Source organism: Vibrio sp. SS-MA-C1-2 (assembly GCF_021513135.1).
In the GTDB taxonomy this organism is placed as follows: domain Bacteria; phylum Pseudomonadota; class Gammaproteobacteria; order Enterobacterales; family Vibrionaceae.
The window spans coordinates 576,715-692,057 of the sequence record NZ_CP090980.1 but is presented as its reverse complement, the minus strand read 5'-3'; the positions used below and the strand labels follow the sequence as shown (position 1 = coordinate 692,057).

At 39.3% G+C, this 115,343-nt stretch carries 83 protein-coding genes, 1 tRNA gene, 3 rRNA genes and 8 pseudogenes (2 of these 95 only partly in view); 47 read left to right on the top strand and 48 right to left on the bottom strand.

The features are described 5' to 3' along the window. Positions 1-950, top strand: the 3' portion of a protein-coding gene (locus L0B53_RS03045; RefSeq protein WP_235058999.1) for a hypothetical protein. Its footprint begins 154 nt before the window's first position; 950 of the gene's 1,104 nt are visible here — the last part of the coding sequence; its start codon lies off the left edge, out of view; its stop codon occupies positions 948-950. 310 nt (positions 951-1,260) lie between these two features. Here the strand turns inward: L0B53_RS03045 and L0B53_RS03040 are convergent, their stop codons facing one another. The 5 genes from L0B53_RS03040 to cmoM all read right to left on the bottom strand — a co-directional run bounded on the left by L0B53_RS03040 (position 1,261) and on the right by cmoM (position 11,047). Further along, complete coding sequence (locus tag L0B53_RS03040; protein WP_235058998.1) at positions 1,261-3,237, bottom strand: bifunctional UDP-sugar hydrolase/5'-nucleotidase; 1,977 nt, start codon at positions 3,235-3,237, stop codon at positions 1,261-1,263. Positions 3,238-3,604: 367 nt separating this feature from the next. Beyond that, a complete protein-coding gene (gene mukB, locus L0B53_RS03035) occupies positions 3,605-8,083 on the bottom strand; it encodes a chromosome partition protein MukB (RefSeq protein ID WP_235058997.1) in 4,479 nt (1,492 codons plus the stop codon). Further along, entirely contained in the window at positions 8,080-8,814 is a 735-nt protein-coding gene (gene mukE, locus L0B53_RS03030; RefSeq protein ID WP_235058996.1) for a chromosome partition protein MukE, read from the bottom strand. The genes mukB and mukE overlap by 4 nt, the downstream gene beginning before the upstream one ends. After that, the gene (mukF, locus tag L0B53_RS03025; RefSeq protein WP_235058995.1) at positions 8,795-10,117 is read right to left on the bottom strand and encodes a chromosome partition protein MukF; all 1,323 of its coding nucleotides are present in this window, start codon (positions 10,115-10,117) and stop codon (positions 8,795-8,797) included. The genes mukE and mukF overlap by 20 nt, the downstream gene beginning before the upstream one ends. 156 nt (positions 10,118-10,273) lie before the next feature. After that, positions 10,274-11,047, bottom strand: coding sequence for a tRNA uridine 5-oxyacetic acid(34) methyltransferase CmoM (gene cmoM, locus L0B53_RS03020; protein ID WP_235058994.1), 774 nt, complete (start codon positions 11,045-11,047; stop codon positions 10,274-10,276). Positions 11,048-11,164: 117 nt separating this feature from the next. Between cmoM and elyC the strand changes: the two genes are divergently transcribed. Continuing rightward, complete coding sequence (gene elyC / locus L0B53_RS03015) at positions 11,165-12,052, top strand: envelope biogenesis factor ElyC (RefSeq protein WP_235058993.1); 888 nt, start codon at positions 11,165-11,167, stop codon at positions 12,050-12,052. Between the two features lie 201 nt (positions 12,053-12,253). Here the strand turns inward: elyC and gcvT are convergent. Beyond that, a pseudogene (gene gcvT / locus L0B53_RS03010) lies at positions 12,254-13,370 on the bottom strand (glycine cleavage system aminomethyltransferase GcvT). 28 nt (positions 13,371-13,398) lie between these two features. Further along, positions 13,399-14,774, bottom strand: a pseudogene (locus L0B53_RS03005) (alanine/glycine:cation symporter family protein). 392 nt (positions 14,775-15,166) lie between these two features. Between L0B53_RS03005 and gcvH the strand changes: the two are divergent. Beyond that, positions 15,167-15,544, top strand: coding sequence for a glycine cleavage system protein GcvH (gene gcvH, locus L0B53_RS03000; RefSeq protein WP_235058992.1), 378 nt, complete (start codon positions 15,167-15,169; stop codon positions 15,542-15,544). A 127-nt stretch (positions 15,545-15,671) separates the two neighbouring features. Beyond that, the gene (gene gcvP / locus L0B53_RS02995) at positions 15,672-18,539 is read left to right on the top strand and encodes an aminomethyl-transferring glycine dehydrogenase (RefSeq protein WP_235058991.1); all 2,868 of its coding nucleotides are present in this window, start codon (positions 15,672-15,674) and stop codon (positions 18,537-18,539) included. Between the two features lie 969 nt (positions 18,540-19,508). Here gcvP and L0B53_RS02990 read toward each other — a convergent pair. The 3 genes from L0B53_RS02990 to L0B53_RS02980 form a co-directional block, all read right to left on the bottom strand. Next, positions 19,509-20,660 carry a M20 family metallopeptidase gene (locus L0B53_RS02990; RefSeq protein ID WP_235058990.1) on the bottom strand — a complete coding sequence of 384 codons (1,152 nt, stop codon included), beginning with the start codon at positions 20,658-20,660 and terminating at the stop codon, positions 19,509-19,511. Between the two features lie 151 nt (positions 20,661-20,811). Next, on the bottom strand, positions 20,812-21,279 hold the full coding sequence (locus tag L0B53_RS02985; RefSeq protein ID WP_235058989.1) for a YjiG family protein: 468 nt from the start codon (positions 21,277-21,279) through the stop codon (positions 20,812-20,814). Beyond that, on the bottom strand, positions 21,279-22,010 hold the full coding sequence (locus tag L0B53_RS02980) for a nucleoside recognition domain-containing protein (RefSeq protein WP_235058988.1): 732 nt from the start codon (positions 22,008-22,010) through the stop codon (positions 21,279-21,281). The genes L0B53_RS02985 and L0B53_RS02980 overlap by 1 nt, the downstream gene beginning before the upstream one ends. Positions 22,011-22,557: 547 nt before the next feature. On the opposite strand from L0B53_RS02980, the gene napF (L0B53_RS02975) reads away from it, so the two are divergent. The 13 genes from napF (L0B53_RS02975) to L0B53_RS02915 all read left to right on the top strand — a co-directional run bounded on the left by napF (L0B53_RS02975) (position 22,558) and on the right by L0B53_RS02915 (position 33,964). Continuing rightward, positions 22,558-23,058, top strand: coding sequence for a ferredoxin-type protein NapF (gene napF / locus L0B53_RS02975; RefSeq protein ID WP_235058987.1), 501 nt, complete (start codon positions 22,558-22,560; stop codon positions 23,056-23,058). A gap of 125 nt (positions 23,059-23,183) precedes the next feature. Continuing rightward, positions 23,184-23,483, top strand: coding sequence for a chaperone NapD (locus tag L0B53_RS02970; protein ID WP_235058986.1), 300 nt, complete (start codon positions 23,184-23,186; stop codon positions 23,481-23,483). Then, entirely contained in the window at positions 23,480-25,975 is a 2,496-nt protein-coding gene (gene napA / locus L0B53_RS02965; RefSeq protein WP_235058985.1) for a periplasmic nitrate reductase subunit alpha, read from the top strand. Before L0B53_RS02970 ends, napA begins: the two co-directional genes overlap by 4 nt. A gap of 95 nt (positions 25,976-26,070) precedes the next feature. After that, positions 26,071-26,538: a nitrate reductase cytochrome c-type subunit gene (locus L0B53_RS02960; protein ID WP_235058984.1), complete on the top strand. Its 468-nt coding sequence runs from the start codon at positions 26,071-26,073 to the stop codon at positions 26,536-26,538. A gap of 22 nt (positions 26,539-26,560) precedes the next feature. Then, entirely contained in the window at positions 26,561-27,133 is a 573-nt protein-coding gene (locus L0B53_RS02955) for a NapC/NirT family cytochrome c (protein ID WP_235058983.1), read from the top strand. A gap of 13 nt (positions 27,134-27,146) precedes the next feature. Next, on the top strand, positions 27,147-27,284 hold the full coding sequence (locus L0B53_RS02950) for a TIGR02808 family protein (RefSeq protein WP_235058982.1): 138 nt from the start codon (positions 27,147-27,149) through the stop codon (positions 27,282-27,284). A 419-nt stretch (positions 27,285-27,703) separates the two neighbouring features. Further along, positions 27,704-28,684 (top strand): Gfo/Idh/MocA family protein, encoded by a 981-nt coding sequence (locus tag L0B53_RS02945; protein ID WP_235058981.1) that lies wholly within the window; start codon positions 27,704-27,706, stop codon positions 28,682-28,684. 207 nt (positions 28,685-28,891) lie between these two features. Next, the gene (locus L0B53_RS02940) at positions 28,892-29,506 is read left to right on the top strand and encodes a LysE family translocator (protein ID WP_235058980.1); all 615 of its coding nucleotides are present in this window, start codon (positions 28,892-28,894) and stop codon (positions 29,504-29,506) included. Between the two features lie 166 nt (positions 29,507-29,672). After that, positions 29,673-30,182 carry a GNAT family N-acetyltransferase gene (locus L0B53_RS02935; protein ID WP_235058979.1) on the top strand — a complete coding sequence of 170 codons (510 nt, stop codon included), beginning with the start codon at positions 29,673-29,675 and terminating at the stop codon, positions 30,180-30,182. Positions 30,183-30,311: 129 nt separating this feature from the next. Beyond that, positions 30,312-31,214, top strand: coding sequence for a cation diffusion facilitator family transporter (locus tag L0B53_RS02930; protein ID WP_235058978.1), 903 nt, complete (start codon positions 30,312-30,314; stop codon positions 31,212-31,214). Continuing rightward, a complete protein-coding gene (locus L0B53_RS02925) occupies positions 31,198-32,466 on the top strand; it encodes an Nramp family divalent metal transporter (RefSeq protein WP_235058977.1) in 1,269 nt (422 codons plus the stop codon). The genes L0B53_RS02930 and L0B53_RS02925 overlap by 17 nt, the downstream gene beginning before the upstream one ends. Before the next feature lie 129 nt (positions 32,467-32,595). After that, positions 32,596-33,522: a cation diffusion facilitator family transporter gene (locus L0B53_RS02920; RefSeq protein ID WP_235058976.1), complete on the top strand. Its 927-nt coding sequence runs from the start codon at positions 32,596-32,598 to the stop codon at positions 33,520-33,522. 76 nt (positions 33,523-33,598) lie between these two features. Further along, positions 33,599-33,964 carry an aldehyde-activating protein gene (locus L0B53_RS02915; protein WP_235058975.1) on the top strand — a complete coding sequence of 122 codons (366 nt, stop codon included), beginning with the start codon at positions 33,599-33,601 and terminating at the stop codon, positions 33,962-33,964. 775 nt (positions 33,965-34,739) lie between these two features. Here the strand turns inward: L0B53_RS02915 and L0B53_RS02910 are convergent. Next, positions 34,740-35,216 carry a DUF2947 domain-containing protein gene (locus L0B53_RS02910; RefSeq protein ID WP_235058974.1) on the bottom strand — a complete coding sequence of 159 codons (477 nt, stop codon included), beginning with the start codon at positions 35,214-35,216 and terminating at the stop codon, positions 34,740-34,742. A 296-nt stretch (positions 35,217-35,512) separates the two neighbouring features. Between L0B53_RS02910 and L0B53_RS02905 the strand changes: the two genes are divergently transcribed. Beyond that, complete coding sequence (locus L0B53_RS02905; protein ID WP_235058973.1) at positions 35,513-36,040, top strand: MarC family protein; 528 nt, start codon at positions 35,513-35,515, stop codon at positions 36,038-36,040. 149 nt (positions 36,041-36,189) lie between these two features. On the opposite strand, the gene L0B53_RS02900 is transcribed toward L0B53_RS02905, so the two are convergent. From L0B53_RS02900 to L0B53_RS02885, 4 genes and pseudogenes are all read right to left on the bottom strand, one after another. Beyond that, complete coding sequence (locus L0B53_RS02900) at positions 36,190-37,692, bottom strand: peptidoglycan-binding protein (protein ID WP_235058972.1); 1,503 nt, start codon at positions 37,690-37,692, stop codon at positions 36,190-36,192. A gap of 1,300 nt (positions 37,693-38,992) precedes the next feature. Further along, a pseudogene (locus L0B53_RS02895) lies at positions 38,993-39,837 on the bottom strand (dimethyl sulfoxide reductase anchor subunit family protein). A 1-nt stretch (position 39,838) separates the two neighbouring features. Beyond that, complete coding sequence (locus L0B53_RS02890; RefSeq protein ID WP_235058971.1) at positions 39,839-40,459, bottom strand: DMSO/selenate family reductase complex B subunit; 621 nt, start codon at positions 40,457-40,459, stop codon at positions 39,839-39,841. Positions 40,460-40,470: 11 nt separating this feature from the next. Then, on the bottom strand, positions 40,471-42,915 hold the full coding sequence (locus L0B53_RS02885) for a DmsA/YnfE/YnfF family dimethyl sulfoxide reductase (RefSeq protein WP_235058970.1): 2,445 nt from the start codon (positions 42,913-42,915) through the stop codon (positions 40,471-40,473). 218 nt (positions 42,916-43,133) lie between these two features. On the opposite strand from L0B53_RS02885, the gene L0B53_RS02880 reads away from it, so the two are divergent. From L0B53_RS02880 to L0B53_RS02855, 6 genes are all read left to right on the top strand, one after another. Further along, the gene (locus tag L0B53_RS02880) at positions 43,134-43,703 is read left to right on the top strand and encodes a molecular chaperone TorD family protein (protein ID WP_235058969.1); all 570 of its coding nucleotides are present in this window, start codon (positions 43,134-43,136) and stop codon (positions 43,701-43,703) included. Positions 43,704-43,710: 7 nt separating this feature from the next. Beyond that, positions 43,711-44,232, top strand: a complete 522-nt coding sequence (gene napF, locus L0B53_RS02875; RefSeq protein WP_235058968.1) for a ferredoxin-type protein NapF — start codon at positions 43,711-43,713, stop codon at positions 44,230-44,232. A 143-nt stretch (positions 44,233-44,375) separates the two neighbouring features. After that, positions 44,376-44,684: a hypothetical protein gene (locus tag L0B53_RS02870; protein ID WP_235058967.1), complete on the top strand. Its 309-nt coding sequence runs from the start codon at positions 44,376-44,378 to the stop codon at positions 44,682-44,684. 33 nt (positions 44,685-44,717) lie between these two features. Continuing rightward, positions 44,718-45,176 carry a pyridoxamine 5'-phosphate oxidase family protein gene (locus tag L0B53_RS02865; RefSeq protein WP_235058966.1) on the top strand — a complete coding sequence of 153 codons (459 nt, stop codon included), beginning with the start codon at positions 44,718-44,720 and terminating at the stop codon, positions 45,174-45,176. Between the two features lie 108 nt (positions 45,177-45,284). Further along, the gene (locus tag L0B53_RS02860) at positions 45,285-45,833 is read left to right on the top strand and encodes a hypothetical protein (protein ID WP_235058965.1); all 549 of its coding nucleotides are present in this window, start codon (positions 45,285-45,287) and stop codon (positions 45,831-45,833) included. Positions 45,834-46,028: 195 nt separating this feature from the next. Then, a complete protein-coding gene (locus L0B53_RS02855; RefSeq protein ID WP_235058964.1) occupies positions 46,029-47,099 on the top strand; it encodes an alkene reductase in 1,071 nt (356 codons plus the stop codon). 73 nt (positions 47,100-47,172) lie between these two features. Here the strand turns inward: L0B53_RS02855 and L0B53_RS02850 are convergent, their stop codons facing one another. Next, positions 47,173-48,384: a multidrug effflux MFS transporter gene (locus L0B53_RS02850; protein WP_235058963.1), complete on the bottom strand. Its 1,212-nt coding sequence runs from the start codon at positions 48,382-48,384 to the stop codon at positions 47,173-47,175. Between the two features lie 205 nt (positions 48,385-48,589). On the opposite strand from L0B53_RS02850, the gene L0B53_RS02845 reads away from it, so the two are divergent. Together L0B53_RS02845 and L0B53_RS02840 are read left to right on the top strand one after the other, a co-directional pair. After that, positions 48,590-49,078 (top strand): MarR family winged helix-turn-helix transcriptional regulator, encoded by a 489-nt coding sequence (locus L0B53_RS02845; protein ID WP_235058962.1) that lies wholly within the window; start codon positions 48,590-48,592, stop codon positions 49,076-49,078. Positions 49,079-49,132: 54 nt separating this feature from the next. Beyond that, positions 49,133-49,978 carry an AraC family transcriptional regulator gene (locus L0B53_RS02840; RefSeq protein ID WP_235059708.1) on the top strand — a complete coding sequence of 282 codons (846 nt, stop codon included), beginning with the start codon at positions 49,133-49,135 and terminating at the stop codon, positions 49,976-49,978. A gap of 31 nt (positions 49,979-50,009) precedes the next feature. Here the strand turns inward: L0B53_RS02840 and L0B53_RS02835 are convergent, their stop codons facing one another. Further along, entirely contained in the window at positions 50,010-50,804 is a 795-nt protein-coding gene (locus tag L0B53_RS02835; protein ID WP_235058961.1) for a nucleotidyltransferase domain-containing protein, read from the bottom strand. Between the two features lie 498 nt (positions 50,805-51,302). Between L0B53_RS02835 and L0B53_RS02830 the strand changes: the two genes are divergently transcribed. Both L0B53_RS02830 and L0B53_RS02825 read left to right on the top strand, forming a co-directional pair. Then, complete coding sequence (locus tag L0B53_RS02830) at positions 51,303-51,569, top strand: hypothetical protein (protein WP_235058960.1); 267 nt, start codon at positions 51,303-51,305, stop codon at positions 51,567-51,569. A gap of 29 nt (positions 51,570-51,598) precedes the next feature. Further along, positions 51,599-52,027 carry a spondin domain-containing protein gene (locus L0B53_RS02825; RefSeq protein ID WP_260115534.1) on the top strand — a complete coding sequence of 143 codons (429 nt, stop codon included), beginning with the start codon at positions 51,599-51,601 and terminating at the stop codon, positions 52,025-52,027. A gap of 168 nt (positions 52,028-52,195) precedes the next feature. Here L0B53_RS02825 and L0B53_RS02820 read toward each other — a convergent pair whose 3' ends face one another. From L0B53_RS02820 to L0B53_RS02805, 4 genes and pseudogenes are all read right to left on the bottom strand, one after another. Continuing rightward, positions 52,196-53,002, bottom strand: coding sequence for a DUF3379 family protein (locus L0B53_RS02820; RefSeq protein ID WP_235058959.1), 807 nt, complete (start codon positions 53,000-53,002; stop codon positions 52,196-52,198). Next, a pseudogene (locus L0B53_RS02815) lies at positions 52,995-53,550 on the bottom strand (sigma-70 family RNA polymerase sigma factor). The gene L0B53_RS02820 and the pseudogene L0B53_RS02815 overlap by 8 nt, the downstream one beginning before the upstream one ends. Before the next feature lie 401 nt (positions 53,551-53,951). After that, positions 53,952-55,154 (bottom strand): inorganic phosphate transporter, encoded by a 1,203-nt coding sequence (locus L0B53_RS02810; RefSeq protein ID WP_409202792.1) that lies wholly within the window; start codon positions 55,152-55,154, stop codon positions 53,952-53,954. Between the two features lie 88 nt (positions 55,155-55,242). Beyond that, a complete protein-coding gene (locus L0B53_RS02805; protein WP_235058956.1) occupies positions 55,243-55,923 on the bottom strand; it encodes a TIGR00153 family protein in 681 nt (226 codons plus the stop codon). A 594-nt stretch (positions 55,924-56,517) separates the two neighbouring features. Between L0B53_RS02805 and L0B53_RS02800 the strand changes: the two genes are divergently transcribed. The 3 genes from L0B53_RS02800 (at position 56,518) to L0B53_RS02790 (ending at position 60,642) form a co-directional block, all read left to right on the top strand. Further along, on the top strand, positions 56,518-58,203 hold the full coding sequence (locus L0B53_RS02800) for a sensor histidine kinase (protein ID WP_235058955.1): 1,686 nt from the start codon (positions 56,518-56,520) through the stop codon (positions 58,201-58,203). 64 nt (positions 58,204-58,267) lie between these two features. Continuing rightward, a complete protein-coding gene (btsR, locus tag L0B53_RS02795; RefSeq protein WP_235058954.1) occupies positions 58,268-58,987 on the top strand; it encodes a two-component system response regulator BtsR in 720 nt (239 codons plus the stop codon). 164 nt (positions 58,988-59,151) lie between these two features. After that, positions 59,152-60,642: a carbon starvation protein A gene (locus tag L0B53_RS02790; RefSeq protein WP_235058953.1), complete on the top strand. Its 1,491-nt coding sequence runs from the start codon at positions 59,152-59,154 to the stop codon at positions 60,640-60,642. Positions 60,643-60,801: 159 nt separating this feature from the next. Here the strand turns inward: L0B53_RS02790 and L0B53_RS02785 are convergent, their stop codons facing one another. The 3 genes from L0B53_RS02785 to L0B53_RS02775 all read right to left on the bottom strand — a co-directional run bounded on the left by L0B53_RS02785 (position 60,802) and on the right by L0B53_RS02775 (position 62,735). Next, on the bottom strand, positions 60,802-61,179 hold the full coding sequence (locus L0B53_RS02785; protein ID WP_235058952.1) for a nitrous oxide-stimulated promoter family protein: 378 nt from the start codon (positions 61,177-61,179) through the stop codon (positions 60,802-60,804). 187 nt (positions 61,180-61,366) lie between these two features. Continuing rightward, positions 61,367-61,702: a hypothetical protein gene (locus L0B53_RS02780; RefSeq protein WP_235058951.1), complete on the bottom strand. Its 336-nt coding sequence runs from the start codon at positions 61,700-61,702 to the stop codon at positions 61,367-61,369. A gap of 127 nt (positions 61,703-61,829) precedes the next feature. Further along, on the bottom strand, positions 61,830-62,735 hold the full coding sequence (locus L0B53_RS02775) for a DUF808 domain-containing protein (RefSeq protein ID WP_235058950.1): 906 nt from the start codon (positions 62,733-62,735) through the stop codon (positions 61,830-61,832). Between the two features lie 323 nt (positions 62,736-63,058). On the opposite strand from L0B53_RS02775, the gene L0B53_RS02770 reads away from it, so the two are divergent. Both L0B53_RS02770 and L0B53_RS02765 read left to right on the top strand, forming a co-directional pair. Further along, entirely contained in the window at positions 63,059-64,951 is a 1,893-nt protein-coding gene (locus L0B53_RS02770; protein WP_235058949.1) for a putative nucleotidyltransferase substrate binding domain-containing protein, read from the top strand. A 32-nt stretch (positions 64,952-64,983) separates the two neighbouring features. Beyond that, the gene (locus L0B53_RS02765) at positions 64,984-65,709 is read left to right on the top strand and encodes a 3'-5' exonuclease (RefSeq protein ID WP_235058948.1); all 726 of its coding nucleotides are present in this window, start codon (positions 64,984-64,986) and stop codon (positions 65,707-65,709) included. Between the two features lie 127 nt (positions 65,710-65,836). Here L0B53_RS02765 and L0B53_RS02760 read toward each other — a convergent pair whose 3' ends face one another. Then, the gene (locus L0B53_RS02760) at positions 65,837-67,417 is read right to left on the bottom strand and encodes a BCCT family transporter (protein WP_235058947.1); all 1,581 of its coding nucleotides are present in this window, start codon (positions 67,415-67,417) and stop codon (positions 65,837-65,839) included. Positions 67,418-67,873: 456 nt separating this feature from the next. Between L0B53_RS02760 and L0B53_RS02755 the strand changes: the two genes are divergently transcribed. Then, the gene (locus L0B53_RS02755) at positions 67,874-68,101 is read left to right on the top strand and encodes a glutaredoxin family protein (RefSeq protein ID WP_235058946.1); all 228 of its coding nucleotides are present in this window, start codon (positions 67,874-67,876) and stop codon (positions 68,099-68,101) included. 124 nt (positions 68,102-68,225) lie between these two features. On the opposite strand, the gene L0B53_RS02750 is transcribed toward L0B53_RS02755, so the two are convergent. From L0B53_RS02750 to L0B53_RS02735, 4 genes and pseudogenes are all read right to left on the bottom strand, one after another. Continuing rightward, on the bottom strand, positions 68,226-69,263 hold the full coding sequence (locus L0B53_RS02750; RefSeq protein ID WP_235058945.1) for a linear amide C-N hydrolase: 1,038 nt from the start codon (positions 69,261-69,263) through the stop codon (positions 68,226-68,228). Between the two features lie 312 nt (positions 69,264-69,575). Further along, complete coding sequence (locus L0B53_RS02745) at positions 69,576-70,460, bottom strand: LysR family transcriptional regulator (RefSeq protein ID WP_235058944.1); 885 nt, start codon at positions 70,458-70,460, stop codon at positions 69,576-69,578. Positions 70,461-70,762: 302 nt separating this feature from the next. Next, positions 70,763-71,216, bottom strand: a pseudogene (locus tag L0B53_RS02740) (DUF1097 domain-containing protein). 137 nt (positions 71,217-71,353) lie between these two features. Then, positions 71,354-71,710: a YibL family ribosome-associated protein gene (locus L0B53_RS02735; protein ID WP_235058943.1), complete on the bottom strand. Its 357-nt coding sequence runs from the start codon at positions 71,708-71,710 to the stop codon at positions 71,354-71,356. Positions 71,711-71,942: 232 nt separating this feature from the next. Here L0B53_RS02735 and arfB point away from each other — a divergent pair, with 232 nt between their 5' ends. From arfB to L0B53_RS02720, 3 genes are all read left to right on the top strand, one after another. Continuing rightward, on the top strand, positions 71,943-72,356 hold the full coding sequence (gene arfB / locus L0B53_RS02730; protein WP_235058942.1) for an alternative ribosome rescue aminoacyl-tRNA hydrolase ArfB: 414 nt from the start codon (positions 71,943-71,945) through the stop codon (positions 72,354-72,356). Between the two features lie 129 nt (positions 72,357-72,485). Further along, positions 72,486-73,208, top strand: a complete 723-nt coding sequence (locus L0B53_RS02725) for a YebC/PmpR family DNA-binding transcriptional regulator (RefSeq protein ID WP_235058941.1) — start codon at positions 72,486-72,488, stop codon at positions 73,206-73,208. A 262-nt stretch (positions 73,209-73,470) separates the two neighbouring features. Further along, entirely contained in the window at positions 73,471-74,730 is a 1,260-nt protein-coding gene (locus L0B53_RS02720) for a hydroxymethylglutaryl-CoA reductase (RefSeq protein WP_235058940.1), read from the top strand. Between the two features lie 390 nt (positions 74,731-75,120). Here L0B53_RS02720 and L0B53_RS02715 read toward each other — a convergent pair whose 3' ends face one another. From L0B53_RS02715 to L0B53_RS02685, 7 genes and pseudogenes are all read right to left on the bottom strand, one after another. Beyond that, on the bottom strand, positions 75,121-76,872 hold the full coding sequence (locus L0B53_RS02715; protein WP_409202776.1) for an ABC transporter permease subunit: 1,752 nt from the start codon (positions 76,870-76,872) through the stop codon (positions 75,121-75,123). 4 nt (positions 76,873-76,876) lie between these two features. Then, positions 76,877-78,391 (bottom strand): ABC transporter substrate-binding protein, encoded by a 1,515-nt coding sequence (locus L0B53_RS02710; RefSeq protein ID WP_235058938.1) that lies wholly within the window; start codon positions 78,389-78,391, stop codon positions 76,877-76,879. Then, positions 78,381-79,229: an ABC transporter ATP-binding protein gene (locus L0B53_RS02705; protein WP_235058937.1), complete on the bottom strand. Its 849-nt coding sequence runs from the start codon at positions 79,227-79,229 to the stop codon at positions 78,381-78,383. Before L0B53_RS02705 ends, L0B53_RS02710 begins: the two co-directional genes overlap by 11 nt. Before the next feature lie 20 nt (positions 79,230-79,249). Further along, positions 79,250-80,011 carry an ATP-binding cassette domain-containing protein gene (locus L0B53_RS02700; protein ID WP_235058936.1) on the bottom strand — a complete coding sequence of 254 codons (762 nt, stop codon included), beginning with the start codon at positions 80,009-80,011 and terminating at the stop codon, positions 79,250-79,252. A 162-nt stretch (positions 80,012-80,173) separates the two neighbouring features. Continuing rightward, positions 80,174-80,572: pseudogene (locus L0B53_RS02695) on the bottom strand (MATE family efflux transporter); the annotation flags it as partial. A gap of 567 nt (positions 80,573-81,139) precedes the next feature. After that, the gene (locus L0B53_RS02690; RefSeq protein ID WP_235058935.1) at positions 81,140-82,138 is read right to left on the bottom strand and encodes a GGGtGRT protein; all 999 of its coding nucleotides are present in this window, start codon (positions 82,136-82,138) and stop codon (positions 81,140-81,142) included. 40 nt (positions 82,139-82,178) lie between these two features. Continuing rightward, positions 82,179-82,871 (bottom strand): iron-sulfur cluster assembly scaffold protein, encoded by a 693-nt coding sequence (locus tag L0B53_RS02685; protein ID WP_235058934.1) that lies wholly within the window; start codon positions 82,869-82,871, stop codon positions 82,179-82,181. A 431-nt stretch (positions 82,872-83,302) separates the two neighbouring features. Here L0B53_RS02685 and L0B53_RS02680 point away from each other — a divergent pair, with 431 nt between their 5' ends. Then, positions 83,303-83,728, top strand: a complete 426-nt coding sequence (locus L0B53_RS02680) for a universal stress protein (protein WP_235058933.1) — start codon at positions 83,303-83,305, stop codon at positions 83,726-83,728. Between the two features lie 292 nt (positions 83,729-84,020). On the opposite strand, the pseudogene L0B53_RS19525 reads toward L0B53_RS02680, so the two are convergent. The 5 genes and pseudogenes from L0B53_RS19525 to L0B53_RS02660 all read right to left on the bottom strand — a co-directional run. After that, positions 84,021-84,170, bottom strand: a pseudogene (locus tag L0B53_RS19525) (ISAs1 family transposase); the annotation flags it as partial. Between the two features lie 843 nt (positions 84,171-85,013). Next, positions 85,014-85,090, bottom strand: a tRNA-Trp gene (locus tag L0B53_RS02675). Between the two features lie 71 nt (positions 85,091-85,161). After that, positions 85,162-85,277, bottom strand: a 5S ribosomal RNA gene (gene rrf / locus L0B53_RS02670). A 163-nt stretch (positions 85,278-85,440) separates the two neighbouring features. Further along, a 23S ribosomal RNA gene (locus L0B53_RS02665) occupies positions 85,441-88,474 on the bottom strand. A 314-nt stretch (positions 88,475-88,788) separates the two neighbouring features. After that, a 16S ribosomal RNA gene (locus L0B53_RS02660) occupies positions 88,789-90,334 on the bottom strand. Together the 16S, 23S and 5S rRNA genes with 1 tRNA gene alongside form the textbook arrangement of a ribosomal RNA operon. Positions 90,335-90,917: 583 nt before the next feature. Here L0B53_RS02660 and L0B53_RS02655 point away from each other — a divergent pair. Next, positions 90,918-92,162: an ISL3 family transposase gene (locus tag L0B53_RS02655; RefSeq protein WP_235058932.1), complete on the top strand. Its 1,245-nt coding sequence runs from the start codon at positions 90,918-90,920 to the stop codon at positions 92,160-92,162. A 23-nt stretch (positions 92,163-92,185) separates the two neighbouring features. On the opposite strand, the gene L0B53_RS02650 is transcribed toward L0B53_RS02655, so the two are convergent. Further along, positions 92,186-94,444, bottom strand: coding sequence for a patatin-like phospholipase family protein (locus tag L0B53_RS02650; RefSeq protein ID WP_235058931.1), 2,259 nt, complete (start codon positions 94,442-94,444; stop codon positions 92,186-92,188). Positions 94,445-94,640: 196 nt separating this feature from the next. Then, on the bottom strand, positions 94,641-96,617 hold the full coding sequence (locus L0B53_RS02645; protein ID WP_235058930.1) for a replication initiator protein RctB domain-containing protein: 1,977 nt from the start codon (positions 96,615-96,617) through the stop codon (positions 94,641-94,643). Between the two features lie 1,421 nt (positions 96,618-98,038). On the opposite strand from L0B53_RS02645, the gene L0B53_RS02640 reads away from it, so the two are divergent. The 5 genes from L0B53_RS02640 (at position 98,039) to L0B53_RS02620 (ending at position 104,384) form a co-directional block, all read left to right on the top strand. Then, positions 98,039-99,259, top strand: coding sequence for a ParA family protein (locus L0B53_RS02640; protein ID WP_235058929.1), 1,221 nt, complete (start codon positions 98,039-98,041; stop codon positions 99,257-99,259). Further along, positions 99,260-100,234, top strand: a complete 975-nt coding sequence (locus L0B53_RS02635; RefSeq protein ID WP_235058928.1) for a ParB/RepB/Spo0J family partition protein — start codon at positions 99,260-99,262, stop codon at positions 100,232-100,234. It abuts the gene before it with no gap. A gap of 231 nt (positions 100,235-100,465) precedes the next feature. Beyond that, positions 100,466-102,589, top strand: coding sequence for a tRNA(Met) cytidine acetyltransferase TmcA (locus L0B53_RS02630; RefSeq protein ID WP_235058927.1), 2,124 nt, complete (start codon positions 100,466-100,468; stop codon positions 102,587-102,589). A gap of 425 nt (positions 102,590-103,014) precedes the next feature. After that, positions 103,015-103,815 (top strand): alpha/beta fold hydrolase, encoded by an 801-nt coding sequence (locus tag L0B53_RS02625; protein WP_235058926.1) that lies wholly within the window; start codon positions 103,015-103,017, stop codon positions 103,813-103,815. A gap of 308 nt (positions 103,816-104,123) precedes the next feature. Next, positions 104,124-104,384, top strand: coding sequence for a DUF5062 family protein (locus tag L0B53_RS02620; protein WP_235058925.1), 261 nt, complete (start codon positions 104,124-104,126; stop codon positions 104,382-104,384). A 187-nt stretch (positions 104,385-104,571) separates the two neighbouring features. Here L0B53_RS02620 and L0B53_RS02615 read toward each other — a convergent pair whose 3' ends face one another. Beyond that, positions 104,572-104,739 carry an addiction module component gene (locus L0B53_RS02615; protein WP_235058924.1) on the bottom strand — a complete coding sequence of 56 codons (168 nt, stop codon included), beginning with the start codon at positions 104,737-104,739 and terminating at the stop codon, positions 104,572-104,574. Positions 104,740-105,233: 494 nt separating this feature from the next. Continuing rightward, a pseudogene (locus L0B53_RS02610) lies at positions 105,234-106,186 on the bottom strand (AEC family transporter). Positions 106,187-106,679: 493 nt separating this feature from the next. Here L0B53_RS02610 and putA point away from each other — a divergent pair. From putA to putP, 3 genes are all read left to right on the top strand, one after another. Then, positions 106,680-109,793, top strand: coding sequence for a bifunctional proline dehydrogenase/L-glutamate gamma-semialdehyde dehydrogenase PutA (gene putA / locus L0B53_RS02605; protein WP_235058923.1), 3,114 nt, complete (start codon positions 106,680-106,682; stop codon positions 109,791-109,793). 11 nt (positions 109,794-109,804) lie between these two features. Then, entirely contained in the window at positions 109,805-110,563 is a 759-nt protein-coding gene (locus L0B53_RS02600; RefSeq protein ID WP_235058922.1) for an aldehyde dehydrogenase family protein, read from the top strand. 186 nt (positions 110,564-110,749) lie between these two features. Next, positions 110,750-112,246, top strand: a complete 1,497-nt coding sequence (gene putP / locus L0B53_RS02595; protein WP_235058921.1) for a sodium/proline symporter PutP — start codon at positions 110,750-110,752, stop codon at positions 112,244-112,246. Positions 112,247-112,373: 127 nt separating this feature from the next. Here the strand turns inward: putP and nhaD are convergent, their stop codons facing one another. The 3 genes from nhaD to parM form a co-directional block, all read right to left on the bottom strand. Next, positions 112,374-113,798, bottom strand: coding sequence for a sodium:proton antiporter NhaD (nhaD, locus tag L0B53_RS02590; RefSeq protein WP_235058920.1), 1,425 nt, complete (start codon positions 113,796-113,798; stop codon positions 112,374-112,376). Between the two features lie 134 nt (positions 113,799-113,932). After that, a complete protein-coding gene (locus L0B53_RS02585) occupies positions 113,933-114,745 on the bottom strand; it encodes a hypothetical protein (protein WP_235058919.1) in 813 nt (270 codons plus the stop codon). Between the two features lie 295 nt (positions 114,746-115,040). After that, on the bottom strand, positions 115,041-115,343 hold the final stretch of the coding sequence (parM, locus tag L0B53_RS02580) for a plasmid segregation protein ParM domain-containing protein (RefSeq protein ID WP_235058918.1). 699 nt of this gene lie beyond the right edge of the window; 303 of the gene's 1,002 nt are visible here — the last part of the coding sequence; its start codon lies off the right edge, out of view — the gene reads right to left on this strand; it ends in the stop codon at positions 115,041-115,043.

Genomic DNA, 115,343 nt, shown 5'->3' with positions numbered 1-115,343 from the left:
CTGTCGAACAACCATCAACGTCACCGGCTTTAGAAACAACAATGGATTGGATTGATGACAAACAGCAGTTAATCAGTCAAGGGGTAACGAGTTCAGCCTCTAGCTTAGATCGATTTATTGCCTCTTCTGAATTAGAAGATGATATTGAGAACTTAAGTTATTTCCAAATCAAGGTCGCCCAGCGCTTTGAGCACCATGAATCACCTAGTTATATCAGTAGTTTTAAACTTAGACTGAGTCTCCCTAATACCAAAAAGCGCTTTAAATTAGTATTAGACTCTGACCCTGATGACTTTAAGTCCCCGGAAAGCCAGCAACGTGATTATGATCTAGGTTCATCGAATATTGATGATAAACAAGATAACGCCACTGCTGCATTGCGCTTTTATGGTCGTGAAAGTCTACGGTGGAAAAGCAGTTTCGATGTCGGTGTTAAATTTAAATTGCCCGTTAACCCTTTTGCTCGAGTGCGAGTGTCACGCTTCCATGAGTTAAATGACAATTTAGTGAGCCAAGTAAAGCAGCGATTTTTCTATTATGATCAAGATGGCTTTGGCTCAAAAACGGAATTTAATCTATTTTTTAAAAATCAAACAGAATCATTTTGGACAGCGACAGCTCAAGCACAATTTTTAGATGACGAGAACATTTGGGAGTTATATGAAGGGATCTCTTATTACCAACGACCTAGTGATCGTTATTTGATTCAATATAACTTAGGATTTTCTCAACAAAGTCGCCCCTCCTTCTCGCCGACGGATTATTGGGTCTCTGCAGAGTTTTATTATCGAGTCTATAAAAAATGGCTCTACTTAAAAGTGATACCTGAAATTACCTTCCCTGAAAAAAATAATTACGATATTACACCCGCGATTACTTTCCAATTTGATCTCTTCTTTACTAAACAGACCAGAGGCGACCGACTACACCGGGCTGCACCAAAAAAATAATCCATCATGAATTTATACCTAAAATAATTGGCGTTGATAGTCGGCGGCAAGTGAGGCTACATGAGTATAGGTCTACTATATGATTGGGGCAAATGAGCGACGCCAACAACCTAACAACTTCAAGTATGAAGGGGATATGTCACTCTTATCAGTTAGGACTAATAACATAAAATAAAAAATGAACAGGTAAAAAATAACCCCACCATTCTAGCGAGTCTCGCCAGAAAAGCAGGGTTAATTAACAAGGCTAAATTATTGATTATGCGTATTTTTAGCCTGTTTTATCAATCAAATAGATATTGACTGACTACTATTTACGATTCAACGTCACAACATCGTAGCTTAATTCCGTTAATACTGGACGGCTATGCTCAACGTATTCAATCATCGCTAATGCATCGGTATTACACTCAGTATTATCTGCTTTACAGTTTGGTTTCGCACCTAAGTAGTTCACTTTGTACTTACCGTCTACTGAATTGATATTCTTCACTTTAAAGCCAGTTAGCTTGCCATCAACATAAGCAAGATCAACACGGTTACTCTTCACTTTCTGTGCTTGGTACAGTGCACTCCAACCATCATTACCTGTTGCATTATAGTTATTTAATGCGATGTTGTAATTTTGATCATCTTTCAATGACGTCCAAACAGGATTAGCCTCTGTGCCCGTCATCACTTCAACATAATCCAACTTACCCGCTTTATGGGCTGTTGTTTCTGTAAAGCTATAACGGATATGACCACCGTAGACAAATTTACCCGCATGCGCACCTTCAGGAAGGGTTGCTGTTACTGTTTCATTCAGTAGCTGCTTAATGGTTGAACCTTTAACCGTTAATACCGACATAAAGTTAGAGAACGGTTGTAATTCAAGAGAGACATTACCTTCACGGTACTCACCTGCATCGATGTTGGTACGAACACCACCAGCACCAACAAGAGAGAAATCAACCGCCATACCCGTTACAGCTTCAACGGCTTTAGTATTCGCCCAGTAGTATTGACCTGCAGCAACTAATGGAGCAACATCTGAACCATGAATGTCAGAACCTTTATCACCCGGACGACGAGCATGAAGGATCTGATCAGGCACTTGCGCAATCACTTTACCGTATGCTTCATCAACCGCTGGCTTATATTTAGTGTCGATAGTTTCACGCATCGCACCATTTTCAGCCGTGATCTCAATATCATCATGCTCAGAGATAAACGTCTCTACATTGTGGTGATGATCATGAGTTAAACGAACTTCTTCAGTACGAGAAGCGTCCGCATAGAACTCATCATTACTTAGTAATAAGTTAGCACCTTCACACGCTTTCACTTTACCATTTTTATCAAATGTTACGCCAACTTGACCAATTGCTTCTGCATATTGACCCGCTTGAACGATACAGGTTGATGATTTACCATCTGGGTTAGCCACCATCTCAGCATATTGGCCATTATTCTCTAGACCGATATCAGTGAAATCACCTAATAGAGTATGTGAGTGTCCGCCCACGATGGCATCGATACCGTTAACATTTTTCGCAATCATCACATCTTTCGCATTACCGATATGCGTTAGTGCAATGATGTTATGTACGCCTTTTGCTTGCAGAGCATCAACCGTTGCTTGTGCGCTCTCAACCATGTTTGAGAATTTTACGTCACCAGTGTTTGGTGCGATATCCGCCATGTCATCAAGAACTAGACCAAATACCGCCACAAGATCTTTATCTTTTGGTAAGTTATCTAAATCTTTAACTTCTGTTTTATTATTACCATCAAAAGCATAAACAACATATGGACGTAAGTTTGTTTGACCAGCCAGATCAGCGTCTGCACTTGTATCAACATTTGCCGCTAATACAGGGAAATTAATGCTGCCAATAAATTGATTTAACTTATCATTTGATAGATCAAATTCATGGTTACCCAATGCCATTGCATCAAGTCCCATTTGGCTCAATAGATCGGCGTTCGCCATCCCTTCATTTAATTTGAAATAAGCACTTCCCTGCCATGCATCACCGCCATGTAGGAAAAGGAAGCTTTGGTTTTGCTCTTGAGCGGCTTCTTTGTACTGATCTGCTTTAGTTAACAGGCGAGGGTAACCACCAAACTCGTTATAAACTACTGCGTCATTAGCAACAAAGCTAGACTTTACACCATCAAAAGAAGAGTGAGTATCGTTAACGTGTGCAATGACAAGAGTAAAATCATCTGTATTCGATTGTGAAGCACAGCCACCTAAAATGGCTGCAACAGCAATAGCAGCAACTTTTTTTGCTAATTTCATGGTTATTCCTTTTATTCTCTAAATAAGAATATATTTATAATTTATTAAAATCCGGCGCTTATTATAAAGTAACACTTTGTAATAACAATCACTGCTACCACGAAAAAATAGAGAAAATATTGCTTTTGTGATTCGTTTCGCCTATTACGATTAAATCAAAGAAACAAGACAATAAAAAAGCCACAACACAGTCACTTCATCAGCTCTGCATTGTGGCTCTATTTTAATATCTCAGATCGATACCCAAAGTCATTGGCGTTGCTAGTAGGCGGCAAGTGAATGAGGCCCCATGAGTATAGGTTTTCTATATAATTGGGGCGAATGAATATCGCCAACAACCTAGCAACTTCAAGTAAGAAGGGGATAATTAAGAGATATCTTCTAGCGGCAATTGTTGATTAGCCGCCTCTCCATTATTGCTCACAAACCCTTTCAAACCGACAACATGAACATGCTCTCGATCCTTCATGATCTTACGGATCAATTTATAGGTCGTCCCTTTTTCTGGGCTGATATTCTCGGGCGCAGCAATTAATAGCTGCATATCAAGTCGCTCACACAGCTCAAACAAGGTAGCAATCGACTTCGCATCCAGTCGTGCGGCTTCATCTAAGAACAACAAGCGACAAGGGATAATATCTTTACTACGAAGTCGACGTGACTCCTCTTCCCAACTCTGCATAACCATTAATAGAATAGCTTGACCCGTACCGATCGCCTCGCCGGTTGATAGCGCACCACTTTCTGCCCGTAACCAACCTTCAGTTCCTCGATTCACTTCAATACCCAGTTCAAGATAGTTACGATAATCGAGTAACTCTTCACCAAGGGTTTGAGCAGTACGTTGCCCGGTATCAATATGAGCATTAATACGTTGGAACAGTTTCGCCATTGCTTCCGAGAACGTCAGTGCATCATTATTAAACAGGTCTTGATGTAACTCTTGCTGTTCAGAGAGGCCAACCAATAACTGAGTATGGGTTTCTCGGATATTGACGTTAAGACGAACCCCTTTAACCTGACCAAAGACGATATTCTGTAGCCCTTGGTTAAGCAGTCGAATACGATTCTGCTCACGTTGGATGGTTTTACGAATAATATTCGCGACGCTTTCAGAGCTGATCGCAAGACGTTTTTCTCGTTGGGTCAACTCATGAGTTAAACGCGCTAACTCCACTTCCATCTCTTCAATCGCTTCTACTGGATCATCGGTTTGAATAATATCCTGACGAATACGCTCTCTTAAGTGCTGATAAACCTCAACGTAGAAGAGGATTTTACGTTCTGGTCGTGCTGCATCTTCAGAAGCTCGGAGTGCATCACGAAGACGTTCATTATTCGCCACCGCAATACGAAGCGCACCCAAGGATTTATCAGACATCGAACGTAATTCATCCGCTGATTTGTAGGCTAGATCACGACGATTTAAACGACGCTCTACATCACTATCACGCGCTAAACGCAATACAGCACACCAACCCGCTTTTGCCTTCACCACCTGTTGACGCAACTCTTGGTAGGCCGTAATCAATTTTTTGATCTGCTTAATCGATGAACGGATATTTAGTTCAGTGGCAGTCAGCTGTTTCTCATTGTCACTGCGTTTAGTTCTTAGCGTAGAGAGTTGCTGGTAAAGCTCTTCTTTACGCTGTTCAGCTCGGTTTGCACTGTCAATATCAGCACGAACCCCTAAATCATCTAGCTCACGTTGAAATTCTACCAACGTCTCTTGTTTTGCTTGATGTGCGCTCTTCAATGATGCCAATAGTTGATTATATTGGTTTAACTGGCTTTGCTGCTGCTTTCTTTGCGCTCGACTTTGAGTACGCTGTCCTTCCGCCGCGAGCAGCTTCACTTTAAGTTGCTCATTCAGTTCACTGCTTTTGTTTACCAATTCAATCGAGTCTTGATAATCAAAGTGATGACGACGTTCATAAAGATCAGCCAAGATAAACTGCTGCTTTTTCAGCGACTGTAACTGTTGATCAATTTGCTGATAATCAGATTTTACTTGTTCAAACTGCTGAGGATCTGAAGCTAAAACATGCTGACAAGTCTCTAATGCTTTAACTTGCTTACCATGTTTTTGGACAAAAATAACCGCTTTATCGAGTAGCGCAACTTTATTACCACTCTCTTCTAATTGAGTCGCTAAGTTAGACTCTTGCAAGGTATTCACCAACGGTGACAGTCGATTCAGTAACGAAATAGCCACTTTATCTTGCTCTAACTGAGACTTAAGTTGAATACCTTGCTCAGTAAGCTCATTAAGTTTTGCTGTGCCGTTATTAAGCTCTGTTCTTGCTTGTTTTAATCCAACTTCAGGATCATCATCAAACACCACAGACAAATGAGTCGCGACAAACTGATTATAACTCTGATATAAACGTTGTAATTTTTGAGACTCAAACGCAGTGGATGCATGGTCTTCAATCAATGCTTCACGCTGCTCTCGCAAATCATTTAATCGCATTTCACGCGCAGCAGTGCCAAATAGCGGTACTTTCGGGAAACGAGAGTAACGCATTTGGCGATCATTTAAATGAACACAAACCGCATCCCCTAAATCATCGGCATCAAATACATTATCATCGAAAGCATCTAAATCCCCTTCAATAATATAGAGATCATCCGGGCAATCATCTAGATTGACCAGCTTCTCTTTCACCCCTTTAAGATCAGAAACCACAATCGCATGACGTGCAGGACCATAAAGTGAGCTGAAATAAGGCGCATCTTCAAGTGTTACATCATCATAGATTTCAGAAAGAAGAACCCCACCTAGGGTATCGGCTAAAGCGTGTAATCTTGGATCACTGTTACCACCAGGTTGAGCTAAACGTTCGATTTCAGACTCTAATTGACCTTTCTTCTCAGCCAATTGGTCACGACGTTGAGAAACTTGACGTTCAGCATCTAAAACCTGCTGCATCGCATTCGTCACGCTCAATGTTGAATCAAAATCAGCCTCGATATTGACTGCCGTCGTCTGCTGTTCAAGCAGATCAAGTGCCGAATTGGCGGCAAACCAAGGTGCCGTTGCTTTTTCTAGCGCAGTAATTTTAGTGGTTAAGTTCTGTTTATGATTACTTAACGCTAAACGTTGATCAGCTTGATCTTCTAACTGGAACTGTCGCTCTTCCATCTGCTCTTGATGCAGAGCAGCACGCTCTTCTAAAAACAGTTCATCATCAACAACAAAGTGGGTCAATTTATGATAATCACCACTTAACTCTTTCGCTTGCTGCTGTTGACGTAGTCGACGTTGAAGCTCATTAAATTGCTGTTGAGTCTGCTCTTTATTGGCAACAATCTCTTGGAAGTGCTGACCTTGCTGGATTAACTGACGCGCCGTATCTGCAGCAGCTTGACGGTCAACGTTTTCACCACTTATCTGACAGACTAACTTGAGTGCATCTTCAAATTGCTCTGTGGCAGCAGAAGCAATATCTAACTGATGCTGCAACGAGAGTAACGAAGAGGTTAAAGCCGTTTGTTGTTCTTTTAAATGTTTATTCTGTTGCTCTGCTTGCTTAACCGTCAAGTCAGGATTTTGGCAACTCGCTTTGGCACGATTTAACACGTCTACCGCTTGCTGATATTGCAAAGCGCGAGTTTGTTGAACATCCAAAGCTTGTTGATAATCGGCCAGTTGCGACTTTAAGCTATCAACTTCATCTTCAAAGTACTGACCTTGCTGTTCAGACTCCTCTAAACGCTCACTTGCCTCTTCGACAATCATCACCTGCTCTTCAAGCTTTTCTGCCAGATCTTCTAGCTCTTCTTGGTAACGGGTAATTTTTTGATGCTGGCGAACGGCAGATTGCACCAATTGGAAATGATCTGATGCGCCTTGGTGGTCAATCTCTAGTTGTTGTTCAAGCTCTTTCTGTTCATCGAGCTTTTCACGTAACATGACAGACTGCTTATTCTGCTGTTCAACTTGTTGTTGAGTAGAGAACAATTCTCGGCGTTGCTGTAGTGTTAGCTCAAGATTTTTACGACGCTCATTGGCGTTGCGCATATAATCTGCAGCAACATAATGGGTTGCTTCAGTAATTAAATGTTTAAAAAGATCACGATCTGATTGAGTGACTTTGATCGCTTCAAGGGTCATTCTATTCTCACGTAATGCCCCTTCCATATCTTGGAATGCTTTTTTCACACCACCGTTTTGAGGTAGAAGGTAGTCCCTTAACGATCGGGTAATCGCACTTGAGATCCCACCAAATAAAGAGGCTTCAATCAAACGATAATATTTACCACGGTCACTTTGATTACGCAGTTTCTTCGGTAACACGCCGTATTCAAACATTTCACCATGGTAGTCGGTAACGGAATTACACGCGGTAAACTGAACACCTTCAATCGCTAGCGCAAACTCTTTCAACTCATTGATCGGACGCACTCGTGCTTGGCCATTACCTTGAGTTTCAATTAATAATTCAGAAACAGAGATCGCCGTCGGCAACCCTTTAATAATGATCGGTTTGATTTCAACTTTCTTATCTCGTCCTGCAATCTGTTGTAACTTAACGGCAAAAACAAGGCGTTGATTCTTCGAGTTTACAATCTCTAAAGCAGAATAACAGGTGCCCGGCTTTAACTTACCGTGTAATCCCTTATCACGGGAGGCATTTGAACTTCCTGCTTCGGTGGTATTTCGAAAATGAAGTAGTGTCTGATCTGGGATCAGCGCCGTAATAAATGAAGCCATCGCCGTCGATTTACCGGCACCATTTCCCCCTGAGAGGGTTGTCACCATTTCATCAAGATCAAAGGTTCGAGCAAAAAAGCCGTTCCAGTTAATCATGGTCATTGAGTGAAACTTACCACGTTCCATCATAATGATTGCTCCTGTGTTACTTGCTCATATCTCATTTCATCTTCGTTTTTTTCTGAATCAGGATCTAACAACGACCCCTGATTTGGCTGCTCATCATGAACGACCGCTTCACCATCACGAATCATTCTTAGCTGTGCTTCACGAGGATCATCTCCCGCACGAACATCGGCACCAAAACGGAACACTGATTCACTAATTCTGAATTTACCGCTATCACCAACCGATAATAACATCCCGAGACGACGAAGACGGCGGAGTGAGGTTTTCACTTTGTCGTTCAATTTTTCTTTATCGAGATCGGAACCTGTTGCACGATGGGTGACTAACTTCATTAATTTCGCTTCATCGGCTAGGGTTAAAAGTTCGTCATAAACATCGTGATGAGTAAAGATCCCCTCTTGTGCAAGACGTTCAGGACTTAGGTAAAGAAAGCAGAGTACCTTACCCACCAGCATGTCCAACTCAGAAAGGACACTGCGACTAATATACGAGCTAGAACGTGGGCGTAGATAAAAGAAATTTTCAGGCGCACGAACTAATTCAACATGATAACGTTGATAGAAATGGGCTAACTCATGTTCAAATTCCAATAAAAAAGCATGATTATCAAGATCTTCATTACCAATATGGCGACCAGAACGAAGAAGACTATCAAGCTCAGGAAATAACGGGCTGGCAATTGCTTTTGCTAACTGCTCTGGAATAAGTTGTTCAATATTTATCGATGACATTGGCCTGTACCTTGGCTCCAAATTTATTTATATCCTGCCACAGTGGTTGCACTGCGTTGAGTTCATCCTGCGAATAACCCAGTCGTACCGCTTGATCCACCACTAAGCGGGCAACATCAAAATGTCGACTTTGAGGATGATCCTCTAAGTAATTACTCAATAACTCGGCTAAATGGATCGGTTTTTGTTGATGCTTATGTTGATGCAACATGTCAGCAATATGCTCACTAAGGTAGCTTCGTACACTTTCAAGCTGTTCAAATTCCATTTCTGGCGGTAATTCACCTAAGACTTCTTCATTGCGAAGCACTAACGCATCATCTCTCATATCAAAAAGACGATCAGCATTGGCAAACGTTAAATACCATGGTGCATCAAAATAATCAGTTACCGATTGACGAAGACGCTGACTAAAGGCTCGGTTCTGATCCATATCGATAGCGGTTCGGATGAATTTATGAACATGACGGTCATAACCAATCCATAAATCGATCGCTTGCTGTCCCCAGTTAATAATGCGATCGAGTTTACTTTGTAAGTTAAAAACAATATTTTCTACAAAAACCAGATCACTGTTGCCATGAGTTAACTCTTGGATTTTAAGCAATTGACTTTGCAGCTGATCCCCTGCCGCTTGTAATGTATCTTGTAACTCTTGTAACGTATTAGAGGTTTCATTGAGTAGCAGTTCACAACTGGTAATCGCGGCTTGCCAATCTTTATTCAACAGTTCAGCAATGTCATTTTTAACTTCTTGCTGCTGCTCATCCATTGTTCGCTGATTGAGGTCAATACGTTCAAATAACTCAGCAACAGAATACTTTAAGACTGCGAATACATGTTGATGCCAATAACTCACCTCTCCACCTTGCTGAGCCGCTTTAACGGCTTTAGCAATCTCATCAGCCACCATAGTTAATTGAATAGAAAGCTTTAAGGCTGAGTACTCTTTATGGCGCGAGTAGTAATCACAAATTCCAACAGATAAAGGTGTTAAACGATAGATACTCGCACCTTCACTGAACTCGCTGCTAAAACGGTTGATCAATCGCTGTTTGACCATATCGTTGATGGTGTTATTGGCTCGAAATGCAATGGTATCTCTTGATTGTTCAAATTGATCACTGACAATACGAAAAGCATCGATTAACTCACCTTCACTTAACTCTTCTTCAAAACGATCTTGGCTTAATGCTGAAACAGCAAGTAAAAATCCTAAGCGCTCTGGGGGTAAAGAGATTGAGAAGTCGTTCTGTTTGACCCATCCCACAAGCTCGGGAACAGTCTGGATCATTTCACTCATTCGCTATCCTTGAATCAAATTAAAATATGCTCAATTACAGTTTAGTAAATAAGTCATAAAAAACATATAACTACACCAAAAATTATTGATATAACTAGGGGAGAAATAAATAATGCTACTCCCCTAACAATTTCAAGTAACAAGGGTATATAAAAATTAAATAGGCTTACGTGCCCACACATGAATATATCGTCCCAGAGAGAGATAAGGCTCTTGTTGGCATAATTTCATCTCCATCTCTAAAAGCTGATCAAAGGTATATTCTCCAACGTCTTGTTGACGAATATAGTCGTGGATACATCGTACCCCACTTTTGCCTGAAACCTCTAATCCCGCATCAGTTAACCACTGATAAACTTCATCAGGATCGAAAGCTTGTGTCGGTTGTAATTTGAATCGCTTTCGATGAGGCATTCCGTCAATGACATGAGGAATATTACCACAAATTAAATTTTTAAAAGTTAAACCTGTATTGTTATAAAACATTAATGAAAAGTAGCCACCGGGCTTTAAGTTTTTAATTAAACTTTCAACGGCTTTTTGTGGCTCAGCCAACCACTCAACAACGGCATGGAATAGAATTACATCAACCTTTTCAGATAAATAGTGATCAATATCTTGTGCTGCACAGTGAATTAATTGATACTGAGGCATAAGTTGTGCTTTTTCAATTTCAGCAGCGGCAAGTTGTAACATTTTTGCTGAAATATCACACAGAGTAACATGATGTCCTTGAGTGGCCATTTTTTGAGACATTTGTCCAATACCGCCACCAGCATCAAGAATAGATAAAGATTGTTGAGGAAATTGATCCATAATTTGTTGTAGATCACGCCATACAACCGCTTCACGAATTAACCCTTTTTGTGAGCCATAGATATTTTTAGCAAACTTATCTGCAATATCATCGAAATTTCTATCTTGAGCCATTTACTCTGTTCTATCTATTTTATGTCATACAGAGGCATATTTTCGCATAACAATAGTAAGAATAAAGCTATTCTTACCTTATAAACTCTCAACTGACGATTATTCGGGCGAATTTGGATGTTTGAACTAAAAAAAATCTTATCATCAATGCTTATGCCACTTCCAATGGTGTTAACTATTGCTTTATTTGGCCTGCTGCTGCTGTGGTTTACCCGTTGGAGCAAAACAGGTAAAAGCCTAGTAACTTTTGCTTGGGTTGGATTATTTTTAGTCTCATTTCAGCCGGTATCAACGCGTCTTTTAGTTCCTCTCGAACATCAATATCCTGCTTTTATTCCAACCAGTCAGAGTGTTGATTATGTCATGGTGCTAGGTAATAGCCATGTGGTCGATAAAAATATGCCATCAACCTCTGAAATTAGTCGTGCTGCTCTGATGAGATTAGCTGAAGGGATCCGTATTTATCGTATGTATCCTGGGGCAAAACTCATTTTATCGGGTTATGCAGGAGGGACATCGATATCCCATGCTCGAATGCTCGCTCAAGTTGCCCTTGATCTCGGGGTAACCAAAAGTGATATTCTGTTATTAGAGACCGCAAAAGATACTTGGGAAGAGGCATTTCAAGCTAAAGCGGTGGTCAAGCAGAGCCATTTAGTTTTAGTTACCTCAGCAAATCATATGCCGCGTGCCATGGCTGAATTTAAAAGTACAGGACTTGATCCGATAGCAGCTCCAACTAACTTTCTTGCCCATCAAGATATCTCTCAATTTTGGATTAAATATACCCCTCGGGCACTCTATTTAGAACAAACTGAAAAAGCATGGAATGAAATTTTAGGTCAGTGGTGGCGTTATGTACGAGACTGGGCAGACACGACTCAGAACCCAGCGATTGAGTCAAAATCGTTAACAGAAGAAATAGAAGAAGATAATCATCAAGCCGTTAATGAAGCAATTAACCCAAATACAACGAAACAACTCACTCAGCCTTCGGCACCATAAATAGACCTATACCCAAAGTAATTGGAGTGGCTAGTCGGCGGAAAATGAATAACCTCAAGTATATACCGAATGATTCTTTCTATTAATAAATAGCAAAGTTATGGACAAAAATGCCAACTTGATATTCACGATAACATGAAAATCAAACTGGCATTTTTAGTTTATTGATTGCTCATCATTTAATTGTAACGAATCAAATAATTAGCCGCGATAATAATTTTGCGGCACAAATGGCATTTTCACCACTTCCATCGCGAGTTTTTTACCACGAACCTCAGCAAATAGCTCAGTACCAATTGCTGCAAACTCAGTAGAGACATAAGCCATGGTTACCGGTTTGCCAGCAGTTGGACCAAATGTTCCACTGGTCACAATACCCACACGATTATCGGCACCATCAAACAGCTCAACCCCTTCACGAATTGGTGCACGAGACAGTCCAACTAAACCGATACGTTTACGAGCCACATCTTTGGTGACAATTTGAGAAAGGATTTTATCAGCCCCAGGGAAGCCCCCTTCGCGTTCACCACCCGTACGACGATTTTTGCTCACCGCCCACAATAGACTCGCTTCAACTGGCGTCGTTGTGGTATCGAGATCATGTCCATAAAGACAAAGTCCACACTCTAAACGCAAAGAATCACGCGCGCCTAAGCCGATCAACTCCACTTCATCAAATGCCACTAAAGCTTCCGCAAATGCAACCGCTTTATCTTCAGCGATTGAGATCTCAAAGCCATCTTCACCCGTATAACCAGAGCGACTGACAATGCAGTTTTCACCCAGTAACTCGATGGTTTTTACATCCATAAAGACCATTTCATTAACGGCTGGGTTCAGTTGTGCAAGTACACTCGCGGCTTTCGGACCTTGTAGAGCTAATAATGCGCGGTTATCGATCACTTCCAACTCAACACCAGTTGGGAGGTTATGCTGTAAGTGAGCAATATCTTGTGCTTTACACGCCGCATTCACCACCACAAAAAAGATGATCACCCATATTCGCCACCATCAAATCGTCAAGAATGCCACCTTCTGGATTGGTAAAGAAAGCATAACGCTGTTTACCTGTAGGGAGATCAATAATATCAACGGGCGTTAATGACTCAAGCAATTGCGCCGCACCATCACCATAAATTCGGATTTGCCCCATATGAGAAACATCAAATAGTCCCGCATTCTCACGAGTATGAATATGCTCTTTTTTTACACCTAAAGGGTATTGAACTGGCATTTCATATCCCGCAAACGGTACCATTTTGGCCCCAGCATTAACGTGATAATCATAAAGTGCAGTTTTCAATTGTTGAGTCATTTAATTATCCTTAATTAAAATTGATGAGTTACGATTTCTCTGTGGTAACAGAAACATCTTTACCTGCAAAGTAATCCTTAGTCAATGAGAAAACAATCGGACTGAGAAGTACTAAGGCAATTAAGTTCGGAATAGCCATCATTGCGTTTAATGTATCGGCCAATAACCAAACAAAATCTAACGAGCTGGTTGCTCCAATCGGCACAGCAATAATCCATACAATACGGAAATATTTAATCGCTTTGATACCGAAAAGGTATTGGATACATTTTTCACAATAGAAACTCCAACCTAAAATCGTTGTAAATGCAAAGACGGCCAACGCAATCGCAACAATATAGTTACCAATATTAGGCAAAGATGATGCAAATGCTGCAGACGTTAGCGCAGCACCGTTGGCACCTGATGTCCACTCACCAGAAACTATAATTGCAAAACCGGTAATTGAACAGACGATTAAGGTGTCAATGAATGTCCCTAACATGGCGACCAAGCCTTGAGCAACTGGATTGTTGGTTTGTGCCGCCGCATGAGCAATCGGGGCTGAACCTAAACCCGCTTCATTGGAGAACACACCACGAGCAACACCAAAACGAATGGCAGCCCAAACCGCAGCCCCAGCAAAACCGCCCTGCGCTGCGGTTGGCGTAAATGCACTCTCAATAATTAAAGTCCAAGCGGCTGGTATCGCACTGGCATTTAGAAATAAAACAACACAGCCCGCACCAATATAGAAAAAAGCCATAGCGGGAACTAATTTACCGGCTACATCTGCAATACGGCGTACACCACCAATTAAAACCAGTGCGACTAAGATCATCAAACCAATGCCTGTCGCTACCGCTGGCACACCAAAGTTGACTTCTAACGCATTAGCAACAGAGTTCGACTGCACCCCATTACCAATACCAAAACCAGCAATAGAGCCAAATATTGCAAACAGAGTACCTAACCAAGCCCACTTACTAGATAAGCCGTTTTTGATGTAGTACATCGGGCCACCAATATAGTTACCTTTGTCGTCTTTTTCGCGATATTTTACCGCGCAGACAGCTTCGGCATATTTGGTCGCCATACCAACTAATGCAGTACACCACATCCAAAACAGCGCACCCGGCCCCCTAATGCAATCGCCGTTGCAACACCGGCGATATTACCAGTACCTATGGTGGCAGACAGTGAAGTCATTAATGCATTAAATGGACTAATATCCCCTTTAGCTGATTTATCTTTATCTGGAATTCGACCACTCCATAAAAGTTTAAAGCCAGTCCATAATTTTACAATTGGCATAAATCTTAAGCCCAGCATCAGGAATAACCCAACCCCAAGAATTAAGATCAGCATAGGGACTCCCCATACAATGCCGTTCACCGATGAGACAAAACTTGTTAGTAGTTCCATTTTATATCTCTCCTTAACCCTTTTAAAAATATCGTTCACTCAATAAAGTGAAACGATAACTCCAAAACCATAATGCTACATTTTATTAACATTAATCTTTAGTTGACCATTAATTTTTAAATAAATCTAGGTCTTTGTTCATATAAACAACAAATAAAGACTATTTATTATTCTGTTGATATTAAAACGTAAGTGAATTGTCATTATTTTTAATCTATCGCTCACTTTTGTCGTTTTTATATTGCGGCAACATCTTCTCTTCGGTATGTTTAATGGTATTAAATGTTTACCTAGTTTAGCGAAAAGTTTAATAACAGCTTTAGTAACCGATTTAATAACGGTAATCGTCCACTTTAATAAACCACATAAAAATTAGTGATTAGGAGTACATAATGGAAAGTAACTTAAAATTCACTCAGTCTCACGAATGGATTCTTGATAATAGTGATGGCACCGTCACCGTTGGCATCAGCGATCATGCGCAACAACTATTAGGTGATGTTGTCTATGTTGACCTTCCTGCCATTGGTGATGATATTGATGCTGGAGATAACTTCTCTCTTGTTGAATCAGTTAAAGCTGCCTCTGATGTTTATGCACCAGTCACTGGTGAAATTCTTGAAGTAAATGAAGAGTTAGAAGATAGCCCTGAATTAATCAATGAAGAACCTTATCAAGGCGGTTGGATTGCAAAAATTAAACTTAGCGATCCAAGTTGTTTAGACGATCTATTAAGTGCTGAAGATTACCTAGCGACCATCGAAGAGTAATTGATAATAATGAATCCATAGCACTTTCCATATGGTTATGGATTCAAATTAATTATCGCATGATGAGGGAAGCAAACTCTCAGTGAGACATGGAATATTGTTCAAATACCGTTAAATGGATACCCGCATGACATCTAATCTTCTTGATACATTAACTGGAAATTCTGATTTTGTTGAACGCCATAATGGCCCCACCAGCCAGCAACAACAAAATATGCTAAAAATGCTCGACCTTAATAGCATGGAACAACTCATCGAACAGACCGTCCCAGCTCATATTCGCCTACCCAATCCTTTACATCTTGATGCACCACTTAGCGAAACCGATATGCTCAGCAAATTAAAAACTATTGCTGAAAAAAACATCATCAATCGCAGTTATATTGGTCAAGGTTATTACAATACTCATGTTCCAGCCGTCATTTTAAGAAACGTATTAGAGAATCCAGGTTGGTATACGGCTTATACGCCTTATCAACCTGAGATCTCACAAGGTCGTTTAGAAGCATTATTAAATTATCAACAGATGGTCAGTGATTTAACGGGAATGGAGATCGCTAATGCCTCTTTACTCGATGAAGCCACTGCGGCTGCAGAAGCAATGACTCTATGTAAGCGTGCCGGTAAAAGTCGCAGTAACCTCTTCTTCGTTGCCGATAACCTCAACCCTCAAACCATTAGCGTTATCAAAACACGAGCGACCTTCTTCAATTTTGAATTAGTGATAGATAAAGCAGATAACCTTTCTGAATATGATGCCTTTGGTGCCATTCTTGCTTACCCATCAACAACCGGTGAAGTCTGTGATTTATCCGAACTCATTGCGACAGCTCATCAAACCAAGTGTTTAGTGACGGTTGTCAGTGATCTTCTCTCTTTAACGCTATTAACACCGCCTGGTGAAATGGGTGCCGATGTCGTGATTGGCAGTGCCCAACGCTTTGGTGTACCAATGGGATTCGGTGGTCCACACGCCGCATTTATGGCGACGCGTGATAAATATAAGCGAACCATCCCTGGCCGTGTTATTGGAGTTTCTAAGGATAGCCAAGATAATTCAGCACTGCGTATGGCGATGCAGACTCGTGAACAGCATATCCGCCGCGAAAAAGCGACATCTAATATCTGTACCGCTCAAGCACTGTTAGCCAATATGGCCTCTTTCTATGCGGTTTATCATGGCCCACAAGGGTTAAAGGCTATTGGACGTCGAGTTCATCATCTCACTGCCATCTTAGCAAAAGGTGTAGAGCAAGCAGGTTACTCGCTACAACATCAATCCTTTTTTGACACAATAACCGTTAACACGGGTTCAGCAACAGATACTGTTTATCAAAAAGCGCTAAATGCGGGTATGAATTTGGCTAAATATGACGAGAAACTGTCTATCAGCCTTGATGAAACCACAACTCAAACGGATGTAGCAGAGCTAATTTCCCTATTTATTAGCATTGACCAACCCACTGCAAATTTAGCGGATCTAAGTGCGGTAGTTTCTCAGTCAGAATTCGCAGCTATTCCTGAAACGTGTCAACGTCAATCGGCTTTCTTAACTCATCCAGTATTCAATCGATACCACAGTGAAACAGAGATGATGCGTTATCTGAAGCAGTTAGAGAACAAAGATTTCTCATTAACTCACGGCATGATCCCTCTGGGCAGTTGTACCATGAAGCTCAATGCGGCGGCAGAAATGCAACCTGTCAGCTGGCCTGAGTTTGCGAATATGCATCCATTCGCACCACAAGAGCAGACTTTAGGTTACCAAGAACTCGCCACTGAATTAAATAAAATGCTTTGCGAGATCACCGGTTATGATGCTATCTCGCTACAACCCAACTCTGGAGCACAAGGTGAATATGCTGGTTTACTCGCGATTCAACGCTATCATCAGTCTCGCGGGGATGACCACCGTAATATCTGTCTAATTCCAAGCTCCGCGCACGGAACAAATCCAGCCAGTGCTGCGATGGTTTCAATGAAGATCGTGATTGTTGCTTGTGATGATGAAGGGAATGTTGATCTCAATGATCTGGATGAAAAAATCGCCAAACATGCCGATAATCTCTCTTCAATTATGATCACTTACCCATCAACTCATGGGGTTTATGAGACCGGTGTTACTGAGATTTGTGAAAAAGTTCATGCTGCTGGTGGTCAAGTTTACCTTGATGGTGCCAATATGAACGCCCAAGTAGGTCTCACCTCCCCTGGCTTTATTGGTTCTGATGTTTCTCACTTGAATCTACATAAAACGTTCTGTATTCCACATGGTGGCGGTGGTCCGGGTATGGGGCCAATTGGTGTCAAATCTCACCTGATTGATTTCTTACCAGGACATGTTCAGCAAGAATCTGAGTTTGCAGTTTCTGCCGCGCCAATGGGATCAGCATCAATTTTACCCATCTCTTGGGCTTATATCTCAATGATGGGGACTCAAGGCTTAACACAAGCAACCGAAGTTGCCATTCTTAATGCCAATTACATGATGGAACGTCTCCGCCCTCACTATCCAATTCTATTTATTGGTGAAAATGGCCGCGTCGCACATGAGTGTATTATCGACATTCGTCCACTGAAAGAGAGCTCAGGGATCAGTGAAGAGGATATTGCAAAACGCTTAATGGACTTTGGTTTCCATGCACCAACCATGTCATTCCCTGTTGCGGGAACATTAATGATTGAGCCAACAGAGTCAGAATCTAGAGCTGAATTAGATCGTTTCTGTGATGCGATGATTGCAATAAGAGAAGAGATTACTCAAGTCGAATCTGGCGTGTTGCCATTAACTGATAACCCATTGGTCAATGCACCCCATACCCAAGTAGATTTAGCTTCAGATGAGTGGACTCACCCATATAGCCGTCAACAGGCTTGTTATCCAGCAGGTTCAACCGCTAACAAATATTGGCCTTCCGTCAATCGCGTTGACAATGTGTATGGTGATAGAAACTTAATCTGTTCATGCCCACCGATAAGTGATTATGAAGATTAAGTTGTGATATTCTAAATAAAAAGATAAAAGGGCAATCAGTCGTGGTTGCTCTTTTTTATTGTGCTTTGCACATTTTCTCGGTAGGGCGAAATTTCTCTTTAAAAATTAATACCATTAACGCCAATAATACTATTTTTATGAATATCGTCTCTTGGAGGCCGTGGGGATATTCATGGATATGACATAAATAACTGGTGTGAATAAAATTAGCAATGATTATCAAGCTATTAATGAGTATCAACCGAGTATGAGTCATTAATAGTAATAACATCAAACTAAAAATTGTTAAAATCACTGATAGTCCCCACATAAGAGCAGAGTGGGAAGTTTCACCATGATTCAAAGTCAGCAGCATCATCACTGTTATTAATAAAGTCGAAATGATCTCTTTATTACTAAGACTCAATAATAGTTTTATCTTATTCATGACATGATTCATCTTAATTATTTATAGGATTTTACGATTATAAGACAAAATCAGAGGTATTTATAAAAAATTTTAACCAAACCAATTGCTGATTCAGCATTAAAGTAAAAAGATGAAATGAAACATTAACACCATTAATAACAAAGACATACTGCACAACACAAAAGTAACAAGTTGAACACAATACTTGATTAATAAACAGACAGTTATTCATTTTTTGTTTTCTTGTTCATTTTACAATTCTTTTTTAATTCAATATTGGTAATCTTAATTTTCAATTTGGTGTTTACTATTCCTGCTTTTTTATTCTGTTTATATGCTTCTTATTTAATCTAGCTAAAATGCAAAAAAGCGCAACGAGTTAAGATAAATAATACCTATACCTAAAGTAATTGGCGTTGCTAGTAGGCGGCAAGTCAGTGAAGCCCCATGAGTATAGGTTTTCTATATGATTGGGGCGAATGAATATGGCCAACAACCTAGCAACTTCAAGTAAGAAGGGGATAAAACGTTGCGCCAATATCTTCAAATGAATATGTCGATTAGATAGCCGTTAATTGATGAAGTTTTTTCTTCTCTGAAATTAAACGGATAGTCTCTTTTAATAGCATGATACGAGGTTCAATACTGTCGATTTCCACATACTCTGCAGTGCTATGGAAACCACCACCAATGGAACTCATGCCATCTAATGTAGGAATGCCTAATGACGCCGTGGTATTCGCATCAGAACCACCGCCACACGCCATCCAAGTAATAGGAATATTGACATTCTCACCCGCTTTTTCTACCAGCTTCATTAGCTTTTCTGTTTCTGTTGATGGGCTCATGGCAGGTACAAACGCAGATTGTGTAATAGTTGCAGACGTTCCTTCAACGAAACTTGTTTCAGCCATTGCCATCAAACGGCCGTGAATATCTTGATACTCACTGTTATCCCAATAACGAAGATCAACTACCGCTTCGGCACTGTCAGCAACCACGTTAGCCGTTACCCCACCCGAAACAACGCCAACATTTAACGTTGTGCCAGACTCAAGGTTAGAAAGCTTATCAACATTAACAATCCAGTTTGCCATTTCAGAAATCGCACTGCGTCCTTTTTCTGGATCATTGCCTGAGTGGGCGGCAACACCACTAAATTTGACGTTATAGCGCGCCATTCCTTTTCTTGCTTTAACTAACGAACCTTCATAACGCCCCGCTTCCGCCACTAATGCACACGAAGATTTTTTCGCAATCTCAGTGATCCACTCTTTTGAATATGTTGAGCCAATCTCTTCATCTGGATTCATCACCACACAAATAGACAAGTTATCTAATACCGCAGGATCTGACATTTTTAATGCATGAACAATGGTTAATAAACCCGTTTTCATATCACCACATCCAGGGCCATAAATACGAGTCTCGTCCATGGTCATCGGGCGTTCGGCGACAGTACCAACAGGGAAAACCGTATCCATGTGACCTAATAACATTAAGTCAATTTTTTTAGTTTCTGGCTTATTACGGATCTCAAGACCTTTACCAGCGTCACCTAAAGCAACTTCTTTAATCTGCCAATTGAAGGCTTGATACTTCTCACTCATTTGAGCAGCAATATTGTTAATACCGTCAACATTCAAGGTGCCACAATCAACATTAACTAATGCACGTAATTCTTCAATATAACTTGTTAAATCAAAACTCATTGTCGTTACCTCTAATTTTTATTATTTTTATTAAGGAATCTTTCTAAAAAATGGCTTTAAAAAAGGCTACTCAATCAGATTAAGTAGCCTATTATGGTGTTACTCTTATTTTAGTAAAATTCAGCTATTACAACTTAGTTATTACAACTAATTAAACAAAAATATTCATGATAAACATGGCGATAAAGGCGTTAAGCACCGAAATTGCAATCATGATTGGAATATATTTGCCTTTAGTGCCAACAACACCAAGAATACGACCAGCATACTGAACTTGTGAGCCCATTAAATACATTGCAGGCGCTAAAATCGCTAAATGTTCACCAGACAGAAGACCAGCATCAAATAAGCTAATAGCAACACCAACACCGCCCCCCATCGACATCCAAGAGCCGAGTAAGACTGTTGCCGCTTCACCCGGTAGACCAAAGACCCCCATCACAGGAGCAAAAATAGTCCCGATCATCGAAAGTAAACCAGTGATAGTAAGGATTTTAATCACAACAAATGCCATTAATACATTTGGAATTGTGCTTAATGTGGCAATCTTCCAGCCTTTTACTGCACCACGAACAAAAACATCGGTTACCATTGGTTTTTTAGTTGCTGCATCAGACATTATGCCGTCTCCTCATTAAGTTCTTTATTTGCTGTTTTCTTGCTGCTTCTCTTCTCTTCGAAATTTAGGTAAATACGGAACAGATTTGCACCAACAACCTTCATAACCAACATCACCACTAAACATAGGCCAATCGAAGCAGGAACCGCCGTTGAGCCATCCATCGCCGTTAAGGTAAATAACACAGCACCTGATGAGAAGAAGTTAACGATGGTTGCACCCGCTGAGAATTGGAACATGGTAAAGACATCACACTCTTTTTGTGTAATATGCCCCTCATCTAACAATCCTCGTGTCATGGAAGCCCCGGCATCGGTCGATTGTAATGAAGCAATTAATGCCAAACCTGTAGAACCCGGGACACTTAAAAGAGGACGAAGAAGCGGTGTCATTAGTTTACGTGCCGCGGCAAGTGCGCCGTAATGCTCCAAGACTTCGACCATCGCAAGAGCGAACATCACTGTCGGTACTAATGTTAATGCAAAGATAAAACCATCTTTAGCACCGCTACCGCCTTTACCTCGAAAAGAGGTCGCAGCAGTTTGAACACCTTCAGCAGCATCTTGTACTTGGTAAACCACTTTACCAAAAGAACCATTTAAAGTTGTAAAATCAAAAGCACCATACCAGTTACCTGATTTTAATAAGCCAGAAAAAAAGATGGCCGCAAAAGCAAGGGCGATATAACAACCAATTGTCACTTTCCTTGCGTTACTATTTGAGTTACTCATAGTTAATCCATATTGTTATTGTTTTAGACAGATTCTTGTTTTAGACAAATTGATCATACAAGAACCTAGTTCTTTTCTCATCAATAAATACCCATTAATGAGTATCCAGTTTCATAACTTCCACTGTAATCACAATACACAAACTCTTACATTTTAAACTCTGGATAAACCACTAAATTGATGATATTTAGGAGTAAATAATCAAACAACAATAAAACAAATTCGACCAAATCCATCACAAGGCAATCAGCACCACAACAATAAAGCAACAAAAAGTAACCATAAATAGATAACTGAAATAATTACGCGTTATACCTAAAATAATTGGCGTTGCTAGTAGGCGGCAAACATGGAGGGTATAGATATAAAAAGAGCCAATGATATTATGAAGCGTTGAATTAAAGCTCTAAGTTACATATTTATCAAATGTAATTAGAGTTACTTGTGGGCAAGCGAATGTCGCTAACAGCCTAGCAACTTCAAGTCAGAAGGGTATATACTTCAAGTAATAAAGGGATAAAAACACCTCAATAATGGAAAGCATAAAATGGTAGATTTAACTCGACGTCGACTATTTAGTAAAAAACGTCATGATCCAGAGCCAGCAACTCGTTTGCCTTGGTTAAAAAGTCACGCTTTATTTATCGATAAATGTACTCGGTGTCAGCACTGCTTAACTGCTTGTGAAACATCCATTATCGTAAAAGGTGAAGGTGGCTTTCCCACTGTCGATTTCACTATTGATGAATGTACATTCTGTTATCAATGTGCAACGGTTTGCCCTGAAGATCTTTTTCTTGAACAAGATCAGACACCTTGGCAAGTAACAGCAAAGATTGATAACCGCTGTTTAGCGACCAATAATGTTGAGTGTCGTAGCTGTCAAGATATCTGCGAACCGATGGCGATTCAGTTTAAACTCCAGTCAGGGCAAGTAGCTCAACCTAATCTAGACATTTCGCTTTGTAATGGGTGTGGTGCTTGTGTTTCCATTTGCCCGACGAAGGCAATAGTCATGATCAGTAAAAAATCTGCAATTCATCAATAAGCCTGCCATAACATCCTATTAATTCAGCGAATTCTAGCCTCATAATTGATATCTATAAATTGTGTTCTATAGTCTAAACTTAATGGATAAACCACTCATTTAAAAACAGAGACAAATTTTTAATTATGTCATTAGGTGAAGTACATATTTCTAGTTTAGTGGTTCAGGCATTTCCTGAGCATTTAGAACAAGTCAAAGCTGCTATCGAGGCAATCGATAGCGCTGAAATTTATGGAGCAGACAAGAACGGAAAGATAATTGTTGTACTAGAAACAGAAAATCAAGGATTTGTTACTGATATTATTGAAAAGATCAATAACTTACCTAATACATTAAGTACTGCATTGATCTACCATCAAATTGAAACCGATTTAGATCAATTAGACGAAACAATACTCAATACAAAATCTGAGGGTGATGTATGAAAATGACCAGACGTGCGTTTGTTAAGGCAAATGCAGCTGCTTCGGCTGCCGCGGTTGCGGGTGTCACACTACCAGCCAGCGCAACCAACTTAATCGCAAGCTCCGACCAAACAAAAATAAAATGGGATAAAGCTCCTTGTCGCTTCTGTGGTACTGGTTGCTCAGTTCTTGTGGGAACCCAAAACGGAAAAATAGTCGCGACACAAGGTGATCCTAAAGCGCCCGTAAACAAAGGTCTAAACTGTATTAAAGGCTATTTCCTCTCTAAAATTATGTACGGAGAAGACCGCCTAACAACTCCGCTACTTAGAATGAAAGATGGGAAATATGCCAAAGATGGTGACTTCCAACCCGTCTCTTGGGATACCGCTTTTGATATAATGGCAGAGAAATGGAAAGCTGCGCTGAAAGAGAAAGGCCCCTCTGCAATCGGTATGTTTGGTTCAGGTCAATGGACAGTTCAAGAAGGTTATGCTGCAGTAAAAATGCAGAAGGCAGGTTTCCGCTCTAACAATATTGAGCCCAATGCGCGTCACTGTATGGCATCAGCGGTAGTCGGTTTCATGCGTACCTTTGGTATTGATGAGCCAATGGGCTGTTATGATGACTTTGAAAATGCCGACACGTTTGTGCTTTGGGGCTCAAATATGGCAGAGATGCATCCTGTTTTATGGACACGTATCGCCGATCGTCGTTTAAGTCATCCTCATGTTCAAGTCAATGTCTTATCAACCTATTATCACCGCTCTTTTGAGTTAGCCGATCACGGATACATCTTTACTCCTCAATCTGATCTTGCGATTGCTAACTACATTGCTAATTACATCGTACAAAATGATGCGGTAAATTGGGATTTCGTTAAGAAACATACTCATTTCAAACAAGCGACCACGGACATTGGTTATGGTTTACGCGATAGTGATCCATTGCAAAAGAAAGCCAAAAATCCAAATTCAGGAAAAATGAGTGATATCTCTTTTGAAGAGTATAAAGCCTCTGTTGCCCCTTATACGGTAGAGAAAGCCTCTGAAATGTCTGGCGTATCAGAAGAGAATTTACTGAAGTTGGCAAAACAATATGCCGATCCAAACACTAAAATCATGTCACTTTGGACGATGGGCGTAAACCAACATACCCGTGGTGTATGGATGCAGAGCTTGATCTACAACCTTCACCTTTTAACCGGTCGTATCGCAACGCCAGGTAACAGCCCATTCTCATTAACAGGTCAACCTTCTGCTTGTGGTACAGCACGAGAAGTCGGCACATTTGGCCACCGTTTACCCGCTGATATGGTGGTTGCAAACCCTAAACACCGTGCAACGGCTGAAAAAATTTGGAAACTACCTACAGGAACCATTGATCCTAAACCCGGGTTTCACGCCGTACTACAAGACAGAAAGCTCAATGATGGTGCACTGAATGCTTACTGGATTATGTGTAATAATAATCTTCAAGCAGGGCCAAATATCAATGAAGACCGAATGCCGGGCTACCGTAACCCTGATAACTTTATCGTCTGTTCAGACCCCTACCCGACTGCATCAGCACAAGCCTCGGATCTTATTTTGCCGACGGCTATGTGGGTAGAAAAAGAGGGCGCTTATGGTAATGCAGAGCGTCGAACTCAAGCTTGGTACCAACAAGTAAAATCTGTTGAAGGGGCAAAATCTGACCTTTGGCAAATCATGGAGTTCAGTAAGCGCTTTAAGATTGAAGACGTGTGGGGTGAAGAGTTAATTGCGCAAAAGCCAGAATACCGTGGCAAGACCATGTATGACGTACTGTATCGTAATGGACAAGTTGATCAATTCCCTCTTTCTGAAGCTCAAGAACTAAACGATGAATCTCATGACTTTGGCTTCTATGTACAAAAAGGCTTATTTGAAGAATATGCGTCATTTGGACGTGGTCATGGCCACGATTTAGCCCCTTATGATCGTTATCATCAAGAGCGCGGTCTGCGTTGGCCTGTCGTGGATGGCAAAGAGACGTTATGGCGATTTAAAGAAGGTTCAGACCCTTACGTTAAGCCTGGTTCTGATTATGATTTCTATGGTAAGCCTGATGGCAAGGCCAATATTATATCTGCGCCATATGAAGCGCCACCAGAAGTCCCTAATGCAGAATACGACCTATGGTTATGTACTGGGCGCGTATTAGAGCACTGGCACACAGGCACTATGACTCGCCGAGTACCTGAGCTTTATAAAGCAGTTCCTGATGCACTTTGTTATATCCACCCAGCTGATGCAAAAGAGCGTGATTTACGTCGTGGAGATGAAGTACTCATTGAGAATAAACGTGGCGAAATTCGCGTTCGTGTCGAGACCCGTGGTCGCAACCGTCCACCAAGAGGATTGGTATTCGTTCCATTCTTTGATGCTCGAATCCTTGTTAACAAATTGATTTTAGATGCGACTGATCCACTCTCTAAGCAGACAGACTTTAAGAAGTGCCCAGTCAAAATCACTAAAGTGGCTCTAAAGTAATCGCCTGATTTTAAACTAAATAAATACGTTTAAATGAACAATTAAGTACTTTAAACCGAGTCATTTTAAATAAATAGCAAACATGGAGAAAGAGAATGAAACGTATATTTGCGATGCTTATTTCATTCAGTATTTTACTAATGAGCTCTGCTTATGCTGAGCAAACCCAAGACGTTTACCCTGGTGGTAATGGTGGAGTTGAATCCCTACGTGGGCCCGTTGAAATTGAAATCACTCGCCCAGCGGATGATTGGAAGCGCCAACCTAAATTTCACTCAACATTAGAGGCCGATTACGTCTATCAACCACCGTTGATCCCACATAATATCCGTCATTATGAGGTCTCTCTTAATGTTAACAAATGTCTAGCGTGCCATAGTTGGAAAAATGCGGATGAAATGGGTGCAACCAAGATCAGTGTGACTCACTTTATTAGTCGTGATGATGAGGTGTTATCTGATGTTTCACCTCGCCGTTACTTCTGTCTACAGTGTCACGTCCCACAGAAGGATGCTAAGCCATTAGTTGAAAATGAATTTAAACCCGTTAAGTCTCTACAATAACTTGGCATAAGGAGAGACTAATATGAAATTATTAAAAGCATTTTGGAAGCGGTTAAGATCACCCAGTAAAGCCGCAATGGGGTTTATTCTCCTTATCGGCTTTTCTGGCAGCTTAATTCTCTGGGGAGGGTTCAATGCGGTGATGGAAGCATCAAGTACAGAAGAGTTCTGTGGTGACTGCCACGCCCCTATCGTTGAGGAGATCCAAGAGACCATTCACTATTCAAACCGTTCTGGTGTGCGTGCTGAGTGTGCTGATTGTCACCTCCCTCATGATTGGCCCTCAAAGCTTGCACGTAAACTTCAGGCATCGAAAGAGATCTATGGGGATCTAATCGGTGTTATCGATACCGATGAGAAGTTTAATGAGCGTCGATTAGAGATTGCATCAGTCGAGTGGCAACGTCTAAAAGCCAATGATTCACAGGAGTGTCGAAACTGTCACCAATTTGAATTTATGGACTTTTCTGAACAGGGACCTCGTGGTGCACGATTACACGCCACCGAGTTAGCCTCTGGTGAAAAGACCTGTATCGACTGTCACAAAGGGATTGCCCACGAATTACCGGATATGCACGGTGTAGAAGGTTGGTAAACGAGGAGTATTTATGAGTCCGTTAGAGATAACCTTTTGGAAAGTCTTAGGCTACTTAGCTTTGCCCGGCATTTTTATTATTGGTTTTATTATTGTCGCTGTTTTTGCCGCTGTTCTTTTAGCAGTCACCAAAGATAAAGAGATAAATTAAAAATTAATTTAATGCTTTCGATAATATCGATCAAAAAGCCCCGTTTATCATGATATAACTATCATAGTAAACGGGGCTTTTTTATTCGAGCTCAACAAACCGAGTATTAACCAAGGTAATCAGGTGGGTAAATCATAGAATCACACTGAAAGTTTCAAATTAATAATAATTGTAAATTTTTTAAAATAAATATTGGTTAAATACTTGACAATAATAGAGCCCTTGCCAGCTCTTGTTTTTATGAGATTTTAACATAGTTATCCACTGTTTCTGTGCATAAACCGCCCTGTGGATAAGTTTGTTATCTATTAAAATGCAACAAATTTTCACAAAATGTCAACATCAAGTATAATTAAAAATCCTTGACCTGAGTCAAAGAATCCACCGTAAGCCATATTACATTTTCATAAGGAGCGAAGATGCTTAATCTAGCCATTATTGGTACTAATTGGATCACAGAAAAGTTCATTGATGCATCCCATCAGAGCGGAGAGTTTACTCTCAAGGCAATCTATTCCCGCCAATTAAAACATGCGGAGTTCTTTGCTAAGAATTACCAACAAACTGAACAATATGACGATCTTGTTGCACTTGCTCATGCGACCAATATTGATGCTGTATATATCGCTAGCCCAAACTCTCTGCACTATCAACAAGCTCTGCTGATGCTAAAAAATGGCAAGCATGTGATATGTGAAAAGCCATTAGCCTCTAATTTAGCTCAAGTTGAAGAGATGTATCAAGTGGCCAAAGAGAACAACGTCATTCTGTTTGAAGCATTTAAAACGCCTTTTTTACCGAACTTTCAAGTTATCAAAGACAATTTGGCACAGCTGGGTTCAATCAGACATGGATTAATCAACTATTGCCAGTACTCTTCTCGTTATCAAAAATACTTAAATGGCGAGAACCCAAACACCTTTAACCCTCGTTTCTCAAATGGCTCAATCATGGATATTGGTTATTACTGTCTTGGGGCTGCGATTGAACTATTTGGCCGTCCAAACTCGGTGAAAGCAGAGGCTTTTCTTTTAGAGTCAGGTGTTGATGGCAATGGCAGTGTTATCTTAAATTATGGTGACTTTAATATTGTTATTCTTCACTCAAAAGTGAGCGATAGTAAAATTGACAGTGAAATCCAAGGAGAATCTGGATCATTAGTTATTAGCCATATTTCGGAATGCGATAGTGTTACGTTAATGACTCGAGAAGGCAAAACAGAACAATTAATGGTACCACAAGAAGAGAATAGCATGATTTATGAAGCTCAAGCTTTTGCTGATCAAATCAACGCTAACAACCCAGATTTAGCGGCTCAACAACGTTCATTAATCGTTGCTGAAATATTAACCGAAATACGTCAACAGACGGGTGTTCTTTTCCCGGCAGATCAGGTATAACTAGTTATTCGTCTTGAACAAAACGTTGTTTCCTATTTAACATGATTAAAAATAGAAACATTATCAAGATACGTTATTGGTATAAAAAACGTCACCTCAATAACATATGTATGGTTATGTTGTTGAGGTGACATCTAGACTTATTAACCGTCAATTTTCGTCATATCAGACTGAAATTTAAAGAAAAATCATTATGGAGAACTACCAATGGAATGGTATTTAGCCGTTATCCTTTTTGCATTTAGTTCAACCATTACCCCTGGACCCAATAACATTATGATCATGTCCTCAGGGGTTAATTTTGGAATTAAAAAAAGCATTCCCCATCTATTAGGCATCGCCATTGGTTTTCCCTTTATGGTGGCTGCTGTTGGTATTGGCTTTTCAGCTCTTTTTACGCTGTTCCCACAGCTTCATGAGATAATTAAAACGGTAGGGGTTGCCTACCTTCTTTATCTTGCATGGATGATTGCTAATTCAGCCGCATCCGATCTTTCAGTGAAGAAAAAACATGCCATTAGTTTTACTCAAGCAGCCCTATTTCAGTGGGTTAACCCAAAGGCTTGGGTGATGGCAACTGGCGCGATTGCTGCATACACATCAATCAATGAGAATTTATCTTGGCAAGTCATGATGATTAGCTTTAGTTTCTTTGTTGTTGCAATCCCTTGCGTCGGCACTTGGTTACTTTTTGGTTCTTATCTAGCGAAATACTTGGAAAACATCAAATACAGAACTTATTTTAATCGAAGTATGGCGCTGCTTTTAGTGATCTCAATTTTGCCAACAACAATTGATATGTTGAAACAATATTTTTCCTAGTTCTAGTAATCAAAGTGAAATCAGTAATATACCCTTCTTACTTGAAGTTGCTAGGTTGTTGGCGATATTCATTCGCCCCAATCATATAGAAAATCTATACTCATGAGGCCTCATTCACTTGCCGCCTACTAGCAACTCCAATTACTTTGGATATAGAGGAGTAAAAATGAAAAGAAAAAGCGTAATTCAAATACGATCAACAGAATCTTCTGATGCAGAGGCACTCAAAGCAATTTATGAACAAGTAAATGCGTATTCAGGAACACTTCAACTCCCCTTCCCCTCTTTAGAACTATGGCAAAAGCGACTGAATGGAATACCTGAGAATGTCTACTCTTTTGTCGCATTAATCGATCAGGAAATTGTTGGAAATATTGGTTTTGAAATTAATCTATCACCACGAAGGAGACACGTTGGCTCATTTGGTATGGGCGTAAAAGATACGTATATCGGTCGAGGGGTCGGAAGCCGACTCATTGAAACTGTCATTGAGCTATCTGATAATTGGCTAAATTTAAAACGTATCGAATTAACTGTTTATACCGATAATCAGGCCGCTATCGCATTATATGAAAAATTTGGTTTTGTCATAGAAGGAAAATCTGAAGATTATGCGTTTAGAAATGGGGAGTATATCTCTGTATATCATATGGCAAGGATTAATCTAAATCGGTGACATTTCATACAAAACAATCTCCTTTATATTGTAATTTAAGTAAATTAAGCTAGTAAATAGTCTTAATCAGGTAAAAAATAAGTTTTGATATAAAATATATATCAGAACCTTTTTTTATTTCCTTAATATATGCCCAAACTCAATCCTCGTAATCAGGCAATTCGTAATACCAGTATTGTCAGCTTATGTACTAATATTTCCTTAGCCTGTTTAAAAATGGTCTTTGGTAAATTTGGCCATTCTCAAGCGCTATTTGCTGATGGTCTGCTTTCTTTATCTGATGCCATTGTCGATATTGTCTCTATTATTGGAATTAAATTTTGGGCGAAACCCGCAGATGCGGACCACCCTAAAGGCCACCATAAATTAGAACAGATTATCAGTATACTTGTTGGTGCAAGTATCGCATTTGGTGGCTTCTTATTGGCTCAAGATGCTCTACAATCATTAATTCAGGTTGAAGAGACAAAGCCAACCTTGCATATCTCTGTCTTAATCGTTATTGCTATTGTGCTTATCAGCAAAAGTATTCTCTATTTTTGGGTCTCTAAACGAGCAACAAAATGGAAATCAACGGTACTTTTCGCGAATGCTACTGACCATAAAGTCGATCTTTTTAGTAGCCTAATCCCTTTGGTTGCTATTTTGATTGAGTATTATTTACCTATTCACTACAGCGTTGACCCATTTGCCTCTTTGATTGTATGTGGTTTCATCTTTTATGCCGCATGGAATATCATTAAAGAATCAACCTTTATCTTAATGGACGGCTTACCTGATGAAGTAAACTTGGAGCCTATTCCAAAATTAATCAATAGCGTAACAAAGTCAGGAACACTAACCCAATATACCATTGAATCTCTTGATCATAAGAATATTCTTATGATTGAAATGAACTACCCAGAAGAATTCACCTTGAAGGAGTGTCAGCAGGATTGCCAACAACTCATAAAAATATGTATGGACTCCATTGATTTTATTGACCAAGCAAAAATAACAATTGTAGGAGGGACAGATGAAACTGTTTCATAAAATGGCAATTAGACACAAAGATGCTCATCATCTATCTCCCTCTGCACCAAGTAAAAAGTTTTGGTTCTTTCTCGGCCCGGCTTTTGTTGCGGCAATCGGGTATATCGATCCCGGTAACTACGCCACCAATATTCAAGCGGGGGCTCAATATGGGTATATATTATTATGGGTTGTGGTTGCTGCAAATTTAATGGCGGCTTTGATCCAATTCCTCTCTTCGAAATTAGGGTTAGTTTCGCAAAAAAGTCTCGCTAACCATATTCGTGATCATGTGTCGACGCCTGTCCGTTATGGCTATTGGATTCAAGCAGAGATAACCGCAATGGCAACAGATCTGGCGGAGTTTGTCGGTGCATCCTTAGGCTTCCATTTAGTCCTCGGTATTTCATTAATGGAAGGTGCTATATGTACGGCTGTATTGAGCTGGCTCATATTAATCCTACAAGGTCGTAGTTTAAAGAAACTAGAGTTTGTAATTGGTGTGATGCTTGCCATTGTCTGCGTTATGTATATTGCAGAACTTGTCTTCGCCCACCCAGATCCAACAAAAGTAATAGAAGGTATGTTGATCCCTGAAATTCCAGATGAAAATGCGCTTTACCTTGCAACAGGGATCTTAGGGGCAACCATCATGCCCCATGTTATCTACCTTCACTCCTCGCTATCTAAAGGAGATAAAACCACATTAACTGAAGATGAAAAGAGTAAAGCAGTTAAATCCAGTTACTGGGATGTCGGTATCGCTATGTGTATTGCCAGCTTTGTTAATTTAGCGATGTTAGCAATGGCCGCCGCAGTCTTCTTCGGGTTACCCGATGCAGCCAGTCATGCCGATTTAACCAATGCTTATAAAACCTTAACCCCAATATTGGGTGATTCAGCCAGCTTAATATTTGGACTCTCTTTAGTCGTTGCTGGGGTTGCGTCAACGGTAGTAGGAACACTTGCTGGTCAGGAGATGATGCAGGATTTTGTGCTATTTAAAATACCGGTTTCTCTTCGTCGTTTTATTACGATGCTTCCTTCTTTTGTTGTTATCTACTATGGATTCAATGTCACTGAAATATTAGTGATGTCACAAGTCGTATTAAGTTTTGGTATTGCACTCGCAGTCATTCCATTGGTTATCTTTTGTTCAAATAAAAAAATCATGGGTGAATTTGTAATCTCAAAGATGACTAAAATTATAGGTTGGGCTGTGATTGTAGTGATTGTTTCACTTAATGTATTTTTAATTGCAACATCGCTTTAATTGATGCTCTATCCATTAATGCCGTTGGTAATTAAAATTGGACTAGAATATTAAAAAATGAGATTGATATTTCTATAACTAGTACAGAAATATCAATCTATAACAATGAGACTACAGAGAAAATCTATTATGCCCCACCACCATCATCATAATGTAGAGAATTATAACCGTCTATTTGCCCTTGGTATTGGCTTAAATGTTATCTATGTTTTAGTGGAGGGAATTTATGGCTTTAGTGTAGATTCTTTAGCATTAATTGCTGATGCTGGTCATAACTTAAGTGATGTTTTCTCATTATTATTAGCTTGGGGAGCTTATGCATTAGTAAAGAAAGCAGTCACAACACGTAAAACTTTTGGTTTAAAGAAAGTCACTGTATTAGCCTCTTTAACCAGTGCACTATTTTTAATTTCATCATTGGCAATTATCGCTTATGAAGCAATTTATCGATTTGGCAACCCCGTTTCAACATCAGGCACGGTCATCATGATTGTTGCAGCCATTGGTATTGTGATTAATGGCTTAACAGCAATGTTATTTGCGCATGATAAAAATCATGACCTCAATATCAAGGGGGTTTTTATTCATATGGCAGGTGATGCGTTAGTCTCTCTGGGCGTCATTATCTCTGGATTATTAATCAACATTACTCATTGGCATTGGCTTGACTCAGTGACTAGTCTAATTCTTGTTGTAATGGTACTCATGGCAACATGGCCACTATTTAAGGCGTCATTTAATTTTGCTTGCGATGGCGTTCCTGAAAATATTGACACAATGGAAATAGCAAATAAATTAGTTTCAATACCGGGGGTTAATCAACTTCATAACTTCCATATTTGGCCTGTGAGTACAACCGAAAATGCAATGATTTCCCATGTGGTTACCGATATAGAAACAGACGATTACCCTGAATTATTAGCGAAAATAGAGAAAGTTCTGCAAGAAGATTACAATATAATTCAATCCACCATCCAATTTGAATCCCCAACAACAGCAAAAGAGTGCGAAGCATTAGAACACCAGCTAGGACTTACAATCGATAAGATCTCTTAATCTAAAGATAAAAATTTGATATTGCCGATGACATCATTCATTCTATTAAAAACGGTATTATCTAAAAGGATGAGTAATGCATGTCGGTCAATGCCATTGCGGTAATATTAAATTATCTATTCAACAATTAACTGAAACAGCAACATCTTGTAACTGTTCGATTTGTATAAGGTATCAAGCTCTTTGGGGCTATTTCACCGAATCACAAGTTTTACTGTCCATTGGCTTACATGGAATAAATCATTACTGCCAGGGGGATAAGATGATCAATTTCTATGCTTGCCCCCACTGTTTCTGTGTCACCCACTACCGCTCAAGCACACCAACAGAGAATAGTCGGTTTGCGGTCAATTATCATTTATTTGATACACAATTAATTCAACACTCGACAATGAAAATCAAACATTTTGACGGGGCTAATAGCTGGCAATATATTAATTAATAAAGAGGGTAACGATGATTAAAGTTCGAGATTTTAACATTTAAGATACAGAAGAGCTGGCTCACCCTTTTTTAAAAGGTTTGGCTTTTATAACCATCCAAAACAAGAAGTCAATATTCGAGGCGAAATGTTAATTAGTTATCTTATGACCAAAGAAACTAGAAATGACTTTAAAAGAGACAACTGGAAATAATTACAACCTAGATATAAATGAAACAAATCACAATGACATTACAGTAATAATTATTAACATAATAAAATGATTTTATTGATTATTTTTCTTTAATATTTATTTACAATCCTAGCCAACAAAACAAATTATGGCTAACCAATTGAAACTAAATATTATTTTAACAATAGTTACCTTTATACATTTAATTGTATCCATTGTTCCAATCTCAGCCTATTTATTCAACCTAGAGAATAAGTTGTTACTAGCCTTTTTCGCACTTCTTTCTTCTGTTTGTGGATTAATGATGTTAATTGTCATTACAAGTTGGAAGTTAAAATTAATCTTATCAATGATATTAATATCAAAAGGCGTACACGGTATTTACCTCTTTTATCATTACCCGAATTCACTTGTATTGGTCATTGCCACAAGCTTTTTATTATTAACGCTCTTTATTAATTATATCGTATTCTGCCAGAAGAAACTTGAAGGGAAAATAACAGAATATAAGAGATAAAAAGAGAGTGAAGCCTCATCCTATATTCGATGTAGTATTCACCAATCAAATTATCTCTTTTTACATCAGGGGATTTCGATTGAAATTTATCCTCGCTCACCCAATTTAACTGTACCGTCTTGAGCAAACCACAACGCTTGTTTACGCTTCTTACCAATTAAAATTGGACCATCATCAAAGAATAGGAAGTTTTTCCATGTCCTTTTAAAAACGCCCCACGTCGTTTCAATCACATTATACTTTTCATAACAAAAATAGATGGTTACTTGGTCTTGCCAATCAATATACTCTGAAATTTCTGTAGGTAGATCGGTTCCATCTGCTTCCCATGTTGTTTGCCAATCGACAGTTTCTGGTTGCCATAAGCTTTGATTAACAGGCCAATCACCTCGTTCAAAATGCTCTGGATCAGGGCTTTGTGCACTAATAAAGTCTTTCCAAAGCTGCATGCTGCGAGCCTGTGTCATTGGTTTAATTAACGCGTAATCTTGTTCAGAAACAGGCATTGATGGGTGAGTAAAAATCCACTTTTTGGAATATTCATCTAAATTTTGATAGCTCATTGTTCTCTTCTTTTTGCACTTAGCCTACTTTTATCTTATCACTTTTTATTGCGACTGTTTCAGGTATCTTATCGTCACGCCTTGATTATTGTTGTTTCATTTTTGGAATAGCGAGTTTACTAATCCAACATATACAAGATGAACCAAACTCAACTATGCTGTAGTCATTGAGCACAACATCATTTAATAGGAATCCTATGACAACATTTGAAATGGTAACACTACTTTTAGCGACAATGGGACCAATGAAAATTACGATTGCATTCTCTAAGGTTTCTTTAGATATGCCATCATAAATGAAACGAGCAGTCGCATTTAAAACCACAATGATTGCCACATCCATTTGTTTGCTCTTTTTATTAGGTGGCAGTGTTTTACTTTCAATGTTTCATATTGATCTTGCATTATTAAGTGTTGCTGGCGGTATTATTCTATTCCTTTATGCGATTCAAATGGTAATGGAAGAACCTAAAGAGGGGGATAATAATAGTAAGCCGAAAAAAGTTTCTCCAAGTGTTGCTATTTCTCCCTTAGCTATGCCATTCATGGCAACACCACAAGCTTTAGTCGCAATAACAACCCTCTCGGCGGGTGCGCCAGAAGTCAGCGGCAAGCTAATGTTATTTGCTGTCATTGTTGCGATTGCCTTACTCGATTTAATTTTTATGTTAAATGTAGAAAAAATAATGAAATTTGCTGGTCGAGAGATCATTCAGATTATTGCAAAAATTGCCGGTATTTTACTTTTAGCATTAGCAACACAGATGATTGTTGGTGGCTTAGCGGATGGTTTAGCAAATTTAGGGTTGATTCCAGCGTATTAAAACAAACGAGACAATCATTCCATGAACGAAAAAACCCTCAATCTAAATGAAAATATATTCATCAAAATTGAGGGTTTTATACTTTTAATTAGAAAGCGTTTCACAATCTAATGTGCTATTTAAAATAACTCAAAAAACTGAATTCACGCTTATCGAGGTGAAACACCTAAAGCTCTAACTGTTTCAATATTCAAATAACGGTCAACAGGTAAGTTATTCTTACGTTGGAACGCATTAACTGCCCTCATTGTATGCTTCCCAATGACGCCATCAATTTCAATCGGATCAAATCCACGAGCCTTAAGCGCCAGTTGGATATCACGGATACGATCTCGGGTCATATTAGTCTCACATAAAATACTACGCCATTCCATTCGACCATCTCTCACCAGTTCACGACGAGTTACCGTCTTTTCAACGGCAGGAATAGTTGTTCGTGCTTCCTTAGCTGGCACCACTAACTTTTTAACTTGAACCGTTTTATACTTAGCTGGGATATCAACGGTACGGTACGTTGCTTCGTTAACAACCACTTTCTTAGTGACATTTTGATAACGATCTTTCTTCTCAAGTAGACAGATCTTATTGCCTGTACGTGTTGTTTTAGTCAACTGCTGACTATTCACGTTATGCCAAATGCGCTCATCATTATCAACATGACGTGTTCTGGTCACGGCCTTATATTTAGCGGGAATATCAACACGGGTAGTTTGACCTTCCGACACTAGCTTGCGAACTTTAACCGTTTTATATTTAGCGGGAATAATCTCTTCACGCGTCGTTGCAGGTGTACTAATTACGCGACGAGAAATCGTCTTATAAGTGGCAGGAACTTCGACAAGACACATGATTTCACCTGTCGCTTCATCAATCTTCTGTATTGGCCCTGTTCCTTTTTTCCAAACGGTATGTGCAGGTTTATCCATAACACGTTCTGTTTCTGTTCTATAAACAGCTGGGACAGTCACAATACGGCTTGACGCTTCTTGTACTAACACTTGCTCTTCAACCCAACGATATACAGGTTCACTCACCGAAACTCGGCTTGTTGCTTCACTAACCAAAACTTGCTCGTCATATCTTTCAACGCGGTCTGGTGTAAAGTGCTCATGATAACAAGAATTGACAGGTGCATTATCGAGATCAATACCGCCTCTTCGTGCCGCATCTAAAACAGCTTGGTTCGCTTTTGGTGAACTCCAATTACGATCGGTACGCCAAGAACGCTCACCTTCACTGACTAATACACGTTCGGTACGGGTTTCATATTTAGCTGGAATTGCAACCTTCTTTGTACCCGCTTCACTCACTACAACGCGCTCATTAACCATTTCGTATCGAGCAGGTTGTACTGTTACTTTTTCATAGGCCTCTTTTGCTACATAATTATCTGTAATCGTTTTATATGTTGGTTCAACCCAGACTCGCGCATAACACTCACCTGGTTTCGCCATTGGTGGTAATAGAGAATCGTTACCATACTGTTTAACTTGATCCTGTTCAATAATCGCAGGAAGAGTCACTGGTTTTACTTGTTCAACCACTATCGGTTTATTCTCTACTACAACGTGTTCTGTTGACTCAACTTGATTATTAGAACAACCAACAAGAGTGAGCATTAAGCCAAATGCTGTCACTAGCTTATAATGCATAATGAACTCCTAATATTTATTATTATGAATTTACTTAAATGAAATTATTTTAATTTATTATCGTTTATTACTAGATATTATTAATAATATAAAGATTAAAAAAGCAAGTGGAATAATAGATAACTTATCGAAAAAGATCCATTTAATTTATATTAAATCTATAAAAACCAAAATAAATATAATTAAATAAATAATACTAATTAATAAAATAATCAGAACCAAAAATAGAGAAGAAGTGAATAACCCCTAACGATAATTAATATTCATTAGAGAGTTTCACTTGAAGTCGCTAGGTTGTTAGCTGGACTTGCTCGCCCCAATTATATAGTACACCTATACTCATGCGGCCTAACTCACTTGCCGCCTACTAGCAACGCCAATTATTTTAGGTATATATCATTAAGAAAAGAATCAATAAGTAAATCAGAAGCCGATAACAACCAACCTCAATATTCGTTACTGTTGTATTGCAATAAAAATCTAACCTTTCTTTACTGTGCTATCAATCTGTTATTTTAGTTAAATAAAACCCTCATTCTTATAGAGTTTAATCCATGACTCAAATTGCACATTGAGATGAATATACTGTGACTTATATTTTAACATGGAAAATATATTTAAATAGAACACTGATATAGTAAGTTTTAATTTATTATACTTAAGTTAACTCAATCATATTAAGTAGTTAAATTGATTAAGTTATATATTATAGCCAGAACATTAAATTCCCGAATTTCATTTTTAAGATATTCCCTAAAATAATGGGCATTAATTGTAGACAAAAAATAAGCGAAGGTCTACGAGCCTAGATATATATGACTATCAACTCATAATGAGTATGATGAGATCTAAAATGAAGCAAAATACGAATGAACTGTTCTGATGAGTGAATAATTCCATAGGTGTGGAATCATCTTCTCGAACCTTGTATAATATCGCTCAATTAAGGTTATTAACTAAAAGAGATTAATGTGAACTTCACCGCAATTTGGCTAATTATGATTTTCGTCGGTTTTCTATTTATCAAAGAAAACAGCACGAACAAAAGTAAACCTAAATTAAAATATTGGGGTTATGGCTTCTTTTATGGCGGGATTATTTTTTATCTGGTCAATGTATTTCAGGATCTCTCTCCGTACTTGTCTCAGCTCAAGTAACTGGATATATACTTAAAATAATTGAAGTTATTCATCACGGCTAGTATGAAGAGTATAAATATAAAAAACCACCTTACTTTAAGTCCATATATACTGGCAAAAAATAAAGTGGTTTAAATAAAGATTAAACAATTAAAGTGACATTAAAGCCCTGTCGTCATATGTAAGCTATAAAACAATCCTCGTCCAATCAACTCTGAACCAAGAATAAGTACTAAAGCCACACCTAAATTAATTGGATTTACTTTTGATTTATTGATCATTGGTAACAACCAAATCAACAGACCGAGCATTAATAACCCAACTTGAATAGAAAGATAACAACCTAAGCCATCAACCAATTCCGATGCTCTAACAATCGATGAGTGAATATCACCAATCAAGTTTGCTTTTGCAACGATGGTGATGACGCTCAGCGCAACAGCTATCACTGCTAAAATAGCAATATTACGATCAAGGGAAAAACGACTATCATTGGCAGAAACAATTATCCATTGTGCAAGCAACAGACCCGCGATAATAACCGTTAACACAAAGCTAATTGGTGTATAGATATTATTCCAAGTCGGGACGGTATCAATCAGGTATACATTAACCATTGAGTAGATAAAAATCCCCCCAAGATCATGGCAATCACCATTAAGAGTTTTTGAATCGCAACGCCACCCTTTTTAACCACCGAAAGCAACCATTGCAAGCCACCCACAACAAAGAAGAGAGCACCAAACAGCACTTCATTCGATAACCAAGCTGAACCGGATTTATTCAGTGCATTAAAGGCTCTTAAAGGCGATCCTAAATGCGTGGTTGAAAAAATAAAACCCAGTCCCATTATCACCCAAAGTAAAAACATTGGATTCTTAAAGTTCTGAATTTTCTCTTCGTTGTGACCTAACACCAAAGCACGAGAGCTAATGAACAGGTAAGCACCAACCGCGGTTTGAGTTAGAACAGTAAAGAAGATTAATGACCATTCGTGAAATATCATCTTAGACCTCCTTAGGATTCGCTAAATAACCGCTGGTATCACCCGTTGGCTTAGAATTTTTATTCAGTTTAATCACAATATTTGGTAGCGTTAAACTTGATGAAGGCAATGGTGCAACATCCGCGGTTGTTCCATACATCTCGCGTAAATCTTGAATTTCACCAAACTCAAGTGCACGTAATGGGCATGATTCAACACACATCGGTTGTTTACCCTCTGCGACGCGTTGATAACAACCATCACACTTGGTCATGTGACCTTTCTGTTTGTTATATTGAGGTGCGCCATACGGACAAGCATTACTACAATGCTGACAGCCAATACACACCTCTTCATCAACCACGACCAAACCATCTTCATCACGCTTATGCATCGCACCCGATGGACAAACTTTGACACAAGCTGGATTCGAGCAATGATTACAAGCTATTGATAAATAATAAGAGAAAACATCTTTTTGAATCCACGTATCACCATCTTGAATAAAACCGCCACCCGCATATTCATAAATACGACGATAATTACGTTTAACATCTAAATCACGGTAATCTTTACAAGCAAGCTGGCAAGTTTTACAACCTGTGCATTTACTTGAATCGATGTAAAAGCCATATTGTTTCATTCCAACCTACCTTATGCTTTCTTAACTACTTGAATATCTACGAGATTTGTATGCTGAGGGTTACCCTTAGCAAGTGGACTTGGTCGTTGCGTGGTTAATACATTGATAGAACCGGCATGATCGATCTTTTGACCATCTGGTGAATACCAAGCGCCCTCTCCTAATGCAACCACTCTTGGCAGAATACGAGGCGTCACTTTAGCTGAGATATGCACTTCACCACGATCATTGAAAATACTGACCATATCGCCATTTTTAATCCCACGTTCATTCGCATCAATGGGATTAATCCAAACTTCTTGACGAGCAGCCGCTTTTAACAATGCCACATTACCGTACGTTGAGTGGCAGCGTGCTTTATAGTGGAAACCTGTTAACTGTAGTGGGAATTTCTTTGCTAATGGATCGTTATGTCCTTCAAATGAATCAAAGTAAATTGGTAGAGGATGGATAATTTCATCTTCTTTTAACTTCCATGTTTTTGCAATTTCAGCCAACTGCTCAGAATAGATCTCAATTTTGCCACTTGGCGTATTTAATGGATTTGCATCAGGGTTATTACGGAAATCTTCATAAGCAATATAATCATGGTCATATTGACGCTTATAGATACCTATCTCTTTCATCGCTTCAAACGTCGGTAATGAAGGGTCTTTTTTACGTGTCTCAGCATACAGGTGTTCAATCCATTGCTGCTGGGTACGTCCTTCAGTAAACGCTTTTTCTACTCCCATGCGTTTAGCGATTTCACTACACATCTCATAGATGCCTTTCGCTTCAAATTGAGGCTCGATCGCTTTTTGTGCATAGATAAAATAAGGAGCATTAGCCGCTTTACCATCCATCGCCCAATCATCCTGCTCAGAGGTAGTTAAATCAGGAAGGATAATATCGGCATACTTAGCAGATGAAGTCATGTGATTATCAATCACAACAATCATCTCACACGCCTTCTCATCTTGAAGGATTTCATGAGTTCGGTTGATATCCGCATGCTGGTTAACAAGACAGTTACCTGCATAATTCCAAATCATCTTGATCGGATTTTTCAGTCGCTCAGCACCACGAACACCATCGGTCAAATTAGTCATCTCTTGATGACGGTAAATAGCATCTGTCCATAAGAACATCGAAATCGAGGTTTTAATTGGGTTTGGTACTGTTGGGAAGCGCACGAAAGGAATATTAATATCACTTTCACGAGCCCCTGTTGAACCACCTGCTACACCCACAGAACCGGTTAACAACGAAAGCATTGCGATAGCGCGACAAGCAAGCTCACCATTCGCAGTACGCTGTAATCCCCAACCTTGATGGATAGCACAAGGTTTATTCGTTCCCATTTCACGCGCAAGTTTAATAATGGTATCAACAGGAATTCCAGTTATTTTAGATGCCCACTCAGGTGTTTTAACGATACCATCATCACCTTGACCTAAAATGTAAGACTTATAATCACTATTTTTTGGCGCGGTTGCTGGTAATGTTTTTTCATCATAGCCCACGCAATACTTATCAAGAAAAGGCTGATCAACTAAATCTTCAGTAATCATGACATAAGCAAGACCAGCAACTAATGCTGCATCCGTTGATGGACGAATTGGGATCCACTGATCTTCTCGGCCACCAGCAGTATCAGTATAACGAGGATCGATAATAATCGTTTTCGCATTTGAGATATTTTTACTCTCAATATAGTGATGAATAAGGCCACCACCTGACATACGTGTTTCCGCAGGATTATTACCAAATTGAATATTAAGCTTAGTATTTTTAAGATCAGAAAATGAGTTGTTGTTAGCCCAGCCCCCATAGGTATAACTTAAGCCTTTGGCAATTTGTGCCGTAGAGTAATCACCATAATGGTTTAGGTAACCACCACAAAGGTTCATTAAACGAGCAATTAATGTTGACTTAGGTGGCCATGATTTAGTTACCGTTCCACCTAAAGTGCCGGTGCCGTAATTGAGGTAAATGGAATCATTTCCGTACTCTTTAATTAAGCGCTGCATTGAGCCAGCAACTTCATCGTACGCCTCTTCCCAAGAGATACGCTTAAATTTACCCTCTCCACGTTTACCAATACGCTTCATTGGATACTTTAAACGGTCAGGGTTATAGACACGACGACGCATCGAGCGGCCACGGAGACAAGCACGAACTTGAGTCTCTTCACCGTAAACATCACTGCCTGTATTATCGGTTTCTACATACTTAATTTCGCCATCTTGAACATGCATACGGAGTGGGCAACGAGAACCACAATTGACTGTACATGCACTCCAAACGACTTTTTCATCACTTGGTTTTAGTTCTTCTGCAATCGCATTTGATGATTTGAAAGGAAGGGTGATACTGCTCGCAATTGCAGCAGCACCCCCAACAGCAGATGAGGCTTTAATAAACCCTCGACGAGTAACATTCATTACTCCAGATCCTGTTTTGTTTGTCGTCATAAAAGTTGCCTGTTAACAATATTAAAATACTACTTTATAGTTAACAATCAAAGTATCGACTATTCACAAAACGGTTATTGATTAACATCAAAGTAATGATACAAATTGTTATACAATTATCCAGTATGTGCATTCACACATACTTTCGAAAAAGTAATGCTGTTTTCACTATTTAATGCTGATAAAATCTATTTAACTTTATATAGATAAGAATAAGAATGATTATTGATACAGCAAAATTACTAGGTGCTCTTTTTTACCAGAAGTGTTCAAAATCAGAGCTACTTGAGATCCTATCTGCATTAGCGTCAGAAGGCGTTGTCAGTAAAACTATCTCCCAATCACTTATACCTCTAAGTGAAGAGGAGTTGACAACTATTTTTTCAGAATTATTTGAAGGAATGGGAGAAATGGTAGCGCCACCTTGGGGATCTGTGTATCTCGACCGTGAAAAGGTATTATTTGGGGAATCGACTCTCTCTTATCGTCACTTTTTACAAAGCAACGAGATGATTTTAGATACCAATTTACGTGAACCTGAAGATCAATTTGGCTTGATGCTATTAGCCTATGCTTATCTGCTTGAACAACAGAAAACCGGAGCTGCACAAGCCTTAATGGAACAACACCTCCTCCCTTGGGCACCAACCTATCTTGATCAACTTTCCCACCAAACAGAACATGATTTCTATCACAAACTTGCAATAGAAACAAAGCAATGGTTAAACACGTTAATGAAAGATCAAAATTTACAAGTTGCCCATAAGCGAATTTACTTTGATGAGTAGTATTTAAATGACAGACACTATCGATAAACATCGTAGGGGATTTCTTACACGGCTTAAAAAGCCAGCAATAGAGGCTGCTGAAAAAGCTCATTCGATAAGAAATGCTCCTCGGCCGCCTTATGCTGTCGATGAGCTGTTATTTGAGCGCTTATGCAATGGTTGTGGGGCGTGTAAAAGCGTCTGTCCAAATAGCATCATTGAAATAGAGAAAGGATTAGCTCAAATTAATTTAGATTATAACGAGTGCTCGCTCTGCGGTTTGTGTTTAACATCTTGCTCAACCCAAGCGCTACATCAATCTATTCCATTGAATATCAATTTGCGTCCGGTGATCTCTCAAGATTGTCATAATTACCTGCAAATAGAGTGTCAGCAATGTCAAAATAGCTGTCCTGCTAATGCAATCTCAATTGAAGAAGATGAATTACCAACCATTACAACAGAAAAGTGCTACGGTTGTGGACAATGTGCTCGGAGTTGCTACATGGGCGTCATTTCAATGTCATTCACTTCGATAAATAGCCAATAATTGAGTTTCATCTTTCTCATTACATTCAGCTTTAACGCTATTTTTAGCTTTAAAATGAAACTAAAACTCGAATATTAAAACTCAATACCATTTCATACGCTAAGCTATTATCATGGAGCTTATCTTTTAAGGCGGCGCTTGCTATGAAATTTTTTGCTTTTTTCTTAACACTTTTGTTGTCTTACTCAGTATCCGCTTTCAACTCTGATTCTCATATTTCTACTTGGGTTAATCAATCTGGTCAATGGTTCTCTTGTGGCCCAGATCAGTGTGATCGAACAATTTATATAAATGAACATCAAGCTCTTCGTGCTTCATTTGATAAAACGCAATTCACCATAATTGGCTATACAAGAGTTGGTAAGTGCCATATCTATTACTTGCAAAATGATGATCACGCATCTTCCCCACCAATATCCCAATATGAAATAACCCAAAAATCAGAATGCTAAACTTGTACTAAAATTAATTTTTCTGGAGCCCCTATGGATGTTCAAAAATATGCTGAAAAAAGTGTACTCTGCTGGTTAGCAACCGCCGGTTCCGACTTAACCCCCAATGTTTCACCAAAAGAGTTGTTTGCATTTATTGATGAAGAACTGATGGTTATCGCTAATATCTCATCCCCCGAAAGTGAAAAAAATATCTTACAAAACCCCAAAGTTTGCGTCTCCTTTATCGAAGTATTTGAGCAACGCGGATTTAAAGTCAAAGGTACAGCTGAAGTGGTCTACCCCAATGATGCCCAATGGCAAACTTACTTAACCGCGCTTGAAATGATCGTCGAAGAGCCTTACCCCATTAGTAATATTTTTGCCGTTAGGGTTGAAGCACTATCTAAGATTTTAGCGCCAAGCTACACCTTATTCCCACACATAAGCGTTGAGAGTAAGATAAAAAAAGCACTTGAAAACTATAAAGTTAACAGCGACAAACAGGGTTAAATTTAAATTAGACTTGATCACTTTATCGTTAATAATCTTTTTGTTTTTATTATCATTCAAGTTACAATTAATGCAGCATTTTTAAAATTCAAGACTTAAGGATAAGTTATGCTTCGCAAATCAGTATTATCTGTTGCATTAGTTACATTTTTCACCTTTACGGCGTCATCTGCATCCGCTACGGAAAGCTCTACATTATCGACAAAACAGCAGTGCTTTGCCGATAAATATAGCCAGTATGTCGATGCATCCTTAACTTGGTATCAAGATCTGGTTAAAATCGCCGTTAATCATGACTCAAACCTAAAACAAATCGGTGATGCTTTTTACCAAGGACGCGTCAATCATTTTACCCTGAATAAAGAAGCCGTCGCTTACTATTTAGTTAATCAACCAGAAAAGGTTAACACCAATAAAAGTGTTGAATCTTGGTTAACACTTTCTCAATCGCAAATTAAAGTCCTTTCTGAAGGTGACACGCCATTAACTAACCTTGCTACAAAGGAGTTTGCTTATCGTCAAGAGTCAGAAAAAAATGACAATTATGCGTTACGCACCGCCTTTAATGAGCTTCTGACTCAACCTACGGTTATCCAGCAACCTTTAGACAAATATAATCACGCAATGACTGAAATGAACAAGATAAGCTGTAAATAATTTGATATTAATGGCAGATCAGCAAGCACTGCTGATTTGCCAGCAATGCCCCCTGCTCCCCCCTTCTAACTTGAAGTTGTTGACTGCGTTTATTCTCCAATGACAATTGTATTTTCCCCAACGACAATTGTATTTAAGCTATTTTTACCTATATTTATAAAAGTAAAAATAGCTTAAATACAAACTGGAGAAAAAATGAGTACATTATTTAGTCCATTACAACTCGGCTCTTTAGAGTTAAACAACCGTATTGTCATGGCACCATTGACTCGAGCTCGAGCATCTGCAGGCCACATTCCGAATGAGATGATGGCAGAGCATTATGCACAACGAGCTAGCTCTGGATTATTAATCGCTGAAGCAACCATGGCAATGGAAGGTTGCAGCGCTTTTCAAGCTGAGCCTGGAATTTATAATCAAGATCAAATCGATGGCTGGAAAAAAGTGACCGATGCGGTCCACGCAAAAAACGGAAAAATTGTTCTTCAAATTTGGCATGGTGGACGAGCGTGTCACCCTGCATTAAATGACGGAAACATTCCTGTTGCACCTTCAGCACTAGCGATTACCAATGATCAGGTTCACACCCCTGAAGGTAAGGTGGACTATACCGTTCCTCGCGCGTTAGAACTCAATGAGATCCCAGTCATTATCGAAGGTTTTAAGCAGGCAGCTATCAATGCCAAAGCGGCAGGGTTTGATGGTGTTGAAGTCCATGGTGCGAATGGTTACCTTATTGATCAATTCTTACGTAATGGAAGCAATAAACGCAGCGATGAATATGGTGGCAGCAGAGATAATCGAGCACGTTTCCTATTTGAGGTGCTCGAAGCCGTTATCGATGTTTGGGGTAATGATAAAGTCGGTCTTCGCCTTTCGCCTTTAAACAGCTTCAACAGCATGCTGGATAGTGACCCTATTGGTTTGTATAGCTGGTTAGCGGAGAAACTTAACCATTATAATCTTGCATATCTGCATTTAATGCGCGCCGATTTCTTAGGTGAGCAGTCTGGTGATATTGTATCACCTGTCAGAGCTGCTTATAAAGGTAACTTAATCACGAATATGGGTTACTCAGAAGCTGAAGCTAATGAAGCAATTAAAACGGGACAAGTGGATGCCGTCGCATTTGGTGTTCCTTACATTGCGAATCCAGATTTGGTTGAGCGCTTCCAAGCAGGTGCAACATTAAACGACCCCGATCCAACAACCTTCTATGTTCCTGGAGCAAAAGGTTATATTGATTACCCATATATGGATCAATAATTTCAGTTTAAAGGTACGGAAATAATCAATAGGATCGTTGTGATTATATATTAACAACGATCCTTTTTATCAATTAAACGGCTGCGGTTTCTGCTGGATGAGTTAAATCATGCTGCTTACTTTTGTAGCCAAAGAATATCGACAAGACCGTACAAAGCAAAACCATAATAGCAATAGGCCACAAAGACTCCGTTGCGAGTAATGCTGTTATCGCACTAATGGTCGCACCTAACGTATACTGACTACAACCTAATAAAGCGGCGGCTGTTCCACTATTTTGACCAAAGTGCTTCATATAACAGACATTTGAATTTGATAGTGTTCCACCTGCAGAAGCAATGATCATCACAAAGCCCGTGGCAGTGAGGAAAATACTTTCAGGGAAAAAGAGTACCGTGGCTAAAACAATCACGCCACCGGCCAATTGTAGGATCAAAAATGAATGAAAAAGCGTTTCAGGCTCATGCTTTCTTAATAAAAAACTATTTAGGCGATTAACAAAGACTATCCCAACGACATTTGCCATAAACAACATTGAGAACATCTCTTCTGTCGTACCAAAATGAATCATGTAAACAAAAGAAGCATTGGTAATAAATATCACTAATGTCGAATAAGAGAGTGCATGAGAGATCAATAGATACATCGCTGATTTTACTTTCATCACCTCTCTAAAGCCCCCCGTTGCAGACTTTTCTTTTTTATCCGATTTAATCGGCTTGGGCATGATTTTTAATGTTAATAGCGCAATAGAAAATGACACAACGCTCATTGAAATAAAGATCCACTCCCAACCCGCTGTTTTTAAAATTAGTGTCCCTATAGAGGGAGCAATCGAAGGCGCAACCATCATAATCAACGTAATAAATGAAAATAATTGAGCAGCTTCTCTTCCTTTTGCATGGTCACGAATAATAGCAGGCACGCAAACCACAGCCATACCGCCACCAATAGATTGCATTAAACGCCAGAACCAAAGAGATTCAAGTTGATGGACATTTGAAATAACGTAACTACAGAGAGCAAAAAATATTAACCCTGACACAACCACGCTACGTCGACCATAACGATCAGAAAGCGGGCCACCAAAAAGTTGTCCAACGGCCAATCCCAACACATAGATACTCACTGTAATGGAGACTTGTGCGGTTTCTACATTCAAATGTTGAGAAATAATCGGAATGGCAGGAAGGTAACTATCTATCGCATATGGGCTTAATGCAAAAATGGACGCGAGAAGTAGCACTAACCTCATTGGGATTTGTATTGTGGATTGACTTGACATAAAATTTCCTTATTTAGCTTTCTAGAAAGATATTAGTTTAAAGATCTCTTTCCAGCAAGATAATATTTAATAATGACGAGATATACACAATTTGTATAATGTTATTGCTGAGCAGAATGTAATACGCAAGAAAATATTGGAAAAAATCGATATAGCTGAAATAATCTTTCAAGAAACACAAATAAATTAAAAAATGGATTTTACTATGAGTCACCAAAATCAAGAATCTGTCGAAGTAATCTTATCGATGTTTAAAGATAACTGGCCGGAAATAGAAAGTGAGATCTCTCCTGCTATTTTCCGCATCGTTCGTGTTTATCAAGATCTCAGTCAACAGCTTGAATCATCCAGTGAAGCACAAGGACTACAACGAGCAGATTTTGGGGTATTATCGGCATTAAGACGGAGCCCAAAACCTTATATCCTCACACCAACAGAAATTAGCCACTCCCTACTTTTTAGTTCAGGTGGTTTAACAAAAGTCCTTTATCGTTTAGAGAAATTAGAGTATATCCAACGACTAACCAATGAAGTAGACAAACGCAGTAAGTTGGTTCAATTAACCGACTCTGGGAAAGTATTAGTTGAGCGATTATTACAACAACAATTAAGTTATGAACAACACTATCTCTCTCCACTTTCAAAACAAGAACAACAACAACTCGATGGATTACTCGTAAAGTTAATCAAGTAATCGATATTGATTTAAGCTTAAAGGGTATAAAATAAGAAACAAAGAGAGTAAATGATGATTCATTGGATCCAACCGCCACAATCTGCCTATATAGCGAAATATATCGAATGTTATTGGTTGATCGAAAAAGACTCAAACTCAGAGACTTATCAATTCCCAAAACTTAACCCCGATCCATCTGCTCATTTAATTATTTCTCCAGCGGATCAAGCCTATTGCTATCGTTTGAATTCGACGTTTATCACTGGTCAAGGTAGCCACTGGCTATATCCACATCAACAAACGTTCGAGTTAGATCATTCCAACCCTTTTGTGCATCTTGGAGTCAAGTTTCATATTGGTGCGCTCTATAGCTTATCTGATTTATCTAAACGACCATTAGAGCTTGATAATATCGAAACGATAAAAGCATCTGGGCGATTAAAGCAACTAGGTTTTAATGAGAGCACTTTAATTGAACTGGCGCGACAAAAACCAATACAGTGTGTGGAGCAACTTGATGCTTTATTCGCTCCTTGGTTTAAAGAGTCCCATGAGGATCAACACAGCAAAATTACACGAGCGGCGCTAGCGTATTTAGATGAAATTATTATTTCAGATCTCGGCAAACAGCTTCATTGCTCACAAAGAACAATCGAAAGAAGCTTTCAGAAAGTAACGGGGTTAACACTTAAACAATGTCAATCCATGAAGCGATTAGAGGCAATGTTGGAGTATCTCTACCAGCGAGAGTCTAGCGATTTACATTGGACAGAAATTGCATTGAAATTTGGATTTAGCGATCAACCTCATTTAATCAGATACCTGAAGAAACAACTCGGCTTCACTCCAAAAACCTATGAAAAAGAACGTGGATTAACCATTGATACCTATGGTGGAGTAAACTCAATCTCTAATTAAAAAAGGGGCAATAATATGCCCCTAACAACGTCTACTGATGAGTATCATTGTCAAAGTATTGCAAACACAAGGCTTGTGCTTCAAGATTCTTTTCGATCACTTCTTGTTCTCTTAATGCTAAATAGATCTCAATACACTGTTTAAGTGCAAATATAAGTTCTACCTTTTTTGGTTTTGCTACAGTTAATTCCAGTTTTTTACTGAAGTCAGGTAAGCGATTCTCAATTTTACGCACACCTGACGGGGTCAGCTTCGCTTGTTTTAATGCTAGCGGAGAAAGAACCACGGTACGAATAAAAGATAAAAACTCCAGTGCTTCAAAATACTCACCACAGGCAATTTTAGTCGTCGCGTAATGTGTCCAAATCCAAAAACGATCTTCAATCCATTGCGGGTCAGGTTGAGGGTATTTTGCATCCATGGTTTTGAATGTGTCAGAGAGTAATGTTCCTCGTTCCCAAAGCACTTTGGTATCATCAACACGAATAACGGCATCAGGTAACGAGACAAATTTAAAATCGACATGGATGGCATCTGGTGCATAAAGAGCAATGACTAACCGTGGTTCTCCCACATGCTCACCGGTAAAGGCTGCGATTTTCCCTTCAATGCTATCAACAATTGCAAAACGTTCATTCATAATAGTATCAAACTGCTCAGGCTTAATCGCAATGACTAAATCTAGATCACTGTATTTATCAAGTGTGTCTGTCGCATAAGAACCACTTGCACCAATACCGACGACTCTTGGATCTTGTTGTAAAACATAAATAATTCGATCTAAAAGCGTTTTATGCGTTGCTGGGAGAGTTTTAGGATATTTCATATTTTACCTTTATATTTAACGAACAGTTAAAACCACGCAGTTGGCAGTTAGTGCGGTAAAATTAACGCAGCATTATAGTAATGCTTTGAATTCGTTAGACTGCAACAAAAATTATCTTCTCTTAACTAAGTCTCTTAAACTGTTCAGGTTTTTATAAAACTCATAAAATAAAATCCACCGCCCCAAATTTGTAACCCTATCTCCATACTCCTGACTCTCCATTCAGCGCAGTTTTTTCAATTACCTTTTCAGTCATCATACATAAAATGAAATTAATTCATGATTGTTTCACAAAAATATCACTCAAAAAAACATATATAAATAAATTTTAAAATACTTTTAATACAATATGTTATTTACATAACCAACATATTTCATTTGTCATTGATCTTGTTATCTGGAGAGGTAAGGTTAATAAAAAGTTAATTTTTTTGAAATTAAATTCTGAATTACTCGTTCTTCTAATGTAACCCAAACACAATGTCAGAAGGACTTAACATGTCAATATTAACAACTGCACTAGCACCAGTAGCACATTTCACTAAATCAACAATGACTCAGTCATTACTCAAAACCTCATTTGTTGCCACCACTCTTTTTTCAGCACTGTCTCAGGCACAATCTTTAGAGATCGAACTAACTAACGCAACCAGTGGAATAGAGTTTGCTGCAGTTTCAGTCGCCATTCATGATGACAGTACAGGATATTTCACTGTTGGAGAATCATTCTCAGACTCCCTTGAGGCGATGGCTGAAAGGGGGTGATGTCTCTGGATTACAGAGCGACATAGAAAATAGCGGAGGGATCGCAGAAACTTTCGGCACACTCACGAGCAAATCATTTTGACCCATCAGATAGCTATAGTGTCACCATTAATGATACTAATAACTTAGGTTATCTCTCATTAGCCGGCATGTTGCTTCCAACCAACGATGGCTTTATTGGTAAAAATAACCTAATGATCTCAAACTTAGCCATTGATGAAATGATCAGCTACTCATTAACCCCTTGGGACGCTGGTACCGAATATAATAGTGAATCAAGTACAACACTACCCGCCGCTGGAGGAGAAGGTTATAACAGTGAACGTGTCAATGCAGAAGGTTTCATTTCAGTTCATCGAGGAGTATTAACTGACCAAGAGTTATCGACATCTGCTCTTGAGTTTGGCGACCGTTTTGATGGCCCAATGGGAACATTAACGATTAAACGAATTGAATAAAGCCAACAACCTAGCAACTTCAAGTAAGAAGGATATATAAAAAACCACTGATTAATCACAAATTAATCAGTGGTTTTTTTTGTTTTACCTTACGACAGATAAAGACAATTAAATTTTTGTGAAAATAGCGGCTGTTGCCGGTACAGAAAGGGATAAATAGCTTCTGATTTAAAAAGTTACACTATGATTTGATTCAATCAGTGATGTAAACTCCGTCATTGCTGCCGAAAGGTTTTCTGATTTATCCCCAAGCATAATTAAACTCGCATCATTAAGAGGCATAATCTCTCCTTGCATACCCGCTTGCTCAAATCGAGAGATATCTGAGCTCTCAATTTTAGTAACAAAAAGTGTGACCTTACCGTACTTACCTTCAAACACTAAATGCAATGCGGTTTGATCACCAAAGCTACAATGGTTTAGAAAGTAAACATGGTGCGGAAAATCTTTTGTAAACTGAAAACCGTAGGGTTCAAGTTTACTGTTAATTTGACTCATGGTCACTTTTTCATCAAGTTGGCCAACAAAAGGCTCTTCATCTAAGACATGTTGAGTCGCCATATCCGCTAAATTTGCATGAGCAGTGCCGACCAAAAGTGGAGTCCAGTGAATTTGACCCACACCTAAGCCGATAGCAAATGCGACTGATGCAGCGATTGTCATCGCTTTTTTAGTAAAGTTAACCTCAACAACATTATTTGTTGATGGAGCGTCCTTTTTTTGCTCTTTTTCTTGAAAGGTTTCCGCTTTTTCTGCCGTCATAAATAAAATCTTATCAGCTAACTCATCAGGCACGTCGACGTTCATGACATCAGCTAACTGTTCATCTAGTTGACGAGTGGATTCAGCGAAATGCTTTAACGGTTTCGAATCTTGCGGATCTAAATCTAACATCTTCTCTATCGCTTGTTGGGATTCTACATCCTTATTTTGAGGATCCGCTAATATCAGGCGACGGAATTCTAATTCATCCATTATTGGACTCCTTAATCTCAGCTCGCTCATTTAAGTTATCTTTAATCTGATTCCGAGCTCTAAATAATCGTGTCATAACCGTATTTTTATTCAATTTCAAAATATCAGAAATCTCATCCCCAGAAAAGCCACATAGAACTTGAAGTAATAACGGCTCTCGGTACTCCTCATCAAGGTTCATAATCTGCTGCTGTAACCATTGATTTTGATGATGAGAGTCATCGTCAGTACGTATATCTTGTTGGTGATCATCAATATCAACTAATTCAAGTTGCTTTCGTTCAAAGCGCCTCGCATTCTCACGACGAAGAATTGTGATAAGCCAAGGTTTTGCTGACTGCTCACTCGTCAAAGAATCTAGGGCTTTCCATGCTCTTAAACACGTTTCTTGAACTAAATCTTCTGCAACTGCTTTATCCTTAACTAGCCAAAACGCATAGCGATAAAGATCTTTATGATACGCCCTCACTAGCGTTTCATAACGTTTCTGTTTATCCATAACAATAGACCCGTAAACTCTGTAATTTCTTTCCAAATAAGTTCAATATTTTTCAAAAAAAGAGTGTAACACCAATGTTATAACTGTGAGTCATTTATCAATGAAATTTATTTTGGTGATTTTTGAAAAAATTAAGAGTCAATACTCGAATTATTCATTTTGGGAGGAGAGCGTTTAAGAAAATTAAATTGATGTTTCGGGGAACAAAACAAAAAAGCCCAAATCTTCGACTAATTGCAATATGCAGTTAGAGGAGACTCAGGCTTTTTATTTATAGATATGTTTTAGTTTATTCACTTAAAGCATATCTATACCCTTCTTACTTGACGTTGCTAGGTTGCTGGCTATATTCATTCGCCCCAATCATATGATACTTCTATACTCATGGGGCCTCATTCACTTGCCGCCTACTAGCAACGCCAATTACTGTGGGTATACTTGTTATTTTTATTAACCGCCAAAGATTGAACGGATAATGTAGAAGATGATAATCGATAGACCAGCACCTGCAGGTAAAGTAATCACCCAAGAAACAACAATGTTACGAACCACACCTAAGTTAAGCGCTGCGATACCACGAGCCATACCTACACCCAGAACCGCACCGACTAAGGTTTGAGTTGTTGATATTGGAAGACCTGTACCTGATGCAATAACAACCGTTGAAGCAGCAGCCAGTTCAGCAGCAAAGCCACGACTTGGTGTAAGGTGTGTGATGTTGTGACCAATCGTCATAATTACACGCTTACCTAATGTTGCAAGGCCGATAACAATACCGACACCACCAAGAGGAAGAATCCACCAAGCTAAAGAAGCTTTAGATAAAATCTCACCTTGAGCTTGAACAATAGAAACAACCGCAGCTAGTGGACCAATCGCATTCGCAACATCGTTAGAGCCGTGAGCAAATGCCATACCACACGCGGTAACAATCATCAGTACTGCAAAGATTTTCTCTACATCATCAAAGCCATGGTTATTATCATTGCCAGATAGCTTGATTCTTGAGATGAAATACTTACCAATCGCAGCAACAATAACTGCAATTAATATCGCTAATGCGTACGCTTCAAAACCAGAGAAGTGTAAACCAACATGCTTAAGGCCTTTCTTAATTGTTACTAGCGCAAGAATAAAACCTGATAGACCCATATAAAGAGGAACGTAACGTTTTGCATTTGCTACCGGGTTCGTTGTGTCAAAAATAAGGCGTTGTGCACTTTGAAATAGTAAATAAGCAATGATACCGGCAATGGCAGGTGTGACGATCCATGAACCTACAATACCTGCTACTTTACCCCAAGATACAGCGTCTGCACCCACACCCACCGTTGCGAAACCAATAATCGCACCAATAATTGAGTGAGTTGTTGAAACAGGCCAACCTAATAATGAAGCAAATACTAACCAGATACCCGCTGCAAGTAGCGACGCGATCATACCGTAAACTAATAATTCTGGTTGGTGAGTAAAGTAACTTGAATCAATAATGCCTTTACGGATTGTTGATGTAACTTCACCACCTGCAAGGTAAGCCCCTGCAAACTCAAAAATCATTGCAATAATGATTGCTTGTTTAATGGTTAATGCCTTAGACCCAACAGATGTACCCATCGCATTGGCAACGTCATTCGCACCAATACCATACGCCATAAGGAAGCCAAAAAGAGCGGCAATAATAATTAAAATGTAACCATAATTTACTAAAATATCAGACACAATAAATACCTTATTTTTGTGCTTATGCTTTACTTAGCATTAATTCTAATCTTGAGCCAACGCGTTCTGCTTGATCGGCAACTCCGCCAATCCACTCAAGGGTTTTATACATGAAGATAACATCAACTGGATTTAAATCTTTTTCCAGTTCAAATAATTGGCGACGTAGCACAACTTGCATGACATCTGTATCACCTTCAATGCGATCAATTTTCTGAATCATTTCAACAACAAGCTGAACTTCTCGACCACGGAACCCCGTTTCCAATAAGCTATCTAACTCATTAATCATTTCAACAGTTAAATCTACAGCATCAACACAACGCTTTACGTATTGACGAAAGTTATCGTGCATTTCTGCTGGAATAGTCTGCTGACGACCAATCATAAGGCCTGCAACATCTTTTAATTTATTTGCAATTTTATCTTGCTGAGTAATTAGACCTAAAATATCTGTACGCTGTACTGGCATAAAGATACCACTTGGTAAAGATAATCTAATTTCTCGCTTTAACTTATCTGCTTCACCTTCAATAAAACTGATTTTCTCTTGATGCTTTTGAGCTTTTGCCCAATCTTGCGCAAGCACTGCATCAACAAAAGGAGTTAATTCGTTTGCTGACTCAGATACCTTATCGATATGCTTTTGCAGCGGTTTGATTGGAGATTTACCAAAAACATCAAAAATTGAATTTACTGACATAACTTTAAACAACCATAAAATGAAAAAATCATTATGTTGAAGAACTCTCCAACACCCAATAAGACTTACAGATTAATTATCTCTTTATTTATTAATTATCTTAACTAAATTTGTCTCTCTATGATTTGATGGTGATAGTAAAGGACAAATATGACAGTTATATTACAATCCAAGAGAAATATGACAGCTACATGACGTATCCATGACAATCCGATGAAAGTTAGATTTCAATAAAATGACAACTCATCTTCCATAAAAAAACATATCCCAAACACATTCACAACAAACCACTTTCACCATAAAAAACAGAAAGCAATTAAACGATAAATCTCTCTTAATTCTAGCCTAAGCACCGTTGATTGCGAGCATTAGTTGTTTTGAATTTTCAGTCCTGTTACAACTATTTGTGATTGGTCATCATAAAAAAGTTATTGAGGCTAGCTTCTCTTATTTGAGTCAACTGACGTATTGGTTGTGGCGACAAACTAAAACGGTACAATAAGTGATGTCACAAACTCGATATTTAACCCACTTGCCGCCGACTAGCAACGCCAATGACGTTAGGTATACCCGTAATTAATTTTGGATTTATCAATGGAACTGATTTTTTCGTTATTCCAGCAGCTCAGTGTTTACCTTGTTATCGCTTATCTACTGAGTAAGACGCCGCTATTTATTCCATTAACCACCATCTCAGGTAGATTAACTCAGCGACTCTCTTGTTATGTCGTTTTTAGTAGTTTCTGTATTTTAGGCACTTACTTTGGTCTCGCCATCGGTGATGCTATTGCAAATACCAGAGCAATTGGAGCGGTAATGGGGGGTATTTTAGGAGGGCCATTTGTTGGCTTTGCCGTTGGATTAACCGGAGGGCTGCATCGCTATAGCATGGGCGGTTTTACCGATTTAGCCTGTGCAGTATCTACCACAGCGGAGGGATTGATCGGGGGATTAATTCACCTCTACTTCTTACGTAAGAATGACATTGATAAGCTCTACAAGCCAGGGATTATCTTTATGGTGACTTTACTAGCAGAAGTCGTCCAAATGATGATAATCCTTATTATCGCTAAACCTTTTGAACAAGCAGCTTCATTAGTTGAAATGATCGCGGTGCCAATGATGTTCTCTAATGCATTAGGTGCTGCTCTTTTTATGAGCTTTATCGATGATAAAAAGCGAATCTACGATAAATATTCAACCCTATTCTCTAATCGAGCATTAAAAATTGCCCAACGTTCGGTGGGCATTCTGCACCATGGTTTTAACCAACAAACGACAGCCGAAATTGCACGAATTGTTCACCAAGAGACCGAAGTAGGTGCGGTTGCTATCACCGATAGAGAAAAAATATTAGCTTTTGTCGGTATCAGTGATGATCATCATAAACCGGGTCGGGTCATCTCTTCAATTCATACCTTAAAAGCCATCCAGGAAGGGAGTTTGGTTTATGCTGACGGTTATCAACTTGGTTATAAATGCTCGCTTTCAAAGCAATGTAAATTAGGCTCTGTATTAGTGATCCCTCTCATTGACGGACACCATAAAGTCTTAGGCACGATTAAACTCTATGAACCCAAAAGAAAACTGTTTTCAACCGTAAACCTAACTTTAGGTGAAGGTATTGGTAAGCTACTATCAAATCAAATCTTAACGGGACGCTATACAGAACAACAAGCACTGCTCGCAAAAGCTGAATTACGCCTCTTACAAGCCCAAGTAAATCCTCACTTTCTTTTTAATACCTTGAATACCATTAGTGCTATTACTCGCCAAGACCCAGAGAAAGCACGACAATTAATTCAATATCTAGCAAAGTTTTTCCGTCGTAATCTCAAACAAAGTTTAGAGTTAGTTCCAATTAAAGAAGAAATCATTCACCTTAATACCTATATGGAAATTGAACTGGCTCGCTTTTCTGACCGTTTAGAAATAAAAATGGATATCGACGATAGATTACTTAACTGCACGCTCCCATCATTTACCTTACAACCGCTGATTGAAAATGCCATCAAACACGGGACTTCAACCTTATTAGAGAGTGGGCATATTGCGATTAAAGGTGAAATTAGTCATGGTATTGGCTGCATTAGCATTACTGATAACGCCGGAAATTTTCAATTATCTGATCCAGATATCAATAAGATTGAAAGTAATGGGTTAGGATTGCAAATTGTTGATAAAAGGTTAAAAAATCAGTTTGGTGATCAATTTGGTTTAACTATAACTTGTGAGCCTCAACGGTGGACGAAAGCGAAAATCACATTTCCATTGTTATGAGCACTGATAACCAAAACATCAAATCCAACATCAAACTCAAGTAAATAAAGAAACTAAGAACACTATGATAAAAGCATTAATCATTGATGATGAACATTACGCAAGAGATGAACTTAACACACTGCTATCAGAAAGTGATAATGTGGAAGTGATTGGGGAAGCACCAAACGCTATTCTTGGGTTAAAAATGGTTCATCAATTAAAGCCTGACGTCATATTTTTAGATATTCAAATGCCACAAGTAACTGGATTAGAAATGCTCTCCATGCTTGATCCGGACACCATGCCATTTGTTGTCTTTACGACAGCTTATGATGAGTTTGCGATTCAAGCGTTTGAAGAAAATGCTTTTGATTACTTACTTAAGCCAGTTGAAGGACCACGATTAGAAAAAACATTAACTCGATTAAATAAACAGTGCTCCACAACAGATTATTCTGCCATTACCCAAGAGATGTTAGAGCTGATTCCATGTTCAGGGCTCCACCGTATTATTATGCTTTCCCCAAAAGAGATAGAGGCCGCTTATTCGGAGATTTCTGGGGTAACGGTTGTCAGTAAAAATATAAAAGCAACAACGCCACTCACCTTAAAAGTATTAGAAGAAAAAACCCCAATGATTCGTTGTCATCGTCAATATCTTATTCATCCACTCGCAATCAAAGAAATAAAACTGTTAGAAAATGGCTTAGGTGAAATCATTACCCTTAATCATCACACAGTTCCGGTTAGTCGCCGTTACCTTAAAGAACTCAAAGAGCGTTTCCTTTATTGCCCAAATTAATCCACGCAATTTAATCACTTACCACTCAGGACGCTATATAACCACTCAACCAATAACACAATGTAAATTATCATTATTTCATTATGATAACAGGCTATGTGGTCACTTCCTTTCAATGTATAAGAAGTGGCTAATTTGCCAAATGGATTAAAAGGATAATTATTATGGCGTGGTTCTTACTCTCGGTAGCGGCATTAATTGCAGGCTATTTTATTTATGGTCGAATTGTTGAAAATATTTTCGGTATCCAAGAAAATCGTCAAACACCCGCACATTCAATGGCGGACGGCGTGGATTATGTACCGATGTCCACTCCCAAAGTTTACCTAGTACAGCTATTAAATATTGCAGGTGTGGGGCCAATTTTTGGTCCAATCATGGGAGCACTATATGGTCCTGCCGCTATGCTATGGATTGTTGTTGGCTGTATTTTTGGTGGTGCCGTTCACGACTATTTCTCTGGTATGCTATCGATTCGAAACAAAGGCGCATCTGTTCCCACTCTTACTGGTCGTTACTTAGGTAATGGCGCTAAACATTTTATGAACGTATTCGCTGTTGTCTTGTTATTATTAGTAGGTGTCGTTTTTGTCTCTGCTCCGGCTGGCATGTTAACTAACTTGATTAACGATCAAACATCAATGAACTTGCCATTAAGCACCATGGTTATCATTATTTTTGCCTACTATATTGTGGCAACGATTGTTCCAGTTGATAAGATCATTGGTCGTTTCTATCCCTTCTTCGGTGCGCTATTAATCTTTATGTCTGTAGGGTTAATTACGGCGATTTCTTTCTCTAGTGAGTACTCTTTGCTGGGAGATTATGAGATGAGCCAGATGTTCACCAACATGAATCCAAATAACCTTCCTTTATGGCCTGCACTATTTATTACCATTGCTTGTGGGGCAATATCCGGATTTCACGCAACCCAATCGCCATTAATGGCACGTTGCGTTGAAAATGAAAAGAATGGTCGTTTTGTCTTTTATGGTGCAATGATCGGTGAAGGTGTTATCGCCTTAATTTGGTGTGCTATCGCGTTATCTTTCTTTGGCTCAGTAGAAAGCCTATCAGAAGCGGTATCTAATGGTGGCCCAGGTAATGTCGTTTACTCATCATCAATCGGTCTATTAGGTGTCTTTGGTGGTATTTTGGCTTTCTTAGGGGTTGTTATCTTGCCTATCACTTCGGGTGATACGGCATTCCGCTCTAGTCGCTTAATCCTTGCTGAGTACTTTAAGCTTGATCAGAAGAATCTGCGTAATCGTTTAATGATGGCTCTCCCTCTTTTTGTTATTGGTGGCATCTTAACTCAAGTGGACTTTGGTATTATCTGGCGTTACTTCGGTTTTGCTAACCAAACGACAGCGGTAATGATGTTGTGGACTGCATCTGCATACCTGCTTCGTCATAATAAATTTCACTGGATCACAACGATTCCAGCCATGTTTATGACAACGGTTGTTATCACCTTTATTTTAAATAACAGTACGTTGGGCTTTGGCTTAGATATGCGAATTTCAACCATTGTAGGTTTAATCTCTATGCTGCTAATTACCGGTTATGTTATTAAAACGACAAAAGGGAAAGGCGAAGCAGATTTAGACGAACCCGTTGAAGAGAAGATGAAAATCAAAGTAAATAAGTGCTAATTGATTGACTGCTTTTAATAAATAGTTAAGATCTAAAAAGCCAGTGAACCCTGAATTATTTAAAACAGGTCATTCACTGGCTTTGTTCTATTTTATCAATCCAAGAATCCATAACATGACTCTCTAGCCACGCTTATTTTATCCGTCACTTCTCATTTTTTATGACTTACCTTTACGTTTAAGGCGATTAGAGTTATTGGTTTCTGGCTTACTGGGTGCGGGTTTCTTCTCTCGTATCAAATGACTAATCGCTAATATTGGGTGTTTGAGCATAATACGAGGACCGGCATAGATCATTACTTGACGCATCTGCTCTTTCTGCTCAGGCTTATAACAATGTATTGGGCATTTATTGCACGTTGGTTTATCTTCACCAAACGGACAGCGATCTAGGCGCATTTCTGCATAATTAGCGAGATCTTCACATTTCGCGCATAAATCTGTATCCGTTTGATGATGAGCATGACAATAAAGCGTCATCATCGCTTTAACCATCTTAAATTCAGATTGTAGTTTACCTAATAGTTCTACTGCCATGCTTTACTCATCATTAACTAATATCCATTTATACCCATCATACTTGAAGCTGCTAGGTTGTTGGCTACATTTATTCAGTCCCATCATATAGTGCATCTATACTCACGGAGTCTCACTCACTTGCCGCCTACTAGCACGCTTATCTTTTAGGTATAACTCGACGTTATTCCGATATATTGTGGGAATTTTATTGTATTGCTCTTTTAGGTTCACTTAATTGTTCAGCAAACCAAGCGACAATCAATGTAAACGTCATCACAACGGCCATAATTAATCCCATTTTTATCCAAGGCTCAGCCAAAATAACCCGAGTTTGTGCAATCATTAATGTTGTTGGAACCCAAACAAAAAAGACCGACAATATTAAACCTAACTGAATAAGACGTTGGGCAATTATATTTCGAGCAAAACTCAAAAAAGGAATTAACGCAATTGCGACGACAACCGTTACGTCACCACCTCTTAAATAGTGCGCTGCAACCATCCAATATGCGATAAATATTAAAATTCGACGCCAAATCATATTCTCAACTCCTGTCATCACACAAAGGTGCATTTAATTTGCAACTATTTTTGAGTATGCAACAGAGCAAGTCAATATATTAGAAATAAAGCTTGAATAAGTTTGATGTAGATTAATTAATTCCCAACTATTTTTTGATGCGCTTCACTAAAGTGAAAATTCCAACTAAAACTAACCCAACAAAAACACCCAAAATACCATGTAAAATATAATCAAACACAGGGACAACCGATGCAGGAATCGACAGTAAGGTATCTAACGTTTTCAATTGTTCTGCTAACCAAGGAACAGTGTGGACAATAATACCCCCACCAACTAAAAACATAGCAATGGTGCCAACTAATGCCAGCAGTTTCATCAAACGAGGTGCAGCAGCAACGAGACCAGCTCCAATTGTATGATAGAATGCATTACGCTTTAACTTGTCTTTTTTTAATAAAAAGAAGCCAACATCATCAAGTTTAACAATCGCTGCAACAAAACCATAAACACCCACAGTCATCAAGGTTGCCATGATACTCAATACAATTAGCTGAGTAACTAAGCTATGTCCTTCGACGGTGCCTAAAACTATCACGATAATTTCTGTCGAGAGGACAAAATCAGTCCTAACAGCCGCTTGGATCTTCGCTTTTTCAAACTCAGGGTAGTTATCATCGCTGTAACTAACACGTTTATCCCCATCATTTTCAACATGTGGGAAAAACTTTTCAATGATCGCTTCAACCCCTTCGAAACAGAGATACAACCCACCTAATAATAATAGCCATGAGATTAAAAAAGGAGCAAAGTAACTAATCAACAAAGCGGCGGGTACAAGAATCAACTTATTTCTAAACGAGCCTTTAGCGACTCCCCAAACAACAGGTAACTCTCTCTCAGCTCGAATATCAGCCATTTGCTGAGCATTCAAGGCTAAATCATCCCCTAACACCCCTGCACTCTTTTTCGCGGCAGCTTTCGTCATTAATGAGACATCATCAAGAACTGCGGCAATATCATCTAACAGGGTTAGCAAGCTTAATCCAGCCATTATTTCCTCTATATTTACTCATATGTTATAAATCAATAACTCATCACAACCCACGACAAAATAACTTAAAATCAGCATTATAAAATAAAAAGATATTAAATTAATTCCAAGTTCTAAGGGATATTCCCATTATCATTGAAGCGGCTTGAATCTTCTCAAATCCAAACTTACGTGTTAGCCAGTTCAAATAAAAGGGTATAATAAGAATACAAGCTAATTTTCTTATATCTACTCCCCAACTGGATATTTATTTCTAAAGTCTGTTGTCTGATCCGATAGGCTGCTATTATTTATCCCATCATTGATTCGATATAGAGTGGTATATGGAAGTAGAATTACAAGAAATTCAGGGTTTTTTAGCACAATACCCCCCATTCAATATTCTCCCGGAAGAGGCGTTGGATGAAGTAACTCGTCAAACAGAGATCGCTTACTATCGAGCAGACAGCATGATCCTCGAGCTTGGGAATCAAATCAAAGATCTCTACATGGTTCGTAGTGGTGTGGTTGAACTTTACCGACGGACTGGTGAGCTTTATGATCGTTTGGATGAAGGCAGTATCTTTGGTCAGATGGGGCTATTTTTCAATAATAAAAGCCGTTTCCCTGCAAAAGCAATTGAAGATTCTCTCGTTTATACGATTCCAGAAGCACTTTTTAGAGCGCTATGTGATGAATATGAACAGTTCGCCGACTTCGTTGAGATTGATGATCAGGCTCGTCTACGTCATGCGGTCTCAAATGCTAAAGATGGCAATGATTTAACAACATCAAAAGTAAAAACATTACTTTCTCGCGAAGCCGTTTTCCTTCCTAAAAACGAAGATATTCAAACCGCGGCTCAATTAATGGCGGATGAAAATGTTTCCGCGCTATTAATTACTGATCCGGATCGTATTCCAGAAGAAGACGACGATGACGACAATGGGCTCTTCGTTGGTATTATTACCGATCGCGATCTCTGTACCAAAGTCTTAGCGGCAGGACTGCCAACAGACACCTTAGTTGAAGAAGTGATGTCAACCGAACTTATCGCTCTTGATCACAATGGTTATGTCTTTGAAGCAATATTAATGATGTTGCGGGATAACGTGCATCACTTACCCATTTTACGCAATAAACAACCCATAGGTATTATTGAAGTTTCTGACATCGTTCGTTATGAATCTCAAAACAGCATCCTGTTAGTCAGTAGTATTTTCCAACAACAATCTGTTGAAGAGATGGTCTACCTATCTGCACAAGTCAAAGATTGTTTTGCGCGCATGGTTAATGAAGATGCAAACTCACACATGATCGGCAGTGCCATGTCGGTGATAGGACGTAGCTTTAAGCAGCGTCTCGCAGAATTAGCGGAAGAAGAATTTGGGCCACCACCCATTCCTTATTGCTTAGTTGCACTTGGCTCTATGGCGCGTGATGAACAATTAATTGTGACCGATCAAGATAATGCTTTCATCCTTGATAATAGTTACGATCCTGCTCTTCACGAAGAGTATTTCATCAATATTTCAACCTTTATTTGTGCAGGTCTCGATGCATGTGGTTATAGCTATTGTGAAGGCGGAATTATGGCAACTAACCCAGATTGGCGTAAAACCCAAACAGAATGGGAAGAGTGCTTTGCTGACTGGATCGATAATCCAAAACCCCTTGCTCTACTAAATAGCTCGATTTTCTTCGACTTAGATGGCGTTTGGGGTAAAACGAAATGGGCAGAACAGCTTAATGGCTTTATTGTCCGTCGTGCGAAAAAGAACAATCGATTCTTAGCGTGTTTAGCTCGTAACGCCTTAAATCGTACACCTCCCCTTGGTTTCTTTAAAGATTTCGTGATGGAAAAAGATGGCCGTCACCGTAACTCAATCAACCTAAAACGTCGAGGTACAGCGCCTCTTGCTGACTTAATTCGTGTTCACGCCTTAGCTGTTGGCTCTCGCGCTCAGAACTCTTTTGAACGTTTAGATGACATTATCGAAGCCGGTATTATTCCTCAAGGTCGAGGGCCAGACCTTCGTGATGCGATGGAGTTTATCTCAACCGTGCGTATTCGCCACCAAGCTTTAGATGTCGAAGCCGAGCGAGAGCCTGATAATAATATCGAACCTGAAGATCTTTCAGATTTTGAGCGCCGAAACTTAAAAGATGCTTTCCAGATCTTAAGTAATGCCCAGAACTATCTCAAATTCCGTTATACCGCAAACCGGTTAAATTAAGGAAGAGTTGATGTTAAAAAGAGGATGCCACCATGCTTAAAGGACTATTTCGAAGAAAAAATCCAGAGTTATCATGGAGCAAACTGTTTGAAGATCGCTGTATCGAGGCAGTAGACCCTCGATTGCAGCACTTTTATCATTGTGGAGTTATCGATCCAGAGACACCGCTTAATCAAGTTCCATTCGTTGCATTAGATTTTGAAACTACAGGATTAGACTCTGATCAAGATGATATAGTCAGTATTGGCTTAATTCCCTTTGATCTGAATCGAATCTACTGCCGTGAATCTGCTCATTGGCTGGTGAATCCAAATACACCACTTGAAGAAGAGTCGGTCGTGATCCATGGTATTACTCATTCCGATATTAGTGATGCTCCGGATTTGCGTCGTGTTTTAGAGCAAGTATTAGATGCATTGGCAGGTAAAATTGTTGTGGTTCACTATCGACATATCGAACGTGATTTCCTCAATAGTGCACTGCTAGAGCGCGTAGGTGAAGGCATTACTTTCCCAGTAGTAGATACAATGGATCTTGAGGCAAAAGTCCAAGAGCGACTCACAGGAGGCTTATTAAATAAACTCCGCCGTCGTCGTCCTGCATCAATTCGTTTAGCAAATAGCCGAGAACGATACGGTCTGCCTGTCTATCAACCTCATCATGCATTAGTTGATGCTATCGCAACGGCGGAGCTTTTACAGGCGCAAATTGCTTACCATTACACGCCAGAAACCCCAATTAAGGACATTTGGCGTTAAGGTCAGTCATATATCAAGTCCTACTGTCGCTTTTTGTTGATACATAAATTAACAATAAAAAAGAGCCACTATCGATTCTAATAGAAAAGATAGTGGCTCTTTTATTGTTATTCACGTTTTAAGTTAATTACTTACGATTATATTTCTCAGTACGCAGCCCCATAATCAAGCTTACACACATAAAGAGTAAGATGATCGTAAATGGCAATGCGGTTGAAATAGCACCTGCTTGTAATGCCTGAATCGCTTCTGTGCCACCAATCCATAATAGAACAGCAGCAACGGCACCTTCAATCGACGCCCAAAATACACGCTGAGGAACAGGAGTAATCGCTTTACCACCTGCAGTGATACTATCGATAACTAATGAGCCAGAATCTGAAGAGGTGATAAAGAACACCATAACCAGAATAACAGCGATAATTGAAAGTAGAGAACTAAATGGCAATGCATCAAACATTTGGAACATTGCTAGTGGCACGCTGGTTAAACCATTTGCACCTAAAGTACCCACTTTATCAACGATCTGCTCAATAGCAAGACCACCAAATACTGACATCCAAACAATTGTTACAACCGTTGGAATAACCAATACTGCAGTAATGAACTGACGAATTGTACGACCACGTGAAACACGAGCAATGAACATGCCAACAAATGGGGACCATGAAATCCACCAAGCCCAGTAGAACACTGTCCAACCGTGCATCCATGTTTCATCAGTACGACCATAAGGATTACTTAATGGAATGATATTCTCAATATAGCCCTTAATTGTCAGTGGAAGCGTCCCCATTGCAATAGAAAAACCAACTAAAGCAACAAAGACCAATAGAATCAATGCAACTATCATGTTGATATTACTTAACAATTTAACGCCACTGTCAATTCCACGAGCAACAGAATAAACAGCCAGCAACGTTACTACGACAATAATAGCAACCTGAAGCCCCAAACCATCACCAGTATGGAAAACATGGTTAATACCACTTGCCGCTTGCTGTGCGCCTAAACCTAACGACGTTGCTAGACCAAATAGCGTTGCTAATACCGCAAAGATATCAACAATATGCCCAGCCCAACCCCAAGCACGATCGCCTAAGATAGGATAGAAGATAGAACGAATAGAAAGCGGTAAGCCTTTATTATATGAAAAGAATGCTAACGAAAGTCCCACTAAGCAGTAAATCGCCCAAGGGTGAAGACCCCAGTGGTACATTGTTGCACCTAATGCTAACTCTTTTGCTTCTGGTGTAAATGCCGTGACATTTAATGGTGTTCCAAACCAACCTGTATAATACGCAACAGGCTCTGACACCCCCCAGAACATTAAGCCAATACCCATACCCGCAGCAAACAGCATTGCAAACCAAGAAAACACTGAGTGTTCTGGCTTTGCACTGTCACCACCAAGACGAATTTTACCAAAAGGTGATACCACTAAAAAGAGACAGAAAATAACAAAAATATTTGCTGACCACATAAAGAGTGAATCAAAGGTATTAATAATATAGTTTTTAATATTATCTAATACGCTTTTTGCTGTATGAGCATCGCTGATTAAAGCAACAACTAAGAAAAGGCCGATTAAGCCTGCACTAATACCAAAAACAGGGTTATGAACATCAAATCCCCATTTTTGAACATTGTCTTGACCTACCGTGTAGTCGGTATTGTCAATACTATATTTATCTTGATTTTTAGCCATAGAAACACACATCCCGTGTTTAATGATTGAATCAGTAAGCAAAAGAGGATTAAGCTACCTACTCTCTTTTACCCCAAAATAAACAAATTACCGGAAAGATTTCTAAATAATTCGTATGTACTTAACGTGATTCTCGTCAAATACATTAACTAAGATCTTAACCGTAACCGCTAGAATTACAACTTATTCAGAAAAAAAGCACATAATTGGATAATTTTAGGATAAAAGTGAGCCAATTTTATTTTTTTGTTCAAATATAAAACAATTAAATGAAGTTTTATTTCACTATCCATAAATAGGTAAATCTAATTTTTAGCTTTTAAAGCGCCTCATTTCATAACTTCTTGGGATTGATTCATTGATCAATGGCTTGATTGTTCACTTTTGCACAACGTGAATGAACACGCTATGATGACAAAAGATCCCCTATCAATACTAAATTATCTAGGTTAAACGATGAAAAGAGTTGTTTTATATGTTTCAGATAAATGCCCACACTGCAAAGGTGCTCAAAAATACCTAGATTCTAAAGGTGTGAAATACCGTTTAACCAATGCAAAAATGCAACGAGGCAGAAAAGAGCTTGATGCGTTAGGTGCTCGCTCTGTTCCAGTTTTAAAGATTGGTGATCAAGTGATGTTTGGTTGGAATGCAAAGAATTTTGATAAGATGTATCAAGCATAAATTTTCACTGACAATATTCATTTTTACTTACTTTGAAAACCGGTAAAATATCGCTAAGCTTGTTGGCAACGAAAAGTTGAGCTTAGCGACAATTTTTAATACCCGTCAATTAAACACTAACGGACTACTTTCCAGACGCAATCACTTGATCGGTAATATTACCAATCAAATTAGGCTGAATAAGCTGGTACTTAACGTCTTTGCCAGATTTCTGGATCTCTTTAATATTAAACTGCAACTGTGTCCAGTTATCTCCCCACTGATATCGCATTAATGTCTCTCCACTTTGTAGGTGGTAATTGACGCTAAATTCAGTCGCATAACCTGCCATTTCCCCATTAATAGGTCTATTTGGTGCATCATGTGGGATTTTATAGGTCACGGAATCAAGCTTTACCATGCCATTAATAATACTTGTTGGCTCAGTTAAATGTTGAGTAAAATAGCTTGCATGAATAAATCGATCTTCTGGATTTATATTTCCACCGGTTCCGATATTCGTTTGTGAAAACTGCTCTTCAAGCTCTCCCCAGCCACGCTTTGATCGTTTCACGTTAGCTAAATGTTGCTGGTAATTAGGTTGATTTGTCATGATTCGATATTGAGGCCCATGCCAAATTTTTGCCTTACCATCAACAAATTGAATAATGGCTGAATCTCCATTCGTATCTTGCAAACTAAAATGGAGTGCGATTCGAATTGGGATCTCAGGAATAAAAGCAACCGTTGGCGGGTTCTCTTCAATATACTCAACGGCCTCTTTTACTGTGGCAAACTGAGACAACAGGTGACGCAAATAAGTTAACGAACCCACATCATCAACAGTTGTCTCTTCATTAAGATCCATTTCTCCATCATATAATCCATTACCACTTAACCCTTCGCTATTCATTCCTTCAAGAACTTTACCGTAAGTCGTGATGCCTGAGACATCATATTTTGAAGTTGCAAAAGCGAGCTCTTTAACATGAGTTGGGTACTGAGTCCCTTTCGGATAATTCACTAAGTGAGGATCAGTTGGCTCAGACCAATCCATTGTTCGAGTAACAAAAGTGCCTTGAGTTTCAGTCTCCCATAAAACACGAGTACACGCTTCAGCCGTTGAGATAGCCCCGAGAGTGAGTGTTCCTAAAAGGGCTGTTAATACGATATTTTTATTCATTTTCGAATCCTACCTTTTTGAATATACAAAAAATAATTGGAGTAGCCAGTTGCGACATGTCAGTGAAGTTCTACATTGATGATTGACGATGTGATCAGGTACGACCAAACATAAACCACCCCTAACCACTTCAAATAATCAAGATACACAGACGTCTATACCTAAAGTAATTGGAGTTGCTAGTAGGCGGCGAATGAGTGCAGCCAACAACCTAACGACTTCAAGTAAGAAAGGTATAATTAAGTGGCAAGGGCAGTATTCCACTCAATAGACAAAGATAAAAATACCGTTTGAGGGGACAATTCAGTCAAATTAAAACTTATTAAAATATGCATTAGCCGCTGATTGAATATTCGTAATTAAAGGCTCATATTTAGCAATACTAGGGTAATAGAGAGTTAACCCAGCATATCCACCATCAACTAATTCATCGATATTTAAGCGAAAAAGATCGCCAGTTTCGACTAACTGTTCAACCATTTTAGAATCCAAAACAGCCCAACCATCGGCTTGAAGCATCCCAATTAAAATCTTTAAGTTGCTGATAACATGGTACTGAGGAGAGATTAAATATAACTCTGGCAATGCATCAAAATGACTTTCTGAGAGGTATTGCTTCTCTAGCTTAAGATCCTCAATTGACAGTGTTTTTTTCTTCAACAACGGGCTAGACTTACCCACATAAACGGCTTGCTGACGAGTCCCTAATTGAGCAAAATTCAGCGATTGTTTAGGTGTATGATGGTAACGATGTTGCATGATGACAATCGTATTTTCTTCTTTTTCTAACTGTAAAAACCCATCAGAACGACTACGATAGAGCCAGTGAACCGTGAGTTCCGGAAAATCAGACAATAATGATTTTTCTATTTGAACCGCCAATGAGGCAGGAAGGGCATTATCATGGTAAATTTTAATCGATAATAATTTATCATGATATAAATTCAATAATGAGAGGTTTAATTTTCGAGTACTACGAGTAATTAATTTTGCGCGTTGATAGATATATTTAGACACAGCGGTGGGCTCAGCTTGACGACCAATAATATGAAAGAATGGTACGCCATAAAAATCTTCTAAGGCTTTGACTTGCTCTCGAACCGTTGTTCGATCTTTCGACAGTTTTTTCGCTGCGGCACTGTAACTGCCTTGCTCATAGGTTGCACAAAATGCCTGTAATTGCTCATAAGTGAACATGTTATTTCTCTATAGATATAAACTTAATTATCATCATATCTAATAGGTAAATACTTTATTTAACTTCAGATTAAAAAAGCGCACACTTTTGTTTCAATCACGAATAAACTGCTTTTTATCTCAATATTAAAACAGTCTATACCTAAAGTAATTGATGGTGCTAGTAGGCGGAAAATAAATGAAGCCCCATGAAGATAGATATACTATATGATTAGGGTTGGCTTATAATCTAAAAAATAACGGGGATCAAGTTATGTTTTATATATTCCACAACACAGTAACTTCAAATAAAAATTGTATTCTCACTTTTCCAATCTTTTCTGTAGCAGGATTCCTGACGTCTTCATTAAATACCCAAAAATCGCGCCAAAAAATAAAGAAGGTATAACAACTTTCCAATTTCCATCAGCGGCAAATAAAGCACAACTACCGATGAATGTTCCTGGAATATGAACGAGCCAACGACATTTTGCTTGAGTACACATAAAAAAAGGAGACAAGAGCTGTAATAATATAACCGACAATTTCAGCATCGATTAAGCTCGAAAAGTGAATAATCACTAATGCCCAAAAGACACCCGCTAAGTTTGTTGCAAAGCTTTGTAATAACCCTCGAATACCTTCAACAGGGGAAGAGAAATATGTAGTTGCACCTAAAAAGCCAGCCCAACTTAATAGACCGACAGATAAAGCAAACCAACCCCAAATTCCAGATAAGATCCCAGTCGTGATAGCAATAGCCACTAATGTACTCATAATAAATCCAAAGCTTAAATAAAAAAGAAAAAAGATAAAACAGAAAAGCGTCACGAGTGCTTTATCGAAATAAAGCACTCATGAATAACAATCTAATTTAATGTAACTATATAACTTAAATGAGATGTCGCGAGGAATTAAAACTCTTTTGGTGCAAAACCAGTCACAACAGTAATGCCCATTTGACGCCCTTGAGCTGTCATTGGGTGAACAACCACTAAGCCACGAACAGACTTTTTAAGTTGTCCCATGTCCGCTTGCTCTTTTTTAGTAAGAGGACGATTAAAAGAAAGAGACTGAATATCCTTACCTTTCGTATTCACTTCTTTTGCTTGATGATGTTTTAAACGAGCCAATTTTTTATCTAATTTAACAATTTCTTTTTCAAACTGTTCGATCATTGGCTGGTCATCACGTCTTTTCGCGCCAGCTAATTTATTTTTTTGGCGCTCGATGCGATTACTTACTTGCTGAATTTCTTGTTTTGAACTCATTGGGTTACCTTCAATAAAATAGATGTTAAGTGGTATAATGGTGTAAAATTAAATGTTTTTACACGGCTAGACGACCATTCAACATCACTATTATACCTAAAGTAATAGGAGTTGCTAGTAGATGAATGAATACGGTCATAGCGACACTAAACCTAGTCTTACAATTTCAAGTAAAAAGAGGATAATTCGGTTAGTACCGATCCCCCCACCCCTTTTCACTTTAGGACAAGAAATGCTGAAAATATCTAATAATGTCGAGCTTGCAAGCTGGGAAATAGAGCTAACTGCGATCCGAGCACAAGGGGCTGGTGGCCAAAATGTCAATAAAGTCTCTTCTGCCATTCATTTACGATTCGATATTCAACGTTCAACGTTGCCCGACTTCTACAAACATCGACTACTTAACTGTAAAGATAGTCGAATCACCAAAGAGGGAGTGGTGATCATCAAAGCACAACAGTTTAGAACGCAAGAAAAAAACCGTGAGGATGCACTTGAACGCCTTAAAACGTTAATTTTATCTGTGACAAAAGTAGAGAAAGCACGAAGAGCAACCAAACCAACCAAAAGCTCGCAACGGAAACGATTAGATAAAAAGAACCAACGTAGCCAGACAAAAGTGTTACGGGGCAAGATTTCTCATTAATTTAGATCATAAATAGTGTAATAATCGCTAAATCTTCTCTCTTTATTTCATAGAGGTGTTGCCTGTCTCTCTGATACTGGTAAAATTGCGCCTTTATTTATTCTATGTTTTTCAAGAGAGCCAACGGTTATGGGCAGAAAATTCGAAGTACGTAAACTATCAATGGCTAAAACGCAGGGTGCAAAAGTAAAACTTTACTCTAAATACGGTAAAGAGATTTACGTTTGTGCTAAAAACAGCGGGTTAGATCCTGAAAGCAACTTATCTCTTCGCCGTCTAATGGATAAAGCGAAAAAAGATCAAGTTCCTGGACATGTTATCGATAAAGCAATTGACAAAGCAAGTGGCAGTGGCGGTGAAGATTATTCTCCAGCACGTTACGAAGGCTTTGGCCCAGGAAACTGCATGGTTATCGTTGACTGCTTAACAGATAACAACAACCGTACTTACGCTGATGTTCGCCAATGTTTTGTGAAAACTCACTCTAAAATTGGTGGCCCTGGTGCTGTGTCTCATATGTTTGACCACCAAGCGGTTTTCTCTTTTAAAGGGGATGACGAAGAGGCGGTACTTGAAACATTAATGATGGCTGATGTTGATGTTGCAGATATCGAGTGTGAAGATGGCACAATGACCGTTTACGCACCGCACACTGAATACTTTAAAGCACGCTCTGCTTTATTAGCAGAAAATGCAGATATTGAGTTTGACCTTGATGAGATTACTTTTGTTCCTCAAACTCATACAGAAATCAGTGAAGAAGACCTACCCGCATTCGAGAAGTTCTTAGATATGCTTGATGATTGTGATGACGTTCAGAATGTTTACCACAATGCTGAATTAGCTGACTAATATTGATTTTACCTTATCACTTTAAGGGATATCAATAACGTAAAGCTCAAATAGAAGAGACGGAGAAGTCCTAACTGTGTTAGGGAGTATCTCCGTCTCTTCTATTTTATCGACATCCCCTTCCTTCTTACTTGAAGGGTACATTCGTATCGACAGTGCATTTTAGCGAGAAGCAAACTGTAACCATTTATATCAATCTCTTGTTTATCTCTCATTACTCAGTAAAATCCGCATCAACAATTTTTGTAATTAATATGTTCTTATGCCAAAACTCAATCTGCACCGCCGTGACTATGTTTCCATCTTAGGAGGTGATATCTCCGCGAAGAAATTAGAGCAATCACTTAAGCCCCGATTTGATAAACCAATTAAGAAAATCACACCAAGCCCTTATCTAACCGAAAAGAATCTCACTCGTCGTTGGGAAAAATTAGCGGAGCCGACTCTACAAGCTGAATTGCTCGACACTCATACTCAAAAGCAAATTCATGTGTATGAGAAAAATATCGAGCATTTTATTGGTACTGTGAAATTACCCGTAGGTCTTGCCGGCCCTCTGCGTGTAAATGGACTATTTGCTAATGATGATTACTTAATCCCTCTCGCCACGACTGAAGCCGCTTTAGTTGCCTCTTATAACCGAGGAGCGAAACTATTAACCGCGAGTGGCGGTGCAAGTGCGATGCTATTAAACGAAGGGGTAACACGTACCCCGGCTTTTGCTTTCTTTGGTTTAGCTGAAGCAGGACAATTCGTTGCATGGGCTGTCACCCAGTACGAAACGTTCAAACAATTAGCAGAGTCTACAACGTCTCACGGAAAACTCAGTGATATTAATATCAGTATTGAAGGTAATCATGTTTATCTTGTCTTTGAGTTTTTAACCGGTGATGCATCTGGCCAAAATATGGTTACTATTGCGACTAATGAAATTTTTGGTTATATCTTAGATAATTCCCCTATCACGCCAGAAAATGCCTACTTAGATGGCAACTTATCCGGGGACAAAAAAGCCAGTAGTCAAACATTGCGAAGTGTTCGAGGAAAGAAAGTCACCGCAGAAGCACATATTCCTGCCGAATTAGTTAAAAAGTATCTACACACCACACCAGAACAGATGATGCAATTTGCTCAGATGAGTACCGTTGGCGCAACATTAAGTGGCACAATTGGCATTAACGCTCACTATGCCAATGCGCTTGCTGCACTCTATATTGCATGTGGCCAAGATGCGGCATGTGTTGCGGAATCAGCCATTGGTATGACACGGATTGAAGTAGATAAAAACGGCGATTTATATGCGAGCGTTACCTTGCCCAATTTAATGCTGGGTACGGTCGGTGGCGGAACAGGGTTACCGAGCCAAAGAGCCTGTTTAGAATTAATGGGGTTATATGGTTCAGGAAAATCACAAGCATTAGCAGAAGTCTGTGCAGCACTCTGTTTGGCAGGGGAACTGTCGATCGTCGGCGCTTTCTGTGCAGGGCACTTTTCACGTGCACATCATAAATTAGCTCGTTAAATATAGATCTATACCCAAAGTAATTGGAGTTGCTAGTAGGCGGCAAGTGAATGAGGCCCCATGAGTCTAGGTTTTCTATATGATTGGGGCGAATGAATATCGCCAACAACCTAGCAACTTCAAGTAAGACGGGTATATCTAACTGGATAAAAAATGGCACTCTAAACATGATGACTCGTTCTAGAGCGCCACTTTTATTTAATGCGATATATACCTAGAATAATTAGATTTTCTAGTTGTCGTCAAGTGAGTGATACCCCATGAGTATAGGTGTGCTATATGATTGGTGAGTAAAACCAACAACCTAACAACGTCAAATAAGAAAGAGTTAGCCGTTGATTTTTCTCATTCTCGCTACCTAGTTATCGAAATGACTAAGCCTCTATAATACTAATCATCAAATATTAAACTCACACCGATTGAAAGCAACACTAAACCTGAAATAGGCAACAACACACCATAAGGTGAGCGTTCTATGTAAGGTAAATTTTCAGCAATCAATAAGCCCCACTCCGGCTCAGGCGGCTTAACACCAAGCCCGATAAAGCTAAGGGAAGTTAAGCTCAACGTGATATAAGGTAAACGCAAAATGGCGTGACGAATCAATGGTGGCAAAATATAAGGTAACAAGTAGTAGCGGAGTACTCGCCAGTGACTGCTTCCCCAAATGGGTGCAAGATGCGTGTAAGGCTGAGCTTTAGCTTCCATTAATAAGCTCGCACAATGTGCGGCAAGTGGCGCCCATGACACCATAACAATCGCAATCAAAGCACTGTTTGGATTCATCCCCGTAAGACCTGCAACTAGCAAACCTGCAACAATGTATGGTACACCTTTAGTGATCTCAATTAAGCCTTGGCTATAGCGAGTCACAAAACCCAACAATAAACCAATCATCAAACTTAAAAACGTAGCAATAACACCCATTTTGATAGTTGAAATCATACCACCGCCAACACGAGCAAGAAGATCTCGCCCCACAGCATCAGCACCAAAAGGAGCGGCTAAGCTTGGTGATTGAAGACGAGTAAATTGAATAGTGTAAGGGTCACGCATTAGTGCCCAACTGGCGCAGCCAATTAATAAAATAAAGATAGTGGCACTGACGATACGTTTGGTGGTACTTTGAGTAAAACGAATGGTACTGTGACTACTGAGGAGCTTACCACTGTTAACACTGTGCCCCAGTAACCCGCGCTGTAATAAAATACTCGTGCTACTAATCAATATAGAAAACACTAGCAACACCAACAAACCACCCTGTAACATCGGCAGATCTTGTGATTTAGCAGCACCTAAGATCAATCGCCCAATGCCCGGAATAGAGAACACCTGCTCGACTGCAACCGCACCGCCAGTTAAACCAATCACCATCATTGCGATTTGTGGAATCAAATTACTGACAGCACGCCATAACGCAAAACGTAAGATTTGAAATTGACTCACATTTGCAGATAACCAAGTGATCACCCAAGGTTCATCTAATACACGCTTAAGGCTGTCATTGAGTAAACGACCAAATAAACCAGCCGCAGGTAATGCCATAGCCAAACTTGGTAACCAGAGGTTTTGCACACCTTGCCAACCATAAGGCGGGAACCATCCCAACCAAATGGAAAACACAATGATCAACAATGAAGCAATCACGTATTCAGGCAATGAGACTAAGACAGAGCTGAAGGTTTCATGATGATTGTTTAAACGATTCTGCGTCCAACGGCGCACCGTATAAAGAACGCTCGCCATACACATCACAAATGTCATACCTAAAGCTGTCAGCATCAATAATAACGACGTCTTTGCCGTTTGTTGTACGTTCTCCATCACCGATGATCCGCTCACCCAAGAAACGCCCAAATCGCCCTGCATGGCTAGCGTCAGCCAATCCCATAGTCGTTCAGCTGCGCTACGATGAAGTCCAATATCTTCTCGAATCGATTGTAGAGCTTCCGCTGTGAGTAATTGCTGAGCGCCCGCACGAGCACGAAGAATCGATTGACTTGGATCGATACCGGCAATATCAGGCATCAACCCCACCAGCACAACGACGACCCCGAGAGACAAGACCCGTGATAAAAAGTGCGCAAACCATTCAGGCATACAAGTGCTCAAACGAAAACGAGTACTAACAACAGACAACATCGAACTAGTTCACTTCAGTAAATTGATCAATTAAACGACGCTCACGTGGATCACGTTGTACGTTCTTCACACGATGACTTTCACCTTGAATAACACGCTCATGTAGCAATGGAATAACAACATATTGCTCAAGAATTTTACTTTCAGCTTGGATGATTGCTTGTTGGCGTTTTTCACCTAATGGTTGACGGTCGGCGTATTTAATCGCTGTGTCCACCTCTTCCGAGCAGAACTGAGCTAAGTTATAAGAACCTTTACAGCTAAAGTCGCTTTGCATGTAAGCGACTGGATCACCCGAATCCAGTACCGTTGCACGCGATAATAAGAAAGCATCAAACTTACCTGATAGTGCATCAGTTTCTATTTGTGCATATTCTCGTACATCTAATTCAACCACAAAGCCAACCGCTTCAAGCTGCTGCTTCAGTAAAACAGCCACTTCTGGCAACTCTGCGCGGTCAGTAAAGGTACCAATAATGATCTTCTCACCGTTCGCTTGGCGTATCTCCATCGTTTCCATACGAGGATTTGCATCACGAATTGGTTGAGCCCATACCAATGCAGGACCTAATAAACCTTTTGCTAAATCTGCGTGATTCTCGTAAACCGTTGTAATTATTTGTTCTCGATCAACGGCTTGAGCCGCAGCTTTACGTAAACCAAATTGACTAAATACTTCTGATTGGTTATTTAGGTACAGGGTATTGGTACGTGGCATTGCCACTTCGTGTAACTGAGATGGTTCCATCATCGCGATTTGAGATACAGGGATCGCTTCCACAACATCCGCTTGACCTGTACGCAGAGCCGCGGCACGAGCAAAACCATTTGGTACATATTCAGCGAAGATGCTGTCTATTTTTGCTTTTTCACCCCAGTAACCGTCAAAACGCTTCAATTTAGCACTGGTTGTACCGTTAATTTCAGTCAGAGTGAATGGGCCGGTACCCGCATTGATTGTCACGACGCGCCCATTTTCTTTGTAAGCCGCACCAGAAAGAATCGCTAACTGTGGGCTAGATAGACGGCTAGGCAGTAATGGATCGTTAAAGCTCGTTTTGATTTCAACAGTGAAATCATCTAATACGCGAACTTTCCATTCGATACCATCCAATATCCGAGGCTTCGGTGCAGCATCCAGTGCTTTCTGTAAAGAGTTCACAACCGTGTTGGCATCAAGGTCTGAATTATCATGAAACTTTACACCCTTACGTATAGTGAATTGCCACGTCATCGAGTCAACTTGTTCCCATTCTGTTGCCAACATAGGCTCTGCAACTGAGTGATCACTTAAGTCAACCAACGTTTCTGTTGTACTCCAACGTGATAACTTAAATGCGTCATCAGAAAGTGACGATAAACCGGTACGTGGTGGTTGCATCATGGCGACACGAATTTCAGTCCCTTCCGATAGAGCTGCTTTTTCCGTTTCAGGCTTATTTTTTTCTGAGTCAAAACATCCCGTTAGTAATGTGCATAAAGCCAACGATAAAGCTAACTTGGGAAAATCAAGTTGCATAAGAAACCTTTCCAATGGTTTTTATAAATTTATTATTCTTGTATTGAGCGCTCATCAAAGCTTTTGTAACATCGTGAGCTGGATTCATTATTACACTCTGCGATGTACCATGTTCGACAACACACCCTTTGTCCAACACTAATATTTCATCACACAAAGTTTGTGCCGCATCAAGATCATGTGTCACCAAAATCAGGTGCATCTGACGAGTTTTTTGAATACCTGCCAACAAATCGAGGATCTGTTTTCGGCTAACGGGATCTAAGCTGCTCGTTGGTTCATCTGCAACGAGTACGCAGGGTTCGACGATTAAAGCTCTTGCGATAGCCACACGTTGAGCTTGTCCAACTGACAACTGCTGCGAGTTACGATCTAACAAAGAGAAAACCAAACCGACGTCAGTCAATACCTTTTCCACCTTTTCATTTAGCTTTTGCGTCAAGCCAAGATTGATCAACGGTTCAAGTAAAATTTGACGGACGGTATAATATGGATTCAAGCTCGATTGTGGTTCTTGTGGAATCAATTGAATGTGCTGACACAACGCTAGGCGTTGTTTAGCTGAACAACATGATAATGGGTACCCACACACATACACTTCACCAGATGTCGGTTTTCGAAGACCAAACAGAAGTTCAATCAAAGTTGATTTACCCGCTCCAGAAGGGCCGACAATCGCAATATTTTTCATATCGATAACTAGATCCAACTGATCAAGCGCTTTAAATGGCTCACCCCCAAACCAACTTGAACTGGAGGAGTAATGAACGCTGACTTGTTCAAAACGAACTTCCGTCGATTTAAGCTGCGTATGCCCACTCAGATTATGTTTAGTCAAAATAGGCTCCAAATATGAAGTTAAGGTAACAATTGTGTAAGTTGTTGACAAAAAGGATGTGAACTTTGTTGAATGGCTTGCCATGGCGATCCATACGCGATCATCGTGTTGTCAGCAATCACTAACACTTTATCACACGCTAAAGCCGCAGATAGGTCGTGAGTGATCAACAAACCACCAATATTACGTTGCTGAACACTTGTACGAAACAGTTCAAGGATTTCCATCTCCGTAATTGGATCTAGCGCACTGGTTGGCTCATCAGCGATAATTAAATTCGCACGACTAAGTAACGCAATTGCAATACAGATACGTTGACGTTGACCACCAGATAGTTGGCTTGGGTACTGTTTTAATGTAGATTTTGGATCTGAGAATCCAAGTTGAGATAACAGGGCAATCACTATTTCCCTATTTGCGGAAGACAAACGCGTTTTGTTACCGGTCAATGTCAAACATAATTGTTGCTCGACAGATGCCAATGGATTAAGCGCCTTAAGTGCATCTTGGAAAATGACAGCAGGACGCTGCGACTGAGATCGTTGCAACATGGCGACTTGTGCGACTTCGCTACTGTTAAACTGAATACTGCCGCCCACGCAAATATCAGACGGCAAAAAACCGGCAATCGCTTTCGACAACATAGACTTACCAATACCTGAAGGTCCCATGACGGCAAGCGTTTCACCTTGAAAAAGTTCAAAAGAAATACTTTTAAATAGAGTGCGCTCTGAATCGATGAGGCTAAGATTATTAACAGAAATTATTGGTTGAGAAGTCACGACAGCTTATCAATTGTTATATTATAACAAATGGTATCATGCTAATTTTAACAAGAAAACACCTCGGAGGGGGTATCTGATTGTCTGCTGAATCCTATTTCAACAAGATGCTCATATTTACCTATTGGGAACGACTGCAGAAAAACACTATAAAACACTGAATTAAAATGCTTTTTCTTTCACACGACCGATATAAGGATACAAGAAGACAAAGCGGCCAACATAGAACAGAGTAAATGCTAACCATAAACCATGATCACCCCAATATTGAACAGCAATAAATTGAGCCACCAAGAAAACGACCATAGCGAGGAAGGTTGAATTACGTACAGGTCGGGTAGTACCAGTACCTGTAAAGATCCCATAAAGAGTAAGACCAAAACCGGCGACTAGTGGGAATACCAATAACCAAATGCTCATATCCAGATACCGTTCAATAAGGTTTGGTAACGTGGTAAACAACATCACGATTTTGTATTTGAACAACAGCAATAACAGGGTCATTATCAAAATGCCCCCCACAGTCCATTGTAGGTTAAGCTTTATCACACCACCAATCATTTCTGTTACACCAAGTTTTCCAATTACCGCCGTGTCCACCGCACCCAATAATGGCTGAGTTACCGTTGAAACAATAAAAGGAAAAGCAATCTTAAAATAATCTTTATGGGTCAGGAGGATCATGAATTTTTTAGTATTTTGGATTTCAAGACGACTATCTTATTTGAATCCATGACCAATGTGAACAGTAAATGAATATAATTATCATTTACAATGCGTATGAGCCGGTTTCTTTTCCCTAAAGATAAAAAAGGAGATAATGCATTTTGGCGAATGAAAGAGAGAAACACCCAACTCTATAATCCTTAAAGTATAACAAACCTAATCATTCACAAAAAATCCTATCCCCTTCTTACTTGAAGTTGCTAGGTTGTTGGCTATATTCATTCGCTCCAATCATAGAGTACTCCTAGACTCATGGGGCCTCATTCACTTGCCGCCTACTAGCAACGCCAATGACTTTGGGTATAGATCATTAGCGTTTTTTCTATTTTGTATAAATACAAAAAAACCGCAATGCTGAACATTGCGGTTTTTCTTTATATCGTTTAGCGAATAGAACGAAACTTATTTAGAAGCTTGCTCGATTGCTACAGCGATAGCCACTGTTGCGCCTACCATTGGGTTGTTACCCATACCGATAAGACCCATCATCTCAACGTGTGCTGGAACTGAAGAAGAACCGGCAAATTGAGCATCACTGTGCATACGACCCATAGTATCAGTAAGACCGTAAGAAGCTGGACCTGCGCCCACGTTATCTGGGTGAAGAGTACGACCAGTACCGCCACCTGAAGCAACTGAGAAGTAAGCTTTACCTTGCTCAAGACGCTCTTTCTTATACGTACCTGCAACTGGGTGCTGGAAGCGTGTTGGGTTAGTAGAGTTACCTGTGATTGATACGTTTACGCCTTCGTGGTGCATAATTGCAACACCTTCACGTACGTCATCAGCACCGTAACAGTTGATCTCACCACGTAGACCTTCAGAGAAACGACGCTCTGAAACAACATCTAGTTCACCCGTTGTGTAGTTGAACTGAGTTTGTACGTAGTTAAAGCCATTGATACGAGCGATTAAATAAGCGCCGTCTTTGCCAAGACCATTAAGGATAACGCGAAGTGGTTCTTGACGAACTTTGTTTGCGTTAAGTGCGATTTTGATTGCACCTTCTGCAGCTGCGAAAGACTCGTGACCTGCTAAGAATGCAAAACATTCTGTATGCTCATCAAGTAAACGCGCACCTAGCATACCGTGACCAATACCAACTTGACGCTGATCAGCAACAGAGCCTGGAATACAGAATGCTTGTAAACCGTGACCGATGAACTCAGCCGCTTTAGATGCTTTAGTCGCACCTTCTTTAAGTGCGATAGCAGCACCTAGAGTATAAGCCCAAGTTGCATTTTCGAATGCAATTGGTTGAGTTTCTCTAACGATCTCAATTGGATCTACGTTGTTTTCAAGACAGTAAGCGTGTGCTTCTTCTAAAGTAGCAAAACCATACTGCTCAAGAACTGGAGTAATTTGTGCTATACGACGATCAAAACTTTCAAATAGTGCCATGATTCATTCTCCTAAGACTAATATTTAATATACAGTATGATTATTGGTGACGTGGGTTGATAACGCGAACAGCTTCAGCATAACGGCCGTAAGTACCTGTCGCTTCATTCATCGCTTCTACCGCATCTTTACCTGCGTTGATGAAATCCATCATTTTGCCAATATTGACAAATTTATAACCAATAACTTCGTCTTGTGAGTCAAGAGCAAGTTCTAGAACATAACCTTCAGCCATCTCTAAGTAACGAACGCCTTTAGCATTTGTTCCGTAGTGAGTACCAACTTGGCTACGTAATGTTTTGCCTAAATCTTCAAGGCCAGCACCTACAGGTAAACCACCTTCAGAAAATGCTGTTTGTGTACGACCGTAAACGTATTGTAGGAAGATTTCACGCATCGCTACCATGATAGCATCACACAATAAGTCAGTGTTTAATGCTTCAATGATAGTTTTTCCTGTTAGAATTTCAGCAGCCATTGCAGCTGAGTGAGTCATACCAGAACAACCGATAGTTTCGATTAGTGCTTCTTCAATAATACCGCTTTTAACATTTAAGGTAAGCTTAGCTGCGCCCTGTTGTGGAGCACAAGTACCAACACCGTGGCTAACACCTGAAATCGCAATAACATCCTTTGGAGAAACCCAGCTTCCTTCTACTGGAATTGGAGAAGAGGCATGTTGTGGGCCTCTTGAAATTGGACACATATTTTGTACTTCAGTAGAGTAGTTCATTGCTCACCTCAAAATTGAAACAATTATAAAATCAAAATAAAAAAGGATATAAAGGAGATTTTGATTTAATGTTCTTCGAATAAATAAGACAACTCATTATTAATCGTTACCAGCCTTATTCGATAGGACGCATTCTATTCCGAAAAAATCATCTCCGAAACCACTTAGGTTGAAATGTAACTTTTCATTTTTGGATACATCATCTTTAATTATTTATTAACAATAAGATAGGTTAGTAAAATGCTAATTAAATAGACTTATAAGTTTTTTTAATAACAATAAATATAATAAATAGTAGAAACTTGTTTGATAATATGTATCCTCTATCTATACTCAATATGAAATTACTATTAATAAGATACGTAATTTTCTTGATAATAAATAACAGAACCTTATAAATAAACATCTGTTTTTCCAACCAGAGGTGCTTCATGTCGTTATACCACTCTATTCTTGTTGCTATCAATCCAACTTACCCTAACTCCCGTAAGTTGTTAGTAAAAGCAAGTCTCATCGCACAAGCCAATCAGTCTGATTTGCACCTTATTCATATCGAACCGGGTGTTGGTAATCTTAGCTTTATTGATATTGAGTTAGAGTTAGATGAAGCACACCATGACGCGAATAAAACCCGCATCCTAAAACTGGTGGAGTTAAGTAAAGATCTTCCTTACCCCGTTAAAAGTTTTCATATTGGTGATGGTGATGTACCGAAGCATATTGAAAATAAAGCCGAAGAATTAAATTCAGACCTCGTTATTATGGGTCATCATCATCATTGGGGTGCAATATTTGATAAAACTGAAAGTAAGTTAAGTGATAAATTAGATTGTGACTTATTAGTTATCAAAATTTAATCGTGTACTCTTACTTATATTAAATTTTATATATACCCAAAGTAATTGGAACAGCTAGTAGACGGAAAGCAAGTGAGGTCCCATGAGTATAGCTGCGCTATATGATTGGGGCGAACGAGCGTAGCCAACAACCTAGCAACTTCAAGTAAGAAGGGGATAAGCATTGAATAGTTCATCATGCATCCCATCTTAACTCATACTGACACCAAGAATTTAATCCGTTAATTATCCTTCCAAATACTCGCATATTACTGATGTAGCTTACTTTACATTGAGTTTTTTAGAAAAAATCACGATATTCTAATTCAACAATTTTATTTTCAATAAAACAGCAATATACAACCTTAATAATACTTTTCAAGCTATTCCACCTAGCGAAATCCCCCTTAAACTCCGTACTATCAAAGACATAACATTGGCATGATTCTATACGGCCATGTCCTTATTCAAACCAGTCGTCAAAACAAGATAACTAACAATCATCACCCTTAAATATCAACCAATTAGATTCCTTTATCTTTTACACATTAACATCAATACATATAACATAAACTTTATTAAAATATTAATCATCCGAAAATAATTAGAATTAAAAAATCAAGTAAAATAGATTAATCACAAAATTTAGCCTTTCTTTAAAGTGGCAGAGGTGGGGAAATTCGAGCGCCAACACGCCTGATCTTCGGTATGGTGGGAGCCGCTGCTCGGCCAAATAGCCATCAACTTTATCTATAAATATCCCTATTTCATTAATCATAAATGCAAAAAAGCCCTAATCCGAAGATTAAGGCTTTCTTTAAAGTGGCAGGGGTGGAGAGATTCGAACGCCAACACGCCTGATCTTCGGTATGGTGGGATCCGCTGCTCGGCCAAATAGCCATCAACTTTATCTATAAATATCCCTATTTCATTAATCATAAATGCAAAAAAGCCCTAATCCGAAGATTAAGGCTTTCTTTAAAGTGGCAGGGGTGGAGAGATTCGAACGCCAACACGCCTGATCTTCGGTATGGTGGGATCCGCTGCTCGGCCAAATAGCCATCAACTTTATCTATAAATATCCCTATTTCATTAATCATAAATGCAAAAAAGCCCTAATCCGAAGATTAAGGCTTTCTTTAAAGTGGCAGGGGTGGAGAGATTCGAACGCCAACACGCCTGATCTTCGGTATGGTGGGATCCGCTGCTCGGCCAAATAGCCATCAACTTTATCTATAAATATCCCTATTTCATTAATCATAAATGCAAAAAAGCCCTAATCCGAAGATGAAGGCTTTCTTTAAAGTGGCAGGGGTGGAGAGATTCGAACTCCCAACACGCGGATTTGGAATCCGCTGCTCTGCCAATTGGAGCTACACCCCTATTATATTTAATAATTAAATATAAATAGCTAGTTTGCTTTCAGATTTTAAAATCTGAAGACAGAATTTGAAGCCTGGCGATGACCTACTCTCACATGGGGAGACCCCACACTACCATCGGCGCGATTGTGTTTCACTTCTGAGTTCGGAATGGAGTCAGGTGGGTCCACAATGCTATGGTCGCCAAGCAAATTTTGTTGTTAACCGCGAATATTCGCGTTTAACGAAATTTGGAAAGTCTGATAATTAACTTTTTTGTTTAAGTAATAATATTCTCAATACTTCATTCAAGTATCTTTTGACTCGTCGAGTCGTATTCTTTTGAGTCCATCAAAACCCTTTGGGTGTTGTATGGTTAAGCCTCACGGGCAATTAGTACAGGTTAGCTCAACGTATCGCTACGCTTACACACCCTGCCTATCAACGTTCTAGTCTCGAACAACCCTTTAGGACACTTATAGTGCCAGGGAAGACTCATCTCAGGGCTCGCTTCCCGCTTAGATGCTTTCAGCGGTTATCGATTCCGAACTTAGCTACCGGGCAATGCCATTGGCATGACAACCCGAACACCAGTGGTTCGTCCACTCCGGTCCTCTCGTACTAGGAGCAGCCCCCTTCAATCTTCCAACGCCCACGGCAGATAGGGACCGAACTGTCTCACGACGTTCTAAACCCAGCTCGCGTACCACTTTAAATGGCGAACAGCCATACCCTTGGGACCGACTTCAGCCCCAGGATGTGATGAGCCGACATCGAGGTGCCAAACACCGCCGTCGATATGAACTCTTGGGCGGTATCAGCCTGTTATCCCCGGAGTACCTTTTATCCGTTGAGCGATGGCCCTTCCATTCAGAACCACCGGATCACTATGACCTGCTTTCGCACCTGCTCGAATTGTCATTCTCGCAGTCAAGCGGGCTTATGCCATTGCACTAACCTCACGATGTCCGACCGTGATTAGCCCACCTTCGTGCTCCTCCGTTACTCTTTGGGAGGAGACCGCCCCAGTCAAACTACCCACCAGGCACTGTCCGCAATCCCGATTAGGGACCAACGTTAGAACATCAAGCATACAAGGGTGGTATTTCAAGGTTGACTCCACCGCATCTGGCGACGCGGTTTCAAAGTCTCCCACCTATCCTACACATGTAGGGTCAATGTTCAGTGCCAAGCTGTAGTAAAGGTTCACGGGGTCTTTCCGTCTAGCCGCGGGTACACAGCATCTTCACTGCGATTTCAATTTCACTGAGTCTCGGGTGGAGACAGCGTGGCCATCATTACGCCATTCGTGCAGGTCGGAACTTACCCGACAAGGAATTTCGCTACCTTAGGACCGTTATAGTTACGGCCGCCGTTTACCGGGGCTTCGATCAAGAGCTTCTCCGAAGATAACCCCATCAATTAACCTTCCGGCACCGGGCAGGCGTCACACCGTATACGTCATCTTTCGATTTTGCACAGTGCTGTGTTTTTAATAAACAGTTGCAGCCACCTGGTATCTGCGACTGCCAGCAGCTTAAGGAGCAAGTCCCATCACCGCCGGCAGCGTACCTTCTCCCGAAGTTACGGTACCATTTTGCCTAGTTCCTTCACCCGAGTTCTCTCAAGCGCCTTGGTATTCTCTACCCGACCACCTGTGTCGGTTTGGGGTACGATTTCTTACGACCTGAAGCTTAGAGGCTTTTCCTGGAAGCATGGCATCAATGACTTCACTACCTTAGTAGCTCGACATCGTGTCTCAGCGTTAAAAAAGGTCCGGATTTACCTAAACCTTCCGCCTACGCACTTGAACCTGGATAACCATCACCAGGCCCACCTAGCCTTCTCCGTCCCCCCATCGCAGTCGTAAAAAGTACGGGAATATTAACCCGTTTCCCATCGATTACGCTTCTCAGCCTCATCTTAGGGGTCGACTCACCCTGCCCCGATTAACGTTGGACAGGAACCCTTGGTCTTCCGGCGAGGGGGCTTTTCACCCCCTTTATCGTTACTCATGTCAGCATTCGCACTTCTGATACGTCCAGCATACCTCTCGATACACCTTCAACCGCTTACAGAACGCTCCCCTACCCAATATAGCAAGCTATATTGCCGTAGCTTCGGTGTGTGATTTAGCCCCGTTACATCTTCCGCGCAGGCCGACTCGACCAGTGAGCTATTACGCTTTCTTTAAATGATGGCTGCTTCTAAGCCAACATCCTGGCTGTCTGAGCCTTCCCACATCGTTTCCCACTTAATCACAACTTTGGGACCTTAGCTGACGGTCTGGGTTGTTTCCCTCTCCACGACGGACGTTAGCACCCGCCGTGTGTCTCCCGGATATTACTTACTGGTATTCGGAGTTTGCAAAGGGTTGGTAAGTCGGGATGACCCCCTAGCCTTAACAGTGCTCTACCCCCAGTAGTATTCGTCCGAGGCGCTACCTAAATAGCTTTCGGGGAGAACCAGCTATCTCCGAGTTTGATTGGCCTTTCACCCCTAGCCACAAGTCATCCGCTAATTTTTCAACATTAGTCGGTTCGGTCCTCCAGTTGATGTTACTCAACCTTCAACCTGCCCATGGCTAGATCACTCGGTTTCGGGTCTATATCCAGAGACTGTGTCGCCCAGTTAAGACTCGGTTTCCCTACGGCTCCCCTAAACGGTTAACCTTGCCACTGAATATAAGTCGCTGACCCATTATACAAAAGGTACGCAGTCACCCTATCCCAAAATGTCCTCTGCTTGATTGGGCGGTTAAATATCGATGACGATATCTGACCTTTCAAACAAATTATTGATGATATCGTCATCAATATTACCTTTAACCATTCTATAAACGGTTAAGGTTGACGAAGTCATTTTGGTGATAGGGCTCCCACTGCTTGTACGTATACGGTTTCAGGTTCTATTTCACTCCCCTCACAGGGGTTCTTTTCGCCTTTCCCTCACGGTACTGGTTCACTATCGGTCAGTCAGGAGTATTTAGCCTTGGAGGATGGTCCCCCCATATTCAGACAGGATACCACGTGTCCCGTCCTACTCGATTTCACTTAATTAGACTCTTCGGCTACGGGGCTATCACCCTCTATCGCCACGCTTTCCAGCGTGTTCACCTAACTCTAACTATGCTTAAGGGCTAATCCGAGTTCGCTCGCCGCTACTGTCGGAATCTCAATTGATTTCTTTTCCTTCGGGTACTTAGATGTTTCAGTTCCCCGAGTTTGCCTCCTATAGCTATGAATTCACTATAGGATACCTAGCTTATGCTAAGTGGGTTTCCCCATTCGGACATGGTTGGTTAATAACGCTTCTTACCAGCTCACCAACCCTTTTCGCAGGTTAGCACGTCCTTCATCGCCTCTGACTGCCAAGGCATCCACCGTATACGCTTAGTCACTTAACCATACAACCCGAAAGGGTCTTTATGTATGTTCAAACAACCAAGGTTTTTGATTGTTGATAATCAACAGGGTAATGTTGATTATCGTTTGCCGGACTCAATATAGAATTAACATCAATGATGTTAATTTGAATACAAGACACTTGAATGTGTATTGTGTTGAGAACTCGTTTATTCTTTCGAATAAACAATTATTACTTTTCAACTTATTAATGATTAAAAAATCACTAATGAGTTTACTAGTCAGCTTTCCAAATTGTTAAAGAGCTAAAACTTATGTTATCTGTGTGGGTACTCATCACGAAATATCAAATCGTTAAGGAGGTGATCCAGCCCCAGGTTCCCCTAGGGCTACCTTGTTACGACTTCACCCCAGTCATGAACCACACCGTGGTAAACGCCCTCCCCGAAAGGTTAAGCTATCTACTTCTGGTGCAGCCCACTCCCATGGTGTGACGGGCGGTGTGTACAAGGCCCGGGAACGTATTCACCGTGGCATTCTGATCCACGATTACTAGCGATTCCGACTTCATGGAGTCGAGTTGCAGACTCCAATCCGGACTACGACGCACTTTTTGGGATTCGCTCACTATCGCTAGCTTGCAGCCCTCTGTATGCGCCATTGTAGCACGTGTGTAGCCCTACTCGTAAGGGCCATGATGACTTGACGTCGTCCCCACCTTCCTCCGGTTTATCACCGGCAGTCTCCCTGGAGTTCCCACCATTATGTGCTGGCAAACAAGGATAAGGGTTGCGCTCGTTGCGGGACTTAACCCAACATTTCACAACACGAGCTGACGACAGCCATGCAGCACCTGTCTTACAGTTCCCGAAGGCACACCTGCGTCTCCGCTGGCTTCTGTAGATGTCAAGAGTAGGTAAGGTTCTTCGCGTTGCATCGAATTAAACCACATGCTCCACCGCTTGTGCGGGCCCCCGTCAATTCATTTGAGTTTTAATCTTGCGACCGTACTCCCCAGGCGGTCTACTTAACGCGTTAGCTCCGAAAGCCACGGCTCAAGGCCACAACCTTCAAGTAGACATCGTTTACGGCGTGGACTACCGGGGTATCTAATCCCGTTTGCTACCCACGCTTTCGCATCTGAGCGTCAGTCTTTGTCCAGGGGGCCGCCTTCGCCACTGGTATTCCTTCAGATCTCTACGCATTTCACCGCTACACCTGAAATTCTACCCCCCTCTACAAGACTCTAGCCTACCAGTTTCAAATGACCTTCCGGAGTTGAGCTCCGGGCTTTCACATCTGACTTAATAGGCCGCCTGCATGCGCTTTACGCCCAGTAATTCCGATTAACGCTCGCACCCTCCGTATTACCGCGGCTGCTGGCACGGAGTTAGCCGGTGCTTCTTCTGCAGCTAACGTCAAATGGCAAGCGTATTAAACTTACCACCTTCCTCACTGCTGAAAGTACTTTACAACCCTAAGGCCTTCTTCATACACGCGGCATGGCTGCATCAGGCTTTCGCCCATTGTGCAATATTCCCCACTGCTGCCTCCCGTAGGAGTCTGGACCGTGTCTCAGTTCCAGTGTGGCTGATCATCCTCTCAGACCAGCTAGGGATCGTCGCCTTGGTGAGCCATTACCTCACCAACTAGCTAATCCCACTTGGGCGTATCTTAATGCGCAAGGCCCGAAGGTCCCCTGCTTTGCTCCGTAGAGAATTATGCGGTATTAGCTATCGTTTCCAATAGTTATCCCCCTCATTAAGGCAACTTCCCAAGCATTACTCACCCGTCCGCCGCTCGTCAGCAGAGTAGCAAGCTACTCTCTGTTACCGCTCGACTTGCATGTGTTAGGCCTGCCGCCAGCGTTCAATCTGAGCCATGATCAAACTCTTCAATTAAAGTTTTTTTGGCCGCTCTTATAAAAAGGCGACCGGCTCAACGAATACTGACTTCAAAACTAAATCCAACCTTATAAATAAAGTTAGACTGTAATCTTAAAGCGACTACCATTCCAACAGAATGATAGTGAATTGACTGTGCCAGTATAATCCATAATAAATTATGTCTTACACTGTATTGGTCACTCAGTTCATTGAGTAATCTTTTTGTTGATTCTCGATGACGAGTGCCCACACAGATTTCATAAGTTTTAAATTTTTAAAGAGCAATTCCGACAATGTTAACTCAATTCTTCATTAAGTTTCGGTGACGTTGCTAATGGTTGTTAGCGTCGTTCTCCGTGTCGGTGGATGCGCATTATAGGGAGTTCTCAAAGGTTGGCAAGGGCTTTTTTAAAATAAATTGCATTTATTTGTTTGCATGAATAAAAAAGAGCCGAACTGCTGTTTTAAACAACAATTAGCCCCTTTTTATCAAGATACTGGATATTTAATCATTAAAATAAGGCTCTTCGACGTTTCAAGTGGATTTGGGTTAAAATATGCACCTTCTAAATAGGCGTCAATATAAGGTCCAGTCACGTTGAATTCTTCTGATATTTTTATGCTCGGGTTAGGGCTACAAGCACCGTGGAAACTTATCGACCAATCTCTTAATACAGAACATTCTCCTTATGAGCTTCATCTACAAGTTGGGGCTGAACGTGGAGTACTTTACTCCTGTCCAGAATGTGGTGTCGCTTGCCCTGCACATGATTTCAAAGAGAAAACATGGCGTCATCTCAACTTTTTTCAGCACCATTGCTATATCACTGCGAAGATACCTAGAGTTCACTGCAAAAATCACGGGGTAAGGCGCATTGAAGTGCCTTGGGCAAGGCCGGGTAGTGGCTTTACTTTGTTGTTCGAAGAAGTGGCCTTAACACTCGTAAGAGAGATGCCCGTTAACGCTGCCGCTAAGTTTATGGAAGTGACGGATAAGCGGCTTTGGCGAGTGGTGGAATATTACGTCGAGCAAGCTTTATCACGACTTGACCTGTCGTCTCTCCACGCCTTTGGATTTGATGAGACAGCGTCAAAGCGTGGACATAATTACGTCACTGTTTTCATTGATATGGCGCGTAAAACCCTCCCTGTTGTCTTTGCTATACCAGGAAAAGGCAAGAAAACCGTCACTGAGTTTACCACCTTCATTGAAAAGCACGGAGCAAATTCAGAGCAAGTCCTTGAAGTCGTGTGTGACATGTCTCCGTCCTTTTTAAGTGGTGTCAAAGATGAATTTCCGAAAGCGAATGTCACCGTTGATTGGTTCCATGTTGTACAGTTATTTACCCGAGCCGTTGATGAGGTTCGGAAAGAGGAAAGAAAGCACAATGACATGCCGAAGGCGCTTCGTTGGGCAGTGTTAAAGAATGCTGAAAGTCGGATGACAGATAAGCAAGCTCAAGCTTTACTTGACCTAGAGCAGTATGAGCTTGAGACAGCGAAAGCTTGGCGAGTAAAAGAAAAATTACGTTGGATAAGAGAAGCGAAAACGGCTCAAGCCGCTCGTTGGCGCCTGACTAATTTCATCAAGTTTACACTTGACGAAATAGGAAGCTCAGATGCTTTAGAGCCAGTAAGAAAAGCGCTAGCAACGTTAGAAAAGCATTCAGAGAGAATACTTCAACGCTGGACTTCGACCTATACGAATGCACGAATAGAGGGTCTGAATAGTTTATTTCAAGCAGCGAGGTCAAGGGCACGCGGCTATAGAAATACAGCCACGTTCATCACTATGATCTATATGATAGCGAGCCCCGCTGCTGAAATATTGAAATCCACTTGAAACGTCGAAGAGCCTAAAATAATTTACAAATAACTGCCTAACTGTAAATAAAGTGAAAAATCACTCTTCTCAGCTTTACCTGCACCAAGAATTAAAGGTCCTAACGGTGTATCAGCTCCAATATATAGGCTTCCTCCCGTTAAACTACTTTCAAAGTCAATCTCGCTAGATTGATTCCAGACTCCACCTTGCTCTATTGACGCACCGACATACAAAGCAGAAGAGAAAAGTCCAAAGTCATACTCTGATATTTGATAACGATAAATAAGTCCTGTTAATATTGAGTATTTACCACTCAATTCATATTGGTGATAACCAGATAGGTTATGCAAACCACCAAGATCTTGGACATAAATGGGTATTATCTCATCAGATTCAGAGCCGCCACCCGAAAGTTTAAATGTTAAGGTATGTTTTTTGTGGCTAAAGGGTTTAATAAATTGTCCGGTATAATATAGAGTTGCATCACTGCTCGTTAAGCCAGCTAATTTAGATTCAACATGAGCATACCCAATTTCAAAATCAATGGATGTTCCACTTGCCGGGAAATACCAATTATTTAAGGTGTCGTAAGTGAAACGTGAATAGCCACCATAACTATTAAAGTCCTGTTTTAGCTCTTCGAAATTTGGTTTCATGTCCCCTGTTTGCCCCTGAATACCAAATGCAAGTTCTCCTGCCATATCCCAATTCCAACCAAACTCAGTATAAACATCCCCAGAATTATAAGAGACATCATCTAATCCAAGAGTATCGAATGGAAGATCAACATCTAGATCATCATTAGCAAAATTAAAATTTCGAACTTCTCGACTCCACGAAATACCTGTACCAAAAAAATAAGTTTGTAGATAGTCTAGTGGAATATAGAAACTGGTTGCGACTTTTTTCCAACTACCAAGTTGTGCTTCTAATTTCCAGTCACCACCTCGTTTTGTGAGATCGGTTAAAGTATATTCAGCACCAATAACATAGTCTGACCGAGTCGAAAGGTCATCTTCAAATGCTAACTTAAAGTTAAGATAGCCTGGTCCCCAACTCTTCTCATTGACATCAATTTTGATGGTTGTTTGATTCGCGTCATCTTCAATAATCTCATAAGTGATTTTTTCAAATAACTCTCGGGCATATAATTTCTGAATTGATGCTTCAATTGACTCTTTAGTTGCAAATGTTTCAGATTTTATCGCAAGCATCTGTTTTAACGCTTCATCACTCATATTTGATTTATTGACAATTTCAATTTTATCAATATAAATTCGATCATTATTAATGATGGCTGAACGGCGGTCTAATTTATGATTTAAATAGTCTTGGTATTCATCTTCACTTAATTGATATTTTAATAAAGAGGGTAATGCCGCTTCTGCAGTTATCACACCTTGTTGATAGGCCTGCTCCATTTTATTAAATTCAGGAGCTGTCATAAATGAGACATTAGGTTTAAGGTAAATATCTTTCTTTGTATCTAACAAGGCTTTTTGTGCATTAGACCCAGCATTAGTCATATGAGTGGTTAACTGATTAACAACTGAAAATGCCGAGTTTAAATCGCCTTTTTCCGCAAGAGAGTCTCGAAGATCTACGGCAATAATAATATCAGCCCCCATCTCTTTAGCCTGATCAACGGGCATATTATTAACAATCCCTCCATCAATCAGTAATTTTCCTTCCCATTCAACCGCTTTTAATGCACCTGGTACTGACATTGAAGCTTGCATTGCAGTTGGTAAGTTTCCGTGATCAAGAACAACAGGCTTAACCGTTGCAATATCTGTCGCAACCGCACGATAAGGAATAGGTAGATCAGAGAAACTGGTAAAGGTAGGAGGATTGTGGGTGGCTTCCCTTAGTAATACAGCCATAGTTTGTCCTTGGACTAGCCCAGTTAATGGTTTAAATTCACCATCAAGACTTAATCCTATGTCCGTATGAAGTTGATAATTATCTTCATCTCGCTTATTTCGCAGTAATCTTTCATTTCTTTTGGCACGATCTTGATAACCACGATTCCAATTAATTGCCATGGTTCGGTCTTTGATTTCATTGGAAGAGAGACCAAGTGCAGCCATACCCCCAACATAAGCCCCCATACTTGTTCCTGTCACAATATCGACGGGAATACGGTTTTTTTCTAAAACTTCAAGAACCCCAATATGTGCAGCACCTTTTGCACCACCACCACTTAACACAACCCCAATTTTTAATCGTTCTTCCGCGAGGGTGTTTTGACAAAAAAAGTATAATGTTAAACTTAATACCGTTCGTTTTATTCTCTTCATATAATCTATTCGATATCCCTATTCCAGACTTGAAATATAGTTAGGAATCTCTTTATCTTCAACATCCTATGTACAAAAACAGACTCGATTAGTAATTTTACCCAATAAAAAACCCTTTAATTGATTCATTAAAGGGTTTTTGTCTCACTTTCTCATCTCGAAAAATAATCAAATATTTTATTTACAGTGTAAATTTCTAGTTCAATGTTGCGATATCATTAAGTGCATCAAGAACCTGTTGATTAATATGTCCTTCATGAATCAATTTTGTGACTTTACGACGTACAGCTAAGCCTGAGATTAATTTTTCTATTGATAAATGATGATCTTGATTTTCTTTATTAAATAATTCGACAGTTTGACTTAATGTTTCATAAGAAATAATTTGTTCTTTAACCTTTAACCAATCTAGTTTCTCGATTAACTGACTAAACTCTTCATTAATTGAAGTAACGGTATGCCCTGTTATAGCTGAAAGAGCGGTAATACTTCGTTCTAGTGCTTGTTCAGAAGTATATTTGGAAAGTGTAATAATTACTTCATCGGCATTAATGATCGCTAAGTGTTTCCGAAGTTTCACTCGACGTCCTAATTTTCCTTTCTTTTTTGTCTCTTGGCGTTTGATGGGTTCAAATTCACCATTAATCACTTCGGAAAGATGATCAAGTTCATGTCGAGGTAATATTTCATTCCTTAATGGATTTGGCATTGTCGGTGCCATCGAGCGTTTACCTGCGTTGGCCGTTTTTGCACGAGAAAAACGAATGACCTCTTCGACATCGACTGTAATATCGACTTGATAATCTCGATTTTTCTTTTCGTTAATCGGAGTAATGATCAAGTGATAACCCCATAGGTTTACCGCAAATGTATCATCGCTGACTCGATCTTTTGCTAACTTACGCAGCTCTCGTAAAAGATCTAAAGAAAAACGACGCCAATCAATTCCCCTTGCTAGTTTTTGGTTAAGTTCACTTAATAGCATTACACTATTATGACGACGAGCCATACGGCTTCTGAAGAAGGAATATAGTTGAAAGACTAATGGATGCTGACGTAAAATTTCTGGTGGAAATAGGAAAAAGTAATCTCGAGTTAAAAGCTCATCAAAAAACGAAGGCTCCCATACTAGAATATAAAGATTAGGTTTGATCTTGATCTCGCCACGATCATCTTCAGTAGGAGCTTCATCAGATGCGGTGATCGTTCTAGCTAAAAAGCGGAAACGATCACTTTTGAAACCTTCAGGCATATTTTCACTTAACCAACGACCCGTTAACTCATGAAGTTGGAAGTCGGTATATTCAATACGATCAATACTTTCACGAATCGCATCACGTGCTGGTCCACTATCTTTTTTGCCACGTAACGCTAAGATATCCGTAATGTATGCAGGTGTTTTATTTCCCATAACACGTGAACGTAATTCATAATCTTCCACATGATGATCATGGTATTGGACGGTCAAAGTAAATAGCGCAAATAACGTCATCATATCATCTAATGTCATAATTGATTTTGATGATCGAGTTTCGATAATAGCTTTAGTTCCACTGATTGCAACCATTGCTTTTTGGTAACTACGACGGGTACGTGGTGGAGCTAATGCTTGATCTATAATTCCAGCCCAACTGGTGGGTGAAACGACAAATTGATCAACTTCATCTAACATTGCTGGTGGTGTACCTAGCCCATGTTCTGTTAACAGCCTCTTATTTACATGGGTTTGAGCTAATGCCTTAGATTTTTTTTGTTTCTTTTGTTCAATATGTTTATCGCTGGTAAGTGCAGTCACGCCTAACGTTGTTACTAAATGATTTGGATTTACAAATCGGTTTAACATACTACGGCCAGCTAAACCTTGTTCAAACCGAATAGGGTGTTGTGAGAATAATCCAATATTAACAGCTGTTCTTAAACGTTGTTGGATTGCAGCACGTGTTAATTTGCCATCTGTAGCATTCACAAGATCAGTGGTTGATACCATGCCATCTTTTGAAGACATACCTTGCAGAGAAATTAAGTTCATCAATTCAATGATACTTTTTGTCACACCTTTAAAGTGTTGGTATTGAGATAACCAATCAACAATAGAGCCTTGTATCTCAAAGAGATGTCCATCTTTATGATTTCTAGGTGATGGTATAAGTAATTTTTCTTGATTACTTTTCACTGTATTCCCTACATTCGTTTATCATTAGCCGTAAAATTAGTATGTTTCCATAATAGAATAAAATATTTAATGAAAGAAAGAAAGATCTATTTGTTGTTATTTTTAAAACTGATCTTTTGTTTAAGTTGATCTTATTGATATATATGATTATATGATCCAGCTGAAATTACTGCTGTAACGTGCTGATAATTATGGGTTTATAATAACAGGTAAGCAGAAGCATGATCAACATTGGAGTGGAGCTATGATCAACAACGTACCGCAACAATGATCACTTCTATATAGAAACATGATCATCTAATGATAGAAACTATGATCATACTGAATAAGAACAATGATCAAGTATACCTCACTCTTTACCCACAGATTTATCCACAGATTGGTGCTGGTATTTGTTATTTATACTCTTTTATAACTTAAAACAATGAGAAAAATTGAATAAACGCATGTTATGTTGATTTTTTGTTATGGTTTACTTTTTATCTGAAACGGTGATCAAGGAATTCTTATTATGATTGTTAAATTTATTCTGATTTCTAATATAGATCTAAATACAGGAAGCATGATCATCATAATTTTATCGTTATTGATTATTTCGTATGATCTTATGTTTCCTACTTTAGTCAAAGATCATCAATCAAACAAACATTTACCGTACTTTATCGTCGATTTCACATGTTTCCGTTGATTTACATCGTCATTTGAATTGACTTAATTTTGATCATTGTTTCGTTTGTTTTTGTTTTCTAATATTATACTCTATTTTAAATAGTACTTGATCATCGTTCCTAATATCCAGAATGATGATCATGGTGGATAAATCCATGTGTTGAGTTTGATTATTTTCTTATCTTCTTGATCATTGTTCTGTGATTTTATTTAAAACAGCAATTTATTTATTGGTTTATTTTATTTTTGTTATAGAACGATGATCATGATTGTGTTTTTCTCATTGATAGTAACAAGTGAATTAAGTTTCATGATACCTTTATACTCAAAGCCGCTTGGTTGTTAGTTCTATGGGTTCATTCGTTTATCGGTTATTAATCACTCTTATTATTGTAGGTATAGTTACTTAACTTTTAACTTCTAATGAAGCCTCAGTTTTATTGAGTGTTGTCTATCTTAATGATTAATTAGAATGCCAAATTGATATTAATATCACTATTTTTTAATCATTGAAGTTGAAATCACATAAGCCGTAAATTTTCACCCATCTTACACTGTTCCGGTGTTTTTCTAATTTACAATGTAAAAAAGTGACAACGTAACATTTTATTTTTTGTAGGCTTTCAATGTAATATGCTACCTTATTTCATTAATTTTTTTGATATAAATCTCATTAATGTTCAGCGTTTTGTTGTTAATGTGATTTTTTGCTGTACAATTATATATAACTTAATCAATGATGAAAAAGAGCTATGGATAGATTAAAGACAATTGAAAATCTTCATACTATTGCTGAACAAACTAAACAAGTTCAAAGTGATCGTATTGAAATCGTCATGGAAGAGAGAAAAGATGTCCTGTTTCCACCTATGTCAAAAGCGATGATGGAAACTCGCTCTGGATTAACACGACGTAAATTAGATGATGCTATCAGTCGAATGGAAAAAGAGGGGCATAAGTTTACCAAAAATAATGCTAATCATTATTCGATTACTCTAGATGAAGCACATCAACTGATGAGTTCAGCAAATGTTCCTGCTTTTCATCAGCGTCATAAAGATAAAAAACATAAACCTTGGGTTGTTAATGTTCAAAATCAGAAGGGTGGAACTGGTAAGTCGATGTCAGCCGTTCACGTTGCGGCCTCTTTAGCTTTAAATCTTGAAAAGCGTTACCGTATTTGTCTTATAGATTTAGATCCTCAAGGCTCTTTACGTCTTTTTTTAAACCCTTCGATTAGTGTACAAGGGCAAGATACTATCTACTCTGCAGTCGATGTGATGCTAGACAACGTTCCTGAAGAGATTGAAACATCTAAGCAATTTTTGATGGATAATGTACTGCTTCCAACCCAATACCCTAATCTTAAAACGATTGCTGCATTTCCTGAAGATGCGATGTTTAATGCCGAATCTTGGCAAAATCTCGCTTTAAATCAGTCATTAGATCTCGTGCGATTACTCAAAGAAAAGGTCATTGATCCGATTGCAGATGAGTTTGATATCATCATGATTGATACGGGTCCCCATGTCGATCCACTGGTTTGGAATGCAATGTATGCTTCTAATGCACTTATTATTCCGTGTGCTGCAAAACGTTTAGATTGGGCTTCAACGGTTAATTTCTTTCAACATTTACCGACTGTATATGAGATGTTCCCTGATGATTGGCCAGGCTTAGCTTTTGTTAGATTAATGCCAACCATGTTTGAAGATGATAATAAAAAGCAAGTCGCAGTATTAACCGAAATGAATTATCTACTTGGTGATCAAGTTATGATGGCCACGATCCCTCGTAGTCGAGCTTTTGAGACTTGTGCTGATACATACAGCACTGTATTTGACTTAACAGCGGGCGATTTTGAAGGCGGAAAGAAAACACTTTCAACGGCACAAGAAGCCGTTCAGCGAGTTGCGCTAGAATTTGAAAGGGTTATGCACAGTCATTGGTCAAAGATAACGGAGAAAGTATAAATGGCAATTAAAACGGCAGATTTAAATGCCCGCCTATTTGGCAAAACCAACAAGCGAAAAGCAACGACACCAGCTGAAGCACAACAAGCCGTTCAAGACAAAGCTTCTGTTATTGAATTAGCCATCGCAGGTGAGCAGAGTGTTGGTTTTGAACTTATTACTGTTAAAGCTGATGAAATTGCCAATAAAACGACGGTATTTGCAGAAAATGCTCGTGAACAAGCTTTTTTAAATGAACATGCTTTGGCTGATATTTTAGTTACTTTAAAAGATAAAGGACAACAATATCCTGCGATTGGTCGCTGGTTAGATGATGGTACGATAGAGGTTCTTGATGGCAGCCGTCGTCGTATGTCTTGTATCCTTTCTCATAATGATTTTCTGATCTACGTTGCGAAAGGAATTACTACAAAACACGCTAAATTCCTTTCTGATGTCGCTAATGCCCATAAACCTTTATCGCTCTTTGAGCGAGGTAAGGAGATGCAAAGCATGTTGGATCGTGGGGATGTTATTGATCAAAAACAACTGGCTAAAGTTTTTCAATGTAATGAAGCTATTGTGAGCGGTGCGTTAAAAGCTGCTGCATTACCTTTGGCGTTGTTAAAAGCTTACCCAAGTGTTGCTGAGTTAGGTCGTCCAACGATGGTTAGACTTCATAAACTTTATTACTCTTTGACTCAAGAACAGCAGGCTCAGCTTATCGACCAATTACAAGAGCGTGAGCAACCATTTTGGCATTATGTTGATGTCCAAGGTATTAGTCGAATGACCCGAGAGGTCACTCAACGCATTGAGTACTTTATCGAATCCTTGCAGCCAAGCGAGCCTCAAACAACGACTAAAACTAGTCAGCTTATTTCTGGACGAGCGAATTATCATCGACAAGGTAGTAATTTGAATCTCAATCTTAAACAAGTGAATGACCAACAGATGTCACAAATCCTTGCGTATGTTAAGGATCTACTCCATTAGATTACTCATCAATTATCTTATTCACTGTTTTAATTAAAGGTCGCGTTTGCGACCTTTTTGGTCTCTATACCCAAAGAAATTGGAGTTGCTAATAGGCGACAAGTGAAAGAGACCCCATGAGTATAGATGTTCTATATGATTGGGCGAATGAACGACGTCAACAACCTAGTCGCTTCAAGTAAAAAGGGGATATGTTATGATAAAGCTCAGAATCAATGAATGGAACGTACCGTGACAACCTTATTTCAACAGATAAAAAAGCAGAACAATGAATTTCGGATTCGACGTTTAATCGTTTTAAAAGGTGATTTAGCTTGGGCTTCTCATCTCATTGAACAACAGATTGCCCCTCTTTATGATAATTTACTTTGGGTTGGTGAACATTCTATCTCTTCGATTTCATCTATATCGAATAAACAGGTAAGAAAAACACTAGGTCAAGAATTTGAAGCTGTTATCTACAATAGTTATTCAGGGTTTTGTGCCGACAGTTTTGGTGCTATCTCTGGTACGATTAAAGCGGGCGGTAATCTCTTTTTAATTTTTCCAGCTGATGTCAGTACGTTTATCGATCCAGAGTTAACTCGTTGGAATTATCGTGACCATCAAAAGCACAGTTCTTTTCTACAATGGATTGAAAGCCACTTCTTTTCTAACAATACTATTGTTATTGAACAACACTCACATTTACCTGCCTTCACGCCTTTAAATATTCATTCTGCATCCCATCTTATTAGTGAACAAATTGCAATAACCGAGGATCAATCTAAAGCGATTGAGGCAATAAAAAAGGTGGTAACCGGGCATCGACGTCGTCCTCTTATTTTGACTGCTGATAGAGGGCGAGGTAAGTCCTCTTCTTTAGGGTTAGCCCTTGCAGAGCTTATTCAAGTCCGCCCTCTTGCTGTGATTTTATCTGCGCCTCAATTGAATTCTGTCGAGAAAGTTTTTTATCATTTGATTGCCCAAGAGGGTGGGGAGATGGTGACTCGGAATATATGGACAAATGGTCATTCGACGGTTGAGTTTATTGTGCCTGATTTACTGCATCAAACCTTGCCTAATGCCGATTTAGTTCTTATTGATGAAGCTGCTGCTGTACCTGTTTCTCTACTTATCCATCTTGTTCAACATTATAGCCGAATGGTCTTTAGCTCGACTGTACATGGATATGAAGGTGCCGGACGAGGGTTTGCTATCAAGTTTAAACAAAGTCTAAAAACCATCGCACCTCAAGCTCGATTTCTTCATCTTGATGAACCTATTCGTTGGCAGAAAGATGACCCTTTAGAAAAATGGACGTTTAATGCTTTATTGCTTCGTGCTGAGGTCGATAATTCATTGATCATAGAGCCAACAGACTTTCAAACTGACGAGTTAATTATTACTCAATTAAGTACTAATGGCCTAATACAACAACCTCAACTTCTCTCTTCTATTATGGGGCTACTTGTGACCGCGCATTATCAAACTTCACCTTCTGATTTACGTCAGCTTTTGGATGGTGAAGGTGTTAACTTAATTATCGCTAAATTTGGTCAACGCTTAGTCGGTTGTTTATTATTTGTTGAAGAAGGCAATCTATCTCTCTCGCTCTCTGAGAGCATTGCTGAAGGGAAGAGACGAGTTAAAGGACATCTTATCGCTCAATCACTCGCTCTACACGCTTATGAGCCTCAGGCTGCGATTTTGAAGAGTTATCGAGTATTACGACTGGCAGTGAATCCTTTATTACAACAAAAGGGGATTGGTTCTCAGCTTCTATCGGCTTTATCTCAAATTTCGACACAGCAGCAAGTTGATTTTATCAGTACAAGTTTTGGTGCTACATCTGAGTTAATGCAATTCTGGCGTAAAAATTCGTTTTCCATCGTTAGATTAGGTTTTCAACGCGATGTCACTAGTGGTTGTTATTCAGCGCAAGTTATTCAGTCTCTATCTCAAACCAGTTCACGGTTGTTTCATCATCTTAATACTGGTTTTTATCGTAATTTCTCTTATCAATTACCTCATGTCTATTCTAATTTGACCGCGAATCTTGTCGCTAATATTTATCAACAACGCTTTATTACCCCTGATACTGATATGTCCCTCTACAGCTTAACTAAAGATGAATTAAGGGAGGTTGAACTATTTTCTAAAGGAAAACTTGGCTTCGACACCGTTGTCGGCTCTGTGACAACTTGGTTAATTGTTTTATTGTTTACACGTCCTATATTTAATCAAGCATTAAGCGTTCTTATTGATAAAGTGTTACTCAATCATTCATGGGATACTTTAGGCGAACGTTATCATTTCTCTGGAAAAAAATCCGGAATAGATTTACTCCGTCTATCTGTTCAGCCGTTTTTATGACTGAATATTTACACTGTAAATTGACATCTTATCTCAGTTTTTTCTTAATATGGTTGATATAAAAATTTACAGTGTAAATTACAACATTATAAATCGATGCCATGACCCAAAAGTACTTAAGCCTTGTTCTTTGATTTACACTGTAAATTAGTTTACTTCTATTAAATATCAAGCTAACAACGCTAGAACGGCTTATAAAATTTCAATCATTGAGTGTTAATGTCATTCATTGTTGTGAACACGCTCTTCTTAATTGAGTGTTTATTAAAAATTTGAATGAAAATTCGTCGTCCTTTAAGTGAGTAGGGAATTGGTGTTAGTTCACGTTGTTACTAATTAAGTGATGTGTGCTATTTGCTTTATAATGGGTAATTGTTACTATCGGAACAGAAAACGGAATATGTCGAATAGGATAATTATAAAAAATGACCAGTGATATTTTGCATCATAAAATTTATCAGCGCCCTGATTGTGATAATTGGGTTGTGTTTGTGCATGGTGCTGGTGGGAGTTCTTCAATTTGGTTCAAACAGATTAAAGAGTATAAAAAGCATTTTAATATTCTGCTTGTTGATCTTCGAGGCCATGGTGGTTCGGCAAATTTAGTTCATGATATTTTTAAGAAGAAATATACTTTTTCAGCCATTAGTGATGACATTATACGTTTATTAGATTATTTAAATATAAAGGTGGCTCATTTTATTGGAATGTCATTAGGGACCATTGTGATTAGAGCTATCGCTGAAAATCATCCTGAGAGAGTGAAAAGCATGGTATTAGGAGGCGCAATCACGCGATTGGATAGCCGATCTGAGATATTAATTAAGCTTGGACACTATTGTAAAGATTGGGTTCCCTATATGTGGCTTTATAAACTTTTTGCTTACATTATTATGCCGAAATCTACGCATAAAGAGTCTCGTCATCTTTTTATCAAAGAAGCAAAAAAACTGTGCCAGAAAGAATTTAAACGATGGTTCAAATTAGCAACTGAAGTTAACCCGATAATGAAGGTCTTTAAAGAACGAGAGTTGGCTATTCCAACGCTCTATATTATGGGTACTGAAGATTATATGTTTTTAAAGCCAGTTAAAGATATGGTGGCAAAACACCGCCTAAGTTACTTATCAGAAATTCCTGATTGCGGTCATGTTTGCAATATAGATAAACCGGATGAGTTTAACAGTTATTCAATTGATTTTATTCAGCGTCATCGTGTCATTTAATTAAAGCGTATAAAATTAGATTTTTCTCAACTATTTTATACCCATCTTACTTGGAGCTGCTAGATTGTTGACTGCGTTAATTCGCCCCAATCATACATTCATGGGATCTCATTCACTTGTCGCCAGCTCGCAACTCCAATTACTTTAGGTATAGCTAAATCTTTAAGTCGATATTTGATAAGCCTGTTTTATCATTAATTTTATGAGTTAGAATAATTTACACTGTAAATTGGATTGATAAACTCTTTTGACTGATGTTGAAATATGAATATAAAAATTAAGAATTGAATTAAGCTAAGGATCGATAAATGAAAAAACATAAGAATGAAGCAAAATTACTCAAAAAAGCATTAGAGTTAGGTTTTAGTTTTGCTAAACAGCAAGGCTTTGATAATTTAGAGCGAGGCGTTTCTTCTACAGATAGAGTTGAATGCATTTATCGCATGTTGGTGAAGTATAAGCAGATCACACCATTAGCAACAGATAAAGAAGATGGTGTTAATATGAAGCATAAATTAGTACTGTGGATTATACGTTTATTACCTGAAGACCATGAATTGCTTAATTAGCTTATCCCCTTAATACTTAAAAAAGATCGATCAGATTTTAATCGTCATATGTATTCAAATGTTTTTGGCTGTGGTTTCGTCACTAAACCTTGTTAACTTTTCGATAATGGTTGAGTTAAATATTGAGACAATAAAAAAGCAGCGTTAATCGCTGCTTTTTTTATTTAAATTTAAGTGTCGAAAAAGATTAACGCTTTTCGTTAGATTGAATAATAGAAACGCCTTCTGGGTGACGAATTGCTAATGCTCTTTCCGCTACAGTTAATGAAGCTAATTCATTATCTGCATTAATACTGTACTTACAAGGAACATCATAATATGGGTGTACTACGTAGGTAATCGTAAAATTTTTCATTCTTCAATCCAAACATTAATCAAAAGTAAATTCTGTCGCTATTTTAAGACTGAAAATAAAATACAAAATTGATCTGACACGGTATTTTGTCAAAATTTTTATAATCGAAATATTTAACTTGTGAAATAGGCAGAAGAATTTAGATTTAGAATGCTAACGTTTTAAAATATAAGTAATAAAATTATTTTTGAGTATTGATTTGTGATGGTTACAAATTTGGAAAATAGGATTACTCAAGTGAAGCTTATTGATTTGTCTATAATAGCAAAGCATGTCGAGCATCTATACCCATGGGGCTCACTCATCTACCGACTGTACCCCCTTCATACTTGAAGCTGCTAGGTTGTTGACGGTGTTTATTCGCCCCAATCATATAGAACATCTATACTCATGGGGTCTCATTCACTTGTCGTCTACTAGCAACGACAATTACTTTGGGTATATATAATTATTCACTGACCATATACTAATAATTTCATTTATTTTGAAATCGGTTAGATGAGTTGAAATGTAGAAAGAATAGTTAAGCCTAAACTACTGGTAATGATTGAAAATAACGTTGTCAGTGCAATAATATTAGCCGCTAAAGTTGCATTCCCCCCATTGCTTTTGCCATGACATAACTTGCCGCCGCTGTGGGAGCTGAACTCATTAAAAAAATAATTCCTAAATCAATCCCTGTAAAACCATATAAGTATCCGCCTAAAGTAATCAATATCGGTGCAAAAATTAAACGGTTTAACGATGAAAAATAAGTACTACGTGAATCTAAACGCAATTGAGAAAAATTTAGCGAACCACCGGTACATATTAATGCTAAAGGTAGCGTCATTCGTGCCAGATAATCTCCTGCATGAATAATAGAGTAGGGCAATGATACTTCAACAGATTTGACAAAAAATCCCAAAGTAATGCCAATAATGAGCGGGTTTTTTATAATAGAAAGAAACATCAACTTGATAGTATTGAGCTTATTCTTACTTTGTTTACTTAAAGTAATAACGGCTAGAATATTATAAGTTACCGTTATTGCCGCAACATAAATAGCCCCTAGCGCAATCCCATTCTCCCCATAAGTATTGGCAACATACGCGAGACCAATAATTCCGCTATTCGCACGAAAACCACCTTGAATAACAACACCTCGATCTTTTCTTTCTTTTATAAAAGATCGACTGATGAAGGTTAATAGAATAAAAAATAAGATATTCGCAAAAATGGCATAGCTAATTAACGAGCTACTATTGAAGGTTGATAGATCGGATTTAATAATGCCAAGGAAAAGTAAGATAGGTAAGGAGACTTTAAATACTAACTTAGACGCGATATCAATAAAGTGTTGGTCAATAAAGTTAACTCTCTTTAAAAAGATACCAAGTAATAACATGATACAGATTGGCCCTGTAACAGAAAAAGAAAACAACAAATTAGAGAGGAAAAGATCCATTTATAATAGCTCCATTGATGATCATCTTTTCGTAAAAATGATCAAGAGATGATCTTTAGTAAGATCAGGCTGAAAGTTAGGCAATATTCTTGATATATACTTGATCATCGTTCTGAAAATAACAAGAAAACAGGATCATTTTTATCATTCAATTTTAAATATAAATCGGGAAGAGAAATACAATCAAGTATAAGTATATGATATTAAACATTTAATGTAATTATTTTTAATAATGATTAATTGTCTATTTTACTATTCCTTAAAAAAATCAAATGGAAAAATTGAGTTAACACTTGCCGTAAACTGAAACAACTTGATCATAGTTCCCTTTTAAAGCCGTATCAAATTTAGCACGCTGAAAAGGTTTAATTATTGATAAATCATAGGATTAAGTGTATTAATGTGGATTAACGTTAAATAAAAATAAAAACATGTAAAAACTAAGTAATTAAAGGTTGTTTAATTGCTTTTATTGTATGAAAGAGGAATTCATATGTTTAATCCGATTGAAGTCATGGATCCAAAAATAGTCACTCAACCCTTAGATCAACTTTGGCAGCAGATCTCGCCACTTTATTGTGTTGATGAATCTGATTTTTTAAAACGGTTGATTCCACTCGCTGAGGTTAGTGCTTCACTAAACAGCAAAACGGAAGAGACGGCAGCAAAATTGATCACTTTAGTCCGTGAAGATGATAAAGCGGTTCAAATGATTGATGCTTTATTGCTGGAATATAGCTTAGATACTAAAGAAGGTATCTTATTGATGTGTCTTGCTGAAGCATTAATGAGAATCCCTGACAATGCCACTGCGGATGCATTGATTAAAGATAAACTCTCCGTTGCTGACTGGAAAGCGCATTTAAAAAATTCAGAATCACTTTTTGTTAATGCTTCTACATGGGGGCTGATGTTAACAGGGAAGGTGATAAACCTCGATGTCAATGAAGATGGTCAATCAAATAGTGTTATCAATCGATTAGTCAATAAAATGTCTGAGCCTGTTGTCCGCCAAGCGATGAATCAGGCGATGAAAATTATGGGGCATCAATTTGTTTTAGGTCAAACTATGGTTGAAGCCATGAAGAATGGTCAACGGAACATTGATCAAGGTTATCAATATTCATTTGATATGTTGGGTGAGTCAGCACTGACTCAATCTGATGCGAATAAATATTATACTGAATATCAAAATGCAATAAAAAGCATTGGTACTCGCACTGACAGCGTTAAGCCAACGATTTCTATTAAGTTATCTGCCCTTCATCCTCGTTATGATGTTTCTAATCGTCAACGTGTATTAACCGAGATGTTTGATGCTGTAAAAGCGTTAATAATCTTAGCGAGAGAAAAGGGAGTTGGCATTACGATTGATGCTGAAGAGTCTGACCGTTTAGAGCTTTCTCTTGAGTTGTTCAAAAAGCTGTATCAAGATCCTGCTTGCCAAGGTTGGGGAAAGTTTGGTTTAGTGGTTCAAGCCTACTCAAAACGAGCTCTTCCAGTATTAGCCTGGCTAGCTGCATTAGCGAAACAACAAGGTGATGTTATTCCGCTTCGTCTGGTTAAAGGGGCGTACTGGGACAGTGAAATTAAGCTTTGCCAACAAAAAGGGATTTCTGGCTACCCTGTCTTCACTCGAAAAGAGGCGACAGATACCTCTTATATCGCTTGTGCAACCTTTTTACTTTCTGACCATGTGAAAGGATTGATTTATCCTCAATTTGCTAGTCATAATGCCCATACTGTTGCGACGATTATCTCTGTAGCGCGTCATCAAGAATTTGAATTTCAACGCTTACATGGAATGGGAGACTCTCTCTATAAACATGTACTTCAACACTATGAAAATCATGTTCGTATTTATGCGCCTGTTGGTAATCATAAAGATTTACTTCCCTATCTTGTTCGTCGTTTGCTTGAGAATGGCGCGAATAGCTCCTTTGTTCATCGCCTTGTTGATGCTGAGTGTCCGATTAGTGAATTGACGGAAAGCCCGCTATTAAAACTACAAAAAAACCAATATTTACATAACGATAAAATCGTGTTGCCAAAGGATATATTTTCTCCTGAACGAGTTAACTCAAAAGGAATGAATATTGAGATCGAGTCCGAATGGAATGACTTTAACGCGCAATTGACACCTTGGATGGATCATCATTGGAAAGCTTCTCCCTTGATCATCGGTTCGGAAGTGTCAACGTTAAATAAGATGATTACCGCACCTTATGATCATGATCTCATTATTGGTGAGATCAACTTTAGTTCAAACGATCAGGTGGAACGATCTTTGTTGAATGCAACACACGCTTTTGACGATTGGCAAAAAACACCGGTTGAACAACGTGCCAGTTATCTAAATCAGTTAGCCGATCTTTTAGAAGATAATTGGTATGAATTGATTGCACTTTGCCATCGTGAAGCGGGCAAAACTATACAAGATAGTATTGATGAGATCAGAGAAGCTGTGGATTTTTGTCGATATTACGCGAATCAATCCGAGCTTATCTTTTCAAAAGGTAAAGAAGTTGAATTATTTGATGGCACGACTCGAATTTTCAATCGAACAGGCCAAGGTGTTTTTGTCTGTATTAGTCCATGGAATTTCCCATTAGCGATATTTTTAGGGCAAGTAACCGCGGCACTTGTGGCAGGTAATACCGTTATTGCTAAAGCTGCGGAGCAAACAAGTTTAATTGCTCATCGTGCAATAGAGTTGCTTTATCAGACGGGCATTCCTAAAGAGGTGATTCAATTTGTGCCAGGTACTGGTGTTGACGTTGGTGCTAAATTAGTGAAAGACCGTCGAGTTGCTGGTGTTGTTTTCACTGGATCAACGGAAACAGCACAACAGATAAACCAGACATTAGCATTAAGAGATTCAGATAATATTGCGACCTTTATCGCTGAAACGGGTGGGCAAAATGCCATGATTGTCGATAGTACTGCATTGCCAGAACAAGTGGTTCGTGATGTTGTGCATTCTGCTTTTGCATCAGCAGGCCAGCGCTGTTCTGCATTACGTGTTCTATTTGTTCAAGAGGATATTATTGATCGCATCACAACTTTAATTGAAGGTGCAATGAACGAGTTATCGATTGGTTTACCTTACCTTCATAAAACCGATATTGGACCCGTTATTGATGCAACTGCCAAAGATAAATTACAAACCCATATTGATGTGATGAAACAAAAAGGGCATTTAATTGCAGAATCTGAGCTATCTCAAATTTGTGATAAAGGCTATTTTGTTGCACCGACTGCCTTTGAAATTCCTGATTTATCATATTTAAGTCGAGAAAACTTTGGTCCTGTCTTGCATCTGATCCGTTTTAAAGGCGGAGATATTGATAAAGTCATTAAACAAATTAATCAAAGTGGTTTTGGGTTAACTTTGGGCGTTCATAGTCGAATCGAAAGCCGTTACCTTCATATTGCAGAGCAAGCTAAAGTGGGGAATTGCTACGTTAACCGAGATCAAATTGGCGCGGTTGTTGGTGTTCAACCGTTTGGCGGACAGGGATTATCAGGCACAGGTCCTAAAGCCGGTGGTCCACATTATCTTTACCGTTTCAGCCAAGATCAGATAATTGATCCTGTTAACTCATAAGGAGCCAAGTGATGACAACAGTGAGTAAAAAGAGTATTGAATTAAGCGTCTTATCGCAGATTAATCAATTAAAAGAGTCTCAAGGAAAATGGGATGGTCTTGGTGTGACTGAGCGTGTGGGGCAATTAACTGCTTGGCATCAAGCATTAGTTACTTCCGATCTCGTGAGCGAACATCATGATTGGCATTATGCGATGCGAATGATTGAGTTAAAACTAGAACATGCATTGTCTCATTTGCAAACGATAGACTCTTTACCGGGGCCGACAGGCGAGTCTAATTCTCTATCAACTGCAGGGCGTGGTGTTTGGTTAGTGGGAATAGAAAAAAATATGCCCTTAACCGCATTTTTTGGTCAATTAATTACTACGCTTGTGGCTGGAAATAGCGTTATGTTATCAGTGGTTGAGCCTGATCTTGATTATGTGAATAAACTTATTAAATTATTTAATCCATTGGCTAAGAGTGGATTAGCGTTAGGGGACATTATTGCACTAACAACGCATGATAATGTTGAATCTCTTTGTCGTTTAGATCTGATTAATGGTGTTGCATTCACTGGACAAAAAAATGTGACTCAACGCCTATATCAATTAATAAGTCAACGAACTGGCGAGATTATTCCGGTTGTTTTTGAAAATGAGCCAAAGCGTTTACCTATAATTAGTAGTGATAGCTACTGTTTACATTTTATTACTGAGAAAACAATCACCATTAACGTGACTGCGATTGGTGGTAATGCATCATTATTAGAGTTGGGGGCAGGATAATATCAATATGCCTTTCTAAAAATACCTATATCCAACGTTATTGAAGTGGCTAGTAGGTGGTAAGTAAATCAAGCCTCATGAGTATTTACTATAGGATTGGGGCGAATAAATGTAGCCAACAACTTAGCAGCCTCAAACATGAGAGGATAAAGGTTAAATGGAGTTTTATAAAAAGGAGATTAAACGATGATAGATAATAATATAGCCATTACGGCGACATTTGTTGTTTATTTGGTCATGATGCTAGTGATTGGAGTTTATGCTTATAAGCGGACAATTAACTCATCTGATTACTTTCTTGGAGGTCGATCTTTAGGGCCTTGGCCAGCAGCACTTTCTGCTGGAGCGTCTGATATGAGTGGTTGGTTACTGTTAGGCCTCCCGGGGTATGCTTATTCTGCGGGTATTGGATCATTGTGGTTAGCGGGTGGCCTATTTATTGGTACTTGGCTTAATTGGTTAATTTGCGCTCGTCGCCTTCGAACTTACAGTATTGAAGCTGATGATGCCTTGACAATTCCTGAATATTTAGCGCGTCGTTTTGAAGATAAATCAAACGTTCTCCAGTCTGTTTCTGCTGTATTTATTTTGATTTTCTTTCTCTTTTATACCAGCTCGGGTTTAGTAGCTGGTGGTAAACTCTTTGCGACCGTATTTGGTTTGGATTACTCAATCGCTGTCGTCGTAGGCGTTATTTGTATTGTCTCTTATACTTTATTTGGTGGCTTTCTTGCTGTTGCTTGGACAGATTTAGTACAAGGTTTGTTGATGGCTGCAGCATTAATGATTGTGCCTATTGCAGCAATGAATGGCAGTGTTGGGGACTTGGTGAATAGTCTGGAAGCTAAAAACCCTCATTTACTGACATTATGGACAGATCTTTCTGGTGAGCCGCTTTCTTTAATTGCGATCATCTCTTTAGCTGCGTGGGGGTTGGGCTATTTTGGTCAGCCACATATTTTAGCGAGATTTAAAGCGACTCGTTCAAATAAAGATCTCACCAGTGCCCGCCGTATTGCCGTATTATGGACTGGCGTTTCTATGGTCGGGGCGGTGTTTGTTGGTTTAGCAGGTATTTTATATGTTGATACAAACATGGCAGGTGGTTTAGAAGACAGCGAAACTATCTTTATGTTATTGGTTAATGCAGTGTTCCACCCTGTCGTAGCCGGTATTTTATTAGCGGCTATTTTAGCGGCAATAATGAGTACCGCTGATTCTCAGTTACTGGTTTCATCTTCCGCTTTAGCAGAGGATCTCTATAAGCAATTACTTCGTCCAAAAGCGTCGCAAACTGAGATTGTGTTTGTTGGTCGAGCTGCGGTTGTTGGTCTCTCGTTGATTGCTTTAGTCTTAGCAATGGAGCCAGATAGTTCCGTACTCGGTTTAGTCTCTTATGCTTGGGCTGGATTTGGTGCCGCATTTGGACCTGTGATTATTTTGAGTCTCTATTGGCGTCGAATGAATCGTTTTGGTGCGATTGCAGGTGTGGTGATTGGTGGCGTGACGATTGTGGTTTGGAAGCAGTTGACGGGGGGAATTTTTGACTTATATGAAATCGTTCCTGGAATGCTCTTTGCGACGATAGGTATTATCGCCACCAGCTTATTAACCGGTGAGCCTGATGAGGCTGTTAAGGCGCGTTATGACCGTTATGAGACAAGGTTATTGACAGAATCATAATTTCATCAATAACAAAAAATAAAAATAGAGCCCGCTTTAAATTCGGAGACGATATATAGTCTCGGAGTTAAAGCGGGCTTTATCAATATAGTGACTCTAATGCGTTTTTATCTGGGTATCTTTCAGTCTAAAACAGCGCGCTATTGAGCCACAAGTGACAAAGGATACTGGCGACATAACCTAATGCGATAACAGGAGCCCAACGTAAGTGCCCAAAGAAAGTATATTTTCCTCTAGCATGCCCCATTAGTGCCACCCCTGCAGCAGAACCGATCGAGAGCAAACTACCGCCAACACCTGCCGTTAAGGTAACTAATAACCATTGCCCTAATGCCATATCTGGCTCCATTGCCAATACAGCAAACATCACAGGAATATTATCGATAATGGCGGAGAGAATGCCGACAAAGGCATTGGCTAAAGTATGATCCCATTGGGTATACATGACGCTAGAGACTAAATCCATGTAACCTAATAAATTTAAACCACCGACACTCATCACGATGCCGTAGAAGAATAACAGGGTATCCCACTCGGCATGTGACACGCGATTAAAAACATCAAAAGGAACGATATTCCCTAATCGTTTTAAGGCTTTTTCGTCGTGTTTTAATTCATAAAATGCACGTTTCTTGGCAATAGAGCTTGGCAGTGTTTTACGTAAAAAGTAACCAAAGAACTGTAGGTAAGCAAGCCCCATCATCATACCGATAACAGGTGGGAAACCAAGTAAGCTATGGAATAAAACAGCCGTTAAAATCGTTAATAGGAAGAAACAAACCATCCGCTTTGCGCCACGTTTAAGCTCAATAAACTCGTTAATCGCTTCTGGTTTACTTTTCTCGACAAAGAAAGACATAATAAATGCTGGAATAATAAAATTGACCACAGAAGGAATAAATAGAGTTAAGAACTGGCTGAATTCGACAATTCCGGCTTGCCATACCATTAAGGTAGTAATATCGCCAAAGGGGCTGAAAGCTCCCCCAGCATTAGCCGCGACAACAATGTTGACACACGCCATATTAATGAAGCGAGTATTATTGCCACCGACTTTTAATATTACCGTACACATTAATAATGCAGTGGTCAGATTGTCAGCAATTGGGGAGATAAAAAAGGCGAGCCAACCGGTTAACCAAAAAAGCTGATAGAAACTAAATCCTTTTTTAATCATCCAAGCACGCAATACATCGAAAAGTCGACGCTCTTCTAATGCATTAATATAAGTCATCGCCACTAATAAGAAGAGTAGCAGTTCGGTATACTCTAATAAGTTGTGTTTGATTGCGATACTTGCCTGTTCGGACATACCGAGTTGACTAAATTGCCAGCCAACTAAGATCCAGATTAAACCAGCAGCAAGAAGAACGGGTTTAGACTTACGCATTTTTAAGTGCTCTTCTGCCATGACAAAACAGTATGAAATAATAAAAATGGCGAGGCAGAGAAAGCCGGTTATGGTGAGGGTTAAATCTGGTGTATTAATATTGCTTGCGAGTGTAGGGTAAGGGAGTAAGGCCAATAAGCCTAGTTTCCACGGTCGTTTCATAACATCCTCTGTTTGAATCAAGTCGTTTTAATTAGAGTAATAGTCCGTTGTAGTGTTTGTGTTCTACTTAAGTTCTATTACTGACATTTATTTGTCTAAAACTTATACTTATTAATTGTGTTAGATGTTCGTGTTTAAAATAGTCCTTTTGAACGGACTTTAGCTATCTTCTCCTTTATCTCATTATCTGTTGCTGGTGTACTTTCTAACGATGGTTTTTGCTTTTGTTTTTCTATTGTTGATGAACTGTCGCTAGGTTGAATACTGTTATCTTCCGATAATGTGGCGTTATTTTCTGCTGTTTTCTTCGTCGTTTGAGATGGGCGTTTTCTCGCCGCTTTGGGTTTGCTTATTGCTTCTTTTTTGGTTGTTGATTCATTTGCTTCATTTTCTTTATTAACCACTTTGCTGGTGGTTTTTGCTGCAGCTCTCTTCTTTGCTGGTGGTTTGGTTGCTGATTGTTGTTTTATCTGCTCTTGGGTTGTTTCGGAGGCTTCGTTTTCTATTGTTACCTCTTCTGGTGGTGTTGATGTATTTTTTGTCGTTGTTTTTGCCTTGGTTGTTGCTCGTTTACGTGTTGGCTTTTTCATACTTGGTTCAACCGCGGATGGTTCCGCTTTTTGTTCCAATAGAGTGAATAATTGATTCATACGATCTGAAAGTTGATTCAATGAGTGATCATTTTTGTCTTGCAGAGTCGATATATGGTGATTTAAGGTTTCATAACTGGCACGAGTTACATTATCAGCTAGAGAATCGGTTAAAGAGGGGGTTAACTTCTGGATAAAACCACCAGCTAATAACAGTGTTTTTATCTTTTCCTCAAATTGTACTTTAGATAGATCACCATTACTCACGGCTCGGTGCCACTGCTTTAATAAAATTAACAGTTCTCTCTCATTGGCATCATTTGGGTTCAGATCTAAGGATAAGGTAATTCTCGCCATTCGACTCTCTCTACTTTATTGCTTTTCTAGTTAATATATCGTTCATAATTGAAACTGCTACTTTGATGATTGTACTCATTCTGTGACGAGCAATTCCAACGATTAGGTGTATACCCTTCTTACTTGAAGATGCTAGGTTGTTGGCTATATTCATTCACCCAAATCATATAGAAAACCTATACTCAGGGCCTCATTCACTTGCCGCCTACTAGCAACTCCAATTACTTTGGGGATATAACTTCATTTAATCATATCGTTAAGATATTAATTATGATTCACTTTATACCGATTAAGTTTACGCTGCTTCTTCATTGAAGTAGTTCATATTCTCAATAGATAGAATTGATTGTGAATTTTCAATGACTTTAATTCGTCCATCAGCAAGGGCTGGGTAAGCTTGACACATCGCCTCATAAACGAGGGTTGCACCACCACCAATCAATAGAATTCGGTTGGGGTTTTTGCAGAATTTACGACATTCAGCAGAGATCGCATTGGCTAATTCTTCAATTCTTTGTTCTATTGAACTTAGTACTTCATCAATTTTTGCATGGTTATTGACGACTTCTTTAACAAAGTTAATATCATGACGATTTTT

Bases quoted from the DNA above. Each gene is read 5' to 3' on its own strand.
- L0B53_RS03040 (WP_235058998.1), bottom strand. From the start codon at position 3,237: ATGAAATTAGCAAAAAAAGTTGCTGCTATTGCTGTTGCAGCCATTTTA.
- mukB (WP_235058997.1), bottom strand. From the start codon at position 8,083: ATGATGGAACGTGGTAAGTTTCACTCAATGACCATGATTAACTGGAAC.
- mukE (WP_235058996.1), bottom strand. From the start codon at position 8,814: ATGTCATCGATAAATATTGAACAACTTATTCCAGAGCAGTTAGCAAAA.
- mukF (WP_235058995.1), bottom strand. From the start codon at position 10,117: ATGAGTGAAATGATCCAGACTGTTCCCGAGCTTGTGGGATGGGTCAAA.
- cmoM (WP_235058994.1), bottom strand. From the start codon at position 11,047: ATGGCTCAAGATAGAAATTTCGATGATATTGCAGATAAGTTTGCTAAA.
- elyC (WP_235058993.1), top strand. From the start codon at position 11,165: ATGTTTGAACTAAAAAAAATCTTATCATCAATGCTTATGCCACTTCCA.
- gcvH (WP_235058992.1), top strand. From the start codon at position 15,167: ATGGAAAGTAACTTAAAATTCACTCAGTCTCACGAATGGATTCTTGAT.
- gcvP (WP_235058991.1), top strand. From the start codon at position 15,672: ATGACATCTAATCTTCTTGATACATTAACTGGAAATTCTGATTTTGTT.
- L0B53_RS02990 (WP_235058990.1), bottom strand. From the start codon at position 20,660: ATGAGTTTTGATTTAACAAGTTATATTGAAGAATTACGTGCATTAGTT.
- L0B53_RS02985 (WP_235058989.1), bottom strand. From the start codon at position 21,279: ATGTCTGATGCAGCAACTAAAAAACCAATGGTAACCGATGTTTTTGTT.
- L0B53_RS02980 (WP_235058988.1), bottom strand. From the start codon at position 22,010: ATGAGTAACTCAAATAGTAACGCAAGGAAAGTGACAATTGGTTGTTAT.
- napF (WP_235058987.1), top strand. From the start codon at position 22,558: ATGGTAGATTTAACTCGACGTCGACTATTTAGTAAAAAACGTCATGAT.
- L0B53_RS02970 (WP_235058986.1), top strand. From the start codon at position 23,184: ATGTCATTAGGTGAAGTACATATTTCTAGTTTAGTGGTTCAGGCATTT.
- napA (WP_235058985.1), top strand. From the start codon at position 23,480: ATGAAAATGACCAGACGTGCGTTTGTTAAGGCAAATGCAGCTGCTTCG.
- L0B53_RS02960 (WP_235058984.1), top strand. From the start codon at position 26,071: ATGAAACGTATATTTGCGATGCTTATTTCATTCAGTATTTTACTAATG.
- L0B53_RS02955 (WP_235058983.1), top strand. From the start codon at position 26,561: ATGAAATTATTAAAAGCATTTTGGAAGCGGTTAAGATCACCCAGTAAA.
- L0B53_RS02950 (WP_235058982.1), top strand. From the start codon at position 27,147: ATGAGTCCGTTAGAGATAACCTTTTGGAAAGTCTTAGGCTACTTAGCT.
- L0B53_RS02945 (WP_235058981.1), top strand. From the start codon at position 27,704: ATGCTTAATCTAGCCATTATTGGTACTAATTGGATCACAGAAAAGTTC.
- L0B53_RS02940 (WP_235058980.1), top strand. From the start codon at position 28,892: ATGGAATGGTATTTAGCCGTTATCCTTTTTGCATTTAGTTCAACCATT.
- L0B53_RS02935 (WP_235058979.1), top strand. From the start codon at position 29,673: ATGAAAAGAAAAAGCGTAATTCAAATACGATCAACAGAATCTTCTGAT.
- L0B53_RS02930 (WP_235058978.1), top strand. From the start codon at position 30,312: ATGCCCAAACTCAATCCTCGTAATCAGGCAATTCGTAATACCAGTATT.
- L0B53_RS02925 (WP_235058977.1), top strand. From the start codon at position 31,198: ATGAAACTGTTTCATAAAATGGCAATTAGACACAAAGATGCTCATCAT.
- L0B53_RS02920 (WP_235058976.1), top strand. From the start codon at position 32,596: ATGCCCCACCACCATCATCATAATGTAGAGAATTATAACCGTCTATTT.
- L0B53_RS02915 (WP_235058975.1), top strand. From the start codon at position 33,599: ATGCATGTCGGTCAATGCCATTGCGGTAATATTAAATTATCTATTCAA.
- L0B53_RS02910 (WP_235058974.1), bottom strand. From the start codon at position 35,216: ATGAGCTATCAAAATTTAGATGAATATTCCAAAAAGTGGATTTTTACT.
- L0B53_RS02905 (WP_235058973.1), top strand. From the start codon at position 35,513: ATGAAACGAGCAGTCGCATTTAAAACCACAATGATTGCCACATCCATT.
- L0B53_RS02900 (WP_235058972.1), bottom strand. From the start codon at position 37,692: ATGCATTATAAGCTAGTGACAGCATTTGGCTTAATGCTCACTCTTGTT.
- L0B53_RS02890 (WP_235058971.1), bottom strand. From the start codon at position 40,459: ATGAAACAATATGGCTTTTACATCGATTCAAGTAAATGCACAGGTTGT.
- L0B53_RS02885 (WP_235058970.1), bottom strand. From the start codon at position 42,915: ATGACGACAAACAAAACAGGATCTGGAGTAATGAATGTTACTCGTCGA.
- L0B53_RS02880 (WP_235058969.1), top strand. From the start codon at position 43,134: ATGATTATTGATACAGCAAAATTACTAGGTGCTCTTTTTTACCAGAAG.
- napF (WP_235058968.1), top strand. From the start codon at position 43,711: ATGACAGACACTATCGATAAACATCGTAGGGGATTTCTTACACGGCTT.
- L0B53_RS02870 (WP_235058967.1), top strand. From the start codon at position 44,376: ATGAAATTTTTTGCTTTTTTCTTAACACTTTTGTTGTCTTACTCAGTA.
- L0B53_RS02865 (WP_235058966.1), top strand. From the start codon at position 44,718: ATGGATGTTCAAAAATATGCTGAAAAAAGTGTACTCTGCTGGTTAGCA.
- L0B53_RS02860 (WP_235058965.1), top strand. From the start codon at position 45,285: ATGCTTCGCAAATCAGTATTATCTGTTGCATTAGTTACATTTTTCACC.
- L0B53_RS02855 (WP_235058964.1), top strand. From the start codon at position 46,029: ATGAGTACATTATTTAGTCCATTACAACTCGGCTCTTTAGAGTTAAAC.
- L0B53_RS02850 (WP_235058963.1), bottom strand. From the start codon at position 48,384: ATGTCAAGTCAATCCACAATACAAATCCCAATGAGGTTAGTGCTACTT.
- L0B53_RS02845 (WP_235058962.1), top strand. From the start codon at position 48,590: ATGAGTCACCAAAATCAAGAATCTGTCGAAGTAATCTTATCGATGTTT.
- L0B53_RS02840 (WP_235059708.1), top strand. From the start codon at position 49,133: ATGATTCATTGGATCCAACCGCCACAATCTGCCTATATAGCGAAATAT.
- L0B53_RS02835 (WP_235058961.1), bottom strand. From the start codon at position 50,804: ATGAAATATCCTAAAACTCTCCCAGCAACGCATAAAACGCTTTTAGAT.
- L0B53_RS02830 (WP_235058960.1), top strand. From the start codon at position 51,303: ATGTCAATATTAACAACTGCACTAGCACCAGTAGCACATTTCACTAAA.
- L0B53_RS02820 (WP_235058959.1), bottom strand. From the start codon at position 53,002: ATGGATGAATTAGAATTCCGTCGCCTGATATTAGCGGATCCTCAAAAT.
- L0B53_RS02810 (WP_409202792.1), bottom strand. From the start codon at position 55,154: ATGGCGTATGGTATTGGTGCGAATGACGTTGCCAATGCGATGGGTACA.
- L0B53_RS02805 (WP_235058956.1), bottom strand. From the start codon at position 55,923: ATGTCAGTAAATTCAATTTTTGATGTTTTTGGTAAATCTCCAATCAAA.
- L0B53_RS02800 (WP_235058955.1), top strand. From the start codon at position 56,518: ATGGAACTGATTTTTTCGTTATTCCAGCAGCTCAGTGTTTACCTTGTT.
- btsR (WP_235058954.1), top strand. From the start codon at position 58,268: ATGATAAAAGCATTAATCATTGATGATGAACATTACGCAAGAGATGAA.
- L0B53_RS02790 (WP_235058953.1), top strand. From the start codon at position 59,152: ATGGCGTGGTTCTTACTCTCGGTAGCGGCATTAATTGCAGGCTATTTT.
- L0B53_RS02785 (WP_235058952.1), bottom strand. From the start codon at position 61,179: ATGGCAGTAGAACTATTAGGTAAACTACAATCTGAATTTAAGATGGTT.
- L0B53_RS02780 (WP_235058951.1), bottom strand. From the start codon at position 61,702: ATGATTTGGCGTCGAATTTTAATATTTATCGCATATTGGATGGTTGCA.
- L0B53_RS02775 (WP_235058950.1), bottom strand. From the start codon at position 62,735: ATGGCTGGATTAAGCTTGCTAACCCTGTTAGATGATATTGCCGCAGTT.
- L0B53_RS02770 (WP_235058949.1), top strand. From the start codon at position 63,059: ATGGAAGTAGAATTACAAGAAATTCAGGGTTTTTTAGCACAATACCCC.
- L0B53_RS02765 (WP_235058948.1), top strand. From the start codon at position 64,984: ATGCTTAAAGGACTATTTCGAAGAAAAAATCCAGAGTTATCATGGAGC.
- L0B53_RS02760 (WP_235058947.1), bottom strand. From the start codon at position 67,417: ATGGCTAAAAATCAAGATAAATATAGTATTGACAATACCGACTACACG.
- L0B53_RS02755 (WP_235058946.1), top strand. From the start codon at position 67,874: ATGAAAAGAGTTGTTTTATATGTTTCAGATAAATGCCCACACTGCAAA.
- L0B53_RS02750 (WP_235058945.1), bottom strand. From the start codon at position 69,263: ATGAATAAAAATATCGTATTAACAGCCCTTTTAGGAACACTCACTCTC.
- L0B53_RS02745 (WP_235058944.1), bottom strand. From the start codon at position 70,460: ATGTTCACTTATGAGCAATTACAGGCATTTTGTGCAACCTATGAGCAA.
- L0B53_RS02735 (WP_235058943.1), bottom strand. From the start codon at position 71,710: ATGAGTTCAAAACAAGAAATTCAGCAAGTAAGTAATCGCATCGAGCGC.
- arfB (WP_235058942.1), top strand. From the start codon at position 71,943: ATGCTGAAAATATCTAATAATGTCGAGCTTGCAAGCTGGGAAATAGAG.
- L0B53_RS02725 (WP_235058941.1), top strand. From the start codon at position 72,486: ATGGGCAGAAAATTCGAAGTACGTAAACTATCAATGGCTAAAACGCAG.
- L0B53_RS02720 (WP_235058940.1), top strand. From the start codon at position 73,471: ATGCCAAAACTCAATCTGCACCGCCGTGACTATGTTTCCATCTTAGGA.
- L0B53_RS02715 (WP_409202776.1), bottom strand. From the start codon at position 76,872: ATGTTGTCTGTTGTTAGTACTCGTTTTCGTTTGAGCACTTGTATGCCT.
- L0B53_RS02710 (WP_235058938.1), bottom strand. From the start codon at position 78,391: ATGCAACTTGATTTTCCCAAGTTAGCTTTATCGTTGGCTTTATGCACA.
- L0B53_RS02690 (WP_235058935.1), bottom strand. From the start codon at position 82,138: ATGGCACTATTTGAAAGTTTTGATCGTCGTATAGCACAAATTACTCCA.
- L0B53_RS02685 (WP_235058934.1), bottom strand. From the start codon at position 82,871: ATGAACTACTCTACTGAAGTACAAAATATGTGTCCAATTTCAAGAGGC.
- L0B53_RS02680 (WP_235058933.1), top strand. From the start codon at position 83,303: ATGTCGTTATACCACTCTATTCTTGTTGCTATCAATCCAACTTACCCT.
- L0B53_RS02650 (WP_235058931.1), bottom strand. From the start codon at position 94,444: ATGAAGAGAATAAAACGAACGGTATTAAGTTTAACATTATACTTTTTT.
- L0B53_RS02640 (WP_235058929.1), top strand. From the start codon at position 98,039: ATGGATAGATTAAAGACAATTGAAAATCTTCATACTATTGCTGAACAA.
- L0B53_RS02635 (WP_235058928.1), top strand. From the start codon at position 99,260: ATGGCAATTAAAACGGCAGATTTAAATGCCCGCCTATTTGGCAAAACC.
- L0B53_RS02625 (WP_235058926.1), top strand. From the start codon at position 103,015: ATGACCAGTGATATTTTGCATCATAAAATTTATCAGCGCCCTGATTGT.
- L0B53_RS02620 (WP_235058925.1), top strand. From the start codon at position 104,124: ATGAAAAAACATAAGAATGAAGCAAAATTACTCAAAAAAGCATTAGAG.
- L0B53_RS02615 (WP_235058924.1), bottom strand. From the start codon at position 104,739: ATGAAAAATTTTACGATTACCTACGTAGTACACCCATATTATGATGTT.
- putA (WP_235058923.1), top strand. From the start codon at position 106,680: ATGTTTAATCCGATTGAAGTCATGGATCCAAAAATAGTCACTCAACCC.
- L0B53_RS02600 (WP_235058922.1), top strand. From the start codon at position 109,805: ATGACAACAGTGAGTAAAAAGAGTATTGAATTAAGCGTCTTATCGCAG.
- putP (WP_235058921.1), top strand. From the start codon at position 110,750: ATGATAGATAATAATATAGCCATTACGGCGACATTTGTTGTTTATTTG.
- nhaD (WP_235058920.1), bottom strand. From the start codon at position 113,798: ATGAAACGACCGTGGAAACTAGGCTTATTGGCCTTACTCCCTTACCCT.
- L0B53_RS02585 (WP_235058919.1), bottom strand. From the start codon at position 114,745: ATGGCGAGAATTACCTTATCCTTAGATCTGAACCCAAATGATGCCAAT.